The 115,343-nt window shown below is 40.0% G+C and carries 96 protein-coding genes and 1 tRNA gene (1 of these 97 running past the window's edge); 21 read left to right on the top strand and 76 right to left on the bottom strand.

The features are described from left to right. Positions 1–198: 198 nt before the first annotated feature. From rfbD to wecA (MSC25_RS08865), 10 genes are all read right to left on the bottom strand, one after another. On the bottom strand, positions 199–1,113 hold the full coding sequence (gene rfbD / locus MSC25_RS08820) for a dTDP-4-dehydrorhamnose reductase (protein WP_248443204.1): 915 nt from the start codon (positions 1,111–1,113) through the stop codon (positions 199–201). Between the two features lie 13 nt (positions 1,114–1,126). Then, complete coding sequence (gene rfbC, locus MSC25_RS08825; protein WP_138577097.1) at positions 1,127–1,678, bottom strand: dTDP-4-dehydrorhamnose 3,5-epimerase; 552 nt, start codon at positions 1,676–1,678, stop codon at positions 1,127–1,129. Between the two features lie 90 nt (positions 1,679–1,768). Continuing rightward, complete coding sequence (gene rfbA / locus MSC25_RS08830) at positions 1,769–2,680, bottom strand: glucose-1-phosphate thymidylyltransferase RfbA (protein ID WP_154945771.1); 912 nt, start codon at positions 2,678–2,680, stop codon at positions 1,769–1,771. A gap of 120 nt (positions 2,681–2,800) precedes the next feature. Then, positions 2,801–4,276, bottom strand: coding sequence for a lipopolysaccharide biosynthesis protein (locus tag MSC25_RS08835; RefSeq protein WP_138577093.1), 1,476 nt, complete (start codon positions 4,274–4,276; stop codon positions 2,801–2,803). A 2-nt stretch (positions 4,277–4,278) separates the two neighbouring features. After that, the gene (locus tag MSC25_RS08840; RefSeq protein WP_138577091.1) at positions 4,279–4,929 is read right to left on the bottom strand and encodes an ABC transporter ATP-binding protein; all 651 of its coding nucleotides are present in this window, start codon (positions 4,927–4,929) and stop codon (positions 4,279–4,281) included. A 20-nt stretch (positions 4,930–4,949) separates the two neighbouring features. After that, positions 4,950–5,735, bottom strand: a complete 786-nt coding sequence (locus MSC25_RS08845) for an ABC transporter permease (RefSeq protein WP_138577089.1) — start codon at positions 5,733–5,735, stop codon at positions 4,950–4,952. 3 nt (positions 5,736–5,738) lie between these two features. Then, positions 5,739–7,424, bottom strand: coding sequence for a polysaccharide biosynthesis/export family protein (locus MSC25_RS08850; RefSeq protein WP_154945773.1), 1,686 nt, complete (start codon positions 7,422–7,424; stop codon positions 5,739–5,741). A gap of 8 nt (positions 7,425–7,432) precedes the next feature. Further along, positions 7,433–7,822 (bottom strand): hypothetical protein, encoded by a 390-nt coding sequence (locus tag MSC25_RS08855; RefSeq protein ID WP_248443205.1) that lies wholly within the window; start codon positions 7,820–7,822, stop codon positions 7,433–7,435. Positions 7,823–7,867: 45 nt separating this feature from the next. Next, positions 7,868–8,905, bottom strand: a complete 1,038-nt coding sequence (gene wecA, locus MSC25_RS08860) for a UDP-N-acetylglucosamine--undecaprenyl-phosphate N-acetylglucosaminephosphotransferase (RefSeq protein WP_138577085.1) — start codon at positions 8,903–8,905, stop codon at positions 7,868–7,870. A gap of 136 nt (positions 8,906–9,041) precedes the next feature. Next, entirely contained in the window at positions 9,042–10,097 is a 1,056-nt protein-coding gene (gene wecA, locus MSC25_RS08865) for a UDP-N-acetylglucosamine--undecaprenyl-phosphate N-acetylglucosaminephosphotransferase (protein ID WP_138577083.1), read from the bottom strand. Between the two features lie 524 nt (positions 10,098–10,621). Between wecA (MSC25_RS08865) and MSC25_RS08870 the strand changes: the two genes are divergently transcribed. Genes MSC25_RS08870 through MSC25_RS08890 form a run of 5 tightly spaced genes read left to right on the top strand, consistent with a single transcriptional unit; the run spans position 10,622 to position 15,443 of the window. Next, on the top strand, positions 10,622–11,527 hold the full coding sequence (locus MSC25_RS08870) for a Wzz/FepE/Etk N-terminal domain-containing protein (protein WP_248443206.1): 906 nt from the start codon (positions 10,622–10,624) through the stop codon (positions 11,525–11,527). Further along, positions 11,527–12,357 (top strand): glycosyltransferase, encoded by an 831-nt coding sequence (locus tag MSC25_RS08875; protein WP_154945775.1) that lies wholly within the window; start codon positions 11,527–11,529, stop codon positions 12,355–12,357. Before MSC25_RS08870 ends, MSC25_RS08875 begins: the two co-directional genes overlap by 1 nt. Positions 12,358–12,365: 8 nt before the next feature. Next, a complete protein-coding gene (locus MSC25_RS08880) occupies positions 12,366–13,415 on the top strand; it encodes a glycosyltransferase (protein ID WP_096739037.1) in 1,050 nt (349 codons plus the stop codon). After that, positions 13,412–14,137 carry a WecB/TagA/CpsF family glycosyltransferase gene (locus MSC25_RS08885; protein ID WP_096739036.1) on the top strand — a complete coding sequence of 242 codons (726 nt, stop codon included), beginning with the start codon at positions 13,412–13,414 and terminating at the stop codon, positions 14,135–14,137. Before MSC25_RS08880 ends, MSC25_RS08885 begins: the two co-directional genes overlap by 4 nt. After that, on the top strand, positions 14,124–15,443 hold the full coding sequence (locus MSC25_RS08890; RefSeq protein WP_248443207.1) for an O-antigen ligase family protein: 1,320 nt from the start codon (positions 14,124–14,126) through the stop codon (positions 15,441–15,443). The genes MSC25_RS08885 and MSC25_RS08890 overlap by 14 nt, the downstream gene beginning before the upstream one ends. Here the strand turns inward: MSC25_RS08890 and MSC25_RS08895 are convergent. The 20 genes from MSC25_RS08895 to MSC25_RS08990 form a co-directional block, all read right to left on the bottom strand. Further along, positions 15,387–16,385, bottom strand: a complete 999-nt coding sequence (locus MSC25_RS08895; protein WP_248443208.1) for an acyltransferase family protein — start codon at positions 16,383–16,385, stop codon at positions 15,387–15,389. The two genes, MSC25_RS08890 and MSC25_RS08895, sit on opposite strands and share 57 nt — an antisense overlap. A 122-nt stretch (positions 16,386–16,507) precedes the next feature. Then, positions 16,508–17,806, bottom strand: coding sequence for an oligosaccharide flippase family protein (locus MSC25_RS08900; RefSeq protein ID WP_248443209.1), 1,299 nt, complete (start codon positions 17,804–17,806; stop codon positions 16,508–16,510). Further along, on the bottom strand, positions 17,796–19,028 hold the full coding sequence (locus tag MSC25_RS08905) for a glycosyltransferase (RefSeq protein ID WP_248443210.1): 1,233 nt from the start codon (positions 19,026–19,028) through the stop codon (positions 17,796–17,798). Before MSC25_RS08905 ends, MSC25_RS08900 begins: the two co-directional genes overlap by 11 nt. Further along, on the bottom strand, positions 19,025–20,269 hold the full coding sequence (gene wcaK / locus MSC25_RS08910) for a colanic acid biosynthesis pyruvyl transferase WcaK (RefSeq protein ID WP_138577067.1): 1,245 nt from the start codon (positions 20,267–20,269) through the stop codon (positions 19,025–19,027). Before wcaK ends, MSC25_RS08905 begins: the two co-directional genes overlap by 4 nt. Positions 20,270–20,277: 8 nt before the next feature. Further along, positions 20,278–22,281, bottom strand: a complete 2,004-nt coding sequence (locus MSC25_RS08915) for a secretin N-terminal domain-containing protein (RefSeq protein ID WP_138577065.1) — start codon at positions 22,279–22,281, stop codon at positions 20,278–20,280. Then, positions 22,278–22,772, bottom strand: coding sequence for a hypothetical protein (locus MSC25_RS08920; RefSeq protein WP_138577063.1), 495 nt, complete (start codon positions 22,770–22,772; stop codon positions 22,278–22,280). Before MSC25_RS08920 ends, MSC25_RS08915 begins: the two co-directional genes overlap by 4 nt. After that, on the bottom strand, positions 22,769–23,317 hold the full coding sequence (locus tag MSC25_RS08925) for a hypothetical protein (protein WP_138628007.1): 549 nt from the start codon (positions 23,315–23,317) through the stop codon (positions 22,769–22,771). The genes MSC25_RS08920 and MSC25_RS08925 overlap by 4 nt, the downstream gene beginning before the upstream one ends. Then, on the bottom strand, positions 23,308–24,267 hold the full coding sequence (locus MSC25_RS08930) for a hypothetical protein (RefSeq protein WP_138577059.1): 960 nt from the start codon (positions 24,265–24,267) through the stop codon (positions 23,308–23,310). Before MSC25_RS08930 ends, MSC25_RS08925 begins: the two co-directional genes overlap by 10 nt. Beyond that, a complete protein-coding gene (locus MSC25_RS08935; protein WP_138577057.1) occupies positions 24,267–25,106 on the bottom strand; it encodes a type II secretion system protein GspK in 840 nt (279 codons plus the stop codon). The genes MSC25_RS08930 and MSC25_RS08935 overlap by 1 nt, the downstream gene beginning before the upstream one ends. Continuing rightward, positions 25,090–25,746, bottom strand: coding sequence for a type II secretion system protein (locus MSC25_RS08940; RefSeq protein WP_171036141.1), 657 nt, complete (start codon positions 25,744–25,746; stop codon positions 25,090–25,092). The genes MSC25_RS08935 and MSC25_RS08940 overlap by 17 nt, the downstream gene beginning before the upstream one ends. A gap of 10 nt (positions 25,747–25,756) precedes the next feature. Next, the gene (locus MSC25_RS08945) at positions 25,757–26,188 is read right to left on the bottom strand and encodes a prepilin-type N-terminal cleavage/methylation domain-containing protein (RefSeq protein ID WP_138577053.1); all 432 of its coding nucleotides are present in this window, start codon (positions 26,186–26,188) and stop codon (positions 25,757–25,759) included. Further along, positions 26,154–26,642 carry a prepilin-type N-terminal cleavage/methylation domain-containing protein gene (locus MSC25_RS08950; RefSeq protein ID WP_138577051.1) on the bottom strand — a complete coding sequence of 163 codons (489 nt, stop codon included), beginning with the start codon at positions 26,640–26,642 and terminating at the stop codon, positions 26,154–26,156. Before MSC25_RS08950 ends, MSC25_RS08945 begins: the two co-directional genes overlap by 35 nt. After that, positions 26,629–27,819 (bottom strand): type II secretion system F family protein, encoded by a 1,191-nt coding sequence (locus MSC25_RS08955; RefSeq protein WP_138577049.1) that lies wholly within the window; start codon positions 27,817–27,819, stop codon positions 26,629–26,631. Before MSC25_RS08955 ends, MSC25_RS08950 begins: the two co-directional genes overlap by 14 nt. Beyond that, the gene (locus MSC25_RS08960) at positions 27,816–29,489 is read right to left on the bottom strand and encodes a type II/IV secretion system protein (RefSeq protein ID WP_248443211.1); all 1,674 of its coding nucleotides are present in this window, start codon (positions 29,487–29,489) and stop codon (positions 27,816–27,818) included. The genes MSC25_RS08955 and MSC25_RS08960 overlap by 4 nt, the downstream gene beginning before the upstream one ends. After that, the gene (gspG, locus tag MSC25_RS08965) at positions 29,464–29,868 is read right to left on the bottom strand and encodes a type II secretion system major pseudopilin GspG (RefSeq protein ID WP_055016685.1); all 405 of its coding nucleotides are present in this window, start codon (positions 29,866–29,868) and stop codon (positions 29,464–29,466) included. Before gspG ends, MSC25_RS08960 begins: the two co-directional genes overlap by 26 nt. Before the next feature lie 97 nt (positions 29,869–29,965). Further along, a complete protein-coding gene (locus MSC25_RS08970) occupies positions 29,966–30,682 on the bottom strand; it encodes a thioredoxin domain-containing protein (RefSeq protein WP_138577047.1) in 717 nt (238 codons plus the stop codon). Positions 30,683–30,756: 74 nt separating this feature from the next. Continuing rightward, entirely contained in the window at positions 30,757–32,574 is a 1,818-nt protein-coding gene (locus MSC25_RS08975) for a hypothetical protein (RefSeq protein WP_138577045.1), read from the bottom strand. A 293-nt stretch (positions 32,575–32,867) separates the two neighbouring features. After that, positions 32,868–35,540 carry an SLBB domain-containing protein gene (locus tag MSC25_RS08980; RefSeq protein ID WP_138577043.1) on the bottom strand — a complete coding sequence of 891 codons (2,673 nt, stop codon included), beginning with the start codon at positions 35,538–35,540 and terminating at the stop codon, positions 32,868–32,870. Positions 35,541–35,998: 458 nt separating this feature from the next. Then, entirely contained in the window at positions 35,999–36,781 is a 783-nt protein-coding gene (locus tag MSC25_RS08985) for a DUF481 domain-containing protein (RefSeq protein ID WP_004585785.1), read from the bottom strand. A 27-nt stretch (positions 36,782–36,808) separates the two neighbouring features. Further along, the gene (locus MSC25_RS08990; protein WP_138577041.1) at positions 36,809–37,627 is read right to left on the bottom strand and encodes a mechanosensitive ion channel domain-containing protein; all 819 of its coding nucleotides are present in this window, start codon (positions 37,625–37,627) and stop codon (positions 36,809–36,811) included. 263 nt (positions 37,628–37,890) lie between these two features. On the opposite strand from MSC25_RS08990, the gene MSC25_RS08995 reads away from it, so the two are divergent. From MSC25_RS08995 to MSC25_RS09025, 7 genes are all read left to right on the top strand, one after another. Continuing rightward, positions 37,891–37,966 (top strand) — tRNA-His (locus MSC25_RS08995). 237 nt (positions 37,967–38,203) lie between these two features. Further along, positions 38,204–39,532 (top strand): hypothetical protein, encoded by a 1,329-nt coding sequence (locus MSC25_RS09000; protein WP_248443212.1) that lies wholly within the window; start codon positions 38,204–38,206, stop codon positions 39,530–39,532. An 11-nt stretch (positions 39,533–39,543) separates the two neighbouring features. Then, positions 39,544–40,674, top strand: a complete 1,131-nt coding sequence (locus MSC25_RS09005; protein WP_138577039.1) for a FecR family protein — start codon at positions 39,544–39,546, stop codon at positions 40,672–40,674. An 86-nt stretch (positions 40,675–40,760) separates the two neighbouring features. Next, entirely contained in the window at positions 40,761–46,922 is a 6,162-nt protein-coding gene (locus MSC25_RS09010; protein WP_248443213.1) for an Ig-like domain-containing protein, read from the top strand. A 3-nt stretch (positions 46,923–46,925) separates the two neighbouring features. Beyond that, positions 46,926–47,774 (top strand): MBL fold metallo-hydrolase, encoded by an 849-nt coding sequence (locus MSC25_RS09015; RefSeq protein WP_248443215.1) that lies wholly within the window; start codon positions 46,926–46,928, stop codon positions 47,772–47,774. Positions 47,775–47,854: 80 nt separating this feature from the next. Next, complete coding sequence (locus MSC25_RS09020; protein ID WP_248443216.1) at positions 47,855–50,002, top strand: adenylate/guanylate cyclase domain-containing protein; 2,148 nt, start codon at positions 47,855–47,857, stop codon at positions 50,000–50,002. Beyond that, positions 49,974–51,635 (top strand): HD family phosphohydrolase, encoded by a 1,662-nt coding sequence (locus MSC25_RS09025; protein WP_126005727.1) that lies wholly within the window; start codon positions 49,974–49,976, stop codon positions 51,633–51,635. Before MSC25_RS09020 ends, MSC25_RS09025 begins: the two co-directional genes overlap by 29 nt. A gap of 258 nt (positions 51,636–51,893) precedes the next feature. On the opposite strand, the gene MSC25_RS09030 is transcribed toward MSC25_RS09025, so the two are convergent. The 12 genes from MSC25_RS09030 to prlC all read right to left on the bottom strand — a co-directional run bounded on the left by MSC25_RS09030 (position 51,894) and on the right by prlC (position 64,308). Beyond that, entirely contained in the window at positions 51,894–53,321 is a 1,428-nt protein-coding gene (locus tag MSC25_RS09030) for an NAD-dependent succinate-semialdehyde dehydrogenase (protein WP_248443217.1), read from the bottom strand. A gap of 397 nt (positions 53,322–53,718) precedes the next feature. Next, on the bottom strand, positions 53,719–54,057 hold the full coding sequence (fdx, locus tag MSC25_RS09035; protein WP_004585776.1) for an ISC system 2Fe-2S type ferredoxin: 339 nt from the start codon (positions 54,055–54,057) through the stop codon (positions 53,719–53,721). Positions 54,058–54,067: 10 nt separating this feature from the next. Next, on the bottom strand, positions 54,068–55,930 hold the full coding sequence (hscA, locus tag MSC25_RS09040; protein WP_248443218.1) for a Fe-S protein assembly chaperone HscA: 1,863 nt from the start codon (positions 55,928–55,930) through the stop codon (positions 54,068–54,070). Between the two features lie 41 nt (positions 55,931–55,971). Continuing rightward, positions 55,972–56,499 carry a co-chaperone HscB gene (gene hscB, locus MSC25_RS09045; RefSeq protein WP_004585774.1) on the bottom strand — a complete coding sequence of 176 codons (528 nt, stop codon included), beginning with the start codon at positions 56,497–56,499 and terminating at the stop codon, positions 55,972–55,974. 96 nt (positions 56,500–56,595) lie between these two features. Further along, positions 56,596–56,919, bottom strand: a complete 324-nt coding sequence (gene iscA / locus MSC25_RS09050) for an iron-sulfur cluster assembly protein IscA (RefSeq protein WP_004585773.1) — start codon at positions 56,917–56,919, stop codon at positions 56,596–56,598. A gap of 9 nt (positions 56,920–56,928) precedes the next feature. Then, positions 56,929–57,312 (bottom strand): Fe-S cluster assembly scaffold IscU, encoded by a 384-nt coding sequence (iscU, locus tag MSC25_RS09055; protein ID WP_004585772.1) that lies wholly within the window; start codon positions 57,310–57,312, stop codon positions 56,929–56,931. Between the two features lie 42 nt (positions 57,313–57,354). Then, positions 57,355–58,572: an IscS subfamily cysteine desulfurase gene (locus tag MSC25_RS09060; protein ID WP_004585771.1), complete on the bottom strand. Its 1,218-nt coding sequence runs from the start codon at positions 58,570–58,572 to the stop codon at positions 57,355–57,357. 25 nt (positions 58,573–58,597) lie between these two features. Further along, positions 58,598–59,089, bottom strand: coding sequence for a Fe-S cluster assembly transcriptional regulator IscR (gene iscR, locus MSC25_RS09065; protein ID WP_004585770.1), 492 nt, complete (start codon positions 59,087–59,089; stop codon positions 58,598–58,600). Between the two features lie 220 nt (positions 59,090–59,309). Next, positions 59,310–60,038: a tRNA (cytosine(32)/uridine(32)-2'-O)-methyltransferase TrmJ gene (gene trmJ / locus MSC25_RS09070; RefSeq protein WP_248443219.1), complete on the bottom strand. Its 729-nt coding sequence runs from the start codon at positions 60,036–60,038 to the stop codon at positions 59,310–59,312. A gap of 99 nt (positions 60,039–60,137) precedes the next feature. Next, positions 60,138–60,893: a class I SAM-dependent methyltransferase gene (locus MSC25_RS09075; protein WP_004585768.1), complete on the bottom strand. Its 756-nt coding sequence runs from the start codon at positions 60,891–60,893 to the stop codon at positions 60,138–60,140. A 50-nt stretch (positions 60,894–60,943) separates the two neighbouring features. After that, positions 60,944–62,125, bottom strand: a complete 1,182-nt coding sequence (locus tag MSC25_RS09080) for a response regulator (protein WP_064386199.1) — start codon at positions 62,123–62,125, stop codon at positions 60,944–60,946. A 131-nt stretch (positions 62,126–62,256) separates the two neighbouring features. Continuing rightward, positions 62,257–64,308: an oligopeptidase A gene (prlC, locus tag MSC25_RS09085; RefSeq protein ID WP_138577027.1), complete on the bottom strand. Its 2,052-nt coding sequence runs from the start codon at positions 64,306–64,308 to the stop codon at positions 62,257–62,259. A 226-nt stretch (positions 64,309–64,534) separates the two neighbouring features. Here prlC and gorA point away from each other — a divergent pair, with 226 nt between their 5' ends. From gorA to MSC25_RS09100, 3 genes are all read left to right on the top strand, one after another. Next, positions 64,535–65,896, top strand: a complete 1,362-nt coding sequence (gene gorA / locus MSC25_RS09090) for a glutathione-disulfide reductase (protein WP_055254577.1) — start codon at positions 64,535–64,537, stop codon at positions 65,894–65,896. 313 nt (positions 65,897–66,209) lie between these two features. Continuing rightward, positions 66,210–66,794 carry a hypothetical protein gene (locus tag MSC25_RS09095; RefSeq protein ID WP_248443220.1) on the top strand — a complete coding sequence of 195 codons (585 nt, stop codon included), beginning with the start codon at positions 66,210–66,212 and terminating at the stop codon, positions 66,792–66,794. 210 nt (positions 66,795–67,004) lie between these two features. Continuing rightward, positions 67,005–67,841 carry a mechanosensitive ion channel family protein gene (locus tag MSC25_RS09100; RefSeq protein WP_055254579.1) on the top strand — a complete coding sequence of 279 codons (837 nt, stop codon included), beginning with the start codon at positions 67,005–67,007 and terminating at the stop codon, positions 67,839–67,841. A 50-nt stretch (positions 67,842–67,891) separates the two neighbouring features. Here the strand turns inward: MSC25_RS09100 and tldD are convergent, their stop codons facing one another. The 25 genes from tldD to MSC25_RS09225 form a co-directional block, all read right to left on the bottom strand. Then, positions 67,892–69,331 carry a metalloprotease TldD gene (gene tldD / locus MSC25_RS09105; RefSeq protein WP_024032486.1) on the bottom strand — a complete coding sequence of 480 codons (1,440 nt, stop codon included), beginning with the start codon at positions 69,329–69,331 and terminating at the stop codon, positions 67,892–67,894. Further along, positions 69,328–70,155, bottom strand: a complete 828-nt coding sequence (locus MSC25_RS09110) for a carbon-nitrogen hydrolase family protein (RefSeq protein ID WP_248443221.1) — start codon at positions 70,153–70,155, stop codon at positions 69,328–69,330. Before MSC25_RS09110 ends, tldD begins: the two co-directional genes overlap by 4 nt. Next, positions 70,152–74,009, bottom strand: coding sequence for a YhdP family protein (locus MSC25_RS09115; RefSeq protein ID WP_248443222.1), 3,858 nt, complete (start codon positions 74,007–74,009; stop codon positions 70,152–70,154). The genes MSC25_RS09110 and MSC25_RS09115 overlap by 4 nt, the downstream gene beginning before the upstream one ends. Then, positions 74,009–75,481 (bottom strand): ribonuclease G, encoded by a 1,473-nt coding sequence (gene rng, locus MSC25_RS09120; protein WP_004585759.1) that lies wholly within the window; start codon positions 75,479–75,481, stop codon positions 74,009–74,011. Before rng ends, MSC25_RS09115 begins: the two co-directional genes overlap by 1 nt. A gap of 1 nt (position 75,482) precedes the next feature. Next, entirely contained in the window at positions 75,483–76,052 is a 570-nt protein-coding gene (locus MSC25_RS09125; RefSeq protein WP_024032489.1) for a Maf family protein, read from the bottom strand. Continuing rightward, positions 76,052–76,531 (bottom strand): rod shape-determining protein MreD, encoded by a 480-nt coding sequence (mreD, locus tag MSC25_RS09130; RefSeq protein ID WP_004585757.1) that lies wholly within the window; start codon positions 76,529–76,531, stop codon positions 76,052–76,054. The genes MSC25_RS09125 and mreD overlap by 1 nt, the downstream gene beginning before the upstream one ends. Next, positions 76,524–77,366: a rod shape-determining protein MreC gene (gene mreC / locus MSC25_RS09135; protein ID WP_248443224.1), complete on the bottom strand. Its 843-nt coding sequence runs from the start codon at positions 77,364–77,366 to the stop codon at positions 76,524–76,526. The genes mreD and mreC overlap by 8 nt, the downstream gene beginning before the upstream one ends. After that, entirely contained in the window at positions 77,366–78,409 is a 1,044-nt protein-coding gene (locus MSC25_RS09140; protein WP_002958401.1) for a rod shape-determining protein, read from the bottom strand. The genes mreC and MSC25_RS09140 overlap by 1 nt, the downstream gene beginning before the upstream one ends. Positions 78,410–78,545: 136 nt before the next feature. Then, positions 78,546–80,585: a formylglycine-generating enzyme family protein gene (locus MSC25_RS09145; RefSeq protein ID WP_004585755.1), complete on the bottom strand. Its 2,040-nt coding sequence runs from the start codon at positions 80,583–80,585 to the stop codon at positions 78,546–78,548. Positions 80,586–80,761: 176 nt separating this feature from the next. Continuing rightward, on the bottom strand, positions 80,762–84,502 hold the full coding sequence (locus MSC25_RS09150; protein WP_248443225.1) for an H-type lectin domain-containing protein: 3,741 nt from the start codon (positions 84,500–84,502) through the stop codon (positions 80,762–80,764). Continuing rightward, entirely contained in the window at positions 84,499–84,984 is a 486-nt protein-coding gene (locus MSC25_RS09155) for an agglutinin biogenesis protein MshP (protein WP_095206642.1), read from the bottom strand. Before MSC25_RS09155 ends, MSC25_RS09150 begins: the two co-directional genes overlap by 4 nt. After that, complete coding sequence (locus tag MSC25_RS09160; protein ID WP_248443226.1) at positions 84,974–85,813, bottom strand: type II secretion system protein; 840 nt, start codon at positions 85,811–85,813, stop codon at positions 84,974–84,976. Before MSC25_RS09160 ends, MSC25_RS09155 begins: the two co-directional genes overlap by 11 nt. Then, positions 85,813–86,355 (bottom strand): prepilin-type N-terminal cleavage/methylation domain-containing protein, encoded by a 543-nt coding sequence (locus tag MSC25_RS09165; protein ID WP_138685380.1) that lies wholly within the window; start codon positions 86,353–86,355, stop codon positions 85,813–85,815. Before MSC25_RS09165 ends, MSC25_RS09160 begins: the two co-directional genes overlap by 1 nt. Continuing rightward, positions 86,342–86,833 carry a prepilin-type N-terminal cleavage/methylation domain-containing protein gene (locus MSC25_RS09170; protein WP_121636902.1) on the bottom strand — a complete coding sequence of 164 codons (492 nt, stop codon included), beginning with the start codon at positions 86,831–86,833 and terminating at the stop codon, positions 86,342–86,344. Before MSC25_RS09170 ends, MSC25_RS09165 begins: the two co-directional genes overlap by 14 nt. Before the next feature lie 9 nt (positions 86,834–86,842). Further along, on the bottom strand, positions 86,843–87,370 hold the full coding sequence (locus tag MSC25_RS09175) for a prepilin-type N-terminal cleavage/methylation domain-containing protein (protein WP_064386213.1): 528 nt from the start codon (positions 87,368–87,370) through the stop codon (positions 86,843–86,845). Between the two features lie 22 nt (positions 87,371–87,392). Then, complete coding sequence (locus MSC25_RS09180; RefSeq protein ID WP_248443227.1) at positions 87,393–87,977, bottom strand: agglutinin biogenesis protein MshB; 585 nt, start codon at positions 87,975–87,977, stop codon at positions 87,393–87,395. Between the two features lie 5 nt (positions 87,978–87,982). After that, positions 87,983–89,200: a type II secretion system F family protein gene (locus MSC25_RS09185; RefSeq protein ID WP_248443228.1), complete on the bottom strand. Its 1,218-nt coding sequence runs from the start codon at positions 89,198–89,200 to the stop codon at positions 87,983–87,985. Further along, a complete protein-coding gene (locus tag MSC25_RS09190) occupies positions 89,187–90,914 on the bottom strand; it encodes a GspE/PulE family protein (protein WP_248443229.1) in 1,728 nt (575 codons plus the stop codon). The genes MSC25_RS09185 and MSC25_RS09190 overlap by 14 nt, the downstream gene beginning before the upstream one ends. Next, positions 90,911–92,101, bottom strand: a complete 1,191-nt coding sequence (locus tag MSC25_RS09195; protein WP_248443230.1) for an agglutinin biogenesis protein MshN — start codon at positions 92,099–92,101, stop codon at positions 90,911–90,913. Before MSC25_RS09195 ends, MSC25_RS09190 begins: the two co-directional genes overlap by 4 nt. Then, complete coding sequence (locus MSC25_RS09200; protein WP_248443231.1) at positions 92,098–93,000, bottom strand: AAA family ATPase; 903 nt, start codon at positions 92,998–93,000, stop codon at positions 92,098–92,100. Before MSC25_RS09200 ends, MSC25_RS09195 begins: the two co-directional genes overlap by 4 nt. Positions 93,001–93,002: 2 nt before the next feature. Next, the gene (gene mshL / locus MSC25_RS09205) at positions 93,003–94,661 is read right to left on the bottom strand and encodes a pilus (MSHA type) biogenesis protein MshL (protein WP_248443232.1); all 1,659 of its coding nucleotides are present in this window, start codon (positions 94,659–94,661) and stop codon (positions 93,003–93,005) included. Continuing rightward, positions 94,645–94,968, bottom strand: a complete 324-nt coding sequence (locus MSC25_RS09210) for a hypothetical protein (protein ID WP_064386227.1) — start codon at positions 94,966–94,968, stop codon at positions 94,645–94,647. The genes mshL and MSC25_RS09210 overlap by 17 nt, the downstream gene beginning before the upstream one ends. Continuing rightward, the gene (locus tag MSC25_RS09215) at positions 94,946–95,626 is read right to left on the bottom strand and encodes a hypothetical protein (protein WP_024032505.1); all 681 of its coding nucleotides are present in this window, start codon (positions 95,624–95,626) and stop codon (positions 94,946–94,948) included. The genes MSC25_RS09210 and MSC25_RS09215 overlap by 23 nt, the downstream gene beginning before the upstream one ends. Then, entirely contained in the window at positions 95,623–96,222 is a 600-nt protein-coding gene (locus MSC25_RS09220) for a PilN domain-containing protein (RefSeq protein ID WP_248443234.1), read from the bottom strand. Before MSC25_RS09220 ends, MSC25_RS09215 begins: the two co-directional genes overlap by 4 nt. Next, positions 96,219–97,151 (bottom strand): hypothetical protein, encoded by a 933-nt coding sequence (locus MSC25_RS09225; RefSeq protein ID WP_029773093.1) that lies wholly within the window; start codon positions 97,149–97,151, stop codon positions 96,219–96,221. The genes MSC25_RS09220 and MSC25_RS09225 overlap by 4 nt, the downstream gene beginning before the upstream one ends. 77 nt (positions 97,152–97,228) lie before the next feature. Here MSC25_RS09225 and MSC25_RS09230 point away from each other — a divergent pair, with 77 nt between their 5' ends. Beyond that, on the top strand, positions 97,229–98,137 hold the full coding sequence (locus MSC25_RS09230) for a pyridoxal-phosphate dependent enzyme (RefSeq protein WP_248443235.1): 909 nt from the start codon (positions 97,229–97,231) through the stop codon (positions 98,135–98,137). 138 nt (positions 98,138–98,275) lie between these two features. Here MSC25_RS09230 and MSC25_RS09235 read toward each other — a convergent pair whose 3' ends face one another. The 6 genes from MSC25_RS09235 to MSC25_RS09260 form a co-directional block, all read right to left on the bottom strand. After that, entirely contained in the window at positions 98,276–99,949 is a 1,674-nt protein-coding gene (locus MSC25_RS09235; RefSeq protein WP_248443236.1) for an EAL domain-containing protein, read from the bottom strand. A gap of 145 nt (positions 99,950–100,094) precedes the next feature. Beyond that, complete coding sequence (arsC, locus tag MSC25_RS09240; protein ID WP_054982914.1) at positions 100,095–100,511, bottom strand: arsenate reductase (glutaredoxin); 417 nt, start codon at positions 100,509–100,511, stop codon at positions 100,095–100,097. Between the two features lie 9 nt (positions 100,512–100,520). Further along, entirely contained in the window at positions 100,521–101,537 is a 1,017-nt protein-coding gene (gene arsB, locus MSC25_RS09245; protein ID WP_064386234.1) for an ACR3 family arsenite efflux transporter, read from the bottom strand. Between the two features lie 9 nt (positions 101,538–101,546). Continuing rightward, positions 101,547–102,269 (bottom strand): arsenical resistance protein ArsH, encoded by a 723-nt coding sequence (gene arsH / locus MSC25_RS09250; RefSeq protein ID WP_024032512.1) that lies wholly within the window; start codon positions 102,267–102,269, stop codon positions 101,547–101,549. A 171-nt stretch (positions 102,270–102,440) separates the two neighbouring features. After that, positions 102,441–105,167, bottom strand: coding sequence for a response regulator (locus MSC25_RS09255; RefSeq protein ID WP_248443237.1), 2,727 nt, complete (start codon positions 105,165–105,167; stop codon positions 102,441–102,443). Between the two features lie 170 nt (positions 105,168–105,337). Continuing rightward, positions 105,338–106,249: a LysR family transcriptional regulator gene (locus MSC25_RS09260; protein WP_138576981.1), complete on the bottom strand. Its 912-nt coding sequence runs from the start codon at positions 106,247–106,249 to the stop codon at positions 105,338–105,340. A 138-nt stretch (positions 106,250–106,387) separates the two neighbouring features. Between MSC25_RS09260 and MSC25_RS09265 the strand changes: the two genes are divergently transcribed. The 4 genes from MSC25_RS09265 to MSC25_RS09280 all read left to right on the top strand — a co-directional run bounded on the left by MSC25_RS09265 (position 106,388) and on the right by MSC25_RS09280 (position 109,788). Continuing rightward, positions 106,388–107,560 carry an MFS transporter gene (locus tag MSC25_RS09265; RefSeq protein ID WP_248443238.1) on the top strand — a complete coding sequence of 391 codons (1,173 nt, stop codon included), beginning with the start codon at positions 106,388–106,390 and terminating at the stop codon, positions 107,558–107,560. 69 nt (positions 107,561–107,629) lie between these two features. Continuing rightward, positions 107,630–108,769, top strand: coding sequence for an MFS transporter (locus MSC25_RS09270; RefSeq protein WP_055254624.1), 1,140 nt, complete (start codon positions 107,630–107,632; stop codon positions 108,767–108,769). 11 nt (positions 108,770–108,780) lie between these two features. Continuing rightward, positions 108,781–109,314: a redoxin domain-containing protein gene (locus MSC25_RS09275; protein ID WP_096041070.1), complete on the top strand. Its 534-nt coding sequence runs from the start codon at positions 108,781–108,783 to the stop codon at positions 109,312–109,314. A gap of 63 nt (positions 109,315–109,377) precedes the next feature. Next, positions 109,378–109,788, top strand: a complete 411-nt coding sequence (locus tag MSC25_RS09280; RefSeq protein ID WP_055254627.1) for a hypothetical protein — start codon at positions 109,378–109,380, stop codon at positions 109,786–109,788. A gap of 120 nt (positions 109,789–109,908) precedes the next feature. On the opposite strand, the gene ssb is transcribed toward MSC25_RS09280, so the two are convergent. Next, positions 109,909–110,613: a single-stranded DNA-binding protein gene (gene ssb, locus MSC25_RS09285; RefSeq protein ID WP_024032519.1), complete on the bottom strand. Its 705-nt coding sequence runs from the start codon at positions 110,611–110,613 to the stop codon at positions 109,909–109,911. A gap of 20 nt (positions 110,614–110,633) precedes the next feature. Beyond that, the gene (locus MSC25_RS09290; RefSeq protein ID WP_248443239.1) at positions 110,634–112,001 is read right to left on the bottom strand and encodes an MFS transporter; all 1,368 of its coding nucleotides are present in this window, start codon (positions 111,999–112,001) and stop codon (positions 110,634–110,636) included. Positions 112,002–112,164: 163 nt separating this feature from the next. On the opposite strand from MSC25_RS09290, the gene uvrA reads away from it, so the two are divergent. Beyond that, positions 112,165–114,984 carry an excinuclease ABC subunit UvrA gene (gene uvrA, locus MSC25_RS09295; protein ID WP_126008706.1) on the top strand — a complete coding sequence of 940 codons (2,820 nt, stop codon included), beginning with the start codon at positions 112,165–112,167 and terminating at the stop codon, positions 114,982–114,984. Between the two features lie 79 nt (positions 114,985–115,063). Here the strand turns inward: uvrA and trpS are convergent, their stop codons facing one another. Beyond that, positions 115,064–115,343, bottom strand: the final stretch of a protein-coding gene (gene trpS, locus MSC25_RS09300) for a tryptophan--tRNA ligase (protein ID WP_029771853.1). It continues 725 nt past the right edge of the window; the window shows 280 of its 1,005 coding nt (coding positions 726–1,005); its start codon lies off the right edge, out of view; it ends in the stop codon at positions 115,064–115,066.

Here is a 115,343-nt window from a genome sequence, read left to right on the forward strand (position 1 = left end):
TTATGTCCTCTGTGGTAATAAAATCACTTTCATCGTTTATTTAAAAACAAATCTACCACCGAGAGCACAGAGGCGCTGCGCGATGCACTGAGAAAGATCATCTCCTTCTCTTCTCCGTGTTCTCTGTGGTAGTAATAATCACTTAACCACTTGAATGGGCTTAACCCAAAGCAAATTTACCACCGAGACGCTGAGCCTCTACGAATTAGCTTTTTGCGCTAGCTCGTCTAGCATATTACTTAACTGTGCACGCCAATGTATTGTTTGTACGCCACTAACCTGCTCTGCTTGAGCTTTATTTAAAACACTAAACGCGGGGCGCTTTGCCGGTGTTGGGTAACTAGTTGCCGGTATCGGGCGTATAGGTATTTCTTTATTTAGCAACCCCTTTTCCAACGCCAGCTCTTGTATTGCCACGGCAAAATCGTACCAAGAAGCAACACCTGCATCGGTCCAATTTAAAATATCTGCTTTATTGTCATTTTGTGTTGAATTTATACTATTTTTTGACATTATTTGCACAGTTAAAGCCCATATAAATTCAGCAAGACCTTTAGCCCAAGTAGGAGTTCCTACTTGGTCTGCCACTATACCTAAATGCTCTTTTTGTTGCATTAAATTCAACATGCTTTTTACGAAATTATTGCCAAAAGCCGAGTAAACCCACGCAGTGCGCACAATTATAGCTTGGCTGCCTAATACATTGTTTATCGCTTGCTCGCCTGCTAACTTCGATGCACCGTACACACTTAATGGGTTGGTTATGTCGTTTGCTTCGTAGGGGGTGGTTTTTGTTCCATCAAACACAAAATCGGTTGAAACATGAATCAACTTCGCGCCAATTGTTTTACACACAGTAGCTAAATTAGCAGCGCCCTGCTCGTTTACAGCATAGGCAAGCTCGGTTTCGGTTTCGGCTTTGTCTACCGCAGTATAGGCTGCAGCATTAATAACTACATCAGGTGAATGTGCGATTAACACTTCGTTTAACATAGCTATGTTGGTTATATCTAACGCTTTGCTATCAAATAATTCTATCTCTGCATTCGCAGGACTTAGCTTGGCCAACTCGTTGCCTAACTGGCCATTTTTACCTGTTACTATTACTTTCATACTTTACTAGCTTTTATAAGTTAAACGTGGGCGCATCATTTAATGCAAGGCCAGCTTCATCTTTAGCTGAAAGCTGCGGAACTTTTCCACTTACTAATGGCCAAGCTATATTTAGAATTGGGTCATCCCACTTTATCGACACCTCTGCGCTTGGGTTATATACGTCTGTACATTTATATACAAACTCAGCGCTTTCGCTGGTTACATAAAAGCCATGAGCAAACCCTTCTGGCACCCATAGTTGGCGTTTGTTTTCAGCCGATAATAACACTCCGACCCACTTCCCAAAACTTGGCGAGTTTTTACGCATATCTACTGCCACATCAAATACTTCACCTTGGGTAACACGTACTAACTTACCTTGAGTGTTTTGTGTTTGGTAGTGTAAACCTCGCAGAGTACCGTGTGATGATTTACTATGGTTTTCTTGTACAAAAGTACGCTCACTACAGTGTTCGTTAAATAGCTCAGTGCGAAATGTTTCCATAAAAAAACCTCGCTCATCACCAAAAACTTTTGGCTCTATAATTTTTACATCTGGTATTATTGTTTCTATAAATTTCATATGTATTACTTTGATATTTTGAAAGGCAGAGTGAACAGTTTAAAGCAAATAAATGAATTTTTATTTGCTTTAAACTTATATGCGAAGCTTTTAAAAGACTTTTTGATCAAGTATATCTAAAAGGTATTTGCCATACCCTGACTTTTTAAGCGGTTTGGCTAATTTTTTTAACTGCTCGGCATTAATATAGCCCATACGGTAAGCAATTTCTTCTGGGCAGTTAATTTTTAATCCTTGGCGTTTTTCTATAGCGCGAATGAAATTAGCGGCATCGAGCAGGTCATCGAGCGTGCCGGTATCTAGCCATGCAGTCCCTCGTCCCATTATCTCAACATTTAGTTCTTTTTTTGCTAAGTACTGCTCTATTACATCGGTAATTTCTAGCTCGCCACGTTCTGATGGCTTTACGTTTTTAGCAAACTCAACCACACGATTGTCAAAAAAGTATAACCCCGGCACGGCATAATTAGATTTAGGCTTAGCTGGCTTTTCTTCTATTGATATTGCTTTGCCGTTTATGTCAAATTCAACCACACCATAAGACTCTGGGTTAGCTACATGGTAACCAAACACGGTAGCGCCATTTTCACACTGTGTTGCATTTTGTAACGATAGCGATAAGTCATGGCCATAAAATAAGTTATCGCCTAGTACTAATGCTGCACTTTGGCCTTGTAAAAAGTCTTCGGCTAATAAAAAGGCTTGCGCTAGACCATCAGGGCTTGGTTGCTCTACGTATTCAAAACTAATGCCCCATGCACTGCCATCGCCTAGTAGCTCTTTAAATCGTGGTAGCTCAGCAGGGGTGGCAATAATTAAAATTTCGGTTATGCCAGCAACCATTAATGTGGATACAGGGTAAAAAATCATCGGTTTATCGTATACAGGCATTAACTGTTTACTTACCACTTTTGTAAGTGGGTACAAACGGGTACCCGAACCTCCTGCTAAAATTATCCCTTTACGAGCTGTTTTTTGCTTTACAGCAGTTACTATATTCATGTCATACCTAGTTTATAAATTATACTTCATTAATGTAATTTAAATTTTGTACTAAATTTGACTACTAAAACTTAAATTATTTAAATTATTTTGACAATTGTATGCTTTTTTAGCTTAACCCTATCTGAGCTCTTTTGCCGTCGCGAATAAAATTTTACCTATTCCATAAATCATGGTTTGTAATACCGCGAACAGTAAAATATTGTAAAGAGTTTTCGGGTACTGATTATCTTCTGGCAATGTGGGGGCCTCTACTACTACTAAATATTTTAGCTGTCTGTAGGCTTCTATACGTGCTTTGTCTAGCGAAACTTCTGATGAGGTATAGCCTTGTACAGCAAGCTCTAGCTCAATTTTTAAATCAGCAAACTGAGCCAATACTTCACTAACTGCTCTTTCATTAAGTTTGCTGCTAGGTGCTAGGTGGTTGCTATTTGCAGTATCACCTTGTTGTGAAAGTCTTTCACGCTCTAGTTCAAGTTGATTCTTTAAGGCGCTTAGTTCTGCCTCAAGCATTACAACTTGTGGAGCTTTATCCGTCATCGTTGTTCGAAGGCCTTTTAGCTGAGCGCTTTTAGTTGCTATTTCGCTTTCTAATCCATAAGTAATTTTTTGTAGTGCCAAACCCTCTGCCTCTGGGTCAAGCAAGTTATTCTTTTGCTGAAACGCCAAAATTTTACTTTGTGCATTACGTAGGCGTTGTTCTACTTTGTTATGCTCTGTTTTTATAAATTTAAGTTGTGCATCTGCTAATTGGTGCCCAATAGAGTTTATATACCACTCAGCGCGGTTAACTATAGTTTGTGTTAATTGTTTGGCAAACTCTGGTGTAAACCCTTGTACTAATATTTTTATAACCCCTGAATTTTCATCAATCTCAATTGTGGTGTGATCTTGATAATACTTGAGTAAATCTTCAATACTTGCATTAGCACTTAAACGAGAAAAAATATCCCCGCCTTCGTAATAGTGTTGCTTAATATTACTATGCGTTTGCAAATAATTTAGCATGTCTTCAGAGTGAATATACGCTTTGGCTATCTCGGTATCTGCGGTTGAGCTTGAGCTCACCCCTAAACCACTGAGTATCGCCATTGAAGGATCCATAGTTGCCATGCCATCTGGCTGCTGAATAATAAGCTGCGCCCTACTTTCGTACCTTGGCGCAGCCCACACCAGCTGATAAAACGCAAATAATAAAAATGGTACTAACAAAAATAAAAACCAAGGCTGCGTATATGTTTTAAAGCGTGGCTTTTTACTTAGCTCTGCATAAAAACTGTGTGCTTTTAAAAAATGTCTATTTTTATTTAAATTGTCGGCATCACTTTTTTCTGTAGATGAGCTTGTTTGCGTTTGCTTTGCTTTGTCCGCTATTTTTGTTGATAAGCGCTCAAGTTCTTTATTTATTTGCTCACTTTGGGGTTTTAAATTTCGGGCACGCTGCATAATTCGACGAGCTAAATATATGTCTTTTGGCTCTACTTGCTTGGCAAGGCCGATTAATTTTTCGCCATCGTCCCAAATAACTTTATCGGTTTTTAAACCAATATCTTGAAAACGTTGCTCTATTTTATCTACCGCTTGTTGACTCATAGTTATAATGCCTGGTAATGAGCAATTCCTTGCTCTAAATCGTTGTAAAAAGTGAGTTCGCCTTTATGGAGCACAATTGCACTGTCGCAAAAGTGACGTAGTTCGTCCATCTCGTGGCTAACCATAATAACATTGGCGCTTTTACTTTTTTGTGTAAGCGCTTGGCGTGTTTTATTTCTAAAATTAGCATCACCTACCGATGTAACTTCGTCGATTAAGTAAACATCAAAATCGATTCCTATTGAGCAGGCAAATGCTAAGCGAGGTTTCATACCACTTGAGTACGTATTTACAGGTAGGTCAAATTTAGGGCCTAACTCTGCAAATTGCCGCACCCTACGTACATATAAATCTAGATCGGCCACACCATTGATCATGCCTATAAACCGAGCGTTTTCAGCGCCACTCATTTGTGGGTGTATCCCCGTTGTAAGTGCTACCGGCCACGACAAGTGTAAATCGGTAATAATTTCCCCTTTATTGGGGTATTCACTGCCGGCAAGCATTCTAAATAACGTAGATTTACCCGCCCCATTTGAACCCAAAATGGCAATATTATGACCACTAGGTATTTCAAAGTTTAAGTTTTTAAAAATGTACTGGTTCCCTAGTGTAGATGGGTAGTACTTAGTTACATTATGGAGCTTAATCATTATTTAACCTTGTACTTTATTTAACGGCTAATTGCCTGTTTCCACGACACATGATACGTTGCTATTGAAAAAAACAATAAAACTAAGGCTGATGCAAATAAATAAAATTCACTTACCCCATCGGTATTGTAGGTGTTATATGCAGCATGGCGCGAAAGCTCTATTGCATGCAATATTGGGTTCCAATTTACATACGCCCAATATTCTTTAGGGATATCTTGCATCGAAAAAAACACGCCAGATATAAAGAATAAGGGCCGCGTTAATACAGATTGAACTTTTCCTACCTCTGGTATATAGCATTGACTGATTGCAAACAGTAAACCCAAAGATAATGCTATGAACCAAACAGTAGCTGCGTTAAACAGCAAAAAAAGAGGATCGTCGATTCGGATATCAATACGTAGAAAAAACATCAACAGGATTATTAAAGCAAAAACTGCAATTTTCACTAAAAAATAAAAACAGCCTATAGCAATCGCACTACTTATAGGTTGTACCTGTCTAAAAGCGAATAGAGCTTTATTTTTCTTAAATGAGTTGGAAACATTCATAAACGTGTCTAAAAACAGTTGTATGAGTAGCATTCCATACATCATAAATTCAAATGTTGGAACAGTATGTGATTCATTTCCTTCTATCATGCCACGCAAGTAAGACAATAAAAATATAAAGCTGAGTGGTTGAAAAACCGCCCAAGCCAACCCTAGCCTATCGTTGAAGCTGGTACGGATTTCGCGAACAAACAGGGCAAATATAACATCGCGCCATATTGCCCAATTGTTGCGTTTAATTACTGCAGTCATTGATTAAGTAGCTACATTTGCAGCAATGGCAATTTGATAAATAATTTGCGTTATATCTTTAACCGATTGCATTAGCTTTGTATCTACTTTAGGGAGTACTAAAATTTGATCGCCTGCCTTAAGTGGGCCACTTGCATTAAGGTCAATCATTCCATTTGGGTGAATAACCATAATTTGTTCAAAGTTAGCTCGCTCGCTATAGCCGCCCGCCCACGCTACGTAGTCTTCTATGGTGGCTTGTTCGTTATATACCAGTGATTGTGGCATTAATACCTCACCACTTACATGCACTAAATCTGTTTTAGCGGGAATATGAACTACATCACCTTGTTCTAGGCGTATGTTTGCCACTTTACCACCATCAGCAATAACAACCTTACCTAACGGCACGGCTTTACGTGCTCGCTCGGTAAATTCTAAAATCATTCGGCCTTCTTCGGCTCTAATTTTAGCTTCGCCGTCTGATGAAGCTGGTGCTGTAAATACACTTCGCTCTAGCCTATCTAACGATTGCTCTATCATTTCTTTTTGTTTAGCCGCTACACTTTTACGCTGGATATAAATGGCTTGATAATCAGCAAGGTCTTTATCAATTTCGATATTAGCTAGGAGGTCATGAAGACGTGTTTCTTTTTTAACAGCAAAGTACGATGGCCCTAAATAGCTGCCTGCGACTTGTATATCTAAAACTTGAGCACGTATGTCGTCATTAAATATAAGTTTATCACCATCTTTTAGCGTAAAGTGTTTAAATTCACCGTATGGCAAGTACACAGAAAAAGGCCCGTCGTTTCTATCCCCTGAAATTGCTACGTGGCTTACTTTAGCCATAGGTAGTGCAAACTCAGCTAATTGTTCGCCAGTTGCTTGGCTGCCCTTAAATTCAAACCTAAATGGAGCTCGTACACTCCCTGATACAACTACGGTTGCTTTTTGACGCTCTACTAAAATTACGTCACGGTCTTTAAAATTAAATTTGGGGAGGTAACCTTTTAAAATAAAGTCATATAGGTCAATATTTTGGATTACTTTATTGTCTCGTAATACTTTTATGCTGCGGTAACTACCGCGTTCAGAGTCTATACCACCTGCGCGTTTGAGGTAATAAAGTATGCTATCTGAGGCGATACCGGCATATTGCCCTGGGCGAGCAACACTACCGCTTATATAAACGCTAACCGGTGTAGCGGTAAGCAAGTTTACGTAAATCTCAACGCTCTTTTTATATACTTGCTTAATTTTTTTTGTCACGTAGCTATTTAACTGGCTGGCTTTAACGTCTGCTACATATACTGGGCCAATGTTAGTTATAAACAAATTACCCTGATTATCTACAGTAATAACCTCTGATTGGTTAATTGCACCCCATAACCATATTGATACTTTATCTCCTGGTGCTATCGTATAGTCGTCATTTAGGCCATCTTGGCGTTCGCTTTCATAACCCCCAGCAAATAAGTTTGCACCGTAAGGTGGCGGTAAACCAGCCTCTGCAGAAGGTAGCAATTGCGAAGCCGACATTTCGCCCGGTAACATAGTCCCTGCGCGAGGCTGCGAATTGTAGGTACCGTTTTCTAATTGGTTTAACGAAACTTTTTCAGCAGCATATGCAACATTTGTCACTTGTAAGCTTATAGCTAACAAGACCAACGCATAAATTGATTTTAAATTATGGATAAAAGTGTTCATAGCAGCCGTTAAACTCCAAAGCTAATTTGGTTATTTTTATTTTCGATAACTTGCGGGGTCATAGACCATTGCTGAGTTTTTTCGTTTTTGCATACTGTTCGACGCTCTTTTTTTACTTTGTTGTTTTCATCACTTAAATATATTATGCGACACTGCGTGCCTAAAGCAGATGTATATTTTTTTCCTAAGAGCATCATTGTCCCATTGTAAATACTAACATATCCTTGTGGGCGGCCTTGAACTGCTTTATCTAGCTCACTAGGCAATGCATCTACTTTATTAGACTCTATAGGTTTATCAATAAGGGCAACTGAAGCTTTTATAACTGGAGGAGACGAAGTACAACCTAGTGTAAATAATAGAGGTGTAAGCAACGCAATTAAACTTTTATGTTTCATTTTATAATTCATAACCTTACGTATTAGAAAATTAGCAAACTAATGCTAACTATTTTTAAGCTCAATTTTATTCCATACACGCTGTGTTATAGCAGCATAACAAATAAATAAAATAATAAATGTGACTAGCATAATCCATTCAGGCACTAGAAATATATCAGCAGCACACCCTAGCACAGCCAGTAACGAGGCAAAACTAGAAATACAAATAAGTGCTGACGTACGACTATACCCTGCAGCCTCAAATAAATGATGTAAGTGCTGACGATCAGCAGAAAAAGCGGAGTTTCCAGATTTTAACCTGCGTATTATCACAGTAGCCATATCTAAAATAGGCACCCCCATTATATAGAGAGCGGTTACAGGCTTGAATGCAGGAGTTTCTAAGTTGACGCTTAATACCATTAACCACACCAATGATAAACCAATGAGCATGTTACCTGAGTCACCCATAAATATTTTTGAAAAAGACTTATGTAGATTTAAATTAAACATTAAATACGCAAGTAATGAGGCTATAAATAAAGTGGGGAGTAAAAACCAGTCATTTGCTACCCTGTTTAAAAAAAATGCTATAGCAGCAAAAGCAATTAAGCTAAGCGCACCCGCAAGCCCATCGATTCCATCCATCATATTTATTGCATTAATGCCGGCAATAATCGCGACTATGGTTACAACTATTCCAAATGTTCCAAGCTTAATTTCGAAATCACCTAAAAGATAACCAAGGCTATTTAAGTGCGTTTCAGTGCCAAATATCATTAAAGAGGCAACAATAACTTGCGCAACTAACCTCGTTTTTACAGATAAGTCGTAACGGTCGTCTAGCACCCCTAAAAATAAAACTAAGGCTGCAGCGACTAAATATATATTTAAATTTCGGCTATGCTCAATAAATAACACTGATGCAAGCATAATAGACAAATATATAGCTATACCACCTACTAAAGGTATGTGCCCTTCATGTACTTTGCGTGCGCATGGATAATCGACTAGGCCTGTTTTTATAGCGATAGGATTTACAATCTTTATTGCTACAAAAGATAATATAAAAGATATTGTTAGAGGTAACCAAAAGTCCATATTTAGGCCATTGAGACTGTTTAATCTTTATCAGGTAAATGTATATGCGCTTAAACAACTTTTATAGGGTTTGCATTAACCTACTAAAAAAGCCTTCATTAGAGCGTATGCTAAGCCCATTAAACTGTAAACTCAATTAAATTTGCTTTGTAGTAAAACGCCTAACAAAAGTAAGTACCTTCCAGATGTGTAATATAGTAACACTGTAAATTAAGAATAAAATAATAAACCCAAAAAACATTACAAACTCGGGTACATTAAGTAATTCTGCTATCACACCTACGCCTGAAAAAAGTACACTTAAAGTAAATATAATTATCAAAGCTGAACGTGAGCTAAACCCAGCCCGAAGAAATATATGGTGAAGGTGATCTCTATCAGCATGAAAGGGAGATCTCCCCTTTTTTATACGCCTAACAATAAGTGCGGCCATATCCATTAATGGTATAGCGACTATCCATAAGGCAGTAACAGGTCTAAAGCTTGCCGATTGTCCTTGAGTGTTGGTCACTAGTAACCATACAACCGTAAAACCTATAAACATACTACCAGCGTCTCCCATAAAAATTTTTCGATAACGGGTTCCACAAAAGCCTAGGTTAAAAATTAAATATGGAATTAATGCAACTACAATTAACACGGTAAATAGGTTTTCTTTTTGGTTTAGCAGTAACAAAAGGGCAATTGCACCTAAAGTGTTAATGGCCATAGCCCCTAAGAGGCCGTCTATCCCATCGACCATGTTAAAAGCGTTTATTAACCCAATGACTGCTAAATAAGTAAAAAAGATACCAAAATAACCTAACTGTACATCACCAAAATAAAAAATATCGCCAAGTTCTACAATATAATTATCTATTGCTATTATCATGAACGTTGCAACAATAATTTGGAAAACAACTCTAAATTTCACGCTTAATTCGTGTTTATCATCCATCACACCAAGCAAAACCATTAAACCAGACGCACATAAATAGCTCGTTAGTTCTTGATTAAAAGGCAGCCAGATACTGCATGAGATAGCAACACTTGCAAAAACAGCGACTCCACCAATAAGCGGTACATGTCCATCATGGTGTTTACGTTCATTTGGTTTGTCGACAAGATTATACTTAACTGCAAATGGTCTAAATAATTTAATGGAGCAAAGCGACAGAACAAATGATGAAATAATAGCTAAAATAAATTCCATACGCCCTCCTATGCTGTGTAATATCTTAATGATAAATTATTAGTACTCATGAAAACCCATTTTTATTGTTACGCGCAATCTTAAGCGATTTATAGTATTTTTCTATAAATACGTGACTACTAACTTATGGCGCTTTTAAATGCGGATAAACCAATTGATATGAATATTATCAACAGATTCCTTCCCTTAAGCTTAAAGCATCCTGCTTTAAATTAACCCTAACCACTACTGCGTATCTAAACTTAACGCACCCATAAAATGAGTGGAGTTAAATTCTACTTTAAATCAAATAGTCGGAGATTCTAACATAGCTTTTTTTGTAAATCACAACTGTTTACACTGAGCTTGCAATTTACGAAAGCTTTTCAACTAAAGTCATACATTGAGTAGCTATTACGTTTTAATATCTCTTTTTACCCTACGTGTATTTACAAGCGCACATTTGAGCTATGGCAACCTAAATAAACTTAGGTATAATCCCTCCACTAAAATCAAGTACGTCACTAATTAAGCAGGGAAAAATAATGGGCAACGCTGATAAAGCTTTTGAGAGCTTACCGCCTCCAGAACTGAGTGAAATAATAAGCTCTATATGGTCTTTTAAACTTTATATCTTTGCAATTTGCTTTGTCTGTGCAGTTATCTCTTTTTTTGTAGCCATAAATACTCCCAATACCTACAGAGCTGAAACATTACTAGCCCCAACACAGTTGCTTCAAGGGCAAAGCTCACAAATGGACTCACAGCTTGGAGGTCTTGCTTCTCTTGCCGGTTTAGGTGACTTAACAGATGACGACTTTAAAACAGAAGTTGCCCAAGCAAAAATGTTAACCAAAGAGTTTGTATATGCGTTTATAAAAAAATACGACCTAGTTGCTCCTCTTATTGCCGCTAAGAGCTGGAATAAAGAAGAGCAGTCATTTACATACGATTCAGAAATATACGACACTAACAACGCTAGCTTTTTACTCCCAGAAGATACAAACCCATATTGGCTTGCCTTTAAAAAGTTTGAAAGCAACCTGCTAATAGATACAGAAAAAAATGGATTGGTGAGAATCTCTTATGAGCATATATCTCCTGTACTCGCGCAACAAATTGTGACCAATTTAGTTAAAGATATAAACGCACAAATGCAAAGTTATGATATAGAACAAGCAGATAAAAGCATACATTACCTCAACGAAAAACTAACACAAACTCGTATTGCGGATATGGAAGCGGTTTTTTATAGGCTAATAGAAGAACAAACTAAAACAAAAATGTTAACCGAAATAAAAAGTGAGTATATATTTACTACTTTGGATCCGGCTATTATTCCTGAAGAAAAGGCAGGTCCTAAACGTGCTTTCATTATTATAGTAAGCATTTTTTTAGGTGGTATTTTTGGAAGTTTTATAGCCCTAATTCGCTTTTATAAGGCTCGCTAATGCAAGCCCCTTTAATAACAGTTTATATGCCAACGCATAATAGGCTTAACAACCTAAAACGTGCTGTACAAAGCGTGCTTAGTCAGTCTTACTCTCAGTGGGAGCTTATTATAGTCAACGATGGTTCATCTGACGGAACCTTTGACTACTTAAATGAGTTAGCGCTCACTGACCCACGCATTATTGTTTTTCATCATGAAACAGCGCTTGGCGCCTGCGCTGCTCGTAACAAAGCAATTAACACAGCCTCTGGTGAATTTATAACAGGCCTTGATGACGACGACGCATTCACATATGACAGGCTTTCCTATTTTATGGATAACTGGTCTGATTCATACACCTCGTTATGTACTCCTGTAACCGTATGTAAAAGCAACTCAAAAGTTGAGCACAATTTCTTTATAGGCGAACTTACCTTAAACGATATCCTTGTAGTGAATAAAGTAGGCAATCAATTGTTTTGCAAAACTGAAAACCTTAAAAGTATTGGTGGGTTTGATACTAAGTTTAAAGCATGGCAAGATTACGACACGTGGATTAGATTTTTCAAACATTATGGCACCGGCCTAAAACTACCTAAATCCACCTATCTACAATATGAAGAACTATGTGATACAAGTATAACGCGCTCTCCAAACAGGCTTACAGGATTTAAGCAGTTCTTAAATAAACACTCACTATTAATGGACAATAAGCAACTAAACGCCATGAAATGTTGGGAAGCAATTATATGTGGCAATTGGGTGTCGCTTAGTTTGCTAATAAATTCACATAAAGATATTTATAAGTATGCACTGCTTCACAATATGAAAAAATTACTGGGACGTTAGGTGTTAACATGCACATTTTTTTTGTTTTTGAAGACTTTTGCTTAGGTGGTGTAGAAAGGGTAACCGAGCAGCTTATAACCGGTTTGCAATCAATTCATAACTGTAATATTACGATTGTGTGCGAACAAAAAAGTGGCGACTTAACGGCTCGTTTTAAAGAACTAGCGCCAATTTACGAATTGGGTAATAAAAATAAATTTATAAATTTTCGCCAAATATCGCTCGACTTAAATCCCGATTTAGTTGTATTCACTAAAGGTGGGCTATCTAAATATGGATTATTTATATCTAAAAAAATAAAAAAAATAGCCATACAGCATACACCTATTAATCTTCCTCAGGAGAGCAGATTTAAAAATGTCGTTAGGCGCTTAGGTGCCACATTCCTGTACTCCCAGCTGGACGCTGTAGTTTGTGTATCAAAAGGTATTTTAACAAACTTAGTAAAACTAAATGTTGTATCAAAAAATAATGTGCATTGTATTTACAACCCTGTACTAGATGAGTCAATTAAACAATTAGCAAACAAAGAAGTTAAATACAGTGATTACTTTGTGTGTGTTGGTAGATTACATCATCAAAAAGGTTACGATTTACTTGTTGATGCGATTGGCAAGGCTAAGCAAACAAACCACGTAATAAAAGTCGTAATTATTGGCGATGGTCCTGAGCTTAAAAATTTAAAAAAACTGATAAGCGATAAAAGTTTAAGTGACAATATAATTCTTCATGGTTCAACAAATAACCCATATAAATATATTGCCAATGCAAAGGCAATATTACTGACCTCACGATGGGAAGGCTTACCCACTGTTTTAGTCGAGGCCGCTTATCTAAATACACCAATAATAACGTTTGATTGCCGATATGGCCCTAAAGAGCTGACTAACAATGGTAAAAATGGCTATTTAGTCGACTTTTTAGATACAGATCAACTTGTAAAAAAAATAATCACTGTAAACGAAAAAAGAAACCTATTGCCCTCACCTGCCGTGGATGATTTTTTATTACCTGCAGCCACACAATACTATTACACATTATTCAAATCACTATTATGAACGAACAGCTTAATAATAAAATACACTCTGGCGATCGCTTTATTGATATTCAAAACAGTGCATTTGAATCAAAAAATTCAACTGTCATTTCGTTTCTCAATCCCTTTTCGTATTACGAAGTAGTTAAAGAAGAAAGTTTAATTAATGACGTTGATATTTATTTTTCTGATGGCGCTTTGCTATGCATTCTTCACAACTTATTTTTACCCAAAATAACCAGGGCAAGCTTTGACTACAGCTCAATTGCGGAGCCTTTCTTACAGTATGTAGCAACAAAAAATAAACGCATTGCAATTATAGGTGCCACTACTGACGAAAATACACTGGCCGTTATTAACCTAAAAAAGCAGTTCCCTAACTTGAATGTTGTGTACCAGCGAGATGGATATATCAATGACCCAGATAAGACAATTAATGAGCTTAATTTGCTAAAGCCTGATGTTGTGTTAGTCGGTATGGGTACTCCATATCAGGAACATTTTTCTATAAAGGTAAAACATCAACTGATTAAATCAGCTGTTATTATTACTTGCGGTGGTTTTTTAACGCAAACATCCATAAAACCCGATTACTATCACCCTTTAGTGAAAAAGCTTGGGTTAAGATGGCTACAACGTATGGTATTGCACAAGCATGTGCGCGACAGAGTATTAAAAAAATACCCTAAATTTACAATAAGCTATTTATATAAAATGATTGGGTTTAAGTTTGCAAAAAAATAATGTTCCTCTAAACACAGCACAATGGCTAGTGCTATCGACATTATTTGTTTTATGTTACTGGCCTACGTACTTTATTTTGTCTGTAGAACCGGCTGTAATGCAGAAGTCACACTTCATAATCATGCTAGGTTATTTATTAGTCGTGACTTTCGCAACTAGAACCAGTCTTAAAGTACCAAATATTGCCTTAATCTATTTGTTACCTTTGGTGGCAATGCTGAGCTCATTCTTATTTAACATCCCAGACTTTAAAGCTTTTCATATCTCCGTTTTAGTAAAGCCTATTCTTCTATTCTTTTATGTTCTTTTTTTCTATTCATTATTTTGCGCTCACTTTAGCAATAAAAATACAACAAATATAAAAAGCACTTTAAATGTTATTTTTTATTTGCAGTTAGTTGTGATAGTACTTCAAATAACGCTTGGTGACATACCACCTTTAAAAATATTAAGTTTTAAAGATGTATACACTGGTTTTGGTTTCAGGGCTCCTGGAACATTCGACTGGGTGTATGTTACTTGTTACTTTTTTAATTTCTATCTAGCATATTACTTAATTGATTTTTACCTCACTGAAAAAAAGAAAAAAGCAGTATTTTTAATAGTTTTATCTTTATTGGTAATTTTTCTCTCACAATCTAAGACAGGTTATCTGGCTACAGCTTTCATTGCTCTGTATTTTGTATTTTTATCTGCACTACTAAAGCTCAACATCGCCAAAAAAATAATTATAACAATACTCATGACAATAGTTTTAATCGCTTCTCTGATCATTTATCTAGGTATTAATTTAGATTATATAACAACCTTTATAGAGCTAATCCAACAAGGAAAACTGGATGGCTCTACATCAACACGTAAACAGCAAACGCTTATCGCTCTAAGCGAAGGCTTAACCTATTGGTATAGTGGCTCTCCTCTAGCGCTGAAAGGGTATATTATTGAGAATAGTTATTTAGATTACCTATTTAGATATGGGCTAATGGGTTTAATAGTGTTTATGCTTATGGTAACCATCTTTTATTTTTATTCGTTACAAACCTGCATAAATTGTAAAAGGCTTTTTGATAAAGGCTTTATAAAATATGAGACTTTACAGCTTAGTATCGCTTGTCACATAAGTACTCTGGCTGCCCCTATTTACTCTTTTACTGGGACACCTATAGATGGGTATCGTTCTGCAATATGGTCTTGCCTGATAATTGCGATGGTAGGCTTTATCAACTCAGCAACAAAAAATTCGAAAGCTCTATCGAGACTGCCTACGACTAAAAACCTCTCGGACACCAAAAAGATAAATGGATAGTTTCAATTTATCTAGTATACGTGCAGAACCTAAGCAGCCTAATATAGTTATAATTGTAACCATACAGACTTGTAATATCCCGCTAGAGTCTATTTTGTAAAATAAAGTATTTAATGGTTTCATTAAGACAATAAAAAGCGAGTGTAAGACTAAAATTATAAGGGTATTCCTTCCTAGCCATGCTAATAAAGAAGATAAATATGTCTGTAAAATTTTAATTTCAAACGCAGACCAAAAAAGAAAAAACAACAATATATTCCAAATAACCTCACCTATTGAAAATGGCTTATAGATTTCAGTCTTTACTAAATCAGCATTTAATATTAAGACAACAAATATTGGTAATAAAACCCTAAAAGATAAACTGAGCCCTTCAGGAAACATACGAGCAATGAGAACCCCAAAGAAAAAATAAAAAACATTTCTTGTGTCTAAAACACCATACTGCATTAAAAACCATAAAAGTACTGAGATAAATAGTAGAAAGTAGCCATCTCTATAATCAGAGAACTGAAGTGAAATAAACTTTGCAACGAGGGTCAAAAGCTGTACCAATATCAGTGTATGTAGAAACCAATAACCACCAATTGGGTGAATAAAGATGGTATAAAAATACATAACAAGGCCTTGCGGTGGCAAATTAGTTGTTTGAACGCCTAAAATGGCAGCTAAGTGAAGCCCAAAGAAATATATACTTATAAAAAATACATACGGAACAGCAACTCTTCGAAGTAGCTTTAATCCTTTACTTTTAAGTTCAATATCAAACCGAAAAAAAAAGCCCGAAAGAATAAGGAAAATAGGCATGTGAAAAGTGTATATAAATGTTTTAACTGAATTCAAGACCTCCGATGCAACACCTATATAAGCGATATGGCCGAACACCATCAAAGTTATACATAGCCCTTTTATTGCATCCAAAGCTATATTACGATTCAACATCCTACACCTTTCTTTGATTTAACATCATTGGATTTAAACATTTTTTGATAATTTGACAAGATAACTTATTCGTAACTATATCAGGATATTACATAATAGATTATTAAAACGATGCATATGCATCAGTTGAAAAAATTAAAAGTTACATTCAAAGCTATATATAAACACACGTTAAAGAAAAGCATTAAAAAAAAGCTTCTTTTAGGTATATTCTTATCATAACTGCGAAAAAAGAAAAATGATCCTATTGTCAGCGTAATTTGTAATACAGCTACCCCTAACGCAAATTGATTTATATTGTTAAATTGTGCGATAAAAAATAATGAAGTTACGCTAATAAAAGCAGATATCATACTCCATTTAAATTCAATTTTAGTATTACCCTTTGCTTGTGCTATTACGCCAAATAAACTACCAAAGGGAGCTACAAGGCCTAATATAAATAGTATGCATAGTACGGGGAGCGATTTGCTGTATTCACTAAAAAATAAGCTTACTAAGGTAAGTAGCCCTGCTACATAGAGTAGATATAGGGTAGAATTTAATATTAATAGCGTTCTGGTTGAACGGTTTAGTACGCTGTAAAACTTTTCTTCGTTACTTTGAAGCTTAGCAAGCTTTGGGTAAAGCATTCTGGCGATTAGGATCCTGATAAATTTAATAGGCTGCATTATTAATTCTTTTGCAAAAGAATACAGGCCTAAGATTTCGACCCCCATTACCTTACCTATAATTAACTGATCTAGCTGTGTCCTCACTTGGCTTACAATTTGTGAGCCCATTTGATAACTGCCGAATTCAAGCGCTGGCTTAATTATTTTTAGGTCTAATGTAAATGTAGGGTGCCATGTTTTTTCTGCATTGATTATAAAAATAATATAACGTGCAAAGTTCATTATAAGATACGAATAAAGGTATGGAAAAATACTGGGTACACCTAATTTTATTAAGGTGAATGTAGAAATTAGCATGCCAAATTTAACAAAAATATCAATTTTTGCCAAAACGACGTTTTTTTCACTTTTGATAAAATTGGCTTGATATTGCGCCGATATAGCCAATAAAATGAAGTTAAAGGCCATAATATACATGCTTTTTGCTATATCACTGGACTTGTAAAAGCTTTCAACTGGCGAAGCCAATAGCAAAATAATTATGCTCGCTAAACCACCTAAAACACAATTTGTAAAATACAGAGTAGAGCTTTCTGCTCGGGTTAAATGCTGCTTATATATAAAATAATTAGACAACCCCATATCTTGCACTAAAAATGCAATTGCTAAAAATACATTTACAATAGCTAATACACCAATTGCTTCTGGGCTTGTGTAATACGCTAGCATTGAAAATATTAAAAACTGTACACCTCCTGCTACCCCTGACGATAAAAATAACCAAGCTCCCTGCTTTTTATTGCTCATTAACCTTTTCCAATATCCCTATAAACTCTTTGTAAAGTTTGGTTTGTTCAAAAGAAGCATCAATCCTTTTCTTGGCTTCTTTACGTATTTTTTCGATATTTATTTCATCATTTGCTATTTTTAAAGCCACTTTAGCTATTTCTTCGGCATTACGCTCTGGTACTAAAAAGCCACTTTTCGAGTCAGTTATTAATTCTGGTATACCACTATGGTAAGTAGATACAGCAATTAGGCCCATGGCCATAGCTTCCATTAAGGACACTGGAATGCCTTCCATATCTCCTGACTTTGCTGTTATTGATGGCAATAAAAATACATCTGACTCATTAAGTAGCTCTGAGACTTTATTTTGTGGCTGAAAGCCTAATAATTTTACATTTTTTAATGCTAATTTAGCTATTTGATTTTCAATATCACTTTTTAATTCGCCGCCACCAATAATACTGTATTCAAACTCAACTCCTTGGTTTTGCAATATAGCCATTGCATCTAGCGCGTATGTAAGCCCTTTTTTTTCTGTAAAGCGAGCGACGGTGATAATTTTAAGCTTTTTAGATAAAGGCTTATCAAAACTCCTACACTTAAACTGCTTACTATCTATCCCCATGCGATTGACTTTTATTTTATTCTCAGGACAGCCTAGCTCTTCTAGCCTACTCCTCCACAGGTCACTAATAGGAACCATAAGTTCGCCGGTCATAAAGAGTTTTTTGTAGTCATCTTTGAATACTTTTAATATGGAATAGACAGAAATATCCGAACCATGGAAGATCGTTACAAGTTTACCCTTTAATAAATTTAGTTCTCTTAATTTGTTTGCTACTACGCCTGCAGTACCAAAATGGGCAACAAAAACATCAGCTTTATATACCTTGCTATTTCGAGTAACAATACTAGGTAATAATAGTGACTGACTGTGGATACCAAAACGATTAATATTTAATGCTTTTAATTTATTTTTTATGTTTAGTGGCTTAATTGTATTTAATATACGTTTAGCTCTAATATTAATCGCGCTATCTTGTGTTAATTCGCTTGTTAAGTAAGTCGTTTTTTCTATTAGTGAGTAGTCTATTACAGATTGGTGGCACTGCGCTATATTACCCTTGCGAGTAGCAATAATATTGACTTCATTTCCAAGTTTGATCAGCCCAATGATCTGATTAATAACAAATGTTTCTGAGGGTTCTGGAAATTGGTTCAAAAAGAACGTGATTTTCATTTTTTTCCGCTGATATTATTCAATGTATTTTGTACCATCATCCTTACTTTTTGCCTTTCATGTTCAACCTGAACATTCATTTTTACTTTAACTTGCTCAATGTTGTTTAGTACTTCCTTTGCACTAGTTAATAAATTACCATCAAATAAGGTACTAATATCTTTTGAAAGCTCGGGCATTTCCAGCTGCGCCATAATGCCTTTAGATTTGTGCTCGTAATTTATCGCAATTGCAGGCGTGCCAAAGTTCATTGAAATAATGGCGCTGTGTAGGCGAGTACCAATCGTTAAGATACAGTGGCTCAAGAAGCTTCCTATTTGTACATCGTTAAGTTCGTCCATAATGACATGACATTCAGGATTTTGTGTTAACGCTTGCACTTTTAAGGCAATCATACGGTCATCTCGCCAGTAGCTGTCTATACCTGTGCCTGTAGAACATATTACAACTCGATAACCTTCTTGTATTAGCGCGTTTATTAAATCAGCAAAACGCTCTTCGTACTGAGCCTGAGTAACGCCTAACTGGCGATCAAAGGGGGCTAACTCCCTTAACGTAATAGCTATGACGGGTTTGTTTTCTAAAAGCTTGGCTAAATGAGGAAATAATGTAATTGGCGTATTTGGAACAATCCAAGCTGTATCTGCGCCTTTCGTTACTTTAATATCAGCAACGTTAGATTTTTTCATTAAACCGTGACTCAACTCTTCCCTTAGCGCTAAAACTTCCACCCGTGAAAAAACAGTACTGGCTAATTTTGCATAACGTTTGCTATTAAAAGGCCCAACAGAGTGACCAATTAAAAATAGTTTTTTCTTAGCCAATAGCGCGCACAGAGCACTTTCAAATTTGGCTGGGCCATATAAGTCAACAAAGTTTGAGCCACCAACCTGAATGATAGCATCGTAATTATGCATTACATTAATTTGTTTTAATATGTGTTTTGGTAAATTAACAAAGTCTTCTTTTTTTAGCTTTCTAGCTAAATAATAACCCAAAAACCGACGGCTAAACCTTTTATACACTTTATCTATAAATGAAGTTGCGCTGTCGTGGTACTGCTCGATAGGGTCTACGGTTAGTGTTTCATCAAGAATGTAACTTGAGCTCACAGGATAACGACTGTAAGCATCAATCATTACATCAGGATGCTGCAGTCTTAGTTCAGCCATTAAGCCTCTTAAAATTGCTGCGTCTCCTCTATTACCACACGTGTGATTACCTATTAATAATAACTTCATTCATTTACTCATTTAATTGTAATTGGTGCGCTGTATAGCTCGGCCATAGCTTCACTGAATTCATCCACTTCAAAGCTCTCGTTTACAACTTTTGTGGTAATTAACATAACTAGCTCAGTGCGGTCCAGTGAATCTACATTGCTTTTAAACAAGTTACCTATAATTGGGATTGTGCTTAATAACGGTACACCATTGTTATACTTATTTTTCTTTTCTTGAATTAAGCCACCTAACGCTACTGTTTGGCCATCTGCTGATAAAATTTCAGAAGTGATCGCACGGTTTGTGATTGTAGGTGATGAACTCCCCCCAAGTTCATTTGGGTTTGCATCACTCACCGACATTGAAACACTCAATGTAATTACACCTTGAGAGTTAATAATGGGTGAGATAGACACATTTACACCTGTAGAGCGATATTGCACAGAGTTAGATACTGCACTGTTGTTACCCAGGCTTTCTACTGTTTGCGTAATAATAGGCACTTGATCACCAGAGGTAATCGTTGCTGACTCACCGTCTCTTACTATTAAGTATGGTCTTGATATAACACGGGCATCGCTCACGCTGTCCTTCCAGTTGAAGGTTGCTTGCCAGTTACCACTTAACACCGCCCCAGCAATACTTCCGGAACTAGAAAGAGTTGCATTACTAGCAGAAAGCGATTCATTAGAATTTGAATTTTCATAAAACCAGTCTATACCAGATGACATACTATCACCGAGTGTTACTTCCAAAATAGTCACATCAAGAATCACTTGTCCGGGTAGTACATCCATTTTTTGCATTAACGATTCAACTAAGCGGTATTCATCGTTTGTTGCATAAAAGATCAGCGCATTTTGCTGCTTATCTAGGCTATAACGCATAGTACCGGTAGTACCACTAGATTTATTACTGTTGCCTTCACCTTTAGGCCTTTGTGTAGGTGTTTGCCCTGACAATAACCCATTTATCGACTCTAGCATTTCATCAGCTTTAGCAAACTTTGGTTTGTAGACAAAGTACTGCCTTTCATCACCCGCGATTGGCACATCTATTTTATTTGCCCAAAATGTAATTCTGTCGATTATTTTTTCACTCGCCGCATACGCTACAAATGCGTTAATACGAGGAATAGGAACAAACGAGGCATCGCCCTCTTTTGACACTTGCATTCCATCTTCGATTAACAGCTTTTCAATTTGTTCTATCCCTTCAATAGGCGAAATATTAGCAAATTCTATCAGCCTAATCTGTCGACCATATGCACGAGGTACATCTAGCATATTAATTATTTTCATAGCGCGTAAAATTTCAGCTCGCTCGCCTTCTAAAATAATTAACTTTTGTAATGAATTAACAGTAACTTGGGCTGTGGATAGCTTTTTCATTATGCTAGTAATGTTTCGGCTACTACTATAAACATAAGGCACAATCTGTGTGATAGCACCCGATATGTCAGGGATATCCGCGGTATTATTCCCTATACCAATTGCTATTGAATTCTTTTTATCTGAAGACGTTGCTTTAGAAAGATATAAAATATTATCTTTTCTTAATGTCCTTATTGCACTTTCTTCGAGTGTTCTTATCACAACCTCATAAAATGCAGCTCGTGATATAGGGCTCGATATATTTAATGTTATTTTTTCACCTGATGCCGCCAATTTCGGCGCAACCACGTAGTTAATATCTAAAAGGTCGTCAAATACACGGCTTGTAAACTCTTTTATAGACACTTCATCTGCAGAAAAAGTAATCGGCTCTCCGGTTAGTTTAGGCGCTTTTTTAGCTTCTTCTTCTAAACGCGTTATGCCACCTAAATCTTGAACTTTTAATGAACTAAATTCAGCCTGCGTTTTAGCTTGCTCTTTAGCTATCTGCTCTTGTGTTTGTTTAATACCTGTTGTTTTTAGTATTGATCTATCTACTGCTAAATCGTTATCTCGTAATTTACTTGTTGTTGTACAACCAGATACTGCTAATGCGACTAAAACTAAAAGAGATCCTTTTAATGGTTTATCAATCATTTTGTTACTTCCTCAACACCATTTGTTTTTGTAATACTGACAATCTCAGGTTTGTACATTTTCAGTAAAACTTGTTCACCATTGTTAGCTAATTCAACCGCTGCTGCTAAAACTTCTTGTAGCTCCATCGATTCATACTTATCTCCTTTAGAGAGGTTAATTAATTCCTCTCCATCAGGACTATTTATCCTTATCCTCGCATTAGCAATCTCACCGCTGGTGTAAACAGACACTAATGAAAGCGTAGCATCTATAATATCGGGACCTTTATCATCGTCCTCGTTGCTGTCTTTACCTATTTCTGTGTAATCAACGCCTAAGGTGCTCGCCAATTGCTCTATATCGAATTGAGTTTGTGCTACTCTACTTACATTTAATTTTACCGAAGCGGGCGCTTTTTTTTGATGACTTTGATTTCCGGGTAACAAAAAATCGCTTACCCATATAATTATCGCAATACATACGCATAAAAGTATTAGTATATTTCTCATGATCTTTTAAATACCCGCACAAACTCTATATTTGCAGTCACTTTATCAGGAGTCGCTTTTGTGCGCGAGAAAGAAACTTGCCTGACACGATTACCTTTCTTAACGTTTTCGAGTTCATAAAGTAAATTTAGAACCTCGTTATAACTGCCTGATACGTTGAGTCTACCTGCATAAACAGAGTATGCATCGTTGATTTTTACTTCTCGAAAAGGGGCTTTGTTATTAATACTCAACTCATACCGCTCTACAGCCGCATCAATGACCTGAAGCCATAATAATGCAGGGTCCTGATTTTTATCTAAAGTAGGCAGCTGTGAGAAATCACTTAAGTTAGCTGCGATCGACTCGGAATTATTTTGCACCTGCTTATCTGAAGCTAGCAAGCTCTCCTGCTTCACTACTATTTTCTCTAAACTTTTTAGCTCATTTTTACTCGAATCTAACCAATCTAGCCAAGGGAAAACCAAAAATTCAAAACTTAAAAGCAACGCTATAGATATACCGCCCCACTTTTTTATAGATATAGATGATGCATTCACTTCCATGTCACCTCAATAGTAAACGTTTCCAAACCTTGTTTGTTTTTTGTAACCGCTCGCGAAAATTTAGCCTCTTTGACAGATTCAGCACTAATTATTTGCTCAAGTATTTTTGTTGCGGAGTTCTCTGTTGTTCCAAATAGCTCAACTCCGGTAGGGATCACTTTAACTCGCTCTATAAATACATTATCGTCTTCTAGTTTTATTTGGCTCAACTTATCAAGCACATTTGGATTAGTCGCTAAAAATTCGATTAAACCCGACGCTAAAGTTAATTCCTGATTAGTTTCTTGACGCCCAGACAACACCTTTGTTACTGCCGCTTCATTTTGCAGCTTTTTATCAGCGTAATAATTAGTAGCTAATATTAGGTATGCACTCATCAAAATAGCTGTTGCACTTAATAATGATATTATTGCTATTAGCAGGTTTCGATTGGAAAGCTTTTCGAACTTACTTACAGCTCTATTATTTAAGCCAAATAAACCCAATACGCTTAACCAGCTTAACCTACTTACGTGGCCTGACAAGTCAACCTTTTCTACGTTATGCTTTATCAGTAAAGGCTGTGCTTCTGTTTCGGCAGTATCAGAATATAGAGGGACTATTAATTGGCAATCTGACGGAACCTTGCTCAAAACATCTTTAGGTACAACAAAATATGATACTGTAAATTGATTACTCTGCAGAGCTTCTATTGACCAATAAAAATCTCCATCCATAGGTGGTAATTGCAACTTTTCAGCTTGAATTATACTTTTTAGTTCAGTTATTGAGGTGTTCTCATAAGTCCGTGTTGTCGCCCAGAAAAGGTTACGATCCAAAAAGCAAGCTGTCATTAATCTCAGCTTGGGTTTACTTAATATGGTTTGCGATACAATACACTCTGCTGTCAGATGGTACTTGTAGTGGCAAAAAGCAGAGGGTGAACCTAACTTTTTTAATAAGTTGTTCATTATCTAAAAATCAACTCTTCATCTGTTATGGAGTATGGACGGAAGGATTCCTGTCCCCGTAATAAAATAAACTTTTTTGTTATTGAAATATTGTTATTTGAAGAAATTTTAATGAGGAAACGTCCGCTAGGATAACTTATATCCCCTTCTGATGTACTTTGCGCTCCCTGTTCAGAAATTCCTAGTGCGGAGTATAAAGATTTAGGCGTAAATTGTCGAACTATGTAGTCTCCCCCATACATTGTAATATAAGGTTGTATTTGTTCATATAAAGCTTCGTTGTCTAAAACATACATCAGTTCTTTCGTTGTTTGAATAACTCCATTTTTAGGAAGCTCAGGTTGGGAGTAATCGCCTTTTTCAGCCCCCTCTAAATGTCTGAAGTTATCCTGGTCCTGCCAATCATCAAGCCTATCTTGAATTTTTAAAAGCTCTGTCTCTCCCACGCCTTGCAAGGCCAATAAGCGGTTAAAATCTTTTTTATTAAATGGCACTAGAGAGACTAACCCACTTATATCTTGTACCGAAACACTGTACTCTCCTAGCTCTTTAGCTTCACCTGTAAAGCTTTTAGTAAAATCATTTTTAATGGGCTTTCCTAAGTAATCAGCTCTAGGACCTAAAATATTAAAGTTACTTGTCATGTAACTGTAAATAATTTCTGCTTGAGCGGTTTCTAGATTTAAATATGCATCTGTATTTTGCTTCACCATACCAGCCAAGCGGGCATTATTTTGTCCTTGGCCAGACATATACAGCATGATAACCGCCATTACAGCCGTAATCATTAAAACAACAATTAATGCGACTCCTCGGTTCGTTTTAACCTTCGAAAGCATTGCTTGCCCCTAACTCAAAAGAAGTCAATTGAGGTACTTTAATAAGGATATCTGACTGGCCCTCTATGGAAAATCTAATATATAGTGGCATTAGCTTTCTTTTAAAAGCTGAGAATGAAGTACTCCATGATGGCTTTGGCTTTACTGTTACATTTAAATATTCAGAATAAAAATTGCTTAATTCAAAGCTATTTTTCCAGCCAAAGTAGCTAATTGATAAGCCTTTACCTGACAAATAATTAATCGGAGTACTGCACGTGTTATTTATAAGCTCTATATCTTCTAGTAAGAACATACCATATTCTATCTCACAATATTGCACCGTATCGTCAATCACTTTTAACGACGCCACAGCCAAAGGAGAATTAACTTGTATAGGGGTATCGGTGATAAATGAAAAGCCATAAGCATTACCATGAAAAAAAGGAACCTGTTCCGCAAGCTCAGTCCTAAAAATAAATGGAATAAGCGAGTGGATTTGGTTATTAATTAATTTAATTGTGGACAATTTTTTAATTTGGTAATTCTTTTCTGATTTGGTTAGCTCACTAACAGAAAAGCGATAACTTGTAACTGATATACTCATAACTAGAGAAAATATTACCATTGCGACGAGTACTTCGATTAACGTAAAAGCCAACTGCCTCCCTTTATTGCTTCCAATATACATCTTTAAATCTCAATATTGTCTTTTCTTGGCTTTTCTGACTAACAGTTACTTCGTACAGTTCTAAATTATCCTCTTTTTTGTCAGTATCCTGTGTCGTTTCGGAGGAAATAAAACGCACTACAGGCTTTGATTCAATCACCTCTACATGCCATTTATATTCATTAGTGCCTATCTTATAACTACCTTGCGTTATATTTTCATATTGATATTTGTAACTCACAAAATCTTTTATATATTCGGCAAGTAAACCCCGAGATATATTATTTTTTAGCTTTTGCTCATGTAGCATTGACGCTCGAGATACAAAACTAATTGCGCTAACAGCTATAAATAAGATAATAGAAGCAATTAATACCTCTATAAGCGTCATTCCCTTGCTATATCTCAATTTTTTCTCTCTTTTGAGTTCCATTTATGCCAATCGTTATTACTACTTTATTGAAGTAGCTTTGTGCATCAAAAATAAAAGACTTATCTTGTAATGTTAATTTATTAAATTCAATTTTTTTAATTAACCGCTCTAGATTCTCAGCGTCTTTATTTTCATCTTGTAAATTTTGTTCATCATCAAGATTTTTCGTTTCATCTTTGATTTCATTCATTCCTGCATCAGATTGCGGTATTTTTTGTTCGTAAACTCTTAATGTATTTTCGTTTAAAACTAACTTTAATGAACCGCCCTTATAAACACTGTACTCTTTAGCAAAAGTTATAATTGAATAGAGCTGTTTTTTTTCGCTATAGAGTTTAGCTTGATCAAATTGTTTCCACATATTTGGTAGAACAAACGATGTTGCTAACCCAATCAGCACCAATACGATAAGGAGCTCTATTAATGTAAACCCTTTATATTTAGAATGAGACATCGTTTATCGATACAATACTAAGCAACATGGTGATAACCACAGAACCTACTACTCCACCCATTACTAAAATCAGTAATGGTTCTAGCATAGCTGTAAATTTAACAAGCCATTGCTCAAAACTTAATCTTGAGCGTTGAGCTATTTCGGTGAATGAGCTTGTAAGCGTGCCACTTTCTTCACCCACGGAAATTAGCGAAATACCAATATCATCAAATAACGTTAATTTAGCTAACTCGTCACTTAATACGCCGCCAGCAGATACTGATAATACAATATTTTTTAAGCTTTTCTTTAATTTAGGATTTATTACGGTTTCACTGGCTAGCTGCAACCCCGAAGATAAACTTACGCCACTTTCTAATGTCAACTGCAATGATGTGGCAAAGCGTATTCGATCTGATTGCTTAATTATAGTGCGTATTAAAGGCAAGTTTACTGTTGCCTGTATCATTTTTATTTTAAACTCATGATTTTGAAAGGCAAAAATAAGGCCCGATATCACTGCTAAAATGCATACTAGTAAATGAAGCTGATAATTCTGTATCCATTGTGATGCGTCAATAAGTACTTGCGTGTAAGTAGGAACATCATCGACGGAATCAAACATTGATGACATGCTAGGTATAACAAAGTTAAAAATAGCCCAAATAGCGGTAATACATACTATAAGTATAAAAAAGGGATATGTTATTGCTTGAATTACCTTATTGCGCAGCGCATTTTGAAACAAAAGGTTTTGGCTAAGCCTATTGAATACTTGAGGCAAGTTACCTGTACTCTCTCCTATTTTAACCATTTCTACAAATAAAGTAGAAAATGCCTCTGGCCTTTTTGCGAGTGCATCGCTTAATAAAGCGCCTTGTTTTATATCAGAAAGTACCGAGGACCATACCAAACCGATTGCCGATTTTTGATTTGACTTTACAAGCACAGAAAGTGCTTTATCAATTTTAAGTCCATTTTTAAGCAGCGTTGCTAATTGATTTGTCGATTGCTCCAGATCAGCTAAGGTGATTCTTTTTCGTTGCCTTGCTTGGTAAGTTGCATTTACCTTAATAACTAATTTGTAATCTTGTTTTAATTTAGAAAACGCTTCTTTTTCATTTTCGGCAGAGATTTCTCCGTTTACAGTTTCGCCGCTATGAGAGTAAGCTTTATACTTATATAGTTGGCTCATCCTGCCACCCTCATAACTTCTTCAACCGTTGTAGTCCCTTGGATTGCTTTTAATAAACCATCTTGCTTTAAGCTTCGCAGGTTTTTGTCTTCCATTAGTTGATAAAGGTGATCTAAAAGCTTTTCATCTTTAGGGATTTTTTTAATATCGCTATCACAAGGAAGGTACTCTAAAAAAGCAACACGGCCCGAGTAACCAGTATGCTCGCAATGATCGCAACCTACAGCTTGGTGTAACTTAATGTTTTGTAACGGAGCTAACTTATTAAGTGTATATTTAGCAATAAGTTCTTGGCTTTCTTCTTGCTCTAACGGTTTCTTACAATGGTTACATAAAGTCCTAGCAAGACGCTGCGCCATGATTGAAACTAAACCCGCATTAAGTAGGTATTCTTCTATACCTAAGTCCATTAAACGAGTATAAGCTGAGGGCGCATCATTAGTATGAACAGTACTAAATACTAAATGCCCTGTTAATGCAGATTGCAAAGCAATTTTCGCTGTTTCGTTATCTCGGATTTCACCAACCATAATAACATCAGGATCTTGGCGTACTATACTTCTTAAACCTGCAGAAAAATCAAATCCAATATCAGAATTTACTTGCACTTGGTTTACGCCGGCTAGTTGGTACTCAATAGGATCCTCTAAGGTGATAATTTTTATATCGGGTTTATTTATCTGGTTTAAAAAAGAATATAATGAAGTTGTTTTACCTGACCCTGTAGGGCCTGTCATTAAAATAACACCAGATGTACGCTTTAGATCTTGGTTTATATAATCTATTAAATCTTCCGAGTAACCTAAAGTACCTAAGTCAAACTTTACTGCATTTTTTATTAAAAAACGCATTACAACACTTTCACCTACCCCTAGTGGTAATGTTGAGCAACGTATATCTAAGTCTGTAGAACCTGCTTTCATTTCGATTTTGCCATCTTGTGGTCGGCGCTTTTCGGCTATATCCATACCTGATAAGATTTTTATTCTAGAGATAACGGCAAGCTGCAGACTATGTGGGATTGGATCAGCTTCTTTTAAAATGCCATCGATTCTATAACGGGCACGATATCGCCCGTCCACTGGTTCTATATGTAAATCAGAGGCACCCAACTTAACACCTTTATTTATAAGGCTATTCACTAAATTAACTGTAGGTGCCCCTAACGCGAGCTCTTTAAGTGCGGCTACATTATCTGATGAAACTATTAAATCGGGCTGCTGCTGGAAAAACGCTTTAAATTGCTCGCTGAGCAGCTCAAAATCTTTTTTTGATAAAGCAAAAAAATCTATTTCAAAATCTAGAAACCTTAGATAATCCAAGCCATCCATATTATGTGGGGAAGCAAACCCCAGCTTAAGCGTTTTATTATTTATTTCTAGTGGCAATAGCTGTGCTGAGAGTAGAAAGTCTGTATTGACAGCCTCTAACGCTTTTATATCTGCTTGATCTAGCTGCAGTGGCTGAGTCCACCTACCACACTTTAATAAATCAGCGTACATAGTACTTAGCTGATCTTCATCGATCCAACCAGAATTTAATAAAAGAACATCTAACTTCTCTGATGTTGCATTTTGGTATTCAAGCGCTTGAGACAGCCTATTTGCATCAATTAAATTGTGTGCGGTTACATATTCCTTTATTTTAGTATTCCACATCAGCGTCTTCACCCTCGCCACCTAATTTGCCATCACGCCCAAAGCTTTTTAAAACAAACATATCACTATTAGCTTCTGAGCTGGCAGAATAGCTATATTCGTTACCCCAAGGATCTAGTGGTATTTTTTGTGGGAAATATGGTCCATCCCATTGTCTTTTAGTACTTTGGAGTAACTCATTTAAGGTGTCGGGATAATAGCCAATATCAAGACGATATGAGTCAAGAGCAGTCGCGATTACTTGCATTTGCGCTTTCGCTGTCCCTTCTCTGGCAGAATCCACTTTACTAAACATGCGAGGTGCAACAATTGAAGCTAAAAGGCCTAAAATAACCATAACAATTAGCAGTTCCACGAGTGTAAAACCGGAGCTTTTAAATTTGTATTTCATAATCAAATCCATGACGTTTTGTTTTTTAGATAAAAAAGGAGGCTTTTTATTTAGCCCCCAAATTTATCACAGCTAAAAAGCAATGCAACTACATTCACTATTTAGATTTTGTTACTTCATCTATTACAGAACCAAACTTTTCTAAACTTCCAGCACCTGTCAATATTTGGTAATTAGTAATGTAATTACCTTCTTTTTTACCAATTATAAAGGTTGGCGTTGAAGATAGACCCAGTTCTGCAGCATCTTGTAGCGAACGGGTAACAACATTATGAACATCAGTATTTGCCAAACAAGCGTCAAACTGCTCTTGATCTAAGTTAAAATCTTTTACAATTTCATCTAAAGAGGCTTTAGCCATAGACTTGCCAAGTTCAAATAAACGGTCTTTTACGTTTTCGTATTGATCCTGTTCATTGGCACAACGCAACGTTACTGCAGCGTAGGGTGCTTTAGGGTGTAAACTTGCTAGCGGAAATTCACGTGCCGAAACAGCTAATTTGTTTGTATCAACATATTTAGCTTTTAACTCTGGCCATACTGTTTGCTGAAACTTTTTGCAATATGGACAGTGTAAGTCTGTAAACTCTATCATTACTACTTCAGCATCTTTACTACCAATCCAAATAGCTTCTGAAGATAATTCAATTTTTTCTGGTCGAACTAGCGCACCTAAGCCTACTTTAATAGCAACTTGTCTTTGCACTTTCTTTAATTGCGCAAGCTCTTTTTTTAACTCTTCACTTTCATTGTTTTGTGTGCTTTGACACCCTGATAAAATAACAACAAAACAAAGTAATAATAGCTTTTTCATTAATATTCCTTTTGATTAAAAAAAACCCCCGCTTAAGCGAGGGTTTATCAGTAAATAACTAAATTAATTAATTATTACTGGCTCCATACATTGCGGTCAAGTACTGGCATTACACGGTCAGAACCACCCACTACACGTTGTACAGATACACCGTGAACTGTGTCACGTGGTGCTGTTACAGTGAAAGTAAGTGAATGACGCTTAGTACCAGCAGCAGCGTTAGCACCTAAGTCACCTGCAGCGTAACCGCCGTCAGCGCCTGTGTAACCTGCTTGTTCAACAGCTTCTTCGATTAGGTCTGGAACAAAGTAAACTACTGAAGACTGAGCAGCAACAGTACCAAGTTTAACAGCTGTTACTTTACGGTTGTTAGTAGTACCGTCAGCTGACTCACCAAATACGTCTACAGTTACTTCTGCTGCTTCGTCATGCTCGTTTGTTACACGTACAAAGTTACCTTCGCCGTTTACAGCGTATGGTACTTTAAGTACTGCACCGTTAACACCGATTTCGTGTGAACGAACAGTCATCTCACAGTGGTCAATGTAGTTAGCATCGTCAAAGTCTAGTGTGTAGTTAGTATCAACAGCATAGTTAAAGTTCATTACGCCGTCAGCTTGAAGATTTGAAACTGCGTAGAAAACTTCGTTATATGCTGCACCATAAAGCGTTTCATCAGTAACAGGGCGAGGGTTAGCTTCAGCTGTACCGTTATCCCATGCTGGAGTAAACACATCTATAGCTTGAGTGTCGTATACGCGAGCAGCAGCTTTAGTTAAACCAAAGGTACCCCATACAGCGCCGTTATCAAGCTCAAACTGATCTTTTGGAACATTATCAGCGTCTAAACGTGCATTGAAAGCGCCCATACGTACAGATGCGCCAGGAGCACCTGAAGCAACGAATGAGGTTTCTAAGTAATCATCAACCTGAAGATCAATACTACGGTCTAAAAGTGCTTCACGATCGTAGAAAGCTGATTTGTAAACAACTTGAGTCTGACGAGCTACTAATTGATTTGCAGCTGTTGGATCAAACACGAATTCAGTACGCGCTGTAATAGCTTGACCTAATGAGTTAGTGCTTTCTGCATTTACATCAGCTTCAGCTGTCACAACGTCTTGGAAAGCGTAAAACTGCGCAGAAATGTCTGCAATTTTAGTGTTTGGAGAAATTGCACCAAGAATGCTGTAACCATTACCACCATCTGTAACAGCTTCAAGCGCTTTCAAGCTTACAGATGCCGAAACATCAGCAGTTGTACACTCATCATTAGCAATTAGGATACCTACAGGATCTACTTCGCTTCCTAAAGTACCATCGTCTTCACCAGTAGAAACACGAGAGAACGCTAAACGCGTACCCGCACCGATAGTAATACCAGCTTTAGTGATGAAAGTAATTTCAGACTCACCATCAACTTGACCATCTGAAGAAGCTACAGCTTCTATTCGAGCAGCACCGTCTTCATCAGTGTGCTTAACTAGGTGGATTTGGTTTGCGTTACCGTCGAACACAGCACCCGTTAATTTAAACTTAAGCTTAGTACCACCTGGGATATCAGTAGTTGGAATGTAAACGATTTGCTGGTCGCGACCTGCATCATTTACTGTAATATCATCGCCATCGATATCATCAAAATCGATTGGTAAGTTACCAGTTAGCTCGTATGCAATTTTTGTTTCATCGATAGGTGCTAAAGTAGTTTCACCAGCACCAGAACGTGTAATTTCACAAGCTGCGCCAGTATACTTTTGATCAAACGCTGAAACGCCAGCATTATCACCAGTTTTGTAAATTTCAAAACATGCTTCCGTACCAGCATATGCATTACCTGCTAACACAGCTGTTACTGCTGCAGGGATTAGAGCGAGTTTAGTAAAACGCTTCATTTTTATCTCCTTGACCTTTAAATGTGCCTGTATTAGCACGTTAGTTTTAAAACTGTTTTTGCTAACTAAAGCTAGTTAACATAAATATTCTTAAACTCATCCGATACTCCTCAAAAAGAAGTATCAGTTCGAGGTGTGGTAATTATGATAACTTAGGTTACTAAATTCAAGGGTTTATTAATAAAAATGTGTTGCAAAGCATAAAAAAAAGGTTGAATAATGTTCAACCTTTTGAATGTTAAGACTTTTAATTACTATTTTATTCGTAACTTTTTATGAACATTTGTCCCTAATTAAAGCGCACTTAAAGCAGCAACTGCGACACCTAATTGATATAAAACTTGAGTCGCTTTACTCCACAGAGTTAGTTTATCCATATGCTCTGCATTTAATGGCACTACTATAGTATCACCAGGCTCTAGCATCGTTGCTTCATTCGCTGCAAACCAGCTACTTTTGTTAGGCACTTTAACTGAGCCATTGGCTTTTATTATATAAATACGATCATCCGCTGCTCTGGATTTTAGGCCACCACTTTTATTTATGTAATCTTCAATTGATACGCCTCTTTCATACAAGTGCGATGTTGAGTAGTTAACTTCCCCTATTACACTTATAGAATCACGCTTACTAGGGACAAACAACATGTCTCCATCTTGTAAAACTAGCTTTTGTTTATTTTGTACTATTAATGGTAAATTAATGACTAAGCGCCCTATCGCTTTAACATTGGCTAAATCATCAAGTAGATTATTCATTTCGTCGTACGATAAAGAATTGCTGGTTATAGAACTTTGGAAGCTCTTTGAGGCTATATCGCGACGTAACTCTGTAGATAAACGAGCTAATTGCTCTTGCTCCTGCTTTTTTATAGACTTACGAGTGAAAACAGCGGCACTTTGCTCAGCAAATTGTGAAAAGCCACCCGCTCTTTTTAGTAAGTCATTTAAAGTCTCGCCTCGTCTTATGGTATATTCCCCAGGAAATTTAACCTCCCCTTTTAACTCAACTTTTACATTTTCTTGCCAATTTGGAATAGGGAATATATTTAAACTATCCTTACTTTTTAGCGTTACATTGTCGCGATTATCGCCACTAACGACACTTTGCAAGTCAAATTGTATGTGTTCAACCTCAGAGATATCTGATCCCGCTATACGTGTAATTTCTGCTTGCTTTACGTAAGCCGACTCTAACAAACCTCCTGCAGCAGCAATTAAGTCGCTCACTTTTCCACCTACTGACAACGGGTAAATTCCTGGGTAGGTTACATGCCCTGAGATTTCAACTAACTGCATGTTTTGGCTAAAAGAGGCTTGCTTTCGTAGCTTTGCAATAATTGGTTCTAAAAGATTAAAACGACTAAATGTTGCGTAATCTTCAGGTTTTAAGCTTTGCTCTTCCTCTTTTTTACGCTCAGTATATTCTGCTATTGTTAATATTTGATCATTATCAGTTATTAACTCTTGTTCCTTTTCGTTTATACCGATGTACTTTTCAAATTCTTTTTGTTGAAATTTTTGCCATTGCTGAGTTTTAAGTTGCTGAATGCGCTGCTTTTCACTTAAAGCCATATTAGCTAATGCCACTTGCTCAACTTCTTTCTCTTCGAATCGGCTAAAGATAATAACTTTATCGTTTGCTTGCAGCTTTAAGTCGTTTTTCTTATTTTTGACTATTGCTTGCGCTACATCAAATTGATGAATTTCTATGTCACCATTAATATTTATTTCACGAATAACCAGGCCATAGCTTAGATCAGCTTGTGGAAGTAGGTCGCCACGTACAGACTTTAAAACATCAGAAATTCGCTTGCCTGGTTGCCATTCATAACTCCCAGGGCGTGCCACAGCACCAATTAAACTAATAGAGTTTAAATATTGTTCACTTATTGAATTAAAACGTAAACGATCGCCATCTTGAGGGGTATAGTTAACTTGAGATTTTGTAAAATCAATAGAAAGAATTTCTTTTCGTTCAGCGTTAAAGCGCTCTACAACTGCATTTTTAGCATATGCTCCTGGTTTAAGCCCACCTGCCATAGCGAGTAATTGCTTTGCTGTTTCGCCCGCTTTTAGCTCAAATATTGCTGGGCGCTTTACTAACCCCTCAACAGTTACTTGTTTTCCTACGGGAGGAACAAAGACAACATCGCCTGATTTTAATACTATATCGTTACTACTGTCGCCTTCGATGAGTAAATCATAGAGATCGAAGTTAGTAATAACCTGACCAGAGCGCTTTACTTGTATATTGCGAAGTGAAGCTATATCTGATACCCCACCACTAACGAACAAAGCATGCGACACTGTAGTTAATGATGAAACACTATAACTACCGGGTTTATAAGCTTCACCTAAAACAAGGATACGCATGCTGCGTAGCTGCCCTAATGATACAAATGCCTTAACTCCAATAACCTCTTGGTCTACCTTTAATTTAATTAATTCTTTTACTTCAGCGAAAGTAAGGCCTGCGACTTCTACAGGACTGAGATTAGGTATGCTAATGCGTCCTTCTCTGTCGACAGTTACATCAAAGCTGTTACTCTCTTTCCCATAAAAGCTAATTTTTAGTTCATCGCCAGTGCCAATAGTATAACTATCTGGGATTGAAGCATTTTCACTTGGCATAAAAGTAGTTGGTTCACCAGCAAAAAGTTCATATCCAAACGGTTTCAGTTCCTCGACTTTAGGCTTAAACCGCTCTTCATCGGTTAAGGTTTTCTCTTTCTCGTCAAAACGTTCTCCAATAGATATTGGTTGAGGTGAGTTACTTGCTTTCGAGGTTTGCCCATCACCTGTAATAGCTGAAATATCTACACCGTACTGCTTAGCTAAAGCCTCTTGCTGAGCACGTGGTAAATTTTTAAACTGTTCAAGCTGAGCTGCTGTTGGTGTAAACGCTAATAAATTAACGCTAAAAACTAAAAATAAAAAACTTACGTAATATTTCAAAGCTTTCACGAGTGTATATATCCCTAATCGACGACCGAAAATTTCAGCTATAATACATTATTTGCTTTTAAATAGAAGCGCAGTGGACTAAGAAGCTAGCTATTAATATTAACCATATTGGGTATCAATATTGTTTAACTTTATTTAGCTTTCAACCAGTAAATAAGTTTGTGTGCAAGTGAAAACGTGGAGTGATAGGGGGCTTATTTTTGGATTTCCATTTAGTCACTTGTGCGAATTCAATCGAAATAGTCATTTTACGCTTAGTTTGTTCGCTAACTCACTTCTATTACTTTAATAGTTTACATATGTACAAGTAACACTTTCTTGCCCCATGTCCACACCCACTTGCAACAAAGCGTAATTTAATCTATAACTGTTCTGCTCTAACTACATTAATAGTTTCAAATAAAAAAGGGACTTTCGTCCCTTTTGTCAGCTAACTGTCATTAAATATGTTTATTTGGTTAAAAACTATACACTAACGTTAATGACGTCTCTGTATCTGTGCTTTCTTCGTCATCAGCAACATCTGAGTTGTTGGTAACATTAAAAGCGACTTTCATTTGCAGCGAGCCATTTATTTTTGCTAGCAATGCAGTTTCTGAACGCGTTTTGGTGTTTGAGTCACCGTACTCAACTGATACAAGTTGAGTAAAACGTGCACTGTCTGAAATCTGCCAGTTGTAATCAAGTTTACCTAAAGCAATTATTTCACTGTCGCTTTCGCCTGCAAGTAGGTTACCGTCGTCATCAACTTGCGTGCTGTCGTCTGAGTATTCAAAAAATTTGTAACCCGGACCAAACTCTGCATTTAACCACATATCTGGTTGGTCAATTAAACGTAAGCCGTAACCCGCAGAAATTACAGATTCAGTTCTATACGCGCCAAAGTAGTCTGAAACGTGTGAACCATAAATGAATAAATGAGAATTCTTTTCATTTAATTTGTAATTACCTTGCGCAGATGCAGAGTACTTTTCGTTGGTGCGCTGTTTGTCTTTATCGCCGTTGTCATCTTCTACTTCATCTTCTTTATAGATGCCGTCGATTTTGTACTCGTTATTCCAGTTTTCTAGGTGGTGTAATACCTTTAAACCGCCTTTTAACGTTGTAGTTTCAGTGTTACCGCTCGTGACGATAGCACCAAGCTCACTTGTTACTTCCCACGTTTTTTTCTCTGCGTCTTCAGCGAATGCGTTAGTTGCAGCAGAGGCTGCAACTAAAAGTGTTAAAAGCTTTAATTTCATTAAAAATAACCTATTTAGTACTTTGAATTAGTCTTGCTTGTGTAAATGTACATCCATTTGCGGATATGGAATTGCAATATCTGCATCATCTAATGCAATTTTTATGTTCTCTAATAATGACCAGTAAGTCGGCCAGTAATCACCTGAGTTTACCCAAGGACGGACAATAAAGTTTACGCTTGAGTCTGCAAGTTCAGAAACTGCAACAGTATATGCTGGATCTTTAAGTAAACGAGTCTCTGCGTCAAGTACTGACTGTAATACTTCTTTTGTTTTTCGTAAGTCGGCTTCGTAACTTACACCAATTACTAAATCGATACGGCGAGTAGACTCACGCGAGAAGTTAGTAATAGCACCCGACATAATTTGTGAATTTGGTACGATAATTACTTTGTTATCTGGGGTGCGAAGCTCTGTAGAGAATATTTCAATTTTTTTAACTGTGCCCATTTTACCGCCAGCTTCAACAAACTCACCTGATTTAAATGGACGAAGTAATATAATAAGTACGCCAGATGCAAAGTTAGACAGCGAACCTTGCAGTGCTAAACCAACAGCTAGGCCAGCCGCACCTAAAATAGCAATAAACGAGGTTGTTTCTATACCGATTTGCGAAAGTGCCATTAAAATAGTGGCAGCAAATACGATAGCATAAACTATACTCGATACAAATGAGCCTACAGCTTTATCAACTTTCTTTTTATCGAATGCTTTTTCTGTTAAACCTGCACAAAACTTGGCAATACGGCTACCAAGTAAAAAGATAACAAGCGCAATAACTGCTTGAATACCGTAGTGTAAAATTAGGCCTGAGTTTTCGTTTAGCCAAGTAAGTATTGAATCCATAGTAACTCCAAATAGTTTTTATTAAGCAATTTCTCGCAAGTGAGTATACATTAATTTACATTTTATTCTCATCAAATAGTAAATTATCACTACAAAATAGTTTTTATTGTCAGCGCTATTACGCTACACACTCTTTATGAACCTTTACTGATAGTAGGCAATTTTATGAAATATTTATTTTTTTTGATTTTTTTTAATTTTAGGCTTCACAACATTTATAATATTATGTATTATGCGCGCCACACCAAACGAGGTGTGTAGTGGCGGTTGTAGCTCAGTTGGTAGAGCCCCGGATTGTGATTCCGGTTGTCGCGGGTTCAAGCCCCGTCAATCGCCCCATTCTTTTCCTTTTGTTCCTGCTTTATCTCCCTTTAGTTTTTTCAATTTAAATTTACTCATCTAATCTACTTTAACCTAATACCTTACTTGAACAGATACTAAATTAGTTTGCTGTTTACAATCGCACAATAATGCACCAATATACTTTACATATAAACAGAAAGTGCTACCTTATTAACGTTTAATAGCATTTAGTATTAGCAAACCACCACTTCTTCTTGGGATATTCTGACGAGCATGATCAAACACGCTATTTTTATTTTATTACTTGGTTACCTTTCTTTTGCTAGTTTGAATGCAAAAGCCCAAAATAATATTTCCTATGTAAAGCTACTTGGTGAACTGCAATATTTAATTTCGCAAAAGCAATTTGATGAAGCATACAAAAGCAGTCAAAAACACTATAAATATTTGGGCGAACCTGATTTTGACTACTTGCTTGGGGTTTCAGCACTAAATTCTGGTCTTTCTGCTCCGGCGGTATTTGCTTTTGAGCGAGTAATAGAAGCAAAACCACAGTGGTATGAGGCACGTTTATATTTAGTAAAATCTTATATTGCAGCCAATAATTTACCTGCAGCTAACGCTCAAGCGAATGTATTAATTAATACTGATACTTCACCAAAGCGTGTAAAAAAATCGGCTCGTTCTTTATTATCAACATCACAGCACAAGCAGCGCTTAACAGAGCGTACATATGATCAGAGCATTGAACTTGCATATGGTGTAGATGGTAACGTTAATGCAGGCACCTCTGAGGATACAATTTTAATCCCTAATTTGGGTGAGTTTTTACTATCACCAGAAAGTAAAAGCACCGACGATAATTATATAAAGCTAAATTATAAAGGGCGGTACTTTCACCCCATTGACCAGCGAAGCTCTTTTGCTTTAGGTGTAAATACCGATTGGTATAAATTTAATGAGCTATCTGAATACGACCGTATTAATACCAATATATCAGGTCGGTACCAACAAAAGTTAAATGATAACACCCTGTGGTATTTGCAAGCTGGTATTACGCCTTTACTGTTAGATGGCGAGCTATACAGAACCGAGTCATCATTAACAAGTGGAGCTAGTTACCAGTTTGATAAACAGTTAAGTGTATTTGGAGCGCTATCAATTGGCCTTATGAATAATACATTTGACGAGAAACTAGATAACTCCTTTTACACTCTTAATATAGGTGCAAGTTATCTGTCTCAAAAATGGTACCAAAGCGTTAGCGCAAACTTTAAAAATGAAAGCGCTAACATTGACGAAGGTGAGTTTAATGCAAGAAGCATTAGCGGAATTTATTACCAAATAAATGCATTACTTAGCCAACAATGGCAAGTCTCTGCACAAACAGGGTATCAATGGATTGAATATCAGGATGAGCACCCGCTATTTCTTCAAGAGCGAAGCGATAACCTATTGATACTTTCTAGCTCGTTACGCTACTTAGTTAATAAAAGTTTAGCGTTGCAATTAGCATTGAACTATCAAGACAAAACCAGTGATATTTCTTTGTTCGAATACGATCGCTTTGATACCAATATAAGCGCAAGTTACTCATTCTAATTAAGGTACTTATGAAACATTTAATTCCGGTATTAACCACCTTACTTTGTGTGAGTTTTTATTCTCAAGCGAGCACAACTGTTGCAGGAAAAACTATTTTAGCTCGGGGCGCTGTACTTGCTACAGATGCCGAATCCGCCCAACAACGAACACTTAAGCGACGCGACACGGTATATGGCGTTGATAAAATAACGACTGGCGAAAAAAGCAAAGCGCAATTTTCAATGTCTGATGGCGGCTTAATTGCATTAAAAGAAAACTCTGAGCTAAATATTGCTAACTATGAATTTAATACAACGACTCAGCAAGGCTCTGCCTCTATTGAGCTAATAAAAGGCGGGCTGCGTTCTATTTCGGGTGTTATTAAAAAAAATGGTGGCGCGTACAGTGTTAAAACACCGGTTGGATCAATTGGTATTCGCGGTACCCATTTTGAACTACAGCTTATAGATGGTGATATGTATGTAGCTGTTTGGGATGGCGCAATAGATTTAACATTAGAAGATCAAAGTGTTGTATCCCTTGGCAGTAATGAGCCTTTTTCTTTTGCGCAGGTTACTTCATTAGGGCGCGTGATTAAAACAACTCAGGCACCTGCTGTTTTTACCCAAACCATAGCGACTATTAGTGATGACACAAGTGCTGAGCAACCAACAGAGCAGCAATCAATAGTACAAAACAATACTTCAGAAAAAACGACAGATGCCGATATATCAATAACTGATGTTTATGCTCAGCAGCAATTTCAAGCGGTAAATGATGCAACCTTAATTGACCAAATCGCGCAGCGCCAAGGTGTTTTTAATTACCAAGCAACCAGCTTTGATGTGTCGTCGAGCCTAGGAGCAGTCAGTGATTTTTCTATGTCTATGTCGGTAGATTTTGATAACGGCACGGTTCCCGATGGTGAAATTAGCTTTAATGATGCTGGCGGCAACTGGTACGCAGCTTACAGCGGCTTAATTGATTTAACCAAACTAGATTTAGCCGTTACATTTGCTTCTCATAACAACAATAAAGCAACTGGCCAAATTGATGCTGTGTTTTTAAATGACATAGATACCATCACGGGTGATTTTAGCCTTAGTGAAATTAATAATCCTGCTGTAAATGCCGGTGGCGACTTTAGATTAGAACCTTAAGTAACCTGCACTGTGGGTAATAATTTTCTTAACTAGTATTCAGGTTAAGTAACTTGAATATAAAGCTTTTTATTGGAGTATGTAGAATGACAGCAAAGAGCCTATTTTTGCTCGGTTCAATGGTTTTTTTGCTTAGTGCGTGTGGAGGCTCCGATGAGACAGCTCAAGAAGACTCAGAACAGCTACCTGTAGAACAAGTTACACCCTCCCCTTCTGCTACACCGATAAACCTTACAGGTATAACGGGTGACTCTGTTGTTACTAAAACACAGGTGTCGGGTGCTGTGGCCTCTAGCAGAGGGGTTGTAGGCACAACAGTTGCAAACTCTCAAGCGACAATAACTCTTTCGCAAATTAATGAAGTGATACAAGGCAATATCACTTTTTTACTTAGCGTATCTGATCCCGATGGCATTAGCGCAGTAAATTTAGTACTGCCGAGTGTAAATAAAAGCCTAGCACTTTGCACACAAGCATGTGGAACAGATTTTGAGCAGTCGGTTATAGGGTTGAGCCCTTACTTTTATGGCGTTGATCCTGGTGATCTGCGTTTAGAGATATGGATCACCGATAGCCTTAACAACCAGGTACTTGCAGACGCAGTGACGGCTAATTGGCAACCCTACCAAATAGAAGGCACAACTGCACAGCGAGACGGTCAAACGATTAATTTAGCGTGGCAAGAAAACGAAAACTTAAACCGCTACAATATTTACTTAGCAACCGAAGCTGGCATTACCACCAGCAATATAAATACGCTAGAAAATGGCCAGCAGTTTTTAAGTGTATCTGGCTCTAGCTTTAGTGTAGACAACCTATTAGCTGATAAAAGCTATCAAGTTTTAATAACTGGTGTAGATGGCAGTGGTGAAAGTGGCTTTGCTGAGTTAATTAACGTAGCACCGCAAGGAGGAGAGCTAAACTTTGCGCCAAAAGCGGTAAACGATCAATTTTTAGTTAATGAAGATCAAGCCTTGCAAGGCAACGTTTTAACTAACGACACTGATGAGTACCAAGGGGAGCTATATATAAACACAACCCCTTTAGTTACCCCTCAGCATGGCAGTATTTCACTCAGCGAAAGCGGTGATTTTACTTATACGCCACGAGCTAACTTTAACGGCATTGATGCATTTAGTTACCAAGTAATTAATGAACTTGGGATGACAGATACCGGTATTGTAGAAATAATGATTAACGCTGTAAACGATGCCCCCATAGCCCTTAATAACACATACAATATAAGTGCTGACGGAACGTTATTAGTTGGCGCCCCCGGCTTATTAAATAACGACAGCGATATAGACCAAGATCTACTCACTCTAGATACAACGCCTGTTAGCCTACCGAGTAAGGGTACTCTCACACTTGTTGCTGATGGCAGCTTTGAATATGTAGGTAGTGCAAATATGCAAGGCACTGATAGTTTTCAGTACCGTATTTTTGATGCTCAAGGTGCTGAGGCTATTGCTAGTGTTAAAATTAATGCACTGGATCAAAATAGCCCGCCTACTGCTGCAAACGATAGCTATAGTGTAGATGAAGATACCACACTTGTAGTTGATGCTAGCCAGGGTTTACTTGCTAACGACACAGACCCTAATAATGATACTTTCATCATTGATGATACTTATATTGTTTCACCTGCCCATGGGCAATTGCAATTAGCTACCGATGGTAGTTTTTCATATATTCCTGATGCTAACTACTACGGTATCGATGAATTTCAATACCAAGTGATCGACACTTTCGGTGCCACTGCCACTGCAACGGTAACACTCACAATAAATAGCACGCCTGATACCCCTAATGCTCAAAATGATGAATACCAATTTCAGTATAATCAAACACTGGTTATTTCAGCTGAAAATGGCTTACTTAAAAACGATGTAAACATAGAGCCAGGTAATCTCACCGTTAACACCACTCCCGTAGTTAACGTACAAAGCGGTACTTTGACACTTAACGTTGATGGGTCATTTTCCTATCAACCCGATTCAGATGCATTAGATGTTGATAGTTTTACTTATTCAGTTTCAAATGAACAAGGGCTAACATCCAAAGCACAAGTTGTATTAAGTAAAACAGGCTCTAACTCCCCTGCTGAAGCTAATGATGATGAATATACGATATTAGAAGACAGCCCAGCTACTTCGCTAAACGTATTAGAAAACGATACCGATGCCAACGGCGATACACTTACCCTGACTAATGTTACAAATACAATCGGCAGTGCACGCATTGTAAACAATAGAATTGAGTATACACCTGAGCCCAATTACTTTGGTGAAGTAGCCCTAAACTATACGATTTCTGATGGTATTGCAGATGGGACGCCAGCTCAAAGTAGCGCAATAGCCACCCTCATTATTATACCGGTTAACGATGCCCCCATTGCAGTGGCTGATAGTGCCGCAATGCAAGAAGATGCATCGCCAATTTTAGTTGATGTGCTTGCCAACGATACTGATATAGACAGTGATAATTTAACTATAACAAGTGTTGGCACCGAATTTGGCTCAGCCAGCATTGTTGATAATAAAATTCAGTATAGCCCCCCCCCTCACAGTAATGGAGTTGCCATTGTCTCTTATATAGTATCAGATGGTAATGGAGCGAGTGCCAGCGCCAATTTACAAATAACTATATCTCCGACTAACAATGCACCCGTGGCAAATTCCGATAATATTACAATTGCTGAGGATGCACAGGCAACTTTAATAAATGTACTAAGTAATGATACTGATTTAGATGGCGATAACTTAACAATTAGTTCAGTAATAAGTGATGTTGGTAATGTCTCTATTGCTAATAATCAAATTCAATATACACCTGAAGCAAACGATAATGGCACTGCCCGCGTTACCTACACTATTAGTGACGGTACGCAAAGTGCTACAGGTACGCTTACAGTAACAATTACACCTGTGAACGATGTCCCTGTAGCAAACCCTGATACTGCCACTATTTTAGAAGATGCCGCAGCAACAAATATAAATGTGCTGAGCAACGATACTGATATAGAAAACGATACTCTTTCTATTACTTCTGTAAATGCTGATGTTGGCGCTATTTCTAGCTCTGGTGCTAACGTTGTTTACACGCCAGAAGCCGACTTTAATGGCCAAGTAATCGTAAATTATATCCTAAGCGATGGTACAGACACTGCTGCGGGAACACTAACCATTAATGTAACCCCGGTAAATGATGCGCCTGTAGCGCAACCTGATACAGCAACAATCGATGAAGATGCTCCCGAAACAACCATTGACGTTATAAGCAACGACACCGATGCAGATGCAACCGATACCCTAGCTATAACAGCTGTTACAGCGGATATTGGTACAGCGAGCCTTGAAAATAATGAGATTAAATATACCCCCGCCTTAAACAACGAAAGCACAGCAACAATCACCTACACATTAAGTGATGGTACTGATGAGGTGCAAGGTAATTTAACCATTACAATTGTACCAATTAACGATGCTCCAACTGCAGTAAACCAAACCTTTGCTATTGGTGAAAATGCCACAGATGGAGAAACAATTGGTACTGTAACAGCGTCTGATATTGAAAATAACACCCTCACTTTTAGCCTAAGCGGCGGCGAAACAACGCTATTTAGTATCGATAGCATTAGCGGACAATTAAGCGCAAATGGTACAAGCCCTTTCAATTATGAAACGGCTACGCAACATACTATAGATATTAATATTACTGATGATGGTTCTCCAAATGAAACCACGACAATAACCGTTACTGTAAACATTATTCGCGAAAACGACCCGCTAATTCCAGTGGAAGATGATACATTTGGGCGGCCAATTAATGGGCAAATAGACCTTACGCGTGTTTTTTCTGACGGTGAATTTAACGACAGTATTGAGCTTAACACTAACCTTTATTTTGTTGGATACAATAACAACTCAGACGCAGATATTATTGTTGCTTCATATACAAATGCCGGCAATGTAAACACAGCATTTAATGGCAATGGCTTTATAACAATTGACCTAGGTGAAGATGAAAAAGGCACTGCTATCATCTCTGGTAATGGTGAGCTGTTTATAGGTTATTCAAGCTTTAATGGCTCAGAAACTGAAGCATGTTTATTAAAAATGAGTGCTACAGGCATTATAAGTACTAACTCTGGTGACGCTAACAGCGGTACTAAATGTACAACACTGGCTAGTGAATCTGTAATAAACGACCTTGAGTTCACCGATAATAAAATACAAGGCGTTGGCTACTCGGTAAGTGGCTCAGACAAAGACAGTTTATTTCTTAAATTTGATGTATCGTCCCTCGCTTATGAATCAGGCAGCCCAGGTATAGTGGATGTAAGTGGCCAGAACCTGGATGATGAATCTCACGCTATTAAAAACTTTGGTAACTCTGATTTACTTGTAGTGGGCAGCGCCATAGGTGAAGAAGGTGATTTAGATGCAACTATCAGATACCTTATTCCGGATGGCAACAATCGAGGAAGTTTTAACTCTGGCGAAGCGCTTATATTAGATTTATCGGATGAAGAAGGGGACGATGAGCTATTTGCTATTGGTGGCATAGACGCGATTAATTTTACTGCTTATTTAGGAGGTTATATTACTCGTCCATCAGGTGAAAAAGAAGCAGTTTTGATTTCAGTCGACCACTTAGGCGATATTGACGATGATGATATTGAAGAAGAAATTACAATTTATAATATTGATGGAAACTCGGGCTCTGCTAATGGCGGCGCACAAATAACGGGTGTGCAATACGCCCCTATGAGTAATCAACTAATTCTCTCAGGTACTACTGGTGTGGAAGCCTCTGGTGATACCCAAAACGAGCAACTATTTTCGGCGCGAGTATCTATATCTGATGGCGCGCTTGACACCAGCTACGGCAATGCAGGCATAAACATCGTCTCTAACGTTATCAGTCATCAATCTGCTAATGCATCAACTATTGATGTAAATGACACTCTGTGGTTATCAGGCAAATTTAACGATTCATCTAATGAGCCTTTTGTAACGTCAATAACGAGTGATGCAAATTTAAACACCGACTTTGCAATAAATGGCTATACAAGTATAAATGACTTAAGTGTTAGCTCAGACGACTTATCGATGAATGTATTGCAGCTACAAAACGGCGTGCAAGCCAATAAGTTTTTAAGTGCCTCTATTGCACAACTTAATACTAATAATAAGCTAGTGCTCACTCGCTATACCAGTGCAGGCATTATTGATACCAGCTTTAGCCTTGATGGTAGTAAAGCCCTAAATATTAATGTTGCCTTTAAAAACATTACTTTAAAAGAGCTTAGCGATGGCAGCATCATTATTGCGGGTACACTCATAAACGGTTTAAACGAAGAAGGCTTTATAGCAAAAATAGACCAGGACGGTTACCTAGATGAAAGCTTTGCCACCGAAGGTATTTATACCACTGTAGATATATTAAATATCAATATTAACTTTGCAGATGTTGCAGTAGATAGCAGCGGCTATATTGTTGCTGTAGGATCTTCGACTAATGCTTTAAGCGTAAAAAGGTCGTTTGCAACGATGTTAAAAAGCGATGGTAATTTAGAAAATAGCTTTGCTACAAGCGGTGCTTACTACGGCAGCGTAGATGAGTTTTTTGAAACACTCTATATAGATGCAAATAAAGATATATATATTGCAGGCAAACAAGTATCTGGCAGTGACTCGCAATTAATAATGTTGAAAATAGACGATGATGCTAACGCGCTATTTAGCTATACAGATAGCCGCTCTTCGACAGATATTAGTAATAGAGCAGCAAAAATACTCGCCGATAGTGCGGCAAATCTCTATTTAGTTGCTAATGAAGGCACTACGCCAAACCAAGCGGTGATCATCAAGTTACAACCAGATGGTAGCGAAGATACAAGCTTTGCCACTAGTGGTGTGGGGCAATATCAATTAGCATTAAGTTCTGATACTAAAGTTACCGATGCGGCGATTGATACTACAGGTAATATAATTTTATCAGGCATGAGTGATTCTAAAGGGATGATTGCCCGCATATTAGCTAATGGCACTATCGACACCTTATTTGGAGAAAATACGCTTGGTTATTATCAGGCTAATCAATGCGATGGCACACATCAGTTTACATCAATGCTTTTACAAACAGATACCCAAGTGGTACTTAGCAGTACATGCTTTGATAATGCCTCTAATAATGTCAGTTTATCTAAGTTTAACTTTTACCCTGATGGAGTTAAGCCCTAAATTATGAAAGTTAAATTTTATGGCGTAAGAGGCTCAATGCCATCTCCGGGTGAACATACGCACCAATTTGGTGGTAACACCTCATGTGTGTATGTTGAGCAAACAAATGGCAAAAGCCTGATACTCGACTCAGGTACGGGCATTGCACAGTTAGGTGAAAAGCTCATAGAGCACACGACCCCCATTGCAATTTTATTAACGCATAATCACTGGGATCATATTCAAGGTTTTCCTTTTTTTAAGCCTATTTACCAAGCCGATCGCGATATAACCATTGTTGTAGGTGATGTTGAAGACGAGCAAACTAAAAATGCGATTTTAATGCAAATGTCTGGCTCTTTTTTTCCGGTTAGCTACCAACACTTACCTGCAAACATTAAATTAAACACTCAGCTTGCTACTCAAAAAAACTTTACTCTAAATAGTTTTAACGTATTTACCGCGCCGTTAAATCACCCAGGCGGTGGTACAGCGTATTGTGTACATGCTGAAGGCAAAAAAATTGCTTATATAACAGATAACGAATTGGCCCCACCCGGTGTTGTTAAAACCACAGTTACCCAGTGGGCTGAGTTTATTAAAGGTGCTGACTTATTAATTCATGATGCACAGTTTACTACCGAAGAGCTTCCACTTAAGCATGGTTGGGGGCATAGTACATTTAAGCAAGTAGCTGAATTAGCAATGCAAGCGTGTATTAAAAATTTAGCGATTATAAGCCACGACCCAGCAAGAACCGATGACGAGCTACTCGCAATAGAAACACATTTACAGGCAAATTATGGCGAGCATATTAATATTGAATGTGCCAGAGAAGGCCGAACGTTTGAGTTTATGCCAAGTAAGGATTAATAGTTATTTCTCGCGTTTATATTCCTAAAATTTACCGCCACCTATTTGTAGGCTTAGCCATTACGCTGCTTATAGCTGCTGTGGAATTATTCTCTAGTGGCGCATTAGCCAAGCTGCTCAATAGGGTCGAAGGTATTATTTACGACTCTAGGCTATTGCTAACTTTACCCGATACTCCCCGTCAGCTCGACGAAACCGTTGTTATTATCGACATAGATGAAAAAACGATGCAAGAGCAAGGGCGTTTCCCGTGGAGCCGGGCAAAAATGGCAGACCTGGTAAATAAACTCACAGAGGCCGGTGTTGTAGTTATTGCATTTGATATATTTTTTTCTGAACCGGAAACAAATCCTGTTAACCAAATTCAATCTAGAGCCCCTGATTTATTAAGTGCATACAAAGTAGCGTTAAATGATATTAAACATCAGGTAGACGCTGATACCACCTTTGCTAAAGCACTCAATAGTAACGATACCGTATTGGGTTTTTTATTAAACAACGATACCTACAAACAGCGTAACCCGTTGCCAGAAACAAGCGTACTATGGCCTAAGAGCGAGCAAAGTAACTCCCAAGTAACCCAGTTTTTAGGCGCTACTGTTAATATACCTATGCTGCAAAATAGTGCTACGGGCAACGGATTTATAAATGCTCACAGCGAAAACGACGGATTTATCCGTAAAGCGGCACTGGTTAATAGAGTCGGTGATAAGCTCTACCCTTCTTTAGCACTTGAGGCAGCACGTTTATATACCTTAGCGGACAGTGTTGAAACACGCGCGAGTGCCCAAGGCGACCTGACTTTTTTTGAAGGGGTTAAATTTCATGAGCATTGGATTCAAACAGATGAGTACGGCCAAATTTATATCCCGTACAAAGGCCGTGCTAAAAGTTTTCAATATTACTCTGCCACAGATGTATTAACCAAAAAAGTTGCCGAGCAGCAATTAGAAGGCAGCGTAGCATTTATTGGTACATCCGCAATTGGTTTAGCTGATTTAAGAGCAACACCAGTGGGTTTACAATACCCAGGGGTAGAAGTGCATGCCAATATTTTTGAAGGGCTACTCCATCCAGAAATTTTACCTTCTCAACCCACATGGGCTTTAGGGGCAACGTTATTAATAATTACCTTTGTGGGCTGTTGCTTATCGTTTTTAAGCTTTCGTAAAAGCGCCCGCTTTATTGTCACACTTTCAGTGAGTGTGGCTGGGCTAGTTATATTGCTTAATTTTTATTTATGGTCAGTACAAAAAATTAGTCTGCCGCTATTTATGCCGCTGTTACTTATTTCCCTATTAGCAGCCTACTTTGTTTTTATTGGCTCTATAGCAGAAATGAAGCACAGCCGAAAAATTAAATCGATGTTTAATCAGTATGTACCGCCTGATCATATTGAGCAGTTAATTCGCCAACGTAAACAGCTTACTCAGCAAAGTATAAAACGAAATATGACCGTATTATTTGCTGATATACGAAGTTTTACTGCGCTGTCGGAAGGAATGAGCGCTAATCAATTAAGTGATTATTTAAATCAGTACTTATCGGCGACTACAAAAGTTATTTTTGATCACAGCGGCACTATAGACAAATACGTAGGCGATATGATTATGGCCTTTTGGAATGCCCCACTTGAAGATAGCGACCACGCAAAACACGGTGTTGAAGCAGCAATGGCCATGGTAGCAGGCCTTACAAGCCTTAATAAGGCATTTGCTGAGCAACAGCTTCCTCCCATTAGCATCGGTGTGGGTATAAGCACTGGCGAAATGAATGTTGGCGATATGGGCTCGGTGTACAGAAAAGCCTATACAGTACTTGGAGATGCAGTTAATTTAGGCTCAAGAGTAGAAAGCTTGACCAAATTTTACGGGGTAGCTATTCTGGTTACAGAAGAGACAATGCTTGCTTGTCCACATATTGCATTTCGCTTAATTGATAAAGTACAGGTAGTGGGTAAAGTAAATGCAACTGAGCTATATGAGCCTGTCAACTTTATAGCTGATATAAGCGAAAGCCAGCTATTTGAAATTAAAAAGTCGTTCACTGCTATGCAGCATTACAATAATAAAAATTGGCAACTGGCTCTATCGTTATTTGAAGAGCTAAGTGAAACTAGCTTATTGACTGACCACGTTTACCACATTTTTATTAACCGAATTAAAAATACCGATTTGCAAACTTTAGCACAGGATTGGAATGGCGCCTTTATCCACAAAACAAAGTAGTAATAATATGTCTGAGTACATTAAAGATAGAACAAATCTTCATCACTTTATTGATATTAGTATTAGGCTAACAACAGAAAAGGATGCGAGTAAACTTCTTGAAGAAATTCTACAAGTTGTTATGTCTATTTCTAACTCTGACGCAGGGACTATTTACTCTATTACAGATGACAAGCAGCTAAAGTTTGAAACGGTTATTAATAAATCTTTAGACCTCTATTTAGGGGGAGCTTCAGGGAAGCCGGTTGACTTTCCTAATATAGATTTGTTTATAGATGGCAAAGAAAACGAAACAGCTATTGTCGCTCATGCGGTTAACTCTGGTGAGATTATTAACATTCCGGATGTATACGCGGCCCTACCCTTTGATATGAGCGCTGCGCGTAATATGGATGCGCGTACGGGGTATCGTACTCAGTCTATGTTAACGATTCCGCTAAAAGATCATACCGATGATATTATTGGTGTGATCCAACTGATCAACGTAAAAGATCAACACGACAATATAATCACTTATAGTGACGAACTTGTCACATTGATACGATCATTTGCATCATTAGGCGCTATATCACTGACAAACTCTACCCTTATTAAGGGAATGGAAGAGTTATTTTCTAAATTTGTAGAAACCATTGCTATGGCCATCGACGAAAAGTCCCCTCATACCGGCGGACACTGTAAGCGAGTTCCTGCGCTTACTTTAATGCTTGCTGATGCTGTGCATAAAATTGACCGTGGTCCCTTGGCTAACTTTTTAATGAGCGATGCAGACCGCCATGAGCTAGATATAGCTGGCTGGCTTCATGATTGCGGCAAAATAGCGACCCCCGATCACATCATGGAAAAGTCGACCAAGTTAGAAACTATTTTTGATCGTATTGAACACATTGAAGCTAAATTTGAAGTTATTAAACGTGATTTAGAAATAAGCTATCAAAAACAAATTATCTCAGCAATGAAGCTTAATAGGCCAATTGAGGTTTTACAATTTGAGCGCTTACTCGATACCGAATTAAAACAACTTTCTTTAGATCGCGCGTTTTTGCAAAGAGTTAATGTGGGTGGCGAGTTTTTATCAGATGAAGATGTTGCGAATATTGACCGCATAGCATCTCACTATCATTTAACTATAAACGGCAAAGATACCCCGTTACTAAACGCAGATGAAGTAGAGAATTTACAAATACGCAGGGGCACACTAACGCTCGGCGAGCGCGACGTTATGAAGCGCCATATGGATGTGACTAAAAATATTTTAGACACACTGCCATTCCCTAAACATTTAAGTAATGTGTCTGAATATGCATTGGGTCACCACGAAAAACTAGATGGTACAGGCTACCCGCAAGGATTAACTAAAGAGCAAATGTCGATTCCGGCAAGGCTAATGGCCATTGCAGACATTTTTGAAGCCTTGTCAGCAGTAGATAGGCCTTATAAAAAAGCAAAGCCTGTGAGTGAGTGTTTAGCTATTTTAGGAAAAATGGTAGAGAACAACCATTTAGACGCCGATATATTCGCGGTATTTGTAGAGAGTGAAGTGTATAAGCACTACATAAATGAGTACGCAATTGCAGAGCAATTAGACTTTGTTGATTTAACCACCCTACCGGGCTATTCACCTATAAAATAAGCCAGCTAAACTTACTCAAGCTATAAAAAATGCCACCTTGCGGTGGCATTTACACACGGGTTATTTCTACAAGTAGAAATTCTTTTTATTTTTGATTATTTTTAAACAAAAATTATGCCGTAAATGTAGCACTAAGGCCTATATCTAGCAATAAAAAGGTAACCTGTAGTTATAGATCACTTAATTAAGCAAATTGGTATTAGTAACCTAAGCTGTGTTGGATAAACCAATTTTTCATGGTTTATGGTGTCATCGTTTTTAAACTTTGATACACACGTATTTTTCTTCAAGGTATTCATCAAGCCCTTGATGGCCGCCTTCTCGGCCTAAGCCTGATTGCTTAACTCCACCAAACGGTGCCACAGGGTTAGATATAACCCCTTCGTTAACACCAACCATGCCAAACTCAAGCCCTTCGCTAATACGATAAATCTGCTTGATATTTTGACTATAAAAATAAGCCGCTAAGCCATATGGAACATCGTTAGCAAGGGCTAGTACCTCGCTTTCTTCATCAAAAGGAATAACCGTTAATACCGGGCCAAATACTTCTTCGTGGTATATATCCATTTCGGTCGTTACGTTAGTAACAATAAGCGGGTTTTGAAAGCTGCCGCCTAAGTCGCTGTTATCCCCTATTAGGTCTGCGCCTTTATCAAGTGCATCTTGCACAAGCTGCTGCACTTTTTCTTTCGCTTTTGGGTAAATAAGGGGGCCAATGTCTACATCCTCTTCAAACCCATTGGCTACTTTTAATGCGGCTACTTTAGGCGTAATTTTACTAAGCACTTCATCTAAAATACTGCGCTGAATAAAAATGCGGTTTGCGGCTACACATGCTTGTCCACTGTTTCTAAACTTAGCCGCCATGAGGCCGTCGATTGCTTCGTCTATATCGGCGTTATCAAAAATAATAAAGGGGGCGTTTCCGCCAAGTTCCATGGAGGTACGTTTAATCGTACCCGCACACTGAGAAAGTAACTGCTTGCCTACGCCTGTTGAACCTGTAAAAGTAAATTTGCGTACCACTTCTGAGTCAGTAAGTATTTGTCCGACTGTTTTTGCGTCTTGCGAAATCAGTACGTTAAAAGCTCCTTTTACAAACCCGGCTTGATCGGCAAGGTATGCCAACGCCAAAGCACATAAAGGTGTATATTCAGAAGGTTTTAGCACAAAGCTACAGCCTGCAGCGTATGCTGGCGCCACTTTACGTGTCACCATAGCAACCGGAAAGTTCCAAGGAGTAATGCCAGCCACAACGCCTACAGGTTGTTTAAAGCTCGTTAATCTATGTGTATCGTCGGTTGGGGGGATCACATCGCCGTAACTGCGTTTAGCTTCTTCTGCAAACCATTTTATAAACCCAGCGCCATAGTCTATTTCACCTAACGACTCTTTAAGCGGTTTACCTTGCTCTTTGGTCATTAGCTCAGCAAGCGTTTGCTTGTGTTTTATTACCAGCTCATACCAACGCATTAGCGTATCACTTCGCTCAGTGGCATTGCTTGATTTTAACTTAACAAACGCACCCTGCGCTGCCTTTATTGCGCTATTAACGCCTTGCTCGTCTATATCACTTACTTCAACAATACTTTTTTCGGTCGCGGGGTCGTCAACGCTAAAACGTTTATTGGTTTTATAAAATTCACCATTAATAAACGAGTCACAAAAAATTAGATTACTCAAAATAGACCTCCGAAATAGTTTTATGGGTTAGGTAAAACGCGTAGCAGCGGGTTTAGCCAAAAGCGATAATTCCTTGACTGTAATTCGACCTAAAAAACGTGATCATTTTAGATCTAGGCCTATTTTAAAAACGCGACATAAAGTCGCTGCTACGGTGTAAGATGTAGCAGCGGGTTTACCCCGCGATTATGATTACGTGGTCATTCATTTAAAAACGCGACGTAAAGTCGCTGCTACGGTGTAAATGTAGCAGCGGGTTTACCCAGCGATTATGATTACGTGATCATTCATTTAAAAACGCGACATAAAGTCGCTGCTACGTGCTTATACAATCTCTTAAACAAAAAAGCCGCTGTGAAAAACAGCGGCTTTTAAAAAAATTCTCGTTAATTAAAAACTAGTGCTCTTCATTAACGATATTGAGATTGTACTTAGGTATTTCAACCACTAAGTCTTCATCTCTAATAACTGCTTGGCATCCTAAGCGAGATTCTGACTCTAAGCCCCATGCTTTATCTAGCATGTCGTCTTCTAGCTCATCGCTTTCGTCTAGTGAGTCAAAGCCTTCGCGGATCACTAAATGGCATGTAGTACATGCACACGATTTTTCACATGCGTGTGGAATGCTAATGCCGTTTTTAAGGGCCACATCAAGGACTGTTTCGCCCGCAGGCGCTTCAAGTGCTGCACCGTCAGGACATAATTCCGGATGGGGAAGAAAAATAATTTGTGGCATTCTAACCTCTTTAAACGTTGTCTACTGACTGCCCTGTGAGGGCCTTTTTAATTGATGCATCCATTCTGCGCGAGGCAAAATCGCTGCTAGCGTTATCTACTTTTTCAATTGCGGCTTTAATTTCACCTGGCTGCTGCGCGGTTTCGCGCACTTTAGCAAGCTCGCTTATTTCAGCTTTTAAATTAGCAAGTTGAATATCGTCGAGCAAGTCACCGTCGCTAGCAAGTGACGCCTCTAGTGCTTCTATAACACGTAGCGCCTCTACTTGTTGCTCTTTAAGCATACGTGCTTGCATGTCATCTTTAGCGTTGCTCATTGACTCTTTGAGCATGTTAGCCACTTGGTCATCAGATAAGCCAAACGATGGTTTAACTTGGATTTCAGCTTGCACACCAGTTGATTTTTCCATTGCTGATACACTTAACAAGCCATCGGCATCCACTTTAAAGGTAACTCGAATATGTGCAGCGCCTGCTGCCATAGCCGGTATGCCTTTTAAGCTAAATTTAGCCAGCGAGCGGCAATCGTCAACCAGTTCGCGCTCACCTTGTAGCACATGTAAAGACATTGCCGTTTGGCCGTCTTTAAAGGTAGTAAATTCTTGCGCACGAGCAACAGGAATAGTGGTATTACGCGGAATTATTTTTTCAACTAACCCACCCATCGTTTCAAGGCCAAGCGACAGTGGCAATACATCAAGTAATAGCATGTCAGAATCGGGCTTGTTACCTACTAATACATCAGCTTGTAATGCAGCACCTAGTGCAACAACACGATCCGGATCGATTGAAGTTAGCGGCTCTTTTTCAAAAAAGCCTTCAACTTGGCTGCGAACCAGTGGCATGCGAGTTGAACCACCTACCATTACAACTTGCAGCACTTCTTCGTTTTCGATGCCAGCATCTTTTACAGCACGACGACACGAACGAAGTGTTTTTTTAACAAGTGGCATAGCCAGCTCGTCAAAGGTTTCGCGTGTCACTTCTACGGTGTGTTTTTGCTCGTCAAATTCAAGCACTACATTTACTTTTGCGTACTGGCTTAGCGCTTCTTTACAGGCTTTTGCTTTATTGATGAATAAACGTAAAACTGAAGGTGATAATGATGACACACCTGTTTGCTGCTTAAAGTAATCGACTAATAACGAATCGAAATCATCGCCACCTAAGCTCGAATCACCGCCAGTTGCCATTACTTCAAACACACCTTGGTGTAAGCGAAGTATAGAAATATCAAAAGTGCCGCCGCCTAAATCGTAAACAGCAATGATGCCTTCTTGGCCCGAGTCTAACCCGTAAGCGACTGCCGCAGCAGTTGGCTCGTTTAATAAACGTAATACGTTAATGCCAGCAAGCTCTGCTGCATCTTTAGTGCTTTGGCGCTGTGCGTCATCAAAGTACGCAGGCACAGTAATTACGGCACCTAAAATGTCTTGATTACCAAAGCTTTGCTCTGCACGCGCTTTTAGAGCCGCTAAAATATGGCTAGAGGCTTTTACAGGGCTGATTTTTCCGGCATCGGTTTGAATGGCAAGCGAGCCGTTATCTTCACAAAACTGGTACGGTAATTGGCCGTAGCTTTGCTCTATTTCAGCTTGGGTTTTACCTAAAAAACGCTTAACCGAAATAAGGGTATTGGCTGGGTCTTGTGTTGCAGCTTGTGCAGCATCGGCGCCTACCGTGATGCCCCCAGCTTGGTAACGCACAACCGATGGCAACATCGCTGCACCAAGGTCATCTGTTAATGTGCGGGCTTCGCCACTTTGTACCGTTGCAACCAATGAATTAGTGGTACCTAGGTCAATACCTATTGCTAATTTGTGTTCATGTGGTGCCGCGCTCTGCCCCGGCTCAGCAATTTGCAATAATGCCATAATGCTCTTTAAACTCGTGTTGCTCGCTTTACAGCAAGTAATTAATCGTCAAATAAACTGTCTTCAATACGCTCAAGTTCGTCTTCTAATTTATATACAAACTTTAATTTGCGAATGTTGTCAGCAGCTTGTTGATATTGCGCCTCGTCGTTACTTGCAAGTTGCTCGGCAAGTTCATTACTGTATTGGATTTTTAATTGCTTTATTTGTGATTCAAAATTGGCGATAGCGGCCTCAGGATTACTTGCTGAAGCGAGCTCTTCAAGCTCCTCACGCAGTTCCATTTGCTGCATTAAGAACATTGGATCTTGCAGTGTTTGTTGCTCAGCTCGAATATCAACACCTAGTTCGCTGAGCATATATTCAGCTCGTTTTACTGGGTGTTTTAGCGTTTGTAGCGCATCGTTAATTTCAGCGGTACTTTGTACGGCCATTAACTTATCACGGCTGCTCGCATTAGCGTGGCGATCGGGATGCACTGCGCGCTGCAGCTCTAGGTAATGCTTATTTATTGTTGCCAAGTCAATGTTGTAATCAACTGGTATTGCAAATAACTCAAAGTAACGCATAGCTTCAACCAATAAAATTTAGAAATACAAATTTCACAAATAACAAAGCCCTACAATTACTGGCAGGGCTTAAAAATACTACAAAGGTAGCTGAGCTTAAACAGTAAAGCTTTCGCCACAACCACACTCGTCGGCTTGGTTAGGGTTATTAAATTTAAACCCTTCATTTAAGCCTTCTTTGGTGTAGTCAAGCTCAGTGCCGTCAATGTAAACCAAGCTTTTAGCGTCAACAATTAAGGTAACGCCTTTAGCTTTAAAGGTTTCATCGTCTTCGTTAAGCTCATCAACAAACTCGAGTACATAAGCAAGACCTGAACAGCCCGTCGTTTTAATGCCAACGCGCAGGCCTAAACCTTTACCGCGGTTTGCTAAAAATGATTGTACGCGGTTTGCTGCCGCATCTGTCAATGTCACTGCCATGAATTTCTCTTACTTCGCTTGTTTGCTTTTGTAATCAGCAATTGCTGCTTGAATTGCATCTTCAGCTAAAATTGAACAGTGAATTTTCACTGGTGGTAATTCAAGCTCTGCACTGATATCAGTGTTTTTAATAGTTGATGCTTCGTCTAGTGTTTTGCCTTTCACCCACTCTGTTACAAGCGATGATGAAGCAATTGCACTGCCACAACCGTATGTTTTAAATTTTGCATCTTCAATAACGCCTTCAGACGATACTTTAATTTGCAATTTCATTACGTCACCACATGCTGGTGCGCCAACCATACCCGTTGCCACTGACGGATCATTTTTGTCTAAAACACCAACATTACGTGGGTTTTCTACGTGGTCGATTACTTTATCACTATAAGCCATAATTCTATCCTCATTACCTGCTACGGTAGGTGCTCACTCGTATTAGTGGTGAGCCCATTCAACTGAATCTAAATCAACACCTTCTTGATGCATTTCCCATAAAGGAGACATCTCGCGTAGGCGACCGATAGAGTTTTTCATTAATTCAACGGTGTAATCAATTTCTTCTTCGGTAGTAAAACGGCCAATACTAAAACGAATTGAGCTGTGTGCTAGTTCGTCATTACGGCCAAGTGCGCGTAGTACATATGAAGGCTCTAAGCTTGCTGATGTACACGCAGACCCTGATGATACCGCTATGTCTTTTACTGCCATAAGTAACGACTCACCTTCAACAAAGTTAAAGCTGATGTTTACAATACCTGGTACTGATTGGTCTTGTGCGCCGTTAAAGTATACTTCGTCCATATCAGCCATAATGCCGTCAATTAGGCGTTTACGTAATGCGCTGATATGTGCGTGATCTTTTTCAAAATCTTGCTTAGCAATTCTAAATGCTGCACCCATACCTACTAGCTGATGAGTTGCAAGTGTACCTGAACGCATACCACGCTCATGGCCGCCACCGTGCATTTGCGCTTCTAGGCGAGCGCGTGGTTTACGACGAACGTAAAGTGCGCCAACACCTTTAGGGCCATATACTTTGTGGCCTGAGAACGACATAAAATCAACTTTAAGCTGTTGTACGTCGATTAATACTTTACCTGCGCTTTGTGCTGCATCTACGTGGAACATAATTTTACGTTCGCGACACATTTCACCAATAGTATTGATATCTTGAATTACACCTAGCTCGTTATTAACGTGCATAATGCTGACAAGAATAGTGTCGTCACGCATAGTTTCTTCAAGCTTTTTAAGATCTAACAGGCCGTTTTCTTCAACGTCCATGTAGGTTACTTCAAAGCCTTGGCGCTCAAGTTCACGACACGTGTCGATTACTGCTTTGTGCTCAGTTTTAGCGGTAATAACGTGCTTACCTTTCTTTTTGTAAAACTGCGCTGCACCTTTAATTGCAAGGTTATTTGATTCTGTTGCGCCCGATGTGAAAACAATTTCACGCGGGTCGGCATTAATTAAATCGGCAATGTCTGTACGCGCTTGGTCAACTACTTCTTCAGCTTGCCAACCAAAACGGTGCGAACGTGACGCAGGATTACCAAAATTACCGTCCATTGTCAGGCATTGCATCATTTCTTTTGCAACACGCTCGTCAACAGGCGTGGTCGCTGCGTAATCTAAATAAATCGGTAACTTCATTTCTCTCTCCGCTGCAGGTCAACTTTTATAGTTGACAGCTTACTTGAATGTTTTCCAACTGCTTAATTGCATTATTGATGCTGTTATCTTGGCGAGATGCGATTTCTTTCACATCTGATTTTTCCACCAATTCAGCTAAGGTAATATTATTTAAAAACTCTTCGATACGTGCGCTTAAATCAGACCATAGGTTATGAGTTAAACAACGCATACCACTTTGACACCCGGTATCGGCACCTTGGCAACGTGTTGCATCTACCGATTCGTCTACGGCGCTAATTACATCGCCAACAGAGATAACCGCGGCTTCTCGGCCTAGCAAATAACCGCCACCAGGACCACGAACCGAGCTCACTAAGCCATTTTTACGTAAACGGGCAAATAATTGCTCAAGGTAAGACAAAGAAATTTCTTGTCTTTGTGAAATATCAGCAAGGGCAACAGGACCTACACTCGCATGTAGTGCAACATCCAGCATAGCTGTTACGGCATATCTGCCTTTTGATGTTAACTTCATAACGCCCCCCGCACAAAAGAGTGCAAATTTTAATTACCAGAGTAAAATAGTCAAGTATTATCACTTGATAAAAATTTGATTAAAGAACACTGTTCTATTAACAAATTTTTAATACCTGACCTTTTTGGTCAAGTATTAGGTGTATTGTAATTACTTGAGTGTTTTAGTCAAGTATTAGCTCGTTATTTACCCGCAGGTTTTTATAACCAATCGCTATACCTTACTTAGGAATAGATTTATTAATTGAGGTAAGAATACCGCGCAATATGTTTAGCTCTGCCTCTTCTGGGCGTGCACGGTTAAACAAACGGCGTAGCTTGGTCATTACTAAACCTGGATGCTGCTTAATAATAAAACCGGTGTTATCGAGCGTCTCTTCTAAATGCTCGTAAAATAACTCTGTTTGTTTTGAGCTTGGGTAAGCAGTCTCATCGTCTGCTTGCTCAACCTTTGGCTGCTGATTTAAAAACGCCATACGCGTTTCGTAGCTTAGCGTTTGTACCGCCATAGCTAAATTAAGCGAGCTGTACTGTGGATTTGCAGGAATACATACATGGTAATTACACAGCTGTAGTTCTTCGTTAGTTAATCCGCTGTTTTCACGGCCAAATACAAGCGCTACAGGACCGTTTACAGCCTCAGCAACTAGCTTTTCACCGCATTCACGTGGCTCAACCATAGGCCAAGACAGCGTGCGTGAACGAGCACTCGTACCAATAGTTAATGCACAATCGGCAATCGCATCAGCCACGGTATCAACAATAACCGCATTACCTAAAACATCGGTTGCACCGGCTGCTAAGGCGCTTGCATGGCTGTCTACTTCACAAGCAGGGTCCACTAAATACAGTTTTGATAAACCCATGGTTTTCATGGCGCGAGCCGCCGAACCAATGTTGCCAGAGTGTGAGGTATTAACTAAAACGATGCGAATATCATCTAAGATCATTGCTGTGCTACTTTACTATGCCAAAAAATTGTGCGAATTCTAACATAAAAGCGCGCTAAGATCCTAGATCCTTAAAGCCGATCAACACGCTAAATGCCGTTAAACCATGGCCGCTTTTACATACACATCAAAACGGTTCTTTTTTGTTTTAATTTGCATGCTGGGGGTTTGGTTGTTTAAAAATGGGGCGTAATCGGGGCGTTTAACTACCACACGCTTACTGGCAAGTGGGTAGGCGAATTCAAGTAAGTCATCGGCGTCGGTATCTGCGCCTACTAATGCCTGAAATACGCGCATTTCTTTTTTAACTAACGCTGATTTCTCTCGGTGTGGAAACATAGGATCTAAATACACTACATCGGGCATGCTCTCGCACTGCTCTAACAACGTGTGGCTTGAGCCAAACACTAAGCTCATATTTTGCTGCATCCAAGAACCAATCTCTGCATCTTCGTAAGCGCGTTTTAAGCCATCAAACAATAAAGCCGCTACCACAGGGTGGCGCTCATGCAGTATAACCTTACAGCCAAGTGACGCTAGCACAAAGCCATCTCGGCCAAGCCCGGCAGTGGCATCAAGTACAACAGGCGTTGCGCCTTTATTTAACCCTACCGCTTTTGCGATTGATTGGCCTTTGCCGCCGCCAAACTTACGCCTGTGAGCAACAGCACCTGTTACAAAGTCTACGTTTATTGCGCCAAGTTTAGGCTCGTCGCTTTTTAAAAGGCTAAGGCCCTTATCGTCGTAATGCAGAGTAAAACCGCTACAACTTTGCGCCCATTGGGCTAAGTTAAAACGCGTTTCTAGCTCATTTAAATATGGGCGACACTCTTTAAAAGCACACTGAATAACCACTACACACTCCGACGAAAAATTTCAGCTGCAGTATAACAAGCGTTAAAGCACTAAAATAGCTCTATATCGCTTTGGTGCGCAAGACTATGTGAGCTGGCCTCCTCTACTTTAGAGCGTAAGTTGCACAATAATTCGTTGCGGCTCTCGGTCACTTGTTTAAGCTGGTACTTTATAAACGCTAAATCACTATTTGCGGTTACTAGCAGCTGCATAGTTTCGTCTAATTGCGACATGTATAAAGTTAAATCAGCAGGATTGGCGTGTGCTTGCGTTTGCTTAATTGCACAGTTGAGTTCATGAAGCTGCTCTATAAACTGCCTTGTGTAGTCATTTTGTACAACATTTTGGCTGGTAAGCTGCTTTACTATATCTTGCAAAGCAGTGCTAATTTGGGTGGCTTGTTCAAAGCTATTTTCGTTTCTTTCCATAGCAACGACCTTTTCGTTTGTCACTTCGAGTATGTGGGGAAATAAGTCTTTATAACGGCCGTATAAAGCACGATTATCAGCCGGCATATTCTTAATTAATAAAGATATTTTGGGGTAGTTAATAATGGTGCTGTTACCAATATCCACAAACCGATTGGCATTACGGTGCTGCTCTAAAAGCTCCTGCTCGAGAGGGCATACACCACTTTCTAAACTATAAAAATAGCTCCCCCCCTGATACCAAAACACAATAACCACGTCTAAATTAAACGGGCTAAAAAAGGCAAGTAAGTGCTCGCTTAACGAGTGAAAGTTATGACAGTGATAGCTTTGCCCCACAAACCTAACAATACGCCCCATATCCCCCGACTCCGCCAAAGCCATTGCGGCGGTATCTTGCGCTTTAGCTACATCAAATTTTAGCTTTTCACACTGCTGCCGGTACTCATAAAGCACTTTAATGCGTGCCATTAGCTCTTCGGTGTTGAAGGGTTTTATGATGTAGTCAGACGCGCCTACGCTGTAGCCTTTTACTCTATCGTTAAGCTCCACCTTAGAGGACAAAAACATAACGGGTATATCGTGTGTTGACTCATCTTCTTTTAGTGCTTGGCATACTTGGTAGCCGGATTTACCGGGCATTTCTATATCAAGTAAAATTATGTCGGGCGTGTGCTTTTTGGCTAGCTTAAGTCCTTGTTCGCCATCTTTAGCGTGAATAAGCTTACAAAAGCCCGCTAAAGCCTCTTCAATAATTCGATGAACATACAAATCGTCATCAATCGTTAGTACCAACTTTGCCATGCCCTAGTCCATTTTGCTGCGTATACACAAAGCATAGTACGGGAGGTTAAAATTACTAAAAACAATTGGCCAATATATTAAAAAACATAAAAAAAGCGCCATATAGGCGCTTTATAAGGTTAAGTAGTTGTTTATGCAGCTATACCACTGTGACGCAGTAAGGCATCAACATTTGGCTCGCGACCACGGAACTTTTTAAATAACTCCATAGGTTCTTCACTGCCGCCTTTTTCTAAAATATTTTCTAAGAAGGCTTTACCTGTTTCGGCGTTAAAAATACCGTCTTCTTCAAATTTAGAAAATGCATCGGCAGAGAGTACCTCAGCCCACTTGTACGAGTAGTAACCGGCGCTATAGCCACCTGCAAAAATATGACTAAAGCCATGTTGAAAACGATTAAACTCAGGCGGGTTAACCACCGACGTGCGGCTACGTACGTCGTTTAAAATCGCTTGAATTTGGCACTCTTGGTTTGCCTGGTAGTCGTGGTGGATTCTAAAATCGAACAACGAAAATTCAATCTGACGCAGCATTTGCATGCCAGAATTATAGTTTTTAGCAGCCAGTAGCTTATCAAGTAGCTCTTTTGGTAATGGCTCACCACTTTCAAAGTGGCCTGAAATAAAGCTCAGCGCTTCTTCATCGTAACACCAGTTTTCTAAAAATTGGCTTGGTAGTTCTACGGCATCCCATGCAACGCCGTTAATACCAGCAACAGGAGCAGCATCAACTTGGGTAAGCATGTGGTGTATACCATGGCCAAATTCGTGGAAAAGCGTGGTTACTTCGTCATGTGTAAATAGCGCCGGTTTGTCGCCTACCGCTTTATTAAAGTTACACACTAAGTATGCCACGGGTGTTTGCAATTCTCCGCTGGCGCGCACTTTACGCCCCATACAGTCATCCATCCATGCGCCGCCACGTTTGCGCTCGCGTGCATATAAATCAAGATAAAAACGACCGCGCAATGTATTACTGCTATCAAAAATTTCAAAAAAGCGAACATCGCTGTGGTAGCTATCAAAGTCGCTTACTTCTTTTACCTTAATACCAAAAAGGCGGCTAACGGTTTCAAATAAACCGCTAAGTACTTTATCTGCAGGGAAATAAGGGCGCAGTACTTCATCTGAAATTGCGTATTTTTCTTGCTTGAGCTTTTCGCTGTAGTAACCAAAATCCCATGCTTGAAGCTCAGTAATGCCATGGTGTTGCTCAGCATAGGCTTTTAGCTCTGCCACTTCTTGCTCTGCTTGAGGCTTAGACTTAGCGGCTAAGTCTTCTAAAAATGAGAAAACTTGCGCTGGCGACTCAGCCATTTTAGTTGCTAATGATTTTTCAGCGTAGTTATTAAACCCTAATAGCTGCGATAGCTCATGGCGTAGTGCAAGCTCTTCTTTCATAATGGCTGAGTTATCAAACTCACCCGCATTAGGGCCTTGATCTGAAGCGCGCGTACAAAATGCTGTGTAGGTTTCTTTGCGCAGTTCGCGGTCATCTGCATAGGTCATTACCGGTAAGTAAGACGGAAAATCAAGCGTAAATACCCAGCCGTCTAAACCTTTGCTTTTAGCTGTTTCGCTAGCAAGCGCTAATGCCGACTCTGGCAAGCCTGCCAATTGGCTTTCATCGGTAATGTGTTTATGCCATGCAAGCGTTGCATCCATTACGTTGTTGCCAAATTTAGAGGCAAGTTCAGATAAACGCGTGCTAATTTCGCCGTAGCGCTTTTGATCTTCTGCTGATAATGCAATGCCTGAAAGTTTAAAATCACGTAGGGCGTTGGTGATGGTTTTTTGCTGCGCAGTGCTGAGTGTTTTAAATTCATCGCTGTTATAAAGCGCATTATACGCTTCGTACAGGCCTTGATGCTGCCCGACAAATGTTGAGTACTCCGATATAAGTGGTAAACATTGCTCGTAGGCTTCACGCAGCTCGTCGTTATTCATGACTGAATTAAGGTGCGATACCGGTGAAAACATACGCGAGAGTTTATCGTCGGCTTCTTCAAGGGGTAATACTAAATCGTTCCATGTAAACGAGCCTTTCGCTAACACGTCATCTATGGCTTTACGACATTGCTCTATACCGTGCTTTAGTGCCGGTACTACGTACTCTGGCTTTATTTTTGAAAACGGGGGTAAGCCTTCTAGGCCAATGAGTGGATTTGTTTGTGCTTCGCTCATGAATTTTCTCAATTTAATTGACTATGAATTTTAAGTTGGGGCAAAACGGTGAAATACAAGCCTCCATTAATGGGTCTAATATAGCTTAGGATGAAACTGATCGGCATAATAAACAATTTCGTTTGTTGTATTTATCAGCTTTTTAGCGCGCCGCGCTGGGTGACTTGCACTTAGCATATGCTATCATCGGCACATTATAGTTAAATATATTTTTTGAGGATAAAACATGGCTCAGCATTTTGATTACATTGCGATTGGTGGTGGTAGTGGCGGTATTGCCTCTGCTAACCGTGCGGCAATGCGTGGCGCTAAAGTAGCGCTTATCGAAGCAAAACACATGGGCGGCACCTGTGTTAATGTAGGCTGTGTGCCTAAAAAAGTAATGTGGCATGGCGCACAAGTTGCTGAAGCAATTAACTTATATGCACCTGATTACGGCTTTAACGTAGAAGTAAAAGACTTTAACTGGAGCAAACTCGTTGAGAGCCGCGAAGCGTACATTGGTCGCATTCACAAAGGATACGACAACGGTTTAGCGAACAATGGCGTAACCGTAATTAATGGTTTTGCTAAATTTGTTGATAGCAAAACCGTAGAAGTAAACGGCGAGCATTACACGGCTGATCATATTTTGATTGCAGTAGGTGGACGTCCGCATACTCCTAATATTCCAGGTGCTGAGTACGGTATAGACTCAAATGGCTTTTTTGAATTAACAGAGCAGCCAAAGCGAGTAGCGGTAATTGGCGCAGGTTACATTGCTGTAGAACTTGCCGGTGTACTACATGGTTTAGGCACAGAAACTCATTTATTTGTACGCAGACACGCGCCGCTTCGTAATTTTGATACGCTACTGGTTGAAACCCTGGTAGAGATCATGAAAAAAGAAGGCCCAACACTGCATACCGAATGCTCGCCTAAAGAAATTGTTAAAGAAAGCGATGGTAGCTTAACCATTCATTTTGAAAATGGTTACAGCCAAAATGTTGACCAAGTAATTTGGGCTATTGGCCGTGAGCCAAGCACTGATGTAATTAACATTGCAGCAGCAGGGGTCGAACTAAATAGCTCTGGTTATGTAAAAGTAGATGAATATCAAAATACAAACGTACCTGGTATTTATGCTGTGGGCGATATTATTGAGCACGGTATAGAACTTACGCCTGTCGCAGTTAAAGCCGGCCGTACCCTATCAGAGCGTTTATTTAATAAAGACCTACCTGATGATTTAAAAATGGATTACAGCCTTGTACCTACTGTGGTATTTAGCCACCCACCTATTGGTACTATTGGTGAAACCGAGCAAGAAGCCATTGCTCGCCACGGCGAAGAAAATGTAAAAGTGTACAAGTCGGGCTTTGCCGCTATGTACACAGCCGTTACACAACACCGCCAACCGTGTGCAATGAAGCTTGTATGCGTAGGCCCTGAAGAAAAAGTAGTTGGCTTACACGGCATTGGTTTTGCCGTTGACGAAATGATTCAAGGCTTTGCGGTTGCTATGAAAATGGGCGCAACTAAAGCTGATTTTGATGCTGTTGTTGCACTGCACCCTACAGGCTCAGAAGAGTTTGTGACGATGCGCTAAGCAAATTCTGCTTATAACGTTAAAAGCCCTTACTATGTTTTAGTAAGGGCTTTTTTATGTTTAACGCATTTAACCCTATACAGCACAACTAATTAACTCAACTTATTACAAAAAACACATCATAAATACATAAAACAAAAACATAACCCATTAATTTAACATCAAAAAAATTAGACCGATAAATTTATAAAAAGTTTCTATAATGTTTTGGCTTTTAGCTATTTTTATAATTAAACTGCCGCGCATTGTTTTCTATTTGAGCTTTTATATGTTTTTACTGCGATCTTTTATTTATTTATTATGCTTAGCAGGTGTGGCTTTTTTAATTCAGCTTGAAGGTTTTGATTTACAGCAAAATGCACTTTACAGTGAAGAAACACTAACAGAACATATGCAAGATATTCTAACGTTTTTAAGTTGTATGCTGTTTTTCTACGCCTCACGTATTCACTCTGATCTTAAAATAGCCGCGCTGTTACTGGCTGCTTTGTCGGCTGCTATGTTTGTTAGAGAATTTGACACCTACCTAGATATGTATGTGTTTGATGGCGCATGGCAAGCAATTGTATATACCCTATTAGCGAGCGTACTACTTTACTTAAAAGCCCAACGAGGCTTTATTTACAGCTCGTTAAAAGCCTATGCGCAAACACCGAGCTATGGTATTTGCCTATCTGGCTTAGTGACCTTACTCGCTTTTTCGAGAATGATGGGCAAGGGCGAGTTTTGGCACTCAGTTATGGGAGAACAATACGTTCGGGTAGTTAAAAATATTATTGAGGAAGGCATAGAAACTCTAGGTTACACGCTTATTTTTATCGCTGCCATTGAGCTTGTATTGTTTTGCCAAAAACACGCTCAATACGCGCAAGCCTCTATTACAGAGCAAACAGCCTAGCTTGCTAAGTAATACCGGTTTAATTAAGTATTAGCCATTCTAGCGTGCAAAATAAAGCGCTAACAGGGTTATAACGCTATTCAGCTATTGCTATAAATGGCTAATAACTTAATACAATTGGTATAAGTGATTTTATGTAGCTTAAATTTGCTAATTGGTTTGATTACTCAATATACTTAGCGTGCCTATTGCTACTCGTATTTGGAAGTTATGATTAAAGACATACTCATGCACCCTTTTTTAGTTTCTGTGCTCGTGCTTGCCATTGCTTTTGTGCTTAAAGTACTGGTTGATAAACTAGCAAGAAACCGCGCAGAAAAAAAAGAAAAAGACATTCGTTACATCACTCATAACATTAAGCACTTTATTAATTTTGTTATGGTGCTGTCGCTGCTATTTGTGTGGTCGACCGAAATACAAAATTTTGCGCTGTCTATTGCTGCGTTTGCTGTAGCTATAGTGCTTGCAACTCGCGAGTTTATACAATGCGTTATAGGCTTTTTTTACCTAGTTACCACCCGCCCATTTAGAGTAGGTGATTGGATACAAGTAGGTGACTATTTTGGCGAAGTAGCCGAAACAGACTGGGTAAAAACCACCATGCATGAAATAGACATGCACACTTATCAGTTTTCGCGCAAAACAATTTATATACCAAATAATAAGCTGATCACCAGCTCAATTAAAAACCTTAATTATGTAAAGCGCTTTGTTACTCATCATTTTACTATTGTACGCAGAGAGAGCTTTAACCCTTATGTTATTCATGACGAATTAGTCAATCAGGCAAAACTATACTGCGAAGAGTTTCACGATGTAGCAACACGTTATAATTCGATGATAGAGCGTAAACTCGATGCCAAAATTTCGGGTCCGGCACCGGTTATTCACTTTGGTACTACAGAGCTTGGGGAGTTTAAAGCAAGCTTTACGCTATTTTGCCCAACCAACAAAGCACTTGAAATAGAGCATAAATTAACTGAGTGTTTTATGGCTTTGTGGTACGAACAGGCGAAGAAGAACAAAGAAGAGCAAAGCGAGGCGTAAACCTCGCATTGGTAACCTAAAAAGCGCGAACTGCTTCGCGCTTTATTGTTTTATGCGGTACCACCTACTGTAAGTTGGTCTATTTTAAGGCTTGGTTGACCTACCCCGACAGGAACGCTTTGGCCATCTTTACCGCAGACACCTACGCCTTTATCAAGGGCTAAATCGTTGCCTACCATAGAAATATGCTGCATCACCTCTGGGCCATTGCCAATCAGTGTTGCACCTTTAATTGGCTGGGTAATTTTACCGTTTTCAATTAAATACGCCTCTGATGCGCTAAATACAAACTTACCTGAAGTAATATCTACTTGGCCGCCACCAAAGTTTGGTGCAAATACCCCTTTTTTAACTGAGCTTATAATATCAGCTTGGCTATGCTCGCCCCCTAACATGTAGGTGTTGGTCATACGCGGCATAGGTAAATGCGCATACGACTCACGACGTGCATTACCCGTTGGGTTTACACCCATTAAACGCGCATTGAGCTTATCTTGCATGTAGCCTTTTAAAATACCGTTTTCGATAAGTACGTTATAAGCTGCAGGTGTGCCTTCATCGTCAACGTTAAGTGAACCGCGGCGATCAGCCATGGTGCCATCATCAACTACTGTACACAGCTCAGACGCTACTTTTTGCCCCACTTTACCGCTAAATGCCGAAGCTCCTTTACGGTTAAAGTCGCCTTCAAGGCCATGGCCTACCGCTTCGTGTAAAAGCACGCCAGGCCAGCCATTGCCTAACACAACTTCCATTGTGCCAGCCGGGGCATCAATTGCCTCAAGGTTTACTTTAGCTTGGCGTACAGCTTCTTCGGCAAAGCCCATCCAGCGCGGCTTGCCTTCAACTAGTTCTTTAAAGTAACCATAATCTAAGCGTGCGCCGCCCCCTGCACCACCGCGCTCACGGCGGCCATTTTTTTCAAGTAAAACGGAGCAGTTTAAACGAATAAGCGGGCGTATATCGGTAGCAAACGTGCCATCGCTGGCAGCAATTAATACTTCTTCGTATACAGCCGACATTGAACTAATTACTTGCTCAGCATCAGGGGCGAGTTCGCGTATGTAGTTTTCAAGCTCACGCAATAAACTCACTTTATCGCTGTCACTCATGCTTGATATTGGCTGATGCGGTGCAAATTGCTCTTTTGCTTTCACATCGCTAAATACTTTAATGGTTTTATCTTCGCCTGCATCGGCAATGCTACGAGCCGCCGTTGCGGCTTTGTTTAACGCTTCAAGGTTAATGGCATCAGAGTAAGAAAACCCTGTTTTTTCACCACTAACGGCACGAACACCTACTCCGCGCTCAACATTGTACGAGCCTTCTTTTACTAAGCCGTCTTCAAGCACCCAAGACTCATGATGGCTTGATTGAAAGTATAAATCGGCGTAATCCACTTTATGCTGATGAATATACCCAAGCGTTTTTTCGAGTTCTTCTCGATTTAGCTGGCTGTCGTGTAATAAATGCTGTTCAACCGAATTCATAATAAATGCTCTCTAAATCGTTGATGAGATTGCACGGGCATATCTCTTCTAATTTTATTTAACTGGTTTAGGTCGGCGTAACCGCTTATAAACCCTACCCCACTTTCAAGCGTTGCTATTTGCTCGCCCCACGGTGAAATAATAATACTGTGGCCGTATGTTTGGCGGCCATTTTGATGCGTTCCATACTGCGCCGCTGCTATAACGTAACATTGCGTTTCTATTGCGCGTGCTTTTAATAAGGGTTGCCAATGTGCTTGCCCAGTAGGGAGTGTAAAAGCACTGGGCACTAAAATTATTTCAGCCCCTTGGCGCGTAAGTGCGCTAAATAATCCGCTAAAGCGCAAATCATAACATACTGTTAAGCCAATTTTACCAAACGGTGTAGCAACAACCACCACATCATCGCCTGCCTGAGTAAAGTCTGACTCTCGATAGCTGGCGGTTTTATCGGCCACATCAACATCAAATAAATGCATTTTATTGTACGTGGCTACGCATTCACCTTGGCTATTAAATAAGTGCGAGGCCGCAAAGTATTTATTATTTTTGTGTGGCTCAGGGACGGTGCCCGCATTTAGCCAAATATTATGCTTTTTACACAATGCACTTAATTGCAGCTTGTAGTGAGTAATACGTTTAGCAACCGCTAGCGTATCATGGCCACTTTTACTAAATACTAAAAACGCCTCGGGTAAACATACAAGCACTGGCCTGGCTGCGGGGAGTTTATTTAACGCCTCGACAAGGGCTGCCATGTTTTCATCGGGGTTAGTGCCTGAGCACATTTGCAAAGCAATTATATTGGCGTTTAGCGTACTCATTGTGTTGCTGTTACCGCGGCATCTTTAAGTGTGAGTGTACTGGCCGCTTGCGGCTGATTTTGCGCAGCTTGCGGTAAGGTAACTTCTTTGCTTTTACGCTCAAGCTCTTGTACCACAGGGTCATTCATTTTGCCGGTTACTTTAAAGTTGATTTCGGAGATTACTCTTGCTGAGTGAATAACCTTATCAAGCGCTAAAGCGGCAAGCCCTGTGACGGGATTAACCATCCAAGCCACAATAACCGGAATACTAGATGTTACTTGTGGTGCCACTGCTAAATCGTAATCTATTTCAAGGGTGTTTAAATTAGCATAGCCGTTAATCGTTAAATCGGCTGGCACGCCATCCATTTTGGTATCTTTTGTGTAGGCTATACCTTTATCTAGCTGCATAGAGCCTTTTAAGCTGTTGTAAAAAAAGCCTTTTGAAAATACATCTCTAAAATCGAGTTTTAATTTACGCACTAGCGAGTCAAGGCTAAGTAACGAAAATACACGTGCCCCACCATCACTTATTTCAGCAATGTGGCCTTCGCCTAAATCCCACTTAACTTCACCGCCCAAACTAGGTATATCAAAGTCATACGGGGCGCCTTGCCAAGCAAGGTTGTAGTTAATATCGGCTTTTGAATCTTTTATAGCGGTGGTGATATCAAACTCATCAAATAGCGCGCCTATATCGTCACTTTTAAGTTCACCATTAAATTGCGTAAAGCCACCTTGCCACTGCCCTTTGGTACGTAAAATATGGTCGCCCTTATCAACCACAAGCTCAGAAATAGTGAGCTTGTCGCCTTCACCGACCAGCGAAGCGCTCACTTTATCAAGCTGATAACTTGCCACTTTACAATCTGCACATTCAAATTCAATGGCAGGTACTGTGTTAAGCCACGCTAGGTTTTGCTCTGGCAGTACATCGGTGATCTCAAGATCTTCTTCTACTTTAGGTGCAAAGTTAAGTCTTAAGTAATCGCTATTTATACGTATCGGCTGGCTTGGCTGAGAGTTGGGAATAAACACGTCAGCACGCAGTTCTTTGGCATTAAGCTTTAAATATAAGTCGTTTTGCTGGGGCGCTAAGCGCATTTCAAAATCGTTAAAAATAATGTCGCTAGCATTAACTTTATCAATATGTGCAACCACTTCATTTAATGGCGGCATAATACCCTCAGACTGCTGGTTTGGCTTAGCTTGAGCGGCTTTAATTATTTGGTCTATTAATTCAAACCATGCTTCTAGTTGCGTTTGTTCAAGGTTAATATTAACGCTTAAATCTTTTTGATTTAGCCCTAAATCTTGCTCACCAAGTACAATATGCATATTACTAAATTGCGGCTGACCGTTTTCTAAAATCGCATTAAAATATAGCTGCTGATTAGCATTAGCCGTAATAAGATTTGAAATATCATCGCCTTGCACTATGCCCGTTAACGGCCAAACCTGTTCACTTGTTTTGCCATAGGGCGCTGGTAGCGTGCTCGTCAAGCCACGTAGCTCAGAGCTAACCTGAGCGCGGTAATTAAAGCCTTGCTCGGTAAAATTAAGTGCAAGGCCTATATCAACCTCACTTTGCCCACTCAGGTACCCTTTCAGCACACCTTGCGCCTGGGTTGTTAGCGTATCTGCATTTAGTAACGCCGTTATATCAATATTAGCGGTGTACTGCTGTGCTTCGCTTGCACTATTATAGTTAATGCTAAGCGGCATACCCAACCATGTAGCGCTGGCGTTTTGCATGCTAATTGTATCGTTTTCAAAGCTGAGCTCGCCGCTTAGTTTTTCAAGCGCAATGCCTGGGGCTGCAATATAAACAGGCAAATCGTTTAGTTTTACTTTGCCGCTTACACTGGTTCCACCTTTAAATTTAGAGCCAATCAAAAGAGTTACGCTTGCATCGGCTTGACCTTTACCCTGCACCACTTCAAAAATATTGGCCAGTGGGTTTGCAATCGGGGTGGCTGCAAAAAAGTCATGCAGTTTTTCCATTTGCGCGCGTTTATCTATTTGTACAATGAGTTCATCAGCGTGCATTAAATCGGCAATACTCACTTGCACGCTATCGCCTACTTCTAAATTAACTAACTGGCCTTGCTGGCTATAAATATCCATTCGCTCGTTGGCAAAATGCAGCTGCACATTGGCGTTAGTTACTGCCGGCCAATTGGGGTCAAACGCGTACGTTGCGTTATCTATTTGCGCGAGTACATCAAATTGGCCGCTGCCATCGGTGAAAGGAAAACCTGAAAGCGGACCTGAAAATAATACTTGCGCCTTAGCTACTTCGCCCCCTTTTATTGCACCGTTTAAGTAGCTTACAAGTTGAGGGCTCATTGCCTTTAACGGAAAGTAGTGCCCAGCTACTGTGGCATCCTCTGCATAGGCTTCTGCGTATAGATCTAAGCGAGGATCGTCGCTAAGGCTTACATTTAGCTCAGCCGCTAAGGTAACTTCGTTATTATCAAACCAAATATTATTACTGCTTACATTCCAGTAATTATCTGTTTTCGCTAAATCCAGATCGATATTAATTTGGTTGTAATCAATATTTTTACTGAAGCTATCGCCAGTTATTAAAGTCCCGTTTTCGCCAAATAGCTGCACTCGCCCGCGCTGCTGATTTATAAGCCCCGAGACTCTAAGCGCCTGCGCTGCAGGAATACCAGACACTTCTTGCCAGCCAATATTATTAGCTGAAAACCATAACTGCCATTGCTCATCTGGATTAAGTTCTAGGTAGGCTTGATCGATAAAACCACTTGGTTTGCGGTTTAAAAGTGGCTGTAATGCTTCAAAATTAGTTAACGACGCCAAGTTACTCAGTAAAGAAAGATCAACCTGCTGCAGCCACACTTTATTTTGCTTACCTAAGTTTGCCTCAAATTCTAGACTTGGCCAGGTTGTGTCGTTATTACTAAATGTCAGGCCCGTGCTTTTTAAGTGCCAAGCGTTTGCCTCAGGAAATAAATGAAATCCCCCTTCGCTTAAGCTTACTTGTTTAGCTTGTTGGTTGTTTTGCCAGTGTACAAAGCTAGGTAACCACTGCATTTTTACATCGCTGATAAAGCCATTTTCGAGCTTAAGCCAAGACTTTAAGTTTATGTCTGTGTAAAGCTGTTGTTTTTCAGTATTAATATATTGCGCCAACCAATTAGACACATCTACGCTATTTGCTTGTACGTAAATATCACCCGCAATTTGCTCTATAGTTTTGCCACTAAGCGCGATACGAGCGTCAAAGCTACCCACACTAATGCCGGGCAAGGCGAGGCTGCCGCTTCCTAAATGCTGTTCATCTTGGTTTTGCCATACTATGTTTTCGAGTAATAGTTTGCGCTCTCTACCGTCTTCTAAAATAAAATTAATACTCGAATTTTCGATAGCAAAATGCCCTGTATCTCCTAAAAAAAGCTCTTCAATTAGCTCTTTTTGTTCAAACGAGACATCATCGTTATTGGTGTTGTTAAATAAATTTTGAATATTTACACTGGTATGAAAGCCATTAATAACAAAGTAATTAGACTTTAACTGAAAGGCTTTAATGCTCTCCCATAGGTTAAGCTCTAGGCTTGTTTTGGCAATAGTAAGCGATATAGGCGCAGTTTCGTTATCCTTAAAGGAGAGATCTTCTAATACCAAGGCAGGGCCGGCGCCATGCCAACTGGCAGAGATTGCGCCTATAGAAAGACTAATGGCAAATTTATCGTGCAGGTAGGTTTCTATATCGCCTTTGTAGTCGTTTGCATAAGGTAAGGTGTACTTTAAAATAGAAACAATCACGGCCAGTAATACTAAAATTATGGCGCAGGTTTGCCATAACTTTCTAAAACAAAAAAAACAGACCGCTTTCGTTTTCATTACATCATTACCACATCAAACTGCTCTTGGCTGTATAGGCTCTCTGTTTGAATATTGACCTGCTTACCAATAAATAGTTCAAGTTCGGCAAGGTTATGATACTCATCATTGAGTAAGGCTTCACTTACTGCGGGCGCCGCATACACCATGAATTTATCGGCATCGTAGGCACGATTAACGCGCACTATTTCGCGCAGTATTTCATAGCATACGGTTTCGACTGTTTTTTGTGAACCACGTCCAGAGCAAGCCGGACATACATCACACAAAATATGCTCAAGGCTTTCGCGGGTGCGCTTACGGGTCATTTCTACTAAGCCTAATGCGCTTAAGCCGTTTATGTTGGCTTTTGCACGGTCTTTAGATAGTGCTGACTCTAGAGAATGTAATACTCTGCGCTTATGATCTTCGCTGATCATATCGATAAAATCGATAATAATAATACCGCCTAGGTTACGCAGGCGTAGCTGCCTAGCAATGGCTGATGTGGCTTCCACATTGGTATTAAAAATGGTTTCTTCTAAATTACGATGCCCTACAAATGCACCTGTATTCACATCAACGGTGGTCATCGCTTCGGTTTGGTCGATAATTAAATAGCCGCCCGACTTAAGCGTGACTTTACGATGCAGTGCTTTTTGAATTTCGGTTTCAACGTCAAATAAGTCAAAAATTGGGCGCTCACCTGGGTAATACTCAAGTGCTTGCGAAAGCAAAGGCACAAACTCTTCAGTAAACAGCTTTAGCTCTTGATAGGTTAGCTTAGAGTCAACCCTAATGCGCTCCATATCTTCACCTACGTAGTCGCGCAGGGTTCTAAATGCAAGCGTTAAGTCTTCGTGTAATATACTGGCTTTATTGGTTTTTTTACGACGTGATACAATTTTTTGCCACAGCTTTCGTAAAAATTCAGCATCGTGTCTTAGCTCCGCTTCACTGGCGCCCTCTGCCGCTGTACGAACAATAAAACTGCCATTATCGTCACCGTATTCTGCCACTATTTTTTTAAGTCGCGCACGCTCTTCTTCGGTTTCAATACGCTGACTAACACCTACATGCGTAGCGTCTGGCATAAACACTAAATAGCGCGAAGGTATAGTGATATCGGTAGTAAGCCTTGCTCCTTTAGTGCCTAGTGGGTCTTTAACCACTTGCACCATAATGTACTGGCCTTGGCGTACTAGCTCACGTATGTCTTGTACTTTTTTAATCGGCTCGTCGTCTACACCCTCAACTATTGAGGCGCTATTGACTATGTCTGATGCATGCAAAAAAGCGGCTTTTTCTAGGCCTATATCAACAAAAGCAGCTTGCATGCCTGGCAGTACGCGGCTTATTTTTCCTAAGTAAATATTGCCTACAATACCTAGGTTGCCTATACGCTCTAGTTGAATTTCTTGTAATACACCGTTTTCGATTAGGGCAACACGGCTTTCACTTGGCGTGACATTTATTAGTAATTCTGTACTCATGTTACCTTCTTAAGAATGCTTGTAATAATTGTTCGGTCTCGTATAAAGGTAAGCCTACAACAGCAAAATAGCTACCCGCAATGTGTGTAACAAAGCGACCACCTAAGCCTTGAATGCCATAACCACCGGCTTTATCTTGTGGCTCGTTTGACTCCCAATAGCTATTTATTTCTTCATCGCTGAGGGTTTTAAAGGTCACATCGGTACTCACCACACAACTTAGTACATCTGTTTGTGTAGCAAAAGCAACGGCAGTAAGTACTTGATGTGTATTACCAGATAAACGTTTAAGTGTTGTTATGAAATCGTTTTTATCGCGTGGTTTACCCAACGATTCGTTATCAATAACAACCACAGTATCGCTACCAAGCACTGGGCGGTCTGTGTAACCAAGCGCTACGCCTGTTTGCGCTTTTAAGCGGGCTAAGCGCTCAACCAATGCATGAGGCTGCTCGTTTGCAAGTGGGGTTTCGTCTGCATCTACACTAAATTGTTCAAACTCAATGCCTAACTGACTCAACAACTCTTTACGTCGCGGGGAGGCTGATGCCAAATATACTGCGGTTGTCATTACCTGATCCTAAAATGTCTACGGTATTTGCGAAGAAGTAAAAAGACCCAAAACCAGCTAACCATACCGGTCGCCACTGGCCACAGGTATTGTGGATTAAAATAAACACCTAATAAAAAGTGATTTAACCAAAATTGCATTAAGTGATACAAGGTTAAAAATAAGCCCACTAATAAGCTTTGCTGCCAAAGCGAAAAGTTACGTATTTTTTGAAAGTTACTTGCGGTCACAAATATACAAATAGAATACGTGAGTGAGTTAACCCCTAATGGCGAGCCTAAGGCTAAGTCCATGAGTAGGCCAACAACCCACGCGGTACCAATATTTAATCTATGCGGCACTGCCAGCGACCAGTACATTAATACCAGTAACACCCAATCAGGTCTGAAGGGCTCAAACGAAAAAGGCAGTGGCATTAATGCCATAATTAAAGCAAAAAAGATGCTTAGGGCAATTAACAATGAATAACGATTAATCATCGCTGATTTGCTCCTGTTGATTGCGCCATAAAATAACCAACAAACGAATACGGTCTAGCTGTGCAATAGGCTCTGCAAATACTTGAGCAAATGGGCGCCCTTCATCGCGGTTTATTTCGGTGACAACAGCCACCGGGTAACCTTCAGGAAACGTACCGCCAAGCCCCGAGGTCACGAGTACATCGCCAATGCGCACATCAAGGCTATGAGGTACATGCGAAAGCTTAACAACGTTAATTTTACCTATGCCTTCAACTACCGTGCGTACGTCGTTTCGTAGTATACGTACCGGCGTAGCATGGGTTGTGTCGGTCATTAGTAACACGCGCGAAGTGGTAGAGCCTACTTTTGTTAATTGACCAACAACGCCCATTTCATCAATTACCGCTTGGCCTTCGCTTAGGCCGTCGGTGGTACCGCGGTTAATAACCACTTGATGACTATAAGGGTTTGAATGTACAGAAAGTACTTGGGCTATTTTTTTACGATTAGATTGCTTAGCCGATGAGCCAAGTAAAGCGCGTAGCTTTTGGTTTTCGCGGGCTAAAAATTGGTATTGCTGCAATTGCTCGCTTTGTAGCATTTGCTTTTTTTTCAGCGCTTCGTTTTCACTCAGTAACTGATCGCGGGTATGCAGGCTTTTAGCACCTAAGCTAAATATTTCGTAAGGTAGGTTGGCAACGTAAATTAATGGGCTGACAAGTGTATTGAGGCTTGTACGTACAACCGTACCGCCTTGTGTAAACTTATCGCCTGCAATGAGCACTATGCTCAAAAGCACTGCGACAAAAAGTCGCAGTTGCAAAGAGATGGGTTGTCCAAACAGTAATTTCATTAATCGTAACTAAAAACGTCACCACCATGAACATCAATCATTTCAAGTGCTTTACCGCCACCACGTGCTACACACGTAAGTGGATCATCGGCAACAACCACAGGAATGCCTGTTTCTTCCATTAATAAACGATCTAAATCTTTTAATAGTGCACCACCGCCAGTCAGAACCATACCGTGAGCTGAAATATCTGATGCAAGCTCAGGTGGAGACTGCTCAAGTGCAACCATTACGGCACTTACAATGCCCATTAGCGGCTCTTGGAGTGCTTCTAAAATTTCGTGCGAGTTAAGTGTAAATGAGCGAGGAACACCTTCGGCTAAGTTACGACCGCGTACTTCAATTTCAATTGGTTCGTCAGTTTTAAAAGCAGAGCCAATTTGATGTTTAATATTTTCAGCCGTTGCTTCACCAATTAGACTACCAAAGTTACGGCGTACATAATTAATAATGGCTTCATCAAATTTATCGCCACCAATACGCACAGACGATGAGTAAACAACACCGTTTAGTGAAATAATAGCAACTTCGGTAGTACCACCACCAATATCAACAACCATAGAACCAGTTGCTTCTGATACTGGTAGCCCAGCACCAATTGCTGCGGCCATAGGCTCTTCAATTAGGTACACTTCGCGCGCGCCGGCACCCATTGCTGATTCGCGGATTGCACGCTTTTCTACTTGGGTTGCACCACACGGTACACAAATAAGTACACGCGGGCTTGGGCGCATAAAGTTATTGTTGTGCACTTGTTTTATAAAGTGTTGTAACATTTTTTCGGTTACATAAAAGTCGGCTATTACGCCATCTTTCATTGGGCGAATCGCTTTAATATTACCCGGTGTACGCCCTAGCATTTGTTTTGCTTCTGTACCCACAGAAGCAACACTTTTAGGTCCACCAGCGCGTTCTTGACGAATAGCTACAACTGAAGGTTCGTTAAGTACAATACCTTCTTCTTTTACATAGATAAGGGTATTGGCTGTACCCAAGTCGATCGATAGATCGTTTGAAAAAATACCACGGAGTTTTTTAAACATGAGGCTGGATGACCTTTGAAATATGTTCTTATGTTAGCTGCACTCACTTTAACATGCCTAATTAGATGAGCAATATAAAGCGCAACTACCTTTGTTAATTTGTGGAAAAAGGAAGCTAGGCTTCCTTGGTTAAATGCTATCGTTCGCGGACTAAGCGAAAGCCAATGTAGTTAGATCTAAAATCTGGCGCTAAAATTAATCGTGTTGAAGCACGTGCAAGGCTTGGTGCAAAGTTCCACGCCCCGCCTCTTACTGCAACATCAGATTCGCCCGACTCTTTAGCTGTCCATTCCCACACATTGCCTACGGTGTCGTATAATCCAAATGCGTTAGGAGAAAAAGAACCCACCGGTGCTGCACGTTTGTTTGACCATTCGCTACCACACCAACCACAGTTAGCTAGATTTTTACCTATTTCGTTACCCCAAGGGTATTCTGTTTCTGTACCTGCGCGAGCGGCGTATTCCCATTCAACTTCATTAGGTAAACGGTACTGCTGGCCGGTTTCGCCAGAGAGCCATTCGGCATACGCTTTCGCGTCGTTAAATGTTAAACACACAGCAGGAAAATCGCTGCTTTGCTCAAAACCTGGGTTACGCCAGTTTAAATTAGCTTCCCATACGGGTTCGCCATTTAAATAATAAGCACACCCTTTGCTTTGCTCTGCTTGTGTTTTATACCCAGTACTTGCTACAAACGCTTCATAGGCACCTACGGTAACCTCTTTGGTTTGCATAGCAAATGAGCTGGCTATCACTTTTTCAATAACCGGGCGTTCATTTGCTAAACCATTGCCGTTAATATCGCCCATCTTAAATTTACCGGCGGGCACAACTACAACATTATTTTGTACATCAGCAGAGCGATTAGTGCTTGCTGTACGACTTACAGGTTTTGGTTGCTCGCGAGTGTAAGCCGGTGCAGCAATCGACTCAGACTTTTTTACTAAGTTAGCATGAATAGTCTGTGCTTTAGTTAAATCAACTCTTACTTTGTAAGGCTTATAACCTAATTTACGTATTTCTACGTTATGCACACCACGCGGTAAACGCGTAACTAAACGCGTAGAGCCAAAGCTCACCCCATCAATAAACACTTCATCATCGTAAACATTTGAACGTAAAGTCAGCTCAACTTGCTGATTTTTCTCTTTATTTATAATTGATGGATAGTTTTTTTTTGTAGGTGCAGCTTTCACTGAATAATCGCGCACTGGCTGATTGTTCATTCGCGATACAGACACAGTGTCGGTATTATCCGCGGCGTTGCTGAATGTTAACTGACTATCAGAGTAGGTTGTACCGTAACCAGGCTGATACGCTGTCGCGAGTGGCGAGCCATATTCAGAACAATAACGGTTATCTACGTTTAATAAGTTACATAGGCGGCTGCTGTTTACTTCGCCGCGCATGGTTACGCTTAAGTTAACGTTGTAATTGCCTTGCCCACTAAATGCACTGTTAACTACATGGCTACTTAAAATTTGTACTTGTGCGCCTGCCATGTTGCGTTTTGGTTCAACAATTCGCTCTTCTGTTAAATTAGCAAATATTTGATCAACAAAGCGCTTAGTGGCTTTTTGTAAACCCATTTGCTGGCCGCGTTGCTCACAGGCTGCGAGCGTTTCGGTACGCTTACAGTTAATTGTGTGGTTTACTTCCAGTGTACCTTCGCGGGTAAACTCATTACGTAAACGCTCTACTCGGGCTGTAGTTAATTGCTCTTTTAAGCTTTCTAAGGTGTTTAAAAGCGTATGTTTTGCAACACGAATTTGCTCTATATCTTTACGATGAGATGCAATTGCCGCCAACTGCATTGAGATGTCGTCTTTATTTTGCTTATGATCAACCACGGCTTTTTGATAGCGCGATTGGGCAGCACTAATATCAAGCGTAGGATCGTCAATTAAGCGGCGATACATTTCGTTCATCGCATCAAGTGCTTGGTTTTTCTCTTTATCAAGCTCTGTAGAGCGAGAACGAAGTAGTTCAAGTTGGTTTTGTAACTGACTTTCTTCTTTTAAGTGTTTTTCAAGTATTTGTGTCGAGTTATCGTATTCTGTTTGTTTAATACTAATCTCTGATTCAATTCCGGTTACTGTTGCTGTGTCTTGTGCAAATGCACTACTAGCTAACAAACTAGCGGAAATTAACAGAGATAAAGGAGCAATTCGCATATATTCCAGTCCCAAAAAGCGGCAATTATTTGGTCGTTATTATTGTTTATTAGAGTGTACTCACTTTTGAAAGCTGAACATTTTTCAACCATCAAAAATCAATACACCCAATGCCTTATGCTATGTACTTGAAGCACAAAACACAAGCTTTGTTCAATTATTATCTTAGTTTACAACTATTCTCTTGTTTCACGCCAGTAAATAACCCGATCATTTCCTCTAAAGCGACCAAATTGCAAAATAGCATGGGGATCTTGCTGTGAATTATCACCAAGCCAATCCCACTTTAACCAATTTTCTGTTTCGTATTCTAATGTAAATGTACCATTGCCATTTGGTGTTGCATAAATAGCATTGTTTGTAGGGTAGCTGCCTGCCTCTAATGAACCCGCTGCGCCTGCACCATACTCATAGCTTAATATTGGCGTTGAAGGCGATATTTGAGATAACTGCGGATGCTCAAATACACTGCAGTTATCTTCGGTATTTAGTACAAAGCCTGTTCCATCAAAGTACTGAGCCTGCATAGGCACACGTAATGAGTCTAAATCTGAGCCGGCATTGTTGCCTAGCACTAACCGTCCAAAGCGAAAGTCTATTGGCACATCATTTAAACGCACGCTATTGCAATCAGTGCTGCAGCTTACTTGCGTACTCGGCTCATCGTTAGCATCAATTAACGTAGCGCCTTCTGTGTTAGTGACGGTGGCCATAAGATTAACCATAGTAAATGGGCCGTCTGGGCTATTTATAGCCAAGCGCGTTAACATGGCTGTGCTGTCGCTCATTTGCCACTGTCCATCGGCTAGAGTGTTCCAACTGTTGCTGCTTATATTTGCTAACCTGCTGGTTAACGTTGTTGCTGGTACATAATTACCAGCTTGATTGTTTTCGGCATTTATTTGTACTTGGGCTTTTTCAAAGCCTTGTTTGTAATTAGCCATTAGCTGGTTGTTATGATTAAGCGCCTGTACCGTAAAACCAAGCTCAAAGGGCTGATCTAAATAGGTTAAATTACTACCTAACTGTGTACATTGCGCAGCAGCTTGAACACCTAATACTTGATAGTGCGATGGAGCAAATCGCCCTACGTTGTTTAGCTGCCCTTTTACATCGCCCACACCAAAATAATCGCCATCTTGTAAACCCGCAAACACGTTTATAATACCCACTTGGTCATAAGCGTACTGCGATATGGATTCACTCAAGCTTCCCGTATCTGTAAAGGCAAGGGTACTTAGCGCTTCAATTTGCCCCTCATTCCCAGAGCCGGGTAATACTAAGCTATGTGTTACTAAAGGAGACTCGCTAATGAAGTGTTTGGCAATGGGATTGCTATGAATAGCGCTATAGTTATCAGGTATCCCATCGTTGTTATTGTCTTGCCCTGCGCGCCACTGTACTGCATTCATTTTTAAATCAAATGACTCACCCGTTAATCTAAATAAACTATCGTTTGCTGTTTGGGCATAGCCGTCACTTGCAACTTGCATCGCTAATCCAAAGGGCTTAACTACATATTCGTTAGAGCTGCCGGTTAAGCTTACTGATAAATTAGTTACTGGGTCTAATACAATTGTTGCCCGTGCATTTAAACTTAATTTAGCGGCATCGGGGTAGTTAATAGCAATAGGGGCTTTTGAGTCTTGATCAAAGGTGAGCGAAAAAGTTTGATATGCTTGCTGCACGCTATACGTATTCGCATTATTACTAAGTTGTATTGGATCTGAACACGTAGCGCCGATACTGCAGGTATAAGCTAAATCTAAATCAACTTGACCACCTGCAGGGAATGCGGCTTCGCATACGCCTGTTGTGGTATTTGTTTTAACCGCTTGAATGGATAGCTCGGCGGCATTAAAACCCTCGCTAGAGGGTTTACCAGATAATTGAGTGGGGATACTCGCTGTATTGGCGGTGTCGTTATTAAAAATAAACCCTGCATCAGAAAAAACCACTTTGCACCCGCCCAGCCCTACGTTATTACCATTAATATAACAACGCAGCGGTGCAGATGGGTCGGCGGTATTATAGCCAAGTGTGACGGTCCCTGTGGTACGCTTTGCAAGCGCTACTGTGGCAGAGCCTGTAAAGGTAATATTTTCACCGCTTACCCAGCTTTGCTGGCCACTATTATCTGGAGACAGGTCAAGTGCGGAGGGCTCATCGTACAGTAAATCACATGCATCGTTTGCACAGGCGGTTAATGTCATTTCTTTTGCTTGGCAGGTTAAACCTTGGTTATCACTTAATGATATGCGGTAGTGATCAAGCAAAACCGGCGTAAAAATACCGCAAAATCCAGGGATACTCTCTGGCACTGTTAACGCATCAAACGTAGAGCTGCCCTCGGTTATTACTTGTGTTGCAGCGGTTATAGAGCCCTGGTATGTGACATTTTGGGCAATTCTTACCTCCCCCGTTGCGACAATGTATGCAGCAATATTTGCATCAGCCGCAATGGCAACATCACCATCGACATATATAGCTAAATACGCTCCTTCCTCAACCGCAATATTCGTTTTGCCTATGTTCAAAAATGCGCTAGAAATTAGCGACGATGTATCTTTTAAAAAGATACGGGTGGGCGCTGTTACCTTGTACTCATCTTCCAATAAGTTAAGTGCTAGTTCGTCATAAAAATAATCACCAGCTAACGATACAGGCACATCACCGGTAGAGCTTCCATCGTTTGTGACCGTGGGTACTTGCGCAGCTTGATTTGGCTCAAGGGAGTTATACCCAGTGGCCACACAGCCTTGGCCATTACACAAAGGCGGGTTGGTGAGTGCCGTTGATATTAAATTAGTGGTGGTAATAAATTGTGCATTGCTATCGGTTATTTCCACACCTTGAACAAGCTGCACTTGTCCATCATTGTAGGTAGAAATAGCGCCAGGAAATAAAGTATCGCAATCTAAAATATCGCCATTAAATACAAACGTACTGGTCATGGCTAATATAGAGGCTTCTTCTTTTACGTGGTTACGCTCTCTGTCGCCATCACGGTCTTCATCAACCACCAGCCCTAACCGATCCGCTCTTAAATTACAGCTGCGCAGCCACCCACCGTCTTCTTCCAGTCGAGAATTTTTACTTGCCACCACCAGCGGTGCTTCACTAAAGTTATTGTTAAAATTAAAGTAGTTACATCCATCATTCCAACCATCAACTTCGAACCCTGTAAAAAAGGTCTCCCACGACACTTCTACTCCATTGTCATCGGTAAAGGTGCGATTACTGCCAGGCTCTACAGCCATGTAGGCCACCGTTTCAGTTTGAATAACACCTAATGCGGTTTCTGAGGCCTCTAACGCTATATTTACCCCGCTTGTAGATAAAGAACCACTTTGCACTGCAATGGTTAAAAAAGGCACAAGCGCTTGAGACGGCGGGTTACTATCTAAACTATTTAGTGTTTGTAACGAATGAAAAAAGTTAGGCCTTACCGCAAACTGTTTATTAAAAGTCAGTGATTTGTAACCTTTAGGCGTGATGGGGGCAAACCCCGACTTATCACCGTATTGTAGCTCAAGGCGTAAGTCGGTGTTCCCGACTTCCATAATGGTCCCATCAGGAAATTCATGCACTCCATATTCTACCGCTAAATAGTGCGCGCCCATGGTTATATGCTCACCATCTTCTCCTGATGGCTCAAGTGGCAATGCTTCAAACCCTGTGGTTGTTACATTGCGTATTCTCACTATAGCGGGGTTACCGCCTTGATTAGTGGACAACATAAATACCGCAGGAGGGGTTATGTATTGCTGCTGAAAATTTATTTTTGTCCATATGGGTGAAGTGTATGTGTCTTGTAGCTCTATAAATCGCCCTTCAATTTTAGGCGGTACACCCATAGCGCATCGGCTTAGTAGCAAACTTATTAAACATAAAATACAGAGGATATATTTGCTCATGGTAATGTTTTAGCCTCCACACTTAGAGTACGTTGGGTTTGCCAATATTCCTTTTGACATGCTGCACCGGCAGCACAATCATTGGCGGCGCACGTTGCAGAGCTTTGTAAGTAGTAAATATTAACAGTGCCAGAGCGGGTGCTGCTATCGGGTAAGGCTATGTATTCACTACAGCTCAGTTCAACCTCACAATTGGCTAGATAGAGGGTGCTAAAATTCCTACTGGTGGTTACTGCACTGCATGTTTGCGCAGTGCTATTTAGTGCAAAAATTTCGCTTAAGCCGGTTTCTAATCCGCTTTGGGCTGCCATGTAAGCGCGCGCGCCGTAATACTCAATGGTATTTTGCTGCGCCGCACCCGATAACACTTTAGAAAGCGCCAGCCCTAGTGCCAGCAAAGTGACAATGATCACCAACGTAATTATGAGCAAATTACCTTGCTGCTTTTTAGCAAAACTGATGTTTTTTATATTAGGGGACATTAGGCACATGCACCTCATGGCTAATACTTATTTGTTCGGTGTCGTTAAACCCCATTTGCGCAAACACATTAACAACCGCGCTGCGCTGTAGCGAAATCTCACTTAACGTAAAAAAGGCTCTGCTCGTTAAGTTATTGGCAATATAATTACTCATTAAATCGCGTTTAACACCCGAGCTAACCTGTAAGCTGGCGGCGTTTAATTGGTTTGTAGTAAAGCCGTAGTTGCTATAGCGATACAGTGAATTACCTTCTACACAAAAGCTAACGGGCTGATCTAATAAATAAAGGCGCTTACTCGGTGACTCTTGAGCAAATGCTTTGCTAAATTGCCATGTATCTAGCTCACTTGTAACGGCGCTGTAGCCGCTAACTTGTAAACGCTTGTTTTGACTTTCATCGTATATATCGCTGCTATTTAATGGATAGATACTTGCCCAATCGTTTATTTGTGGCTCAGTTAAATTATTAAGCGCAAAATTAACGGCGGTAATCTCAAAAGGGGCACTAGTGGGTAAGTAATCGGTATAGTGAGTGGCAGATAAAAACGGCGTAAATTCTAAACATTGCTGCGTGCTACACGCTCCAATGCTGGCGTTATCGCAATTTAAGCGCAGTGAGTTAGGGGTTGCGTGGCGAAGCTCTTTACTTAATCGGGTCAAAACAAAGCGACTTTGCGCCACCGCTTCTTGGCGTTTCACACCTTGGCTGTAAATATTAAATCCAGCGCTAATAAACGAAAATGACGCTACGGCTAAAATACCAATAATTACCATCACAAGTAATAGCTCAACTAAGGTAAAGCCACGCTTTTGCTTTGCTCTATTCATTAGTAATTACCTTTATATGCACTAAAGCCGTACACTTGCCCCAAGGGTGAGGTTACTTCAATGGTAATTCGTTTAAAGGCAACGCCATCGTTATTGGTTGCCTCGTTTAGGTCGCTGTCGTATTGCACGTTCACAACCAGTGAAAAGTCGCTGTATTGCGCTAATGTATTCCCTAAACTATCACTAATTGGTTGCCCTGTGAGCGCAATGTAATCATCAACATCGTTAAAATTAGCCCGTGCTTCACCGCTATCAGCACCAAGCTCAGAATGAGTACTACAAGGCTGGGCACCTAAGCTTGTTTCGGAACAGCGCCTAAATGGTGGCGTGCGCTCGCTATGTTCATCAAATGATTTAGCTAATATTTCGTTCATTAATGCTTGCCCAAGCTCTGAGGCCCTCAGTGCGACAATAGGCTCGGCACTTTGCTTTGCTTGAGGTGCTATAAGCGCTGTAATAATACTTAGCGCAATAGCAAACATCACAATGCCAATAATCAGCTCAATCAAGGTAAAACCTGATTGTATTTTAGGGGCAGGCATAAATAAGCCCTTCACCGCTAATGCACACCGCGGCTAGACCCAGGTCAATTTTACATTGTACTGTGCAATTTTGATCTGCTCGCCCAAGTGGGTCAAAGTTAATTTGCGTAAACACATTAGCATTGCTATCTAAGGCATTAAATCGTACGTCGCTGCGCTCGGTATTGATAGCAACAACTAAATACTCGCTATTATTGGTACTTGGGCCGCCAGTACAGGTTTCTGGCTCTGGCCCCGCAACCAAGGTAGGTGAAATATACAGTTTATGGCAGCTGCTTGTTGCAGTATTTTGCATCGCGCGTAATTGTACTGTGCGTAGGGCGTTTAATACCCTATCTCTGTATGAGTATGCTTGCTCTGTTGAACTTCCTAGCAACTTGGGCACTGCCGTTACCGACAGTATGCCCAAAATAACTAAAGTAATAATTAATTCAACCAGTGTGAAGCCACGCAATCGTTGATTACTACTGCTATTCATTTATGTAAATTAACACCCACTCGTAATAAGCGTAACAGTAGGAGGCGTCACAGACACAGGCGGCGTACCGTCGTTTTCATCTGCTGCTTGTGTATACTCAATACGGCAATCATCAGTTTGCACGTAGCTATTAGGGAAAATAATTGCTTTTTCATCAGCAGCAACTGCTACAAGGTTAAAATCTGCAGAATCATCAGATGCAAATTCTACATCTAAAAAAGCTTCAAAAGCTGCTTCTGTCGCTGCAGGGTAGCCATACACTGTAGCTACTGCATCGCCGGTATCAACAGTAACCGTTGCACTCGCTTTTTTGTGGTCACTTGCGATAATAGATTTGCCATTAACGATGTTCATACCACTGCGAATTGAGCCTTGTAAACCTTCGAGTGTAGAAGCGTTAGCATCACCTTGAAGGTTTAAAAAACGAGGGGCAGCGGTCACCGCTAAAATACCTAAAATTACAATTACAATTATTAGTTCAACAAGCGTAAAACCTGCTTGCTTATTCATTGGTTGTTTTAATGACTGCGTTTTCATAAGTAAGCCTCTTTATAATTACTTAGTTTTTAAAAATTTGCACTTTGCCTGTTGTTGGAAAGTACGAAAACCCTACTTTTTTAGCCATAACGGCGCCATCAGTAGGTAGGTTATTGGTGTTTAAATTATGAGTTAAATAATAAATACACTGGTTGTTTTTAGTGTTATAACGCACTAAATAACTCACCTTGGTTATTATAGAAACCTCAGTACTTAATGTGCTTGTTGGCGCATCTTGTAAAATTACACTTAATACTTTTTGGCATTGCAGTGCAGTCATTGCGCTGGCCCGCGTATCAGTATTAGTCGTTTTATCACCCGTTGGTGTGCCTCTCTCTCCATCAACACCAACAATCACACCTCCGTAATTAATATGTGTTGTATTATTGACGCCCTTTGGACGCCCCGATAATTCCCACTGACCTTTGACCATCAACACCGCAGAGGCAAATCCACCAGCCACCACATCCACACTCGCATTGTGTGCCTTATTTTTAATGCCTATGTATTGAGGTATAGCAAAAGCCATAATAACTGCCAGTAAAACAACTACTAAAACGAGCTCAAATAACGAAAAACCTGTTGCACGAACACGACCGTTAGTCACAATGGCTACCCTTTAATAGCCGACATCATGTTCCACATAGGCATAAAAATACCGAGAGCTAAAATAAGCACCATAATGGCAACAAACACCGTCAAAATGGGCTCTATTTTTGCGGTTAAACTGCGTAAATCGTAATCGACTTCTCGTTCATAAAAATCAGCCGCTTCTTGTAATAACTCATCTACGCGACCAGTTTCTTCACCCACTGCCACCATTTGCAGTACCAACTGTGAAAATAGCTCGCTACTTCGTGAAGCCCGCAACAAACTGTCGCCTTTTTCGATATCTTGACGCATGGTGATAATGGCTTTTTCCATGTAGCTGTTATCAACTGCATGGGCCGTTAACGACAGCCCTGTCGTCATAGGGACGCCCGAGCGCAGCACCATGGCTAAACTTTGGCTATAACGGCCAAGTAAGGTGCGTTTTAAAATATCGCCTACAAATGGAATTTTGAGTTTGTGGTGATCCCACTTAAAGCGCCCAGCCGACGTATTTAAATACCGACGCCATGCAACGATTCCACCCACTAACATTAGCGCTAGCAGCCACCAATAATTGACAAAAAAGTTACTGGTGCCAATGAGGATCTGGGTCATTAAAGGCAGCTCTGCATCAAACTTTTCGAACATGCTGGCAAAGGTTGGGATCACAAAAATATTTAATATGATCATCGCAACTAAAAGCGCCAAAATAACAAAAGTGGGGTAACGCATAGCGGCTTTTATGCGCTTACGAGTCTCTTGCTCTTTTTCAAAATAAATAGCCAGTTGATAAAACGCATCTTCTAATCGTCCCGAGCCTTCTCCGACTTTAACCATAGAGATAGTTAAGCGGCTAAACACCTTGTTGTGTATAGCTAACGCACTAGATAATTCACGGCCTTGTTCGAGCTGGCGTGTTACTTCAAGCAATACACTTTTAAACTCTTTATTTTGCGTGGTATCAGCAAGCCCTATCATTGCCCTAATAATGGGGATCCCGGCTTTAAGTAAAGAATACATTTGCCGTGAAAACATGATCATGTCATCCAGGGTTATTTTTTCGCTAAATAAGTTATCGAATAACTTTATATTGTTTTTTGTTTCAACTAACGAAATTGAAATAGGTATGTACTGTCGCTTTAATAAGCTATCGGCCACACCGGCCTCATTATTTGCCTCAACACGCCCTTTAACCAGCGCACCTTTTGCGTCTTTGGCTTTGTAACTATAAAGCTGCATCGTCATCACCTACCACTTCAGGTACATATTCAGCCACTTTAAATACCTCATCTAACGAGGTAATGCCTTGCTTTGCATACGTTAAAGCCATATAAGAAAGCGGTGCAAAATTAGCGCTATTTTTAGCCGCTTCACCAAAACGCTGCGTGTCGTTAATACGCAGGGCATCCATCATAGCGTCGTTCATTTCTAACAGCTCAAAAATCCCCACCCTGCCTTTGTAGCCGCTATGGCTACATGCTGTGCAGCCTTGGCCTCGCCAAAACTGTGTGCTGCTAACATCTTCGCCTAAATACGTAAGCCAGCTTTGTTCTTGTTTATCTGGGTGATACGGTGTTTTACATTCATTGCAAATACGCCTAACTAAGCGCTGAGCAATAATAGCGCGAAGTGAGCTTGCAACTAGATAAGCGGGTGCTCCCATATCAATTAAGCGCATTGCGCTTGATATAGCATCGTTGGTATGTAACGTAGAAAGTACTAAATGGCCTGTTAATGCAGCCCTTAGGCCTATATCAACGGTTTCTTGGTCACGCATTTCGCCAACCATAATAATATCGGGGTCTTGGCGTAACGTGGTTCTTAATACACTGGCAAAACTTAAGCCTATTTTGTTGTTTATTTGCACCTGGTTTACCCGTCCAATGCGGTATTCAACCGGATCTTCTACGGTAATAATTTTACTTTCTTGTTGATTAAGCTCACTTAAAGCGCCATACAAGGTGGTCGTTTTTCCTGAGCCGGTAGGCCCAGTCACTAACACCATGCCATGAGGGCGTTTTATAATGCTGCGCAGGCGTTTTAAAATATGCACCGGCATGCCCGTTTCATCTAACGATAAAAGCCCTGCAGATTGGTCGAGCAACCGCATCACAACTGACTCGCCATATTGCACTGGCATTGTCGATAAACGTACATCAATGCTGTGCGCGTGCACTTTTATATTAAAACGGCCGTCTTGCGGTAACCGCTTCTCCGATATATCTAACCCCGACATAAGTTTTAGCCTAAGTACTAAAGCAGAGGCTATTTTTACTTGGTTTAATGTGTGCTCTTGCAATACACCATCAACTCGTTGGCGAATGCGTAATAGCCTTTCATCGGGTTCTATGTGGATATCTGAGGCACGTACTTGTACTGCATCTTCAAATATAGATTGCAGTAGTTTTACTACGGTGGCGTCAGAGGTTTCATCTGCTAAGGAATTAAGATCAAACTCTTCTACGTCTTCGTATTCTTCGTGTAGCTTTTCAGCAAAGTTAGTAATCTCTTCTGTTCGGCGGTACACATTATCAAACGCTGCCATAAGCTGGATTTCTTGCACAACAGCAAGCTCAATTCGCTTAGGGGCTAGCATCGGCGCTAACTGATCCAACGCTCTCAAATCAGCGGGGTCACTCATTCCGACTAACACAGAATCACCGTTATCTTCTATTACTAATGCTCGGTAGCGCCTGGCATAAACTTCTGAAAGTAATTTAGATACATCTGAAGATATTTTGCGCTGCGAAATATCTAAAAACGGTATTTGTAATTGTTGGGCTAAAAAGCGCAATAATTGCGGCTCACTTATAAACTCAAGCGCAATTAATGTAGCCCCTAACTTTCGCCCTGACGCAGCTTGCACATTAAGTGCTTCACTTAGCTGTGCTTCGGTGATCATTTGCTCATGAACGAGTAAGTCCCCTAAACGCATTTTTAAACTGGGTCTCATACAGCCTCCTTCAATGCGACTAAGCGCTGTAGTGCATGTTGCGTCATTGCGGCATTTAAACCGCCTAAATCTAGGGCAACTTTATAAAGGTGCTTTGCATCAGCAAACTCCCCCAATGCATCTTTTGAAGTAGCTAACGCCAGCCACCATTTAGCCTGCTGTGGTTGAAGCTGTGTAAGCTGTGTAAAACTCGCAAGCGCTATTTGATGTTGCTGCGCATTTTGTGCTGCAGTGCCTTTTAATACCCAAAACTCCAAGTTTGCTTGCGGCTCAAGTTCGGCTATAAGCAGTTTAAGTACGCCTTCGTACTCTTGTTGCATAATTAAAATTTTACTGAGCATTACACGCCACTGCACAATCTCAGGGTTTATTTTTATGCCAGCAACTAATAACTGCTGAGCCATAAGTACATCTTGTTGCTGAAAATACGTTGCCGCGAGTAAATTACGCGCTTCTATATGCTCAGGTTGTGTTTGTAAAATAGCGGTTAAATCGTTAATCGCATCATCATATAAAGCAAATTCCAACGCTTGTTTAGCACGCTTTAATTGCAGTGCTATACGCTGGGCTTTGCTTTGCTTAACACTGGCAGTTTTTACTAATTTATTTTCAGCGGGCGGCTGCTCAGCCTGTGTAATGCTTTTTACTGGTGCACTGCTTTTTGCTTCAACTGGGGCATTTATTTCTGTGCTAGTGGCTACTTTAACGTTTGCTTCTGTGGGGCTTGCTTTTTTGCTCAGTAGCGCAGCTTTGTCTGCAGCGTGTAGCTGTATTACTTCGTCTTTTGGCTGATCAGGTAATGCGTTATTGCTTTGTACCTGCGCCAGCTCTTTTTGCGTATCTGCATTAATATGAGCTGCTTTAGCGCCAGTGTTTTCTTCGCTTAATTGTTTTAAGGGCTTAATTACGGGGGTAATTTTAGCTTGTGCAATTTCAATCGGCTGACTGTTATTATTAACCGCATATGCTTTTTCAGCCGTGTCCTTACTCGCTTGTGGTGCCTGTGCAAAAGGTAAATAAAGGTAGGCTGTAAAAATTAGTACAATCGCTAATAAAACACTCAGCACTTTAAATAATACATCGTGGTAGTCGCGTACAGGGGGAATAGCGACCCCGCCACTTTGCTGATTACGCTGTGCAGTTTGGCGCTGGTCGATATTTTTTAGCATGTTATTAATAACACTCATAACCATTGCCTCCATACCCACATAACTGCAATAACAAAAACACTAATAGCCACTAAGCTGTAAGCCCAGTAATGGTTAGCATGGTGGTTTTTGCAATCTTCGGTGTCTGCAATGGCAAGATGTATATGGCGCGGTGTTACTTTATTAAGGCCTTCACCGTATGCCTGCAGTAAAACTTTATGGCATAAAATATTGACCAAACGGGGAATTCCTCGACTCGCACGCGCTATTTTTAATCCTAAACGATTCGTAAATAGTGGTGGCTGATTAAAGCCTGCCACCTGTAAACGGTGATTAATATAATAAATAACTTCACTGGCGGTCATTGCACGCAATGAGTAGGAAAAACTGATCCGCTGGCGTAGTTGCCTCACTTTACTATTGGCAAGTTTTTCATCTAATTCAGGTTGGCCAAATAGCACCACCTGAATAAGCTTATCGGTTTCGGTTTCTAGGTTTGTAAATAATCGAAGCGCTTCAAGTGTATCCCAACTCAGGCACTGCGCTTCATCTATTAGTAGTACAACCCGTTCGTTATCTTCTTGTAGCTCTAGTAAGTAATGGTTTATTTGCTGGCTTAACGATTGTTGATCTAGGCTTTTATCTACCTCCATGCCAAGTTCTACAGCAATAGCCCAACGTAATTCTTCAGGGCTTAAATAAGAATTAGGTAAATAAGCCACAAAGTAGTCTTCTTCAATTTGATTTAAAAGTTTTCTGCATAGTAAGGTTTTGCCTGTCCCTACTTCTCCTGTTACTTTTATAAATCCCTCCCCCATTTCTAGCGCTGTGGTAAGTACTTGCATCGCTTCGTGGTGCGGCTCAAGTGCACAAAAAAACTCGGTGTTTGGGGTTAAGGTGAAAGGCATTTCACTTAAATTAAAAAAGCTCAAATACATAGTTAGTTCTCATACCATGTATTTAACAGCGCGCGGCTGTGAGCTTGTTGCTTTTTCCACGTGTCGGGCATCACCACCGTTGGCTTGATTAAAATAACGAGCTCTTTTTTCTCTTGGCGCTTACTAATACTTTTAAACAAGTTACCTAATATTGGCACATCGCCCAAAATGGGTGTTTTCGATTCTTCATCTTCTGTGGTGGTTTGCATTAACCCACCAATTACGACTATTTCACCACTTTGAGCGCGGATCACCGTGTCAGATTCGCGAATATTACTTTGTGCAAGCGGCAACTCAAAACGCTGATCATCTAATGTAATCACCTTGAGCTGCTCTTCTGTTTCGGTTACCGATGGGTGAACGTGCAAAATAACTGAGCCATATTTATCAATTTGTGGTGTGACATCTAAGGCAATTCCCGAAAAAAACGGAGTTAAATCTATTTCTGGTGACGTAGTCGTTGAGGTGCCCGTTACTGTTGTACTCGAAACGTTAGTAACAAAGTACTCATCTTGCCCCACTTTAATCACGGCTTTTTGATTGTTTGTTGCAGTTACACGCGGGTTAGAAAGCATTTGCAGGTCGCCCTGCGTTTCAAGCAAACTAATTACGCCGCTAAAGTCGCCTTTTTCAATCGTTAACGAGGAGACCCCTCCTAAAGTAGCTGAAATAGAATTACCTATGCTGCCTGCTGTAGTTGCAAACGACACCCCACCTTCTAACCCTCTAGAAATCCGCTCCCAGTTAACGCCTTGTTGGTATTCATCTTTTAAGGTTATTTCGACAATTTTAGCCTCAAGAATAACTTGTCGCTGAAGGTTTTCTTGGCTTTGACGTAAAAAGTCTTTTAACTGGTTTATTTCACTGGGTAATGCATTAACCGTAACCAAGCTTGCCTGTGGGCTGGCAACCACATAACGACCATCGTTTGAACCAATAAGCGATTTAAGAGCAAGCTCAAGTTCCTTCCAAAAGTCGTTTTGGTTAATTGTTTGGATGCGAGAGCCATTTAGCTCGGTATTTTGATTATCGCTGCCAAACTGATTATTTTGGCTCGAATTATTACTACTGTTTGAGTTTGAGTTTGAACTTGAGTTGTTTTGTGAAAACTGGCTCACTCCACCAGCAACAACACTTACCGTTGATTGCCCATGGCGCTGCATCATTAAATAATTAACCGGTATAGTTTCTGTGCGCATGACCGCTGGTAACACCTGCACAATACGGCCTTCTTGGACAATATCTAACGGGTACATGCGTTTAATAACAGCTATAACTTCTTCAAACGTGACGTTTTTTAAATTTAAAGAAATAACTCCGCTCACCTTTGGGTGTACTGCCACGCTGTATGGAGTATCAGCAGTTAATCCATTAAAAAATGAGCTTATTTCTACCTCTTTTGCGGCTACATCAAAACGCTTTACAGCTAACTCATTTGTTAAACTTTGCTCGTTATTAAGTGACGAAAGTAAGCTTTGTGTAAGCGCGCTACTCACCTCTACCGGGGCAACACTTTTAGCATTGTTGCTTATAGGAGCAAGCTCTTGTGCTATGTGTGGCTGAATCTCTTTTCCGAGCTTAAAACTATGGCACGCCGTTAAAAAAGGCGGTATTAAAATAAGCGCAAGCCATGGCTTTGTTATATTATTTTTTAATTTCATAGTCGTATAATTCTAATTTTATTTGCTTATCATCATTCGCTAACAACACTGAATTGGCGTTTATTGTTAGCACCCGAAATTCACCTATTACATCTCCTGGCTTATACACCTGCTTAGAAATAATCGCTTTGTATTGCTTTTCGGTTTTAATAATTGACTGTAACGACAGCGCTGTATTGCTAACTGCAGCGCCTTTTAGTATTGGTGCATTGCTTGGCTGAGTGGGGTCGCGCAGTATTTCAGCTGAACTAACAGAAAAAAAACACACGCAACACACACACAAACTATAAAGCGATAAATTTTTCATTGGCACTCACCGTTGCGATTTGTAATGTTAACTCTGCATTAGGGTATGTTTGCACCTGATAGTTAAACTGCTGTATTAACAACTTTTGTTGGCTAGCTTTAAGGCCTTCTAAATACTGCTGTAAGCTAAAATAACGCCCCTGCAAAGTAACCACCATTTGGTGTTCGAAAAACAAGGTTTGCGTATCGTGCTCACCGAGTTTTTCTACATCAATTGCTTTTGCTGGGTTTACTCTAAAGCCAACCACTTGCACATCGGGGGTATTTACTAATAAATCCTTTAATACAGCAGGTACTTTGTTTGCTGAAATAAAGCCTTGGCTAAACGTGCTTAACTTATTATTTATATCTTCTAGCTCGCGCTGGGTTTGCCCTACCTGATTTCTAAGTACTTTAGTGTAGTCATGCTCTAATGCCTGAGTAAGCATAGAGAGCTGTGCTTCATTTTGATTAAGTTTTTGCCACAATGTATTTTGTTCCACGCGTAAACTATTTACTGCATCTTGCTGTGGAAACACCACAAACCATAAACCTAAATAAACAATAAGAAATAAGCCAACAAACAGCACAGAATACTTTTCCCGCTGCTGTAACGCCGCAAATTGTGCTTGGTATTTAACGAATAATGGCCAGCCTTTATTTTCATTTTGCTCATTCATTGTGTTACCTCACTTGAACTAAGCTCTGTAGCCACATTAAACTCGCTCACGCCATCACTGCTCGACAGCTCCAGCACTGAAAACTCCTTCCCTTTGAAAAAGCTCGAATGCTTGAGATTAGCAAGCCAAATAGGTAAAAATTTGGCTTGCTGAGTACGCCCTTTGAGCATTACTTTTTGCCCTTCAAATTTTATCTGATCAAGCCAAATTTGCGGTTCGTGGTACGCTGCCAAATCGCGCATCACATCGGCATAATCCGTTTTCGTGTGCATGGATGTGTTTTCTAAATAATCAAACACCTGCTGTTTATGCAAAATTTCTTGTTGCAGTACTTTTAGCTCATCTATCAAATGCGATTTATTTTGTTTATCAGCTAATCGCTGCTTTACCACGTTTAATTGCTGCTGCGTTCGCTTTAGATAAGCTTGGCTTTGCGTAAGTAATTGCTGGCTATTGTGCTCTTCGTATAAATAAAACAACCAGGTTAATGCAACCACTAACAATGTACCTAGCCACAGCAACAGCATTCCTTTAAAGGGCACGGGGTCGCGCCTAACCCTAATGGCTTTTTGGTAAAAATTAATCCGTGTTTTCATAGCACTGAATCCGGATCGGTTAATTGATACGCTGCGCCTAATGCGTAATAAAAGCTGGGTTCGAGCTCCTGCGCTAAATCTATATTAGGTTTAAAATCAACAACCTTTACTTGCAAAAATTCTGCAAGGCCTGCCCTTAACGTTAAAGACGATAAATCATCGCAATGCAGCTGAATGCTTCTGATAGGAGGCTGTTTTAGTTGGCTTTCAAAAAAATCCATTGATCGTTGGATCTCAAGCCCTAAGGCTTCAACCAAACCGTGTGTGCGCTCTTTATCTGAAATGCCTAAAAACCCGTTTAAACGCCTAGCTAATAAAAGCTGACCATCACGAATAATTAAAATACGCGGCTCATGCCCTGCATGTTGCACTATAAGCATGTGCGCGCTTTTATCTTCGCCAAACAAGGTCACTAAAATCATTTCTTCCGAGGTCATTGCTCTGAGCACAGGCTTTATTTTTGAAAAGCTATCAATAAAAGGCAGCAACTGTAGTTTATTAGTAATAAACACATTCATTTTACTGCTTTGCATAGGCTGAATAATGGGGTAATCGATAAAGTCGGCAACAATGTTCTCTGGTGGAATATCAACTAAGTCTTTTGTTGTCCAAGGTAAGGATTGAATGATCTCTTCGTCACTCAGCATGGGTTTATCCATTTGCACTATTTGATAAAAATAATGAGGAACCACTAAATTTACAGGGCACACCTCAGCGCAAACTTCATTTGTGCAAGTTGCAATAGCGACTGTATAATCCGTTTGGTCCTCTACATTCACACTGTGTGAGTTATGTACGTACCACTGCCCTTGATTTTTTTTTAAACACACCGCGTTTACTGTATCTGCATAAGTAGCAATACCAATCGCTGTGCTTGAGTCTAAACTGCGATTTAACCAAGATAACAACGAAAACAGCTTTTTTTTCATATAGCTACTATTGTTAATAAGAGATTAATTAAGTGTCGTACAAGATTGTTAGTTTGCAAGTTTAAACACGAGAAATAATGCTTAACTTATTTAATATTGAAAAAGAAAGTCCAATACAACAAATAGATAGCGACTGTCTAAAAAAGAGAAACATACGGTTAAGTATAAAAAGAGATGACTTACTTCACCCGCTAATAAGTGGTAATAAATGGCGTAAGCTAAAATATAATTTACAGCAAATGCAAGCCCTTAATAAAACACAACTACTCACCTTTGGGGGGGCTTTTTCTAATCATGTTCACGCCTGTGCTGGGGCGGGTAAACTATTTAATATAAAAACCCACGCCATAATTAGAGGGCCACACTTAGATACTCAAAACCCCACCCTGCAATTTGCTAAACAGTGTGCAATGGATTTACATGCGGTTACTCGTATTGAATATAAGCAGCGCCATGACCCAGATTATTTAGCTCAGTTGCAAGCACGCTTTACACAAGCCTATATAATCCCAGAAGGTGGAAGTAATACATACGCCCTGCCTGGGTGTGCTGAGCTTGCTAAAAGCTTACCAAAACATGATTACTTAGTATGTCCCACTGGAAGTGGAGGAACACTTGCAGGCTTAATTGAAGGTAGCTATGAGGCCACACAGCTGTTAGGAATTGCGGTATTAAAACAAGCCGAGTACTTGAATAATGAAATTACAGCGCTCAGTAAAAAAGCAGCTCAGCAATCCAATTGGCAGCTACTTACTGAGTTTCATGATGGCGGTTATGGCAAATTTAGTAATGACTTATGGCAGTTTTGCCAACGCTTGCAGCAGCAACATAACTTACCTCTTGAGCCTATATACAGCGGTAAAATGATGTATGCACTATGGCAACTTATCGAGCAAGATTACTTTGCTGCTGGTAGTCATATAATGGCGATTCATACAGGCGGTTTACAGGGGCTCAATGGGCTAAAATACCGTGGCCTGATCTAGGGCTATTAACCTCTGGGCATTAAAACATGCTTACTTAAGGCCAGTTTAACCACGGTGCAATGTGTAACCTAGTGAGCTCTACAACCGCTGCTAGAGTGGCCCTTTTGGCTGTACTTAGCTTAAAAGGATTAACTGCCCTTAGTAAAACGTGGCATGTGTGTATTCCTGCAAGGGCTCAGAAAAGTAAAAACCTTGTGCGGCAACTACGCCTAGTTTAGCCAACATAAGTAGCTCTTTTTGGGTTTCTACACCCACCGCGTACACAGGTATATTGAGCAATTTGCTTTGCGCCACAATGTTTTTAACTTGTTTTTGCTGTTGTGTTTTTTCATCCACATTATGAACAAGCGGATACCCTAGTTTTATACCGCTAACTAATTTTTGAGAAGCAATTTGGTTAATGTGCTCCACATTCTGTACATTATCAATCACCAGCAAACTTTGTAGGGCTGTAAGTTTTTCAAAGGCACCTGCTAGTTGCGCTTGGTACTTAATAAAGTCTGCTTCGCTAATTTCAAACTGTAACTTTCGCTTTGTCGTAAAATCTTTCATATTGGTGACAAACCAGTTCCAAAACTGCTCGTTAAACCAATTACTTATATGCAAATTAACGCTTACCGTTAGAGCACTGGGCTCAGCTAAAATAAGCTTTTTAACTTGAAGTAGCACCGCTTTATCTAACTCAAATGCTTGGTGATTGTTAAAGTCTTGATTAATAAAGTAACGCGCAGCTAATAAACCGTGCGGTTGCTGCCTAATTCTTATTAGCACTTCATGTTGTACAATATCGCCGCTGGTGATCATAAATAACGGTTGAAAGAATAAGATAAATTTATTCTTTTTAATATTTTCAATAACCTGCTTACTTGAAATTAAGTTCCCTTGCTCGTGCTGTAACGCGAGCCTATGCCAGTGTTGAATTAAGCTTTTTTCTGAAAATACTAAGGCCGATTTAGCGAGTTTAAAAATAACGGGTTGCTCAGCCGCATATCGATAATTGCACAAACCAACCTTTATGTTTTTACGTGTTACTGTGCTTCGATAACGCTTACAAATTTGATAAACGCATTCGTGTAGGCTTTCACTGTATGTATCTAGCTTGGCTACAGGGATATTATTTAAAGTAATAGCAAGGTTGTTAGCATCAAATACATTAACTGATACTGCAGGAAGCTCTTTAAAATATTTTGCTATCAATACCTTAAAGCTTGCTTGGGTATCGGTATTTTCATCAAACACACAATCACATTTCACTATGGCAAATAAGCTATGACGCGCTGCACTAACACCGTACATAGACTTTACTTCGCAGTTTAATGTGGTTATTTGCGTAGAAAGTTTTTTTGCTGCTTTAGTTTTGCTGTAAGGCAATGGCATGTTCGCTGCCGGTTTTTTTACTAATACTTTCCACCATCTAACCCACCAGCTAGTGGCACCTAATATAATGATATTTAATAATAAAAATAAGTAGGCTTGCTCCACCCAGGCAGGCCAGTGGTATAAACTTATGCTGAGCGTTTTATAGCTAAATACATCGTGCTGTATATCAACTAAGTATTTGAAGTGTTCAGCATTTGAGTGTGCAGCCAGCATAAAGCCCTTACTTTGCACCAATGCCTGCACTATTTCTTTATCGGCATTGGCATTAATTTGCAGCTCAAAAATTTGCTGTGTTAACTGCTGACCATTTTTATGAATTTTTTTATGGAGCGTATCATTTAAAAGCACATTAAAAATAATTACCACCAGCGTGAAACTGGTTAAGTAAATTATTTTTTTTTGCTCAGCAATTTTTATTAAGGCTTTATGCATAGTGCTCTCTGTGGCAACGCGACTATTTAAAGTGTTGTTCAAAATAGTCATTAGCACAAGCAGGCAAAGCAACTTTAAATGTTTATAATTTTGCTAAACAAAAAAACCCCGTGTAAACGGGGTTTTGGCAAATAGTTTATTACTTTTAGGGTTGCTCGCCCTGCGCGTTTAATATCATTTCGCCGTCTTCTTTGTATAGCTCGCCTTTAGGCCATTGCGCTAATAGCGTTAAAACTTGCTCACTAGGGCGACATAGCTTAACCCCTTTTTCGGTGCACACTATAGGTCTATTAACCAGTATAGGGTGCTCAAGCATGGCCTCTAAAATAGCTTCGTCTGTTACATTTTCATTTAACAAGCCTAGTTCTTCAGCAGGCGATTTACTCACTCTCAACGCTGTTTTTGGTGTTAAGTTTGCTGCGGCAAATAACGCTAACAATTGAGGTTTTGTCCAGCCCTCTTTAAGGTATTCAATAACCGTTGGGTTATAGCCAGCGGCTTTAATAATCTGCAATACATTGCGCGAAGTACCACAATCAGGGTTATGATGAATAACGACCATGACACTCTCCTAGTTAAACCAATGACGCGTTTTATTAGCAAAATAAACTAAGCTAAGCATAACGGGTACTTCAACAAGAACGCCCACAACGGTGGCAAGCGCAGCACCAGAGTGTAAACCAAATAATGAAATGGCTACGGCAACAGCGAGTTCAAAAAAGTTAGAAGTTGCAATCATGCAAGCTGGAGCTGCAATATTATGAGCTAGGCCCATTTTTTTTGCGGCTATATAGGCTATTGCAAAAATACCGTACGTTTGAATAAGCAGCGGAATAGCAATCAATACAATGGCTTCTGGGTTATCTATTAATGTTTGAGACTGAAAACCAAATAAAAGTGCCACCGTTGCCAGTAAGCCAATTATAGAATACGGTTTCATTACCTTTAAAAAGTGATTTAACCGTGTGTGATCTTCACCTTCATCTAACTTTTTGCGGGTAATAGCGCCTGCTATTAATGGAATAAGTACATACAAAACCACCGAGAGTAATAACGTGTCCCACGGTACCGTTATGTCTGTTACCCCTAGTAATAAACCTGCGATGGGCGCAAAGGCAAATATCATAATAATATCGTTGATAGATACCTGCACTAACGTGTAATTAGCATCACCTTTTGTTAATTGACTCCACACAAACACCATTGCAGTACATGGTGCTACTCCTAATAAAATCATACCGGCTATGTATTCTGTTGCCGTTTGTGGGTCGACAAAGTCTGCAAAAATGCCTTTAAAAAATAACCACCCTAGTAAGGCCATGGTAAAGGGCTTTATGAGCCAGTTGATAACGACTGTCAGTACTAAGCCTTTAGGCTTTTTGCCTACATCTTTAATAGAAGAGAAGTCAATTTGCACCATCATTGGGTAAATCATAAACCAAATGAGTACAGCGATAACAATATTTACATGTGCATATTCTAAGCTTGCAACAACACTAAATACATCGGGTACGGTGTAACCAGCGACAATCCCTACCGCGATTGCCAGCGCAACCCACACCGATAAAAAGCGTTCAAATAACCCCACAGTAACCTCCTAAATGTCTTTTTGATTTACGCGTTTACTGAGCTGCTCTGCTGTTTCTACTCGCTCAGAGTATCTATCAACAAAGTAATCTTTTTGGTCGCGCATTAATAAGGTAAATTTTACGAGCTCTTCCATTACATCCACAATTCGATTGTAAAAAGCGGAAGGCTTCATTCGGCCATTCTCTTCAAATTCTAAAAACGCTTTAGGCACCGATGACTGATTAGGTATTGTTACCATGCGCATCCAGCGCCCTAATACGCGTAACTGATTAACCACATTAAATGACTGCGAACCACCACAAACCTGCAGCACAGCCAGCGTTTTACCTTGTGTAGGCCTTACCCCACCCAGGTTTAATGGAACCCAATCAATCTGGTTTTTAAACACACTCGTCATAGCACCGTGTCGCTCCGGCGAGCACCATACTTGCCCTTCAGACCAGAGCATTAAATCACGCAACTCTTGCACCTTAGGGTGCGTCTCATCTTCACTATCTGTTATGGGTAAACCTTCAGGGTTAAATATTTTAACCTCAGCGCCAAAGTGGGTTAGCAAGCGTGCACTTTCTTCTATAACTAACTTGCTATATGAGCGGGCTCTTAGCGAGCCGTATAACAATAAGATTTTAGGTTTATGAGATGAAAACGTTAGCGTGAAATCCTTAACGGTAGGCGGAGTGCTTTGTGAAAGTTCTAAATTAGGTAGCTCGTGTTCAATTGATTTACTCATAATCCTTAACCTTGTAGTTCTATAGCGAACTAAACATATATGAAAAAATGAATATATGAAATTTCACATATTAAAAGGTGTGAGTCAAACCCTATTTATATAAATTTTACGTTTTGTTTTTTAACGTTGCGGGCGTTAAAGCCTGCTATTAAAGGTAGGTAATTGATAAGTTTATTTATTTAAGCAGCTAATTATTGTATCGCGTAATGTTTTAGCTTTTATTGGTTTAGCAACATGTGCATTCATACCAATAGATAGATAGTGAGTAATATCATCTTTCATTACGTTTGCAGTTAACGCAATGATAGGCATAGAGGCAAGCGCAGTATTGCTGTCACTGCGTATTACTTTAGTCGCTTCTACACCGTCCATAATGGGCATATGAATATCCATTAAAATAATATCAAACGTTTCTAATTTTACGGTTTGTATGCATTCTAAACCATTTTCTACTACGTGCACCTGCGCCCCACTGGCGGCTAATATATCGGATACAATTAACCTGTTTATGGCGTTATCTTCCACAACGAGTATTTTTACCCCTTGCAGTGGCTTTTCGGTGGCAGGTTTATGGGTATGGCTTGTAGAAGGGCTAACCACTTTGGTTTTCATCGCTTCAAATAACACGCTGGTAAGCACAGGCTTATGCAAAATAGTTTTAATGTTTATTTTTTTAGCTATGTCGTAAATTGCGTCGTTTTTGCTTGCTGTAAGTACAATAATATTGTTGCAAAGCTGTGGGTTTACTTTGTAAATGCGGGTAAAAAACGTTTCACTGCTCATGGTCGGCATTTCACAATCAACAATAATAATTTTATAAGTGTTTATATTTTCTTTAATTATCTCTATTGCATCACTTGCCTGCGTGCAAGGCGTACAACGCAGTCCCATTGCACTAAGCTGACTTTTAATTAAGCTTAAATCATCTTCGTTATCATCTATTAGTAATACATCAAATGGTTCAGCAAATGATAACTGTGGGCTGTCTTCTATTAATGCTTGGGTGTTTACCTCAACGTTTATGGTAGCAATAAACTCACTGCCTTCACCTTGCGTACTGCTTACAGAAATATCGCCACCCATTGCTTGGCATAAACGTTTACTAATGGCTAAGCCTAACCCCGTTCCCCCGTATTTTCGGGTTGTAGAGCTGTCGGCCTGAGTAAATGATTCAAACAAGTTAGGTAAGCTTTTTGCATCAATACCTATGCCGGTGTCTTTAACACTAAAGCGTAAAACAATACTTTTGGCGTCATTGGGGGCTTCTTCTGCGTCTATTTGCACCGAAACAGCCCCTTTAGAGGTAAACTTAATCGCGTTAGAGCACAAGTTAATTAATACTTGGTTTATACGCACCACATCGCCAACTAAGTTATGTTTCACGTTATCGCTAATATTAATCTCAAACGCAATACCTTTACTCCGCGCCCTATTTTCAAATGTGGTCGTTATATAATCGACAACCGCGTTTAACGAAAATGCAAAGGCCTCGAGTTTGATATTTCCTGACTCGATTTTTGAAAAATCTAAAATGTCATTAATAACCACAAGCAATTGATCTGACGAGTACTTTATTTTTTCTAAATACTGTTTATCTTCTTCAGGTAAGTTTTTGCCCAATAAAATATTTGTCAGCCCTATAATGCCACTCATTGGGGTTCTGATCTCATGACTCATATTGGCTAAAAACTCTGATTTTGACGAGGTAAGTTGCTCTGCTTCTTCTTTAGCTTGTAATAGCTCTTTAGTGCGTTGCTCTACACGCGATTCAAGTCGTAGCTTTTCTTCGTCAAGCGCATTTACAAGCTGAATGCGGCGGCGGTTTAACCGTAATACAAACACTAAAAAAGCGCTCAATACAAAAATAGTAATGGCAGCGCTGTAAATTAACACTTTATTTTGTTCAAAGTAACTCGGCTTGTAATAAGCAATAATCGATTTTTCTGGCAGGCTTTGCGGGGCAACATTATATTTTTTTAGCTGTCGCCAATCGTATTTATGAACACTTAAATTTTCATCGCTTATAGTAGGTAACACGTTATTTTCACTGTAAGAAATAATAGCTTCACCCACGCGTTTACCTATTTTCTCACCTGATAAAACATAACCACCCACTACACCTGAGCCCAATAAAACTTCCCAGTAGCTAAAAATGGGGGCGTTACTATGCTGAGCGAGTAAGCTGACGAGCTGATACGGGCTAATCGACTTATTTTCGTAATTTCTAAATATAGGGGTAAATAAAATAACGGCGTCTGAAGGTGCATTTTTTACTTTTGTCATCAGTTCAGCAGCCGGAAGATCAAACCATTGCTCAACTTCTAAATACGAAAAATCTTGGCTGATAAAATTAAACAGCCCTGTATAAAAGTTTCTACCTATTTCATTTTTAGTATCTAAGATGACTATGAGCTTTTTAGGTTTCATTAAATTAACCGCGCTGGCGGTTGCTTGCTTGTAGTCTAACTTAGCCTGCATTGAGGCATTATTTGTGTTGGCCGGTAGCCTAAACTGTTCGCCAGGTTCTAAATAAATTTTTGGCGTGCTAGTAAAAAAATCATTCAATTGCGATATTAACGTGGCAGCTGAGGGGGATTGCGTGACAATTATATCAATGTGCTTATTTTTATATTTTTGCTTAAGGTAGTCGCTCATTAATTGCGTTTGAGTGGCCTCATCAAAGCGCCCTACATCAATGTTTTCAACAAAAAGCTCATAGTCAAAAGTCCGTGTTGATAGCTCGCTATTTAAGCCCTCTTCAACACTTTTATGCCAAGGCATATGTTGGTTTGTAGAATTTATAAATAAGACATTGGTAATTTTAGAATCCGGTTGAGCGCTTACCGGCAAACTGGCAAATTGAAAAACAAGAAATAAAAATAAAATAATGGCTTTCATGTTTCTCATAGTTGCTTGAAGTAATTAGTACCACTAGAGTAGATGTTAATTAGTTACAAATCAATTAAATGAGATGTAAATTACAAAGGTGTTTTTGCGTTTTTGCGCATTTACGCCTCGCTAATTATTGCAGTGCATAAGTTAGCTAAAAGCGCTTTTATAAAGCCAACTCAATTACGCATGCTAAGCTGAATCTCTGCTTGGGCATCAAGTGCCATTTCTACAAACGCTTGCGTGGTAGCGCTGCTGTTAATTTGCTTGTATTGCAGCTGCAAATAAATTTGTGTGTCGACCTTTTCTAACTCTATAAAATGGCAACCCTCGCTATATAATTTACTTACACAATAAGGCGCTATAGCTAACCCTAAACCGGCGGCAACCTCTGTTACTAAGGTTTGCATATGCCTTGGCTGACTAATAATGTTAGGTGAAAAGCCAGCGCGCTTGCAACGAGTAATAATTTCATCAAACAACCCTAAGGCTTCGTCGCGATTAAAAAGAATAAATGGCTCATTTTTAAGGGTTTTCAAATCAATAGTTTGCACCGATGCAAAGGGATGGTTTTTGTTGACCACCGCTACGAGGCGGTCAACGTACATAGTTTCACTTATAAACTCATCGGCTATGGTGCTTGGTAACGGCCGAGAAAACGCGACATCTACCCGTTCGCTTTTAAGGGCCTCTATTTGCTCGGTCGCGGTCATTTCTAGCAAGGTAACGTGAACATTAGGAAACTGCGACTTATACGTTCGGATTAATTTGGCCAAAAATGTTAAACACGCAGAGCTTAAATACGCAATACTTAGCGAGCCTAACTGCCCGCTATCGACCAGTTTAACCTTATTTTTAGCCCGCTCTGTAAGCGCTAAAATTGCCGTGGCATCTTTAACTAACTGCTCTCCCGCTTGCGTGATCGACACCTCCCGAGAGTTACGGATAAACAAGCTAACACCTAGCTGCTCTTCTAACGAAGAAATATGGCGACTTATAGCGGGTTGAACAGTATGTAGCTCTTGAGCCGCTTCTGAAAAGCTCAGGTGCTTAGCCACTGCAATAAAACTTTTTAATATTTTTATATCCATGTGCGACTCAAATTTGCTCTGTGTGAGAGGTATAGCAGCAACTATACGTTATTTGTATAGATTCCATCAAATTTAAACATTTCTAACATCAAGCATCTCCCTCTATCATTCGCCTACCTTTTAATGTTGGAGAGCAAAATGACCCAGGTAACTCAAAGCGCCTCGTTAAGTCGCTTTATTTTATTGTTGATGACAACCGCCATTGCAGCAACCGCTGCAAACCTATATTACAGCCAGCCAATTTTACCTCTGATTGGTAACGAGTTTAATTTAACGGATTCACAACTTGGTAGCATTCCCGCATTTACTCAGTTTGGTTACGCTTTTGCCCTATTGTTTATTTCGCCGCTGGGGGATTCTATTGCGCGTCGGCGCTTAATAAGCATTTTATCGGGCTTACTGGTTATTGCATGTAGCTTTGCCGTATTTACACCTAACTTACCGCTGTTATTAATGTCGGTATTTTTAATAGGGATAAGTGCCAACATTACCCAGCAATTAATCCCTTTTGCGGCATCACTTGTATCTGCTGAAAATAAAGGGGCGACATTGGGCACCTTAATGATGGGTCTAACCATTGGTATTTTACTTTCACGCACGTTAAGCGGCTTTGTAGGAGAGCACTTTGGTTGGCGTGGCGTATTTGTTATGTCTGCAATATTAGCTGCGCTATTTGGTGTACTACTTAGGCTCTTTTTACCCCTAAATAAACCACAAACTAGCTTACGTTACTGGCCGCTACTTAAAAGTACAGTGGCGTTATTTAAACAGCACAAACCACTACAAGTGTTTACTTTAACTGGCGCGCTTTGGTTTGCTGCTTTTAATGTACTGTGGGCTACTTTAGCTATTTATATCAGTGATGCACCTTTTAACTACAGTGCCCAAGAGGCCGGATTATTTGGCATCATCGCATTAGCTGGCGTAATAGGGGCTAAGTCTTCGGGTAAGTGGGTCAATGCGTTGGGCTCTAAAAAATTAGTCATGATAGTACTCACACTTGCCGCAATTGGTTTTGCTATTACAGGCGTTTTTTTAGGAAACCTAATAGCCCTAATTATCGGTATTATTTTAATCGACTTCGCTATTTTTAGCGCACAAGTAGCCAATCAAGTCCGCGTATTTAGCATAGACCCAAGCGCACAAAGCCGTATTAATGGTGTTTACATGCTCGGCTACTACTTAGGCGGCGCCTTTGGCTCAATTATTGGTGTGAAAGCCTTTGCTTTGTACCAGTGGCCTGGCGTAGTCGTCCTTAGTGTAGTGTTAATTACCATCAGCGCTGCTTTTAACTCTCTCGCAAAAAAATAACCGCCATTAACTCCTTGCAACTAAGCGTAAGTCCCCCTTAGTTGCCCCATTTAAAAACAGAGAATACTTATGAATAAACTCAATAACGCAGGAAGCTACACTTTGCTGTGTATAGCTTGCTTAACAATCATGGTGGGTGCATTGGTTGCACCTGGTTTAATCAGTATATCAACAGCCCTAAATGTTGCTGACAGTGCGGTATTTTTAGTGACCTTACCGGCTTTAGGGGCTGTTATATTTGCGCCTATTGCAGGTAAATTAATTGATAAATATGGCGCTTACCGTTCATTAATTATTGGCTTATTTTTATACGGCTTTTTAGGTGCAAGCGTGTATTGGTTACAAGGGCCGTTGTTGGTTTTTGCTAACCGTATTTTGCTTGGCGGTGTTACCTCAATTGTTATGGCCGGTTGTACCGTTTTAATATCACAGTGGTACTTTGGTAAAGCGCGCCTAGGCATGCTTGCTAAGCAAGGTATGGCAATAGAGCTCGGTGGCGTTATATTTCTATTTATAGGTGGCCTACTTGCTGTGCAGCATTGGGCTTTACCATTATCGTTGTACCTTATTTCTTGGGTATTTTTAGCCATGTTGCTACTTTTTGTGCCGCGTAATCACCCTCAAGCACAAGAGGCACAAGCAACACAAGAGCACGTAATATCAAATAAAGGCTTATCTCTTAAGCATGTGTATTCGCTGGCTGTGCTTGCAATGATCACGTTTTTTAGCGCAATTGTTTTACTACCCAGCACAATGCATGCGCAAAATTATAATGAAGAACAAGTAGGGTTTTTACTCTCTTTCATCTCGTTAGTGGCTGTTGTTGGGGCACACTTTATGCCTCAGTTAACTAAAAAAATGGGCGAGCAAAAAGTACTTGCGCTGGCATTTATAGGCTATGGGGCATCATTTGCTTTCTTTTTACAAACGGGTACAGCGTTATTGGTAATAGGCGCTGTGTTTAGCGGTATTGGCTTTGGTTTTAGCATCCCACTATTAAACCATATGACCGTAGAGCGCAGCGCAGCCTCTGTTCGCGGTCGTAACCTCTCTTATTTCACAATGGCTGTTTTTTCTGGGCAATTTTTAACATCGTTTGTTGAATATATCCCAGGAGGCACTCGCAATATTTTTATTAGCTGTATCAGCTTATGTGCACTCACCGCGCTGTACTTATTTGTTAAAAAAAATCATTCACAATCAGTATAAAAGAGGTTTTTATGTCAGAGTCATTTAAATTAATAGCCGGTAATTCATTTCCAACAGTTACTGCACACTTGCTCGATGGTACAACCGCAGATCTAAGTAAGCCGCACGGTGGCGCCGAGTGGCAAATGCTCGTGGTATACAGAGGCAAGCATTGCCCGCTTTGTATGCGTTACTTAAATTTACTAGAAGCGCAATTACCCGCATTAAAGGCACTTGGGGTGAGCGTTTGTGCCGTTTCTGCAGATAGCCGCGCACAGCTAACACAAAGCATGGACACACTCGCGATTAGCTTTCCTATTGCGTATGGTTTAACACAGCAGCAAATGAAACAACTTGGGCTGTATATTTCCTCACCTCGCTCTGAGCAAGAAACCGACCACAACTTTGCAGAGCCCGCGATATTTGTCGTAAATGAGCAAGGGGTATTGCAAGCTGTAAATATTTCTAATGCCCCGTATTTACGCCCTGAGTTAGACGTGGTTGTAAGAGGCCTAAAGTTTATTAAAGAGCAAAATAACTACCCTATTCGCGGCACTGTTGTGTAACCATTTAAATTGCAGCCGTGGCGTTTATTACCTTACGGCTGCTTTATTAAGGCATAAGCTTTCATGAAGAATTTATTTAGTAACCTTTTAAATTTAGCCAGCGCGCTTTTTATGTTTAAGTTTGCCCTGCCAAAATTATTAGCAGCGCAGGTAAGCGTTAAAACCTTTAGCTACTTTGCGCAGGTACTGCCCGTTAACGCTAAAATTTATATGTATAGCGTTGGTTTACTGGAGTTGGTAGTGGGTTTAATGATGCTTGCTCTTTTGTTTATTAAAAATGAAAAGCAAAAAGCACTGTTTACCTATGTTGCGTATGTTTTATTGGCGGGTACGTTAATTGGGGCGCTGTTACATGAATATTTTGTTCGCCCCGAGCCAGTTGCTCAGTTAGTGACTTACTCAGGCTGCTTTTTAGTTATATGTGCCATTCAATTTTTAGCCTATAAAAAGGCGCTAATAGCGCGTTTTGAGTGACTTTAAGGCGTTAAATGGTAGATAGAAACAGTGCCTTTTGTGCTAAAACGTGTAGTTACAAAAAAGCCGCTAAATAGCGGCTTTAGATGTTTTTTTCAACATTTTACATTTTGTCTTTGGTTAAAACGGAATGTCGTCATCAAAATCTATTGTTGGTTCCATAGGATTTGATGCACCGCCCTGAGGGGCGTTTTGCGGCTTAGGTGCAAAACCACCTTGCTGCTGTGGCGCATTACTTTGCCCAGGAGCAAAGCCACTGTTGTTTGATTGTTGGTATTGGTTATTTTGCTGTGGAGCAGGTGCTGCAGCTGGGCGTTGTGCTGGTGCAGCTTGTTGCTGTGGTGCATAACCACCTTGCTGGCTGTTTTGAGCTTGGTTGTTTTGACCATAGCCACCGCCTTGTTGATTATTTTGGTAACCGCCACCTTGTTGGCCGCCTTGATTACCTTGATAACCACCACCTTGCTGATCGCCACCGCGAGCGCCTAGCATTTGCATTTGACCCGTAAAGCCATCAACAACGATTTCTGTTGTGTATTTTTCTTGGCCTTGTTGGTCGGTCCATTTACGTGTTTGAAGTTTACCTTCGACGTAAATTTGCGAGCCTTTACGGCAGTACTCACCAACAATTTCAGCTAGCTTGCCAAAAAATACTACACGGTGCCATTCAGTTTTATCAACCATTTGGCCAGTGTTTTTGTCTTTATAGCTGTCTGACGTTGCTAAGGTAATATTTGCTACACCATTGCCATTAGGCATGTAACGAACTTCAGGATCTTGTCCTAAATTACCAACCAAAATTACTTTGTTCACACCGCGTGCCATGGAACCTTCTCCTATAAACGTTAGATTAAACCAGCTACTTTACGTGCTTGGTCTAGGTCAAATTCTTTATCATTAATCTTTAAATAGCTGCGGCTTTCGTCGCGTACTACTGTTGCTTCTATTACGCCAGGTAAAGCAACTAGCTTAGAAGCAAGTGCTTGAGCTTGCTCTTCAGAACTTAAATTGGTCATTAAACTAATAACTTTACTTTTCGGTGGGACTTGCATTTTCCACGCAATAATAAGCCATATTAACCCAACAAGTGCCGCGGCCGCAAACACAGCTTGCGTACTTGTAGTTTGGGCAACATAACCCCCTAAAATACCACCTAAAAAAGCCCCCAAAAACTGGCTAGACGAATACCCACCCATAGCCGAACCTTTTTGGCTAGCGGGCGCAATACGCGATACAAGCGCAGGCATAGTGGCTTCTAAAAAATTAAATGCTACAAAATAAAGCAACATACAAATGGCAATGCCAACCACGCTATTCACCCAAATAGACATAGCAAACATACTAATAGAAAGCAGTGCTACTGAGCCAATAAACGCTTGTTTTTCTTTTTCTTTTTTAATGGCAATAATCATAATAGGGACCATTAAAATAAACGCTAACAGCAATACCGGAATATATAAATACCAATGGTGGTTTGCCACTAAGCCATCTTTTATTAGTTGGCTGGGTAGTACCACAAAAATAGTGGTTAGCGTTAAATGTAGCAGTAATACACCTGCATTTAAGCGCGATAATTGCGGATGCTTAATAAGCTTTTTAATATCACTAAAGCTTGCCAAGGTATCGCCTTTGGGCGCTTTGTTTACTGCGTTGGGCACTAGAAATAAAATAATACCAATACCGAACACGGCAAGTATTGCTGTTAACCAGAATACTCCCGCTACACCCCACGACGCGGCAACAATAGGCCCAAGTAACATAGCAAAAGCAAAGCTCATGCCTATGCTCATACCAATCACCGCCATTACTTTAGGGCGCTGTTCGTCGCGGCTTAGGTCGCTGGCAAAAGCAAGCAGCGCACTGGCTATAGCGCCCATACCTTGTAGTGCACGGCCCACTGTAACCATTTGAATAGATTCAGCAAGGGCTGCAATAACAGAGCCCAACGCAAACACAACTAAGCCACCAACAATTACTTTTTTACGGCCTATTTTATCTGACAAACGCCCCATAGGAATTTGCAGTACCGCTTGCGTTAAGCCATACGCGCCAATAGCAAATCCTATCCACATAGGCGAAAAACCATCAAGCGATTGGCCATAAATAGCCAATACAGGCATCAGCATAAACAAGCCGAGCATTCTAAATGCAAACACACTCGCCAGCGATACAGCGGCGCGCTTTTCTCGTGAATTAAGTGAAGATGCGGTCATTATCTGCGTATTCTTACGATATGAAAAATTTAGGCTGGGATTCTACCACAAGCTTGGCAATAATTAATCGCCTATAAGTAAGGATTTTTTCGTTGATCATTGATTAATAATGTTTCGTATTATGCGATACTGGACAAATAATTTTGGTAATAAACGAGATAGCATGGAAAACATTGAAGTCCGAGGCGCCCGTACGCACAATTTAAAAGACATCAGCCTAACCATCCCACGTGATAAATTAATTGTTATCACAGGCCTATCTGGTTCGGGAAAGTCATCACTGGCATTTGATACTTTATATGCAGAAGGACAGCGTCGTTATGTTGAGTCACTTTCTGCCTACGCAAGGCAATTTTTATCGTTAATGGAAAAGCCTGACGTTGATCATATTGAAGGCCTCTCTCCCGCCATTTCTATTGAGCAAAAATCTACATCGCACAATCCTCGCTCAACAGTGGGTACCATTACCGAAATATACGATTACTTGCGTTTAATGTTTGCCCGCGTGGGCGAACCACGCTGCCCAACCCACGACTTACCGCTTGCAGCTCAAACAATTAGCCAAATGGTTGATACCGTTTTAGCACTGCCAGAGGGCACTAAGCTGATGCTTTTAGCGCCAGTGGTTAAAGATCGTAAAGGTGAGCACGTTAAATTACTTGAGCAACTTGCAAGCCAAGGCTACATTCGTGCTCGTATAGACGGTGAAGTATGCGACTTATCAGATCCGCCAACACTTGAGCTTCATAAGAAACACACTATTGAAGTCGTAGTTGACCGCTTTAAAGTAAAAGATGGCCAACAGCAGCGTTTAGCAGAGTCGTTCGAAACCGCACTTGAGATGTCTGGCGGTGTGGCAAATGTAGCCTACATGGACGACAGCACGATAGAAGAAATGCTGTTCTCGGCAAATTTTGCCTGCCCTACCTGTGGCTACGCAATGACCGAATTAGAACCGCGCTTATTTTCGTTTAATAACCCTGCCGGTGCGTGTCAAAGCTGTGATGGTTTAGGCGTACGCCAATATTTTGATCCTAACCGTGTGGTACATAACCCAGAGCTCAGCCTTGCCGGTGGTGCTATTAAAGGATGGGATAAACGCAGCTTTTATTATTTTCAAATGCTACAGGCGGTCGCCGAGCACTATAACTTTGATTTAGATGTGCCATTTGAAAAGCTGGCTAAAGAATCGCAAAAAATTATTTTAGAAGGCTCAGGGCAAACAAAAATAGCCTTTAACTACCGTAACGACAGAGGCGATTTAATAACACGCAACCACGAGTTTGAAGGCGTGTTAAACAACATGAACCGTCGCTATCGCGAAACTGAGTCAAACTCGGTGCGTGAAGAGCTCGCTAAATATCAAACTAGCCAAGCGTGCCCTAGTTGTCATGGCTCTCGTTTACGCCAAGAAGCACGCCACGTATTTATAGGTCAAACAAACCTACCTGCTATTACAACTATGAGTATTGGCGAAGCGATGGACTTTTTTGAAGGGCTATCACTAACAGGCCAAAAAGCCCAAATAGCTGAAAAAATCCTGAAAGAAATTCGCGACCGCTTATCGTTTTTAATTAATGTAGGCCTTAATTACTTATCGCTTGAGCGCAGTGCCGATACCCTCTCCGGTGGTGAAGCCCAGCGTATTCGTTTAGCCAGCCAAATAGGTGCGGGCCTTGTAGGCGTAATGTACGTACTGGATGAACCATCAATTGGTTTACACCAGCGCGATAACGACCGTTTATTACAAACATTGGTGCATTTACGCGACTTAGGTAATACCGTTATTGTTGTTGAGCACGACGAAGACGCGATTCGCGCAGCCGATCACATTATTGATATTGGCCCAGGTGCGGGTGTACACGGCGGACATATTATTGCTCAAGGTACACGTGACGATATTTTAGCCACTAAAGACTCAGTAACTGGCCAGTTTTTATCAGGCGTGCGCAAAATAGAAGTGCCACAAGAGCGTAACCCAACCAGCGAAAAATGGCTTGAGCTATTTGGTGCCACAGGTAATAACCTAAAAAATGTAGACTTAAAAATTCCATTTGGCTTATTAACCTGTATTACAGGGGTATCAGGCTCAGGTAAATCAACGCTCATTAACGATACACTCTTTAAGCTTGCGCATACCGAGCTTAACGGCGCGACCACAGCAGAAGCCGCGCCTTACAAATCAATTAGTGGCCTTGATCATTTTGACAAAGTTATTGATATTGACCAAAGCCCAATTGGTCGCACACCGCGCTCAAACCCTGCAACCTACACAGGTATTTTTACCGGTATTCGTGAGTTATTTGCAGGTACACAAGAAGCCCGCTCTCGCGGCTATAAAGTAGGTCGCTTTAGCTTTAACGTGAAAGGCGGGCGCTGTGAAGCCTGCCAAGGGGATGGTGTAATTAAAGTAGAAATGCACTTTTTACCTGATGTATATGTACCGTGCGATGTATGTAAGGGCGCGCGCTATAACCGCGAAACCTTAGAAGTACAATACAAAGGTAAAAACATTCACCAAGTGCTCGAAATGACCGTTGAAGACGCGCACGACTACTTTGATAAAATACCTGCAATAGCGCGTAAACTTAAAACGCTAATGGACGTAGGTTTATCGTATATTCGCCTAGGGCAAGCTGCTACCACGCTCTCTGGTGGTGAAGCACAACGTGTAAAACTGGCTCGTGAGCTTTCTAAACGCGATACAGGTAAAACTCTGTATATACTTGATGAGCCAACAACCGGCCTTCACTTTGCCGATATTGAACAGCTACTTGTGGTATTACATCGCCTGCGCGATCATGGTAATACCATTGTGGTAATTGAGCATAACTTAGATGTGGTTAAAACCGCAGACTGGGTGGTTGATTTAGGCCCTGAAGGGGGCGCTGGCGGCGGTGAAATACTCATTGCAGGCACGCCTGAAGAAGTAGCCGAATGTGAGCGCTCGCATACTGGGCATTACCTAAAACCATTGCTTTAAGATAGATAATAAAAAGTATTCATTAAAAGTTACAAAAATGCCGCTAAATTTAGCGGCATTTTTATTTGCTTATACTAATTTATGTACGAGGAATAAACCCTAGTGCATCGTAAACCGATTTAAGTGTTTTTTCTGCACGTACACTGGCTTTTTCTGCGCCTGATTTCATGATGCTATCAAGTAAGTTTTGATCTTCTCTGATCTCTTTAAAACGGGCTTGGATTGGCTCAATCATGCTAACAACTGCATCGGCTGTGTCTTTTTTCAGGTGACCATACATTTTATCTTCATACTCTGGCACTAAGTCTTCAATTGAGCGCTTAGTGGCTACGCTTAATAAAGTAAGTAAATTAGAAACG

The sequence above is a fragment of the Pseudoalteromonas sp. 1CM17D genome, assembly GCF_023161805.1.
Classification (GTDB): domain Bacteria; phylum Pseudomonadota; class Gammaproteobacteria; order Enterobacterales; family Alteromonadaceae; genus Pseudoalteromonas; species Pseudoalteromonas atlantica.

Coding starts and splice junctions, on each gene's coding strand:
- rfbD (WP_248443204.1), bottom strand. CDS start 1,113: ATGAAAGTAATAGTAACAGGTAAAAATGGCCAGTTAGGCAACGAGTTG.
- rfbC (WP_138577097.1), bottom strand. CDS start 1,678: ATGAAATTTATAGAAACAATAATACCAGATGTAAAAATTATAGAGCCA.
- rfbA (WP_154945771.1), bottom strand. CDS start 2,680: ATGAATATAGTAACTGCTGTAAAGCAAAAAACAGCTCGTAAAGGGATA.
- MSC25_RS08835 (WP_138577093.1), bottom strand. CDS start 4,276: ATGAGTCAACAAGCGGTAGATAAAATAGAGCAACGTTTTCAAGATATT.
- MSC25_RS08840 (WP_138577091.1), bottom strand. CDS start 4,929: ATGATTAAGCTCCATAATGTAACTAAGTACTACCCATCTACACTAGGG.
- MSC25_RS08845 (WP_138577089.1), bottom strand. CDS start 5,735: ATGACTGCAGTAATTAAACGCAACAATTGGGCAATATGGCGCGATGTT.
- MSC25_RS08850 (WP_154945773.1), bottom strand. CDS start 7,424: ATGAACACTTTTATCCATAATTTAAAATCAATTTATGCGTTGGTCTTG.
- MSC25_RS08855 (WP_248443205.1), bottom strand. CDS start 7,822: ATGAAACATAAAAGTTTAATTGCGTTGCTTACACCTCTATTATTTACA.
- wecA (WP_138577085.1), bottom strand. CDS start 8,905: ATGGACTTTTGGTTACCTCTAACAATATCTTTTATATTATCTTTTGTA.
- wecA (WP_138577083.1), bottom strand. CDS start 10,097: ATGGAATTTATTTTAGCTATTATTTCATCATTTGTTCTGTCGCTTTGC.
- MSC25_RS08870 (WP_248443206.1), top strand. CDS start 10,622: ATGGGCAACGCTGATAAAGCTTTTGAGAGCTTACCGCCTCCAGAACTG.
- MSC25_RS08875 (WP_154945775.1), top strand. CDS start 11,527: ATGCAAGCCCCTTTAATAACAGTTTATATGCCAACGCATAATAGGCTT.
- MSC25_RS08880 (WP_096739037.1), top strand. CDS start 12,366: ATGCACATTTTTTTTGTTTTTGAAGACTTTTGCTTAGGTGGTGTAGAA.
- MSC25_RS08885 (WP_096739036.1), top strand. CDS start 13,412: ATGAACGAACAGCTTAATAATAAAATACACTCTGGCGATCGCTTTATT.
- MSC25_RS08895 (WP_248443208.1), bottom strand. CDS start 16,385: ATGTTGAATCGTAATATAGCTTTGGATGCAATAAAAGGGCTATGTATA.
- MSC25_RS08900 (WP_248443209.1), bottom strand. CDS start 17,806: ATGAGCAATAAAAAGCAGGGAGCTTGGTTATTTTTATCGTCAGGGGTA.
- MSC25_RS08905 (WP_248443210.1), bottom strand. CDS start 19,028: ATGAAAATCACGTTCTTTTTGAACCAATTTCCAGAACCCTCAGAAACA.
- wcaK (WP_138577067.1), bottom strand. CDS start 20,269: ATGAAGTTATTATTAATAGGTAATCACACGTGTGGTAATAGAGGAGAC.
- MSC25_RS08915 (WP_138577065.1), bottom strand. CDS start 22,281: ATGATTGATAAACCATTAAAAGGATCTCTTTTAGTTTTAGTCGCATTA.
- MSC25_RS08920 (WP_138577063.1), bottom strand. CDS start 22,772: ATGAGAAATATACTAATACTTTTATGCGTATGTATTGCGATAATTATA.
- MSC25_RS08925 (WP_138628007.1), bottom strand. CDS start 23,317: ATGGAAGTGAATGCATCATCTATATCTATAAAAAAGTGGGGCGGTATA.
- MSC25_RS08930 (WP_138577059.1), bottom strand. CDS start 24,267: ATGAACAACTTATTAAAAAAGTTAGGTTCACCCTCTGCTTTTTGCCAC.
- MSC25_RS08935 (WP_138577057.1), bottom strand. CDS start 25,106: ATGCTTTCGAAGGTTAAAACGAACCGAGGAGTCGCATTAATTGTTGTT.
- MSC25_RS08945 (WP_138577053.1), bottom strand. CDS start 26,188: ATGGAACTCAAAAGAGAGAAAAAATTGAGATATAGCAAGGGAATGACG.
- MSC25_RS08950 (WP_138577051.1), bottom strand. CDS start 26,642: ATGTCTCATTCTAAATATAAAGGGTTTACATTAATAGAGCTCCTTATC.
- MSC25_RS08955 (WP_138577049.1), bottom strand. CDS start 27,819: ATGAGCCAACTATATAAGTATAAAGCTTACTCTCATAGCGGCGAAACT.
- gspG (WP_055016685.1), bottom strand. CDS start 29,868: ATGAAATACAAATTTAAAAGCTCCGGTTTTACACTCGTGGAACTGCTA.
- MSC25_RS08970 (WP_138577047.1), bottom strand. CDS start 30,682: ATGAAAAAGCTATTATTACTTTGTTTTGTTGTTATTTTATCAGGGTGT.
- MSC25_RS08975 (WP_138577045.1), bottom strand. CDS start 32,574: ATGAAGCGTTTTACTAAACTCGCTCTAATCCCTGCAGCAGTAACAGCT.
- MSC25_RS08985 (WP_004585785.1), bottom strand. CDS start 36,781: ATGAAATTAAAGCTTTTAACACTTTTAGTTGCAGCCTCTGCTGCAACT.
- MSC25_RS08990 (WP_138577041.1), bottom strand. CDS start 37,627: ATGGATTCAATACTTACTTGGCTAAACGAAAACTCAGGCCTAATTTTA.
- MSC25_RS09000 (WP_248443212.1), top strand. CDS start 38,204: ATGATCAAACACGCTATTTTTATTTTATTACTTGGTTACCTTTCTTTT.
- MSC25_RS09005 (WP_138577039.1), top strand. CDS start 39,544: ATGAAACATTTAATTCCGGTATTAACCACCTTACTTTGTGTGAGTTTT.
- MSC25_RS09010 (WP_248443213.1), top strand. CDS start 40,761: ATGACAGCAAAGAGCCTATTTTTGCTCGGTTCAATGGTTTTTTTGCTT.
- MSC25_RS09015 (WP_248443215.1), top strand. CDS start 46,926: ATGAAAGTTAAATTTTATGGCGTAAGAGGCTCAATGCCATCTCCGGGT.
- MSC25_RS09025 (WP_126005727.1), top strand. CDS start 49,974: ATGGCGCCTTTATCCACAAAACAAAGTAGTAATAATATGTCTGAGTAC.
- fdx (WP_004585776.1), bottom strand. CDS start 54,057: ATGCCACAAATTATTTTTCTTCCCCATCCGGAATTATGTCCTGACGGT.
- hscA (WP_248443218.1), bottom strand. CDS start 55,930: ATGGCATTATTGCAAATTGCTGAGCCGGGGCAGAGCGCGGCACCACAT.
- hscB (WP_004585774.1), bottom strand. CDS start 56,499: ATGCGTTACTTTGAGTTATTTGCAATACCAGTTGATTACAACATTGAC.
- iscA (WP_004585773.1), bottom strand. CDS start 56,919: ATGGCAGTGACATTGACAGATGCGGCAGCAAACCGCGTACAATCATTT.
- iscU (WP_004585772.1), bottom strand. CDS start 57,312: ATGGCTTATAGTGATAAAGTAATCGACCACGTAGAAAACCCACGTAAT.
- MSC25_RS09060 (WP_004585771.1), bottom strand. CDS start 58,572: ATGAAGTTACCGATTTATTTAGATTACGCAGCGACCACGCCTGTTGAC.
- iscR (WP_004585770.1), bottom strand. CDS start 59,089: ATGAAGTTAACATCAAAAGGCAGATATGCCGTAACAGCTATGCTGGAT.
- trmJ (WP_248443219.1), bottom strand. CDS start 60,038: ATGATCTTAGATGATATTCGCATCGTTTTAGTTAATACCTCACACTCT.
- MSC25_RS09080 (WP_064386199.1), bottom strand. CDS start 62,125: ATGGCAAAGTTGGTACTAACGATTGATGACGATTTGTATGTTCATCGA.
- prlC (WP_138577027.1), bottom strand. CDS start 64,308: ATGAGCGAAGCACAAACAAATCCACTCATTGGCCTAGAAGGCTTACCC.
- gorA (WP_055254577.1), top strand. CDS start 64,535: ATGGCTCAGCATTTTGATTACATTGCGATTGGTGGTGGTAGTGGCGGT.
- MSC25_RS09100 (WP_055254579.1), top strand. CDS start 67,005: ATGATTAAAGACATACTCATGCACCCTTTTTTAGTTTCTGTGCTCGTG.
- tldD (WP_024032486.1), bottom strand. CDS start 69,331: ATGAATTCGGTTGAACAGCATTTATTACACGACAGCCAGCTAAATCGA.
- MSC25_RS09110 (WP_248443221.1), bottom strand. CDS start 70,155: ATGAGTACGCTAAACGCCAATATAATTGCTTTGCAAATGTGCTCAGGC.
- MSC25_RS09115 (WP_248443222.1), bottom strand. CDS start 74,009: ATGAAAACGAAAGCGGTCTGTTTTTTTTGTTTTAGAAAGTTATGGCAA.
- rng (WP_004585759.1), bottom strand. CDS start 75,481: ATGAGTACAGAATTACTAATAAATGTCACGCCAAGTGAAAGCCGTGTT.
- MSC25_RS09125 (WP_024032489.1), bottom strand. CDS start 76,052: ATGACAACCGCAGTATATTTGGCATCAGCCTCCCCGCGACGTAAAGAG.
- mreD (WP_004585757.1), bottom strand. CDS start 76,531: ATGATTAATCGTTATTCATTGTTAATTGCCCTAAGCATCTTTTTTGCT.
- mreC (WP_248443224.1), bottom strand. CDS start 77,366: ATGAAATTACTGTTTGGACAACCCATCTCTTTGCAACTGCGACTTTTT.
- MSC25_RS09140 (WP_002958401.1), bottom strand. CDS start 78,409: ATGTTTAAAAAACTCCGTGGTATTTTTTCAAACGATCTATCGATCGAC.
- MSC25_RS09145 (WP_004585755.1), bottom strand. CDS start 80,585: ATGCGAATTGCTCCTTTATCTCTGTTAATTTCCGCTAGTTTGTTAGCT.
- MSC25_RS09150 (WP_248443225.1), bottom strand. CDS start 84,502: ATGAGCAAATATATCCTCTGTATTTTATGTTTAATAAGTTTGCTACTA.
- MSC25_RS09155 (WP_095206642.1), bottom strand. CDS start 84,984: ATGTCCCCTAATATAAAAAACATCAGTTTTGCTAAAAAGCAGCAAGGT.
- MSC25_RS09160 (WP_248443226.1), bottom strand. CDS start 85,813: ATGAATAGAGCAAAGCAAAAGCGTGGCTTTACCTTAGTTGAGCTATTA.
- MSC25_RS09165 (WP_138685380.1), bottom strand. CDS start 86,355: ATGCCTGCCCCTAAAATACAATCAGGTTTTACCTTGATTGAGCTGATT.
- MSC25_RS09170 (WP_121636902.1), bottom strand. CDS start 86,833: ATGAATAGCAGTAGTAATCAACGATTGCGTGGCTTCACACTGGTTGAA.
- MSC25_RS09175 (WP_064386213.1), bottom strand. CDS start 87,370: ATGAAAACGCAGTCATTAAAACAACCAATGAATAAGCAAGCAGGTTTT.
- MSC25_RS09185 (WP_248443228.1), bottom strand. CDS start 89,200: ATGCAGCTTTATAGTTACAAAGCCAAAGACGCAAAAGGTGCGCTGGTT.
- MSC25_RS09190 (WP_248443229.1), bottom strand. CDS start 90,914: ATGAGACCCAGTTTAAAAATGCGTTTAGGGGACTTACTCGTTCATGAG.
- MSC25_RS09195 (WP_248443230.1), bottom strand. CDS start 92,101: ATGAGTGTTATTAATAACATGCTAAAAAATATCGACCAGCGCCAAACT.
- MSC25_RS09200 (WP_248443231.1), bottom strand. CDS start 93,000: ATGTATTTGAGCTTTTTTAATTTAAGTGAAATGCCTTTCACCTTAACC.
- mshL (WP_248443232.1), bottom strand. CDS start 94,661: ATGAAATTAAAAAATAATATAACAAAGCCATGGCTTGCGCTTATTTTA.
- MSC25_RS09210 (WP_064386227.1), bottom strand. CDS start 94,968: ATGAAAAATTTATCGCTTTATAGTTTGTGTGTGTGTTGCGTGTGTTTT.
- MSC25_RS09215 (WP_024032505.1), bottom strand. CDS start 95,626: ATGAATGAGCAAAATGAAAATAAAGGCTGGCCATTATTCGTTAAATAC.
- MSC25_RS09220 (WP_248443234.1), bottom strand. CDS start 96,222: ATGAAAACACGGATTAATTTTTACCAAAAAGCCATTAGGGTTAGGCGC.
- MSC25_RS09225 (WP_029773093.1), bottom strand. CDS start 97,151: ATGAAAAAAAAGCTGTTTTCGTTGTTATCTTGGTTAAATCGCAGTTTA.
- MSC25_RS09230 (WP_248443235.1), top strand. CDS start 97,229: ATGCTTAACTTATTTAATATTGAAAAAGAAAGTCCAATACAACAAATA.
- MSC25_RS09235 (WP_248443236.1), bottom strand. CDS start 99,949: ATGCATAAAGCCTTAATAAAAATTGCTGAGCAAAAAAAAATAATTTAC.
- arsC (WP_054982914.1), bottom strand. CDS start 100,511: ATGGTCGTTATTCATCATAACCCTGATTGTGGTACTTCGCGCAATGTA.
- arsH (WP_024032512.1), bottom strand. CDS start 102,269: ATGAGTAAATCAATTGAACACGAGCTACCTAATTTAGAACTTTCACAA.
- MSC25_RS09255 (WP_248443237.1), bottom strand. CDS start 105,167: ATGAAAGCCATTATTTTATTTTTATTTCTTGTTTTTCAATTTGCCAGT.
- MSC25_RS09260 (WP_138576981.1), bottom strand. CDS start 106,249: ATGGATATAAAAATATTAAAAAGTTTTATTGCAGTGGCTAAGCACCTG.
- MSC25_RS09265 (WP_248443238.1), top strand. CDS start 106,388: ATGACCCAGGTAACTCAAAGCGCCTCGTTAAGTCGCTTTATTTTATTG.
- MSC25_RS09270 (WP_055254624.1), top strand. CDS start 107,630: ATGAATAAACTCAATAACGCAGGAAGCTACACTTTGCTGTGTATAGCT.
- MSC25_RS09275 (WP_096041070.1), top strand. CDS start 108,781: ATGTCAGAGTCATTTAAATTAATAGCCGGTAATTCATTTCCAACAGTT.
- MSC25_RS09280 (WP_055254627.1), top strand. CDS start 109,378: ATGAAGAATTTATTTAGTAACCTTTTAAATTTAGCCAGCGCGCTTTTT.
- ssb (WP_024032519.1), bottom strand. CDS start 110,613: ATGGCACGCGGTGTGAACAAAGTAATTTTGGTTGGTAATTTAGGACAA.
- MSC25_RS09290 (WP_248443239.1), bottom strand. CDS start 112,001: ATGACCGCATCTTCACTTAATTCACGAGAAAAGCGCGCCGCTGTATCG.
- uvrA (WP_126008706.1), top strand. CDS start 112,165: ATGGAAAACATTGAAGTCCGAGGCGCCCGTACGCACAATTTAAAAGAC.